Raw genomic sequence first — 115,343 nt, 5'->3', positions numbered from 1 at the left:
ATGGTAAGTAATCATAAGACATTAGACTGGGGAGTATACTATGTTTTCAAATGATACCTTCGATTTAAAGTCGCTTGATGACATATTTAATCGAATGTTAGAAACAATCATGAGCTCAAAGGATGATATCTTCATTATAAGTGAACAAAGCCGTAGAAGTTTCGAAGATATGCAAAAAGAGCTAGAAATTGTTCGAAAACAAGTTTCAATTGTTATTGATGAAGGCGATGCTTTAGAAAAAAGTACACAGCTTGCCAAGCAAAGACTTGTGTTAGTGAGTAAAGCTTTCGATAATTATACCGAAGAACAAGTTAGAGAAGCATATGAAACTGCACAGGATTTTCAAGTGAAGCTCTCCGTTATTAGAACACAAGAAAAGCAACTACGTGATAAAAGAGATGATTTAGAGAGAAGATTAAGAGCACTACTCGATACGATTGAACGTGCAGATCATATTGTCAATCAAGTAAATGTCGTTTTGAATTACTTAACTTCAGATTTAAAAAATGTTGGTTTAGCACTTGAACAAGCAAAAATGAAACAAGATTTTGGTATACGTATTATTGCGGCACAGGAAGAGGAGCGCAAACGCCTATCGAGGGAAATCCACGATGGACCTGCTCAAATGCTAGCAAATGTACTGATGCGCACTGATTTAATAGACAGAACGTATCGTGAAAAGGGCATTGAATATGCTTTGGCTGAAATTACTGATTTAAAGAAAACGGTGCGTAATGCATTATCAGAGGTGCGACGTATAATCTATGATTTAAGACCAATGGCACTTGATGATTTGGGAATTGTTCCGACATTAAAAAAGTACTTATCGACAGTGACTGAATATAATCCTGGTGTTGAAGTTCATTTCCAATCAAGAAGCACCGAAAAACGGATACCATCCAACTATGAAGTATCTATTTTCCGCTTAGTGCAGGAATGTGTAACGAATGCCATGAAACACGGGAAATGTAAGGATATTTGGGTAAAGCTTGAGTGGTTGAAAGATGCCGTAAATATCGTTGTAAAGGACGATGGCATAGGTTTCGATCCACAGAAAGTTAAAGACCATTCCTTTGGGATTCTAGGTATGAAAGAACGGATTGAAATTTTGGGTGGGACAATCTCAATTACAAGTGAGATAAATCTAGGTACGACGGTTTTATTTAAAATTCCGTTAGAAGTAGAGTAAAACGATTGTTTGAGGAAATTTAGGGGGTAAAGACAAATGACGAAGATTATTATTGTAGACGATCACCAGCTATTCCGCGAAGGAGTAAAGCGTATTTTAGATTTTGAAGATACGTTTGATGTGGTAGCAGAAGGTGATGATGGTACAGATGTAGTTTCTTTATATGCTGAAAATCAACCTGATGTTGTGCTAATGGATATTAATATGCCGGGGAAAAATGGCGTAGAGGCAACAGCAGATTTAATTAATGAATACCCAGATGCAAAGGTTATTATGCTATCCATCCATGATGATGAAACATACGTAACACACGCACTAAAATCTGGATCACTCGGCTATATGCTGAAAGAGATGGATGCTGACGAAATTGTTGAAGCTATTAAAGTAGTTGCGAATGGTGGATCTTATTTACATCCAAAAGTAACTAAAAATTTAGTAGCGGAATTCCGTCGTCTTTCTGAGCATGAAAATAAAGGTAACTTCCATCAAACGGAAATTCGTCGCCCATTCCATTTGTTAACAAAGCGTGAATGTGAAGTATTACAATTATTAACAGATGGACAATCGAACCGCACAATTGGTGAGACACTGTTCATTTCTGAAAAAACAGTTAAAAACCATGTTTCAAGCATTTTACAAAAAATGAATGTAAACGACCGTACACAAGCTGTTGTTACAGCCATCAAAAATGGCTGGGTTGAAGTACGCTAATAGCATACATGAATTAAAAGCTGTTTTTAAAGGCTACTAAATTATTTAGTAGTTTTTAAAGCAGTTTTTTTAGTGGGAACGAATTCTCAAAAAATACATAGGGATCGATTAAATCGTGCAACATTTTAAAAGCGTGGGCGTCATAAGGAAGATGTAGCACCTAAATGTTGAAAATACACAACAAAATTCCTACAACGGGATTTATATGCTACAATATGCGCGGGAGGTTTTTTGATGTTAAAGAAAAGTTTTCTAGCAGTTCTAACTTTATTAATGTTAACTGCCTGTGGTAATAAAAAAGATGAAATGAGTGCGGAAGACCGACAAAAAATCATTGATGATGGAACCGTCGGATTTGAAATGAATGGTGGACAAATAACAAAGGCAGAAAATGTCCCTGCTAATGAGGGAAAAGCAATCTTACTAGCCTTTAATGAATATATTGAAGCCTTTAATTCAAAAGATATTGATCGTTATATGCAAACGCTCTCGAAGGAACCAAAAGGTTTCAACTATGATGAAGAAAAAGAATTCACGACAGACGTATTTAAACAGTCAGACGTTAAACGAGATGCTAAAGATACTACAATCATAAAATATAACGAAAATGAAGCACAGGTCCATTCCAATATAACATTGCATTTCGTACAAACTAAAACAAATGTGAAGCATGAAAGTGCAGGGCAACAAGTGACAGTATTCGTCAAAGAAGATGGACAATGGAAGGTCACTAGCGTCTTTTATATGGACGACACGAAATCAAGTACTGGCAAATAAAAATGAGGATCTCTTCATTCAGGCTCATCACTAAGAGTTGAGGTTGGACGATTTCCTGGGCATTAGCGTCAAAGATAAGCCCCTAGAGCGAGCGTAGTAGGTGGAACGATGGCTAAAAGCATCATACCCAACTGCTTATTGGACTTGCTTCATGAAAACGGAAATCAACTCCACATATGGTGATGAGCCTTTACTTATTCAAAGAAGGATTAGTAGGATGAAGACCAGCCTCGTTTGGCTAAGAGGAAATAAATTCTTTACTATACATAGAAAATGAATGTGAAATGAATGCTAAGTTTAACAATTTAGCAGATGTCTAGAATGATGAAAGAGTGAAGCGACTTCCTTCTATTCGACGTTCAGACAAGATTACGTTATGTCGTAATTCATTTCACATTCATTTCTTTTTATTGTAAACTATTTAGAATAGGAGAGTGGACATGGATGAGGACAGCAATCGTAACAGATAGTACTGCATATATTTCGGCTGAAGAACGAGCACGCTTAAACATTCATATGATTCCGTTAAGTGTAAATATCTCAGGTCAACTTTTTGAAGAAGAAGTAGATATCACGGCATCTGAATTTTATGATAAAGTACGCGGGGCAAAAGAATTCCCAAAAACAACCCAGCCTCCAATTGGAGAATTTGTCGCTCTCTTTGAAGAGCTGGCAAAAGAGTATGATGAGGTAATATCTATTCATTTATCAAGTGGAATCAGTGGTACATATCAAGGTGCCATTCAAGCAGGCGAGATGGTGGAAGGCATTGATGTGTCCACTTTTGATAGTGAAATATCCTGTGCGGTACAGGGTTTTTACGTTCTACGAGCAGCTGAAATGGCGGCTCAGGGCTTTTCCGCAAACGAAATTCACGCTTCATTGGCGGACATGAAGCAATCAGTTCGTGCTTACTTCATTGTAGATGACTTAGCGCACTTACAACGTGGGGGACGTCTGTCTGCAGCAGCGGCATTAATCGGTGGCTTATTACAAGTAAAGCCGGTTCTTCATTTTGCAGACAAGGTCATTGTACCTTTTGAAAAAATTCGCACACGTAAAAAAGCATTAAAGCGTGCGGAGGAGCTACTAGCAGAGGATGCTAGTAAGTATGAAGCGCTGGATGCTGTAGTGATTCATGCCAATTGCCAGGCAGAAGCCGAAGAATGGCTAGTACAACTAGCAGCAACTTACCCGAACGTTAACTTTAAATTGAGCTATTTCGGTCCCGTTATTGGCACACATTTAGGTGAAGGCTCAATGGGTCTAGGCTGGACAAAAAAATAATAGTAAGTGAGACAGTCTCTACAGTAACTATGTAGAGGCTGTCTTTTTATTTAGGAACCGATAAAAAACCACATGAAAGGAGCAACGCAATGACATACAAAGGTTGGTTGTTGCCACCTGCATTAAGAGATTTTCATGAAGGACGTATTTGGTTAAAGGAGCATGCCCCATTTTCAAAGGAGGATATCGAGAAATCTATCACTCATCAATACTTTCATATAATAGAAGGGATTCAAAAAGAGCCACGTCTAAAATGCAATCGTTGCCATAATGAAAATCCTCAACACTTTACAACATTTGATTGTGCAAAGTGCCAGCAGCAATGTATATATTGTAGACATTGTCTGAATATGGGCCGAGTGAGTAGTTGTACACAATTGATGCTTTGGACAGGCCCTCGCGCAATTAGGACAAGAAAGCATTCACTCAGATGGACAGGGCAATTTACAGTGCTTCAACAGCAGGCAGCAAATGAAATGCTAGAAAGTGTGAAGGCAAGGCGCTCTCATCTTATCCATGCAGTATGTGGGGCTGGAAAAACAGAGCTACTTTTCCCGACTGTTCATTATGCGTTAGAGCAGGGCTTGCGAGTATGTATCGCTACGCCTCGTACAGATGTAGTGCTAGAGTTATATCCACGCTTTCAAAAAGTTTTCCCGCAAACGATTGTCCATGCATTATATGGTGGATCACCGAAGCAGGGGGGCTTTGCTCAGCTTGTGTTGGCGACAACACATCAGCTTTATCGGTTTGATCGAGCGTTTGACATCATGATTGTTGATGAGGCTGATGCCTTTCCCTATACATTTGATGAAACATTGCAAGACGCGGTGCAAAAGGCAAAAACGGAAAATGCACCACTATTGTTGGTCACGGCAACCCCTTCGCATAAACTACTTACTCAATATCAAAATAATTTTTATTCATTTATCCCGAAGCGCTATCATGATTGTCCATTACCAGTCCCTCGATTTCATTCCCTATGGAGCTATGAAAAAAGCTTGAAACGAGGAAAAATCCCACGAAAGCTGAAACAATGGACAGAGGAGCGCCTTACACGCAAAGAACCATTTCTATTATTTTTCCCAAAAGTAGAGTTAATGAAAATAGCTACACCTCTTTTTCGACTATTAGATGACAGTATTATGGCGGTACATGCCGAGGATCCGGAGCGTAAAGAAAAAGTGCTTAAACTACGGAATGAAGAAGTTCCGGGTTTACTGACTACGACCATTTTAGAAAGAGGGATTACGATCAAGAATGTACAGGTTGCAGTGATTGGGGCAGAATCAACTATTTTCAATTCCAGTGCACTCATACAAATCGCTGGGCGAGTTGGTCGAAATGTCGATTTTGCAGATGGAGACGTCGTATTTTTTCATCATGGCATTACGACTGAAATGGATGATGCGCGGACAAAAATTCTTTATTATAATAAGAAAGGATTTTCAACATGAATAAAATTGAAACACTGTGCTTATTATGCTCACAGCCTTTGCAATCAGCAATCTCATGGAAACTACTTTTAACAAAACAATTTCAACCAACCATCTGTGATAGATGCATAGCTCGATTTGAATATTCCTCAACAGCAACAGCACTTTACCAATATAACGATGCGATGAAGGATTATTTGCATCAATATAAATTTCTTCAGGATGTCGCACTTGCTAAAGTATTTCGGCAGGAGCTACATGCACGATTGAAGCATGAAAAAGCAACCATAATACCGATTCCTATGCACCCAATTAAGCAAAGGGAACGTACCTTTTCGCATATGGAGGAACTATTAAAGGCTGCTAATATTCCTTTTATACAACTTTTAGAAAAGACAATGACAGAAACGCAAAGCTCCAAAAATAGAGAGCAACGAATCCAAGCAGCTTCTCTCTTTCGTCTGATGGATGGAGTAAATGTAGAGTATAAAGAATATCTTCTTTTTGACGATATAAAAACTACAGGAACGACTTTAAGGCATGCTACTGAGGTTTTATTAAATGCAGGAGCCAAAAATGTCAAAAGCTTCACACTAATTAATGGATGAAAATGCTAATGCATTGTGTATAATGGATTACGAGTATATAAGATTCGTATTTTGTTGTTATCTTCATTCGAAGATAAAGCCTCCGGCGGATGTCACAGATTTTGGAAGGAATGAATTGTGCTCGGCACAATTCAAAATCCGGACGCAATTACGCCAAGGCGAAATTGATTTAAGAGGAGGAAGAGTAGATGGCAGAGGTTCGCAATTGTCCGAAATGTAATGAGTTTTTTAATTATATAGGGGTCAGAGAAGTATGTCATAAATGCGCTCAATCTGAAGAAGATTTATATCAAATCGTTTATCGCTTTTTACGTAAACGCGAAAACCGTGCTGCGACAGTAGAACGTATTGTTGAAGCAACAGGAGCAGAAGAAGAACTATTGTATAAATGGGTACGCAAGGGGCGTTTACAGCCTGCGATGTTCCCGAATCTTGGCTACCCATGTGATAACTGTGGTCATCTAACGACTAAAGGCAAGCTTTGTACAAAATGTCAGGATGAATTGAAGTCGGAGCTACGCACATTCGAAGCTGCGAAGGAGTTCCGTGAGAGTGTGGCAGAACGTGATCGTGTAACGTATCACGCTGATCGAAAATGAGAAGGGCCTAAAGTGTGTTAATTTTAAACAAAATTAGCACACTTTTTTATATTTGAAAACTTAACATTATGTGAGACAATCCGAAATAATAGGAAGATAAGCTTTTAGATAGGGGGGGATTACATGAAAATTACATCATATGGGATAAATGCAGTGAACGCCTATAATAATCAGGTGCGCAATGTACAATCAAGCACTAACAAGGCATCCTTCGCAGATAAAATCGAAATTTCAAAGACTGCACAGGAGATGCAAGGGATTTCAACATACAACACAGAGCGTGCAGAGCGCGTAAAACAATTAAAAGAAGATATCGCATCTGGCGAATACAAAGTGGACGCTCGCAAAGTGGCAGAAGATATGCTGAAATATTATCGTTTCTAAGGAATATCAGAAAGGGTGCTTCGCAATATGTCTGTAGAAACGATCTGTTCTACACTAACAAAACTAGAAAGAATGCATAAAAGCTTACTTGAACTAGCCATAAAAAAAACTGAAATCATTACAGCTGGTGATATCGAAGCACTGGACCAAATGCTCAAGGATGAGCAGGCACATGTAGCAGCCATCGATAAGCTCGAGCAACAGCGTCAGAAACAGGTAACGGATTACCTTGGGGCAAAAGGATTTGCTTCAACTGACAAAGCAACTGTCGCTGATGTCATCGAGGCTGCTGAACAACAGACTGAAAAAGACACGCTCTCAGCTGTTCGCAATCAATTATTGCAAATCATCGACGACTTAAAAAAACAAAACGATTTAAATCAAAAACTAGTGTTCCAATCACTACAATTTGTCAATCTGACATTGGGATCCTTACGACCTCAGACCGAGCAAATGAACTACTCTGGTAGTGAGATACGCGGAACAAATAAGGTTGCTAAAAAATCATTTTTTGATTCTCAAGCATAGTTTCTTGCGCCCATGCAAGAAACATTTGCTTGGAATGATAAACGTTCAAAAAAGGAGGAAAAAAAATGCGCTCAACATTTATGGGCTTAGAAGCTAGTAAACGCGGTTTATTTACACAACAAACAGCTTTATATACAACTGGACATAATATTTCCAATGCAAATACATTAGGTTACTCTCGCCAACGAGTAAATATGCAAGCGACGCAAGGTTTCCCTCAAGCAGGTTTAAATCAACCTAACTATCCAGGACATCTTGGGACTGGGGTTGAAGCGGGATCGATTCAACGTGTTCGTGACGAATTTACCGACCGTCAAGTCCGTCAAGAAACAAACAAGCTAGGCTATTGGGAATCACGTTCAAATTCGATTTCTCAAATGGAAGATATATTGAATGAACCGTCTCAATTTGGTTTAAATGCAGCATTAGAACAGTTCTGGAAAGGGCTTCAAGATGTCAGTACAAATCCAGAAAATGCAGCCTCTCGTCAAGTAGCAATCAAACGTGCTGAACACCTAGCTGAATCATTTAGATATATGGACAAGCAGTTAAAAACAATTCAAGGTAACATAGGAAATGAAATTAATGTAGCGACGGATCGTATCAACTCACTCCTAAAACAGATTGCTGCCATCAATAAACAAGTTCAGGAAGTAGAACCGAATGGTCATGTACCGAACGACTTATACGATGTACGTGATGTTTTAATCGATGAATTAAATAATTACATACCTGTATCCATTAAACGTGTCGAATCTGGCGGAAATGCTAGTAAAGTAGCTGAAGGAAGCATAACAGTTGTATTCAAACCATATGGTACAGATAAAGAAATTGAGCTAGTGAATGGTAGAGACTTTGCTACTATCGAAGTAAGTGGCACTGTTGCAGATCCAAGTGGTTCCAAGCAAATTAATGGTAACGACTTGTCCAATGTGTTCTCAGCTATTCAAGTAAGTGGACTTGGCACATCAGAGTCCATTACATTTGACCAGTTAGAACCAGGTAAAGGGAAACTATTATCTCTTATTGATTCGTACGGATATGATAGTGCAAATGGGCCAAAAGGTTATTACGTAGAAACATTAGCAGACCTTAATAAATTGGCAGTTAAATTTGCTGAAGCCTTCAATAAAATGCATAAGCAAGGCTACGATTTATCAGGTGTTCAAAATGATATAGATTTCTTTACTACGAAAGACGGATCTCCAATAACTGCAGGCAATATTATTGTAAATGATATTTTTATAAAAGATCCTTCAAAATTAGCAGCATCTGATGCAAAGAATGAAGAAGGAAATGGTAAATGGGCACTTGAACTTGCTAATCTTCAATCCAAAAGCCAAAGTGAGTTAAATGGTGCGACATTTAACTCTTTCTATCAAGGAATGATCGGTAAACTAGGAACTGATGGTGAAGAAGCATATCGCTTAAACATGACTTCTGAAAAATTATTAGTAACACTTTCTGGTAATCGTGCCTCAGTAAGTTCAGTGTCCCTTGATGAGGAAATGACAAATATGATTACGTTCCAACAAGCATATAATGCCAACGCACGTATGATTACAGTTGTCGATGAAACATTAGACAAAATCATTAACGGCATGGGCCGTGTAGGAATATAGAAAATACTCTAGCATTACGATAGAAAGGGGCTTTTAAAAAATATGCGCGTAACACAATCCATGTTATCGAATAACATGCTTTTAAATTTAAATAATAGCTACGGTAAAATGTCTAAGCTACAAGACCAAATCACTTCAGGTTCTAAAATTACTCGTCCTTCTGATGACCCAGTTGTTGCGGTAAAAGGCATGGGCTATCGACGTGATTTAGGTCAAGTTGAACAATATACACGTAATATGAATGAGGTAAATAACTGGTTAGACACGACAGATGAATCGCTCAACCAAGTTGGTGAGCAGATGAAGCGTGTTCGTGAGCTTGTTATTCAAGCGGCCAACGATACGAATACACCAGAAGAACGTGCGAAAATTAAAGCTGAAATCGATCAAATTCGTAAGCAAATTCAGGATGTAGGTAACACGAAGATAGCGGATCGTTATATCTTTAGTGGTACACGTACTAGTCAGCCGTTATTTGAAAATGGTGTCATCAACGCAGCGAATGTAAACTCAGAAGATGTAGTTATGGAAGTATATGATGGTATTCAGATGAAAGTGAATACACCAGGTGCTGATCTTTTCCAAGATGTAGATAATATGATGGAGAAAATCTCTAAACTTTTAGATCCTAATCGTGCCGGTGGACCAGCTACTGGTGAGGAAATTGGTAATGCGCTTGGAGGAGTAGCTGAACAAAGTACTGGCGATGACATTACAGCGATCCATAATAAAATTCTCGAGGCTCAGGCTGATGTCGGGGCACGTCAAAATCGTGTGGAGTTAATGGAGAATCGCCTTTCTATCCGTGAAATCGGTGTAACAAAGCAAATGTCCGATAATGAAGATGTTGATTATTCGAAGGCTATTACTGAAATGGTTACTAGTGAATCGATTCATCAAGCTGCACTTTCTGTTGGTGCGAAAATAATTCAACAAACATTAGTAGATTTTATTAGATAAAACAGATTTATGAAATTGTCTACCTGATTTTTGCTTTAAAGGCAACAGGGGATCTTATCTACTAATAACTCAGAAGCGTTTGGACATTTTGTTCAGACGCTTTTCTTGAAAGGAGAATTGAAATTGCGACTTCCACAAATTCAAATTCACACAACTGATGCAAAAATAGAACTTGAAATTAGTAAGCCACAACAGCATATTGAACAGCCTAAAGCTACTCAATCTATTGAACAACCAGCAGCAATCTTGGAGATTCATACAACTAGAGGCGTTTTACAAATCGACTCTTCTCAAGCAAGACGAGATATAGGGATGATTAGCCCTTTGGAATCAAGTGCAAACTACGCTGAAGAAGGTAGACAAGGGGCACTTAAGGGGATGGCACGTAGAGCAAGTGAAGGCCGTCAATTAATGGAGAATGCAGGTAAAGGGCAAGGGCGTGCGACTATTCAAAATATTGCGAAACAAAACCATGGTCCTCATCGTGTGCCATTTAACATTAAATTTGTACCTTCAGTAGACTCTGTTAAAATCGACTATACACCAGGTACTACGGATATCGATATTGAGAAAAGAGACCCAATAATTGACGCAAAGGTGAACAAATCTATTCACGACTACACACCTGGCAAAGTAACTAGTACAATGGTACAAAGACCGGATGTTAACATCGACGTTATCATTTAAAGGAGCGCATGAAAGAATGAAAATAGCTACTAAATTTTTAGGTGAAATCGAAATTGAAGAACAAGATATTCTAACATTTGAGCAAGGTTTATTAGGTTTGGAAAATTATAAGAAATTTGTGTTACTACCTATAGATGCAAACCTTCCGTTAATGTTACTTCAATCAGTTGATAAGGTGGAAATTGGTTTTGTAATAGCCTATCCATTTGCCTTCAAAAATGACTATAGCTTTGACATTAGTGACGAGGATCGTGAGCAACTGCAGATTGAAAAAGAGGAAGTTGTTCTTACATACACTATTATTACAATGAAGGAAACATTGCAGGATTCTACTATTAATTTGCTAGCGCCTATAATTATTAACCTGGATAAAAAACTTGGTAAACAAATCGTCCTCCAAGATAATAAGTCATATCCGCTACGGTACCCAATGCAAACATTGGAAGGAAGTGCGAAATAATGCTAGTGCTTTCACGTAAAAAAGATGAATCTATTATGATAGGTGACCAAATCGAAATAAAAATATTAGCAGTGGATGGCGAACAAATTAAAATTGGCATTGTTGCACCAAAAACGGTTAAAGTACATCGCTCTGAAGTTTTTGAAGCTATCCAAGCACAAAATAAAGAAGCTTTATCAGCATCATCAATCTTCTTAGAACAGCTAAAGAAAAAATAAAGAATACGTACTTTAGCTATATTTTTAAACTAGTAATCTATTACATAAAAAAATAAATAAACTTTTGAAAAAACTATTAAACATTTCCAACTAATTACGATATATAGATTGTAAGGGGCAGGAAGTACATACACACTACCTAATCCGATATTCCACACGGATGTGGAATGACAAAACAAACATTCAAGGAGGAATTCCAAATGAGAATTCAACACAACATTTCAGCTTTAAACACACACCGTAACCTTTCTTTCAACAACACTGAAGCTTCTAAAAACTTAGAGAAATTATCTTCAGGTTACAAAATCAACCGTGCTGGCGATGACGCTGCTGGTTTAGCAATTTCTGAAAAAATGCGTGGACAAATCCGTGGTCTTGATATGGCGACTAAAAACGCTCAAGACTCAATCTCTTTAATCCAAACTGCTGAGGGTGCTCTTAACGAAACACATGCAATTCTACAACGTATGCGTGAATTAGCAGTACAATCTGCGAATGATACTAACGTATCTTCTGACCGTGGGGATTTACAAAAAGAAGTTGACGCATTAGTAGCAGAAATTACACGTATCTCTACTGATACTGAGTTCAATACTCAAAAATTATTAAATGGTTCATTTGGCGGTAAAGTATTCCATATCGGTGCAAACATAGACCAAAATATTACGCTTTCAATTGCGAATATGGGCGCAGGTGGTCTATCTGTATCAGGTATTGATATTTCTTCTCAAGGTTCTGCAAATGCAGCAATTACAACAATTAATGACGCTTTGAAAACAGTTTCAAGCCAACGTTCAGACTTAGGTGCTGTTCAAAACCGTTTAGAGCACACAATCAATAACTTAGGTGCTACATCTGAAAACTTAACAGCTGCTGAATCTCGTATCCGTGATACAGATATGGCTAAAGAGATGATGGGCTTCACAAAGAACAACATCTTAATGCAAGCTGCACAATCTATGCTAGCGCAAGCTAACCAACAACCGCAAGGCGTACTTCAATTATTACGATAATAATTTCGCCTAATTATATTAAAAAGGAATCCGTTCAATATTTTGAACGGATTCCTTTATTATTTTTGAATTTTGACGATAAAATAAGAGAGGTGAAATTTTTTGTCAAAATATAAGATTGAATATATAAAAACTAGAAATAATTTAGAAACAGTTACGTTGAATGGTTATTTATTACATAGTAAATATGATCCAATTCAAGAAGCTTCAAGAATAGTTGATAAGGAATTTGAAGAGGGATATGTACATATTTTGTTTGGATACGGATTAGGATACATAACAGAGGTATTAAATGAAAAAATCGAAGATGCTACAAAACTAATTATTATTGATCCCATATATCCATTAATAAACGTAGGAGAAAAAACAAAAAAAAATACAATTATTAATCAAATTGAAAAAAAAGAATTAGAAGTTTTAATTGCTGGTGCCCTTAAAAATTTAAGTAAAAAGGTAAAGGTAATTTGTTCACCTAACTACGATAAAATTTTTCCAAACGAAATGAAAAGAGTTTTAGAAGTAATAAAAGAAGTACAAAAAATGCTTCAAGTTCATGAAAATACTATAAGGGTATTTTCAGATAATTGGCAGGAAAATTTTATTCAAAATTTATTTAATCTAAGCCGAGATAGTTCGTTGGAAGAATTAAAAAAAACGTATTCTTGTCCCGTAGTTTTAGCTTCCGGTGGTCCATCTCTAACAAAACAATTGTCACTATTAAAGGAAATAAAAAATCAAGTAATTATTATAGCAGCTGGTTCCACTATTAATTCGCTTCTTGCTAAAGGAATTGAGCCGGATTATATAGTGACGATAGATGGAGGGCTTGAAAACTATAATCATTTTAAGGATATACCAAAAATAAAATCACAATTAATTTATGCTATTACTAGTCATTATAGAATTCAAGATGAATACCCAAATAATAAATATGCCTTTCTAGCTGCAAGTAATCAAGCATATGGTGAACATATTAAAAGAGTATTTTCAATTGATTTACCTCGCATAAGTGGTGGTGGGTCAGTTGCAAACTTCGCCTATTCAATAGCTGCGTATATTACGACTGGACCAATAGCAATTATCGGACAAGACTTAGCGTATACTGATGATAAATCTCATGCAGAAAGCAATAAACGCTTTAAAAAGGTAGATGTAGACTTTATGAAGTCTAGAGGAACTATAGAAATACCAGGATATTATGGAGACATGGTTGTAACGGATTATCCATTTTTATCTATGAAAAAAAGTTTCGAAGTAATACATCAAAATATGCAACATGATTCCCCTATTTATAATTGTACTGAGGGGGGAGCAAAAATTGAAGGTATGGATCAACTATCTTTTGTAGATTTTTGTGAAGCATATGTCTACCAACAGTGTAGGGAAAAAAAGGAGATTGTAGAAGAGAATAATTATAGAAAAATAAATACTTCAATTTTTATTAGTAAAATGAATGAGCTTATTAGTATATACAACCATTTGATAAAACAATTGGAATTGGCACTTAAATTATTGAACCAGAATAAATCGCTAGGAACCTTTAATAAGAGTACTTTGAGCGAATTGAGTAAAATAGATAAAAATTTGGAGAAAAAATTAAAACAAGTATCATTGAATTATTTAACAGATCCGATTACATTGGATATTTTAAGAAACTATGAACCAAAATTAAATGAGGGATCAATAGAAACTTATACAAGGGTGTATAATCAATCTAAAGAACTTTACTCAAGATTATTAGAAGCAGTTAAAAAGACGAAGCAATATACACTAGATACTATTGATAAAGCAAAAACATATGAGAGAGGTAATGAAAATGGATGATATTTTAAAAGAAACGATTGAAAGTTATAATGAATACGTAAAAAAAATACCAATTGGTAGTAGAATCATCGCAGAAAAACTACGTGAAGATCAAATTACTGAGGCATTAAATTTTATTAAGGATTTTACAGAAGGTGTAATGTGGTTAATAGATGCAGGTAGCTTAATTGAGAAAAATGGAATTTCTATTTATTTAAATATCAGTTCAATTCAATCGTATTTAAGCGAAATCAATGGTGGTCTTCAAATTCAAGATAACAATTTAGTAGCGGATTTATTTGAATATGAAATAGCGCCTTTCTTTTCTGATTTACAAGACATTGATAGTACACCAACAGCATGAAATTTGAGATATTTGAGGCGAAAAATGGAGAAAATACGCTGAAAGTTAATAATCTCCTCTTGTATAGTAAATACAGACCACTTGAAGATGCAAGACGCTTTATTGATAAAGAGTATGATCAAGAAGCAAAGGGATACCTATTGGTTGGTTTAGGGCTTGGTTATCACCTGAAGGCATTACAAGATTTAGTAGAACCATATAAAGAAATTCTTGTCCTTGTTTTAGATAAAAAGGAGCTTGATTGTTTTAAGGATTCGAAAATCGAAATGGAATTAAGACATAAAAAGAATGTACAAATAATTGATAGTATTATTGATTTAGCAATGAATACAGACTATCAAGTAATCATTCCACATGTTTGGCTACCAGTAATGGGGCAAGACCATCCTTTATATTCTTTTTTGATGGATATTAAAATAAAGCAAATGTCATATAAACGATTTGCTCCATTAATGGAGCAAAACTTTAAAATTAATATTCAGTTAGATGATTTTAAGCTTATGATTATAAAGGAGAGTTTAAAAGACAAGAAAATAGCTGCCTTAGTTTCCAGTGGTTCTTCATTGAATGAAACAAAAAAATGGTTAGAAAAAGTAAATGAAGATATTTATATTTTGAGTGTAGGTTCTGCATTGAAACCGTTGTTGGATGCTGGGATCACACCTCATGCAGCGATAATTTCTGATCCACAACCTTTAATAATGAAGCAGTTTAACAAGATTCAATATAATGGAGATTTATTTTATTTATGCACAGCTGATAACAATACTGTGAATAATTACAAAAATAATAGATGTGTATTATTGCAAAATGGCTATTCATTGGCAGAAGAATTGGCAACTGAATTAAAGTATCCAACCCTTGATACTGGTGGTTCGGTAGCAACTTTAGCATTCAGCCTTTTGGAACATCTTGATTTTAAACACCTTGTATTATTTGGCCAAGATCTTGGATTTAGTAGTAACGAGTCGCATGTAATAGGCTCAACATCTGGAAGGACTGTTGAAGATATAGAGCAACTCTTAACAGTAGAGTGTAATGCAGGTAAGATGATTAGTACTACGAAAACACTTTACAGTTATTTAAAATGGTTTAATAGTGCCGTTCAAGATACAAGCGTTGAAGTTTATAATACAGCTTTATATGGTGCGAAAATCGAAGGAACTCAATTAATAAATGAACAGCAATTTTGTGAATTAATTAGTAAAGGAAGTATATAAATGACAAATATACTTGCAATTATACCTGCTAGATCAGGTTCAAAAAGCGTAAAAGATAAAAATATTCGACCTATGAATGGAAAACCTATGTTGGCTTATTCCATAGAGCACGCTTTAAATTCAAACAAAATAAATCGTGTGATTGTGAGTACAGATAGTGAGAAATATGCAAATATTGCGAGTAAGTATGGGGCAGAAGTTCCTTTTCTTCGACCAGCAGAAATTTCAGGCGATTTATCATTAGATATTGAGGTATTTCAACATGTCCTTGCCTACTTAAAAGAAGAAGAGGCATATGTTCCAGATATTGTCGTTCAGTTAAGACCTACTTATCCTGTTAGAAATGTACAGGATATTGATCAAATGATTGATTTAATATTAGCAGATGACGAAATAGATTCTGTTCGTTGTATAGCAGCAGCAAAAGAAATTGCCTATAAAATGTGGCGTAAAAATGATGATGATACTTTAACACCATTACTTACTGATATTGAAGAAGCTTATAATATGCCCAGACAGCAATTGCCCAAGATTTTTTATCAAAACGCGTGTATTGATGTAATCAGAACGAGTGTTATTACTGAAAAAAATTCAATGTCTGGTCAAAAGATTAAAGGATATGAATTAGATCATAACTTTGATATTGACACAGAGGATGAATTTTTAAAAGCTGAGCAGTATTTACGCTTAATGGAAGGTAACAATCGTTTTGTATTTGATATCGATGGTGTAATAGCTGAATTTAGAGCAGATTTGGATTATCACTTTGCAACGCCTAATAAGAAAATGATACATATCATTAATCAGCTTTATGATGCAGGGAATAACATTATTTTATTTACGGCAAGAGGATATGTTACGAAGCAAGATTGGCGTGAAGTAACAGAGAAGCAGATGTCAGATTGGGGTTTGAAGTATCATGAGTTGTTGTTCGGTAAACCAAATTCTGATTTTTATGTCGATGATAAAATGATACATATGAACGATTTATATAGTTTTTTTTACTAGGATGGAGATGAATTAAATGAGTATATTTGATAATTTAATAATTTTTGAGATGGCGAATAGCCACCAAGGTAGTGTAGAACATGGCATTAGCATCATTAAAGAGATGGGCAAAATTTCTAGAAAATACAATGTGAACGCTGCTGTGAAATTGCAATATCGTGATATTGATTCCTTTGTACATCCAGACTTTAAAGAAAGAACAGATATAAATCACATACCAAGATTTATGAGTACAAAATTAAATTTTGAGCAATTTTGTGAATTAATAGATGCTATTAAATCAGAAGGTATGATTGCGATGAGTACACCATTCGATGAAACGGGTGTTAACTGGTGCGTTGAACAAGGATTAGATGTCATTAAAATAGCAAGCTGTAGTGCGATGGATTGGCCGTTACTTGAAGCTGCTGCTGCTACAGGCAAACCCCTTATTATTTCAACGGGTGGGAAAACAATAGCTGATATTGATAAAATATTTAATTTCTTTACTCATAGAAATTGTGAGTTTGCATTATTACATTGTGTAGCAGAATATCCAGCACCAATGGAAAGACTTCAGCTAGATTTTATAGACCGAATGAAGAAGCGCTATCGAAATATTACGATTGGGTATTCAGGGCATGAAAATCCTGACGATAATATCGTTTCGATGTTGGCTGCAGCAAAAGGAGCAAAAATCCATGAGCGTCATGTAGGTTTACCGACAGAAACAATCACACTCAATACATATTCAATGAATCCATCACAAGCTGATAGATGGGTAAAATCTATTGTTACTGCAAGAGATATTTGTGGCTTGAAGAAAGAAAATACAAAATATATCAGCCAAGCAGAACTTGACTCATTAAACTCTTTGATGAGAGGAGTTTATGCGAAAAAAACGATTGCAATTGGAGATAAGATTACGGAAAACGATGTATTCTTTGCGATGCCATATCAAGAAGGACAGCTAAGCAGTGGGGATATGTATGATGGATTAGTTGCGACAAAAGAATATAGCATAAACGCTCCAATTTATGAAAAAAAGTATACATCTGATATAAAAAGTGCTAGAAGCGTTATTCATGATGCAAAAGGTATGCTGTTTGAGGCGGGTATTGCATTGGGTAATGATTTCGAAGTGGAATTATCGCACCATTATGGTATGAAAAATTTCAGACAAATTGGAGCCATTATTATTAATATCGTAAATCGCGAATACTGTAAAAAATTAATCATTGTTTTACCTGGACAAAAACACCCACGTCATCTTCATAAAATAAAAGAAGAAACATTCCAATTACTATATGGAGATTTAGAAGTTGAGATAAATGGTTCGAAATCCATTATGCACCCAGGGGATATGAAAACAGTGTTACGAGGTCAAATTCATTCCTTCTCATCTAAAACAGGTGCGATTTTCGAAGAGATTTCTACAACACATGTTAAAGGAGATTCTTATTATCAGGACAAAGAAATTTCTAAATTAGATTTAATTGAGAGAAAGACAATTATTAGAGAGTGGTGAGTACAATGAAATGTTCTTTATGTGGATCCGATAAAATAAAAATGCGTTTTGAACGTGTAAGGGATCGCAGTGATATTCAAGTTCTGGAATGTGAACAATGTACATTAGTGTTTTTGTCTTCATTTGAGCATATATCAAATGAATTTTATGAAGAATCAGGTATGATGAATGGCAAAGTTGATATAAAGAATTATCGTCAACAATCAATTGTTGATGATAGACGTCGATTTAATGATTTGAAAAATAAAATAATTGGTAAAAAAGTTCTTGATTTTGGATGTGGTGCTGGAGGTTTCTTGCACCTAGGAAATGAGCTGTGTGAAGAAATTCATGGTGTTGAATTAGATAAAGCTTTAAATAAAATTATTAATGGTGAGGGAATTAAATGTTATTCTAATATAGATGAACTTGAAGAAAAATATGACGTAATTACTCTATTTCACGTTGTTGAGCATTTAGTTAATCCTACAGAAACACTTGGAAAATTAAAGAAATATTTGAAACCAAATGGAATTTTAGTGATAGAAGTTCCTAATGCTGATGATGCTCTATTGACATTATTCAACAATGAGGCATTTGCCAGTTTTACATATTGGAGTTGTCATCTGTATTTATATAATGAGTTTACATTAAAGTCGTTGTTAAAAAATGCTGGGTACTCTGTGAAAGCTGTGAAACAAATTCAAAGGTATCCCTTAAGTAATCATTTGTATTGGCTCAGTAAGGGAATGCCAGGTGGACATAATCATTTTGGTATATTAGATAATCCATTATTAAGACAGTCTTATGAAAGTTCATTAGCTGCACTTGGTAAATGTGATACTATAATTGGTGAATTTCAAGTAATTGATTAAGAGTTAATCAAATTAAGGGTCAGTAGTAAATAATTTTTTTGTAGTAAGATTATTGTTATTAACTAGATCTTCAAGACTCACTTTTTGCTGTCGATTTCATAATAATTCTAACAGCTGTAAAATTAAAGTTTGTGAGTTCTAAGTTTACAGCAGAAACGACAGTATAACTAGTTAAATGCGTAAAAAGAATTAAAAAAAATAAAAGATGAAGTAATTTATATAAGTTAACTTATCATACTAAAAAATACAAAAGTTTATTATTAAGCAAGTAGATAAATGTTGATTAATTCTTCAATAATACTTAACTAAATAGGAGTATACGATGGTTAAAATAGGAGATATTTTAAAAATAGAAGATAAATTACAGATAGTTGTAGAGTGTAATAAAAAAACGATTGTTACAATGGGTTATATAAATCAAAGTATTATTTCTAATCAAATAGAAGAATTCACATTTGAAGAATTAAAAGAGAAATCCATTAATTTAGTAGGCTCAATTTCACAAGAATTATTAGAAAAGGCAAAGCGTGAAATGATTTTCAACAAAGTAGAAGAATTCCATGATTTGTTTCATCAAAAAAAGGAATTTGTTTCCGGAGAAAGTCAATTAAGTTATGCAGGTAGAATCTATGATAAAGATGAAATGATAGCTTTAACAGATGCATCTTTAGACTTTTGGTTAACTTCAGGCCGTTTCTGCAAACAATTTGAAACTGATTTTGCAAAGTATTTAGGTGTAAAATATGCACTCCTAACGAATTCAGGTTCATCGGCAAACTTATTAGCAGTTTCGGCACTAACTTCACCTAAGTTAGGAGATAAACGTCTACTACCGGGCGATGAAGTAATAACAGTTGCAGCGGGATTCCCTACAACTGTAGCTCCAATTTTACAAAATAGACTAATCCCTGTCTTTGTGGACATTGATTTAGGGACTTATAATATTTCTGCAAATCAAATTGAGCAAGCCGTATCAGACAAAACGAAAGCTATTGTAATTGCACATACAATGGGGAACCCTTTTGATTTAGATACAGTTATGGAAGTAGCTAATAAGTATGGTTTATGGGTAATTGAAGACAATTGTGATGCTCTTGGTGCAAAATATAACGGTAAATTAACAGGTACTCATGGTCATATTGGTACTTCTAGTTTCTATCCTCCGCATCATATGACTATGGGTGAGGGTGGAGCAGTATATACGAATAATCCAAAATTAAAGATGATTATTGAATCGTTTAGAGACTGGGGACGGGATTGTTGGTGTCCATCTGGTTGTGATGATACGTGTAACAAACGTTTTGATTGGCAACTTGGACAATTACCTCAAGGTTATGATCATAAATATACATATTCACATATTGGTTATAATTTAAAAGTTACAGATATGCAAGCTGCTATTGGTTTAGAGCAGTTAAAGAAACTTCCTATATTCATTGAAAGGAGAATTCATAATTTTAATCGACTTAAGTCAAATTTAATAGTTCTTCAAGAAGATCTGATATTACCAGAAAAAACACCTAATAGTGAGCCTAGTTGGTTTGGTTTAATTTTAACAGTAAAAGATGGTAGTAAGGTTTCACGCAATAAAATAACTCAATATCTTGAAAAAAATAAAGTTCAAACAAGAATGCTATTTGCAGGTAATTTAACAAAGCAGCCTGCATTTGTCAGTTCTGAATATCGTCTTGCAAGTGATTTAAAGAATACGGACAAGATTATGAATGATACATTTTTAGTTGGTGTATATCCGGGATTAACTGATGAAATGATTGATTATATGAGTAAGAAAATAATAGAAGCAGTAGAATTCGCAAAACTTTGAGGTGATAAAATGAAAGTAGTTATTTTAGCTGGTGGATTTGGAACACGTATTAGTGAAGAATCTCATCTTAAACCAAAACCAATGATTGAAATCGGCGGTAAGCCTATTCTTTGGCATATTATGAAAACATATTCGCATTATGGATTTAATGATTTTGTAATTTGTTTAGGGTATAAATCTTTTTATGTAAAAGAATATTTTGCACATTATTTTTTACATGAATCAGACGTTACATTTGATTTTAGAAATGGAAATAAACAAATTATCCATCATGTGACAGCTGAACCATGGAAGGTTACACTAGTAGATACTGGATTAGAAACAATGACTGGTGGCCGTTTAAAGCGAGTAAAGGATTATCTTGATAATGAAACATTTATGCTCACATACGGTGATGGTGTTTCTGATGTGAATATTAAAGATCTAATAGAGTATCACAAATCACATGGCAAATCAGCTACTGTTACAACCATACAACCAAGTGGTCGATTTGGTGCGCTAGAAATAGGAGGAGATAATGAGGTATTTGGCTTTAAAGAGAAGCCAAAAGGTGATGGTGGGTGGATTAATGCAGGTTTTTTTGTATTAGAGCCAGAAGTAATTGATTATATTGTTGGGGATGAAACGACATTTGAGGCAGAGCCATTACAAAATCTTGCTCTAAATCAGGAATTAAAAGCTTATAAACATAAAGGGTTTTGGCAACCAATGGATACACTAAGGGATAATCGTTTGTTGGAGGATTTATGGAAATTTGAGAAAGCACCATGGAAAATATGGGAGTAGATTATATGATTGATAAATCATTTTGGATAGATAAAAAAGTGTTTTTAACAGGTCATACAGGTTTTAAAGGATCTTGGCTATCAATTTGGTTAAATAAACTTGGTGCACAAGTATGTGGCTATGCGCTAGAACCTAATACTGAACCCTCTTTATTTAAACAAGCTAATGTCGATAATCTAATGGAATCTATAATTGGGGATATTCGAGATTTAGAATATTTAAAGCAAATGATAATTGAGTTTCAACCCGACATTATAATTCATTTGGCTGCGCAACCAATAGTACGTGAATCCTATGCCAATCCAGTAGATACATATGCAATTAATGTTATGGGGACAGTGAATTTGCTAGAGGCTGCACGTGAATGTGACTCAATTAAAGCAATTGTCAATGTCACAACCGATAAAGTTTATGAAAATAAGGAATGGGTTAAGGGCTATCGTGAAACAGATCGATTAGGTGGCTATGATCCATACTCAAATAGTAAGACATGTTCAGAGTTCATTACTTCATCATATATCAATTCTTTCTTTAATCCAAATCTATATGCACAGCATGGAGTAGCCATTGCAACTGCTCGTGCTGGAAATGTTATAGGGGGAGGAGATTGGGCCAAAGATCGACTAATTCCAGATATCTTTAGAGCTTTAGAAAATAATAGGGATATTGAAATCCGAAATCCAAATGCTGTACGTCCTTGGCAACATGTATTGGAACCTTTAGCAGGGTATATGATGCTTTGTGAAAAATTGTATAAAGATGGGTCTAAATGGACAGGAGCATGGAATTTTGGCCCAGTAATTAGCGAAACTAAAGATGTTATGTATATAGTCGAGTATATAAAAAATGCGAGCTCAGGCTTTGTTGAATATAAGATTCAAGAAGGTGATCAAGTACATGAAACAAATTTATTAAATTTGGATTGTACAAAGTCAGTAGAGTTATTAAAATGGCAGCCAAAGTGGAATATTGAACAAACTTTAATGAACATTATAAATTGGCATGAAAGTGTTAACTCAGGCAAGCAAGCCTATGAAATGTGTTTAGAACAGATAGAGGAATATATGAATGAAGGCTAATCCGAAAGTAAAATAAAATTTAAGAGAGGAGGTATATTAATGAAAAATATTAAACTATTAGATTGTACTCTAAGAGATGGCGGCTATTTAAATGATTGGGCTTTTGGATATAATAATATTGTCAATATTTTTGATCGACTATGTAGTGCAACAATAGATGTTATTGAAATTGGTTTTTTAGATGAGCGAAGAGTAAAGGATTATGATAGGACTATTATGCCTAATTGCGAAGCAATTAATGAGATTTTTGGCTCTTTAGATAAGGGAAACTCAATAGTTGTTGGGATGATTGATTTTGGAACATGTAATATCGAAACTCTTCTTCCTAGCAATGAGTGCTATTTAGATGGAATTCGAGTAATATTTAAGAAAAATGATATGGTTGCAGCAATTGATTATTGTCAACAAATTAAACAATTGGGTTACGAAGTATTTGTACAAGCGGTATCAATTACTAGTTATTCAGATGATGAGTATATGGAGTTAATAAAATTAGTCAATAAATTAAATCCATATGCTTTTTCTGTAGTGGATACATATGGATTGCTTCATAAAGTACAGTTAATGCATTACTTTAAATTGGCAAATACCCATTTAAAGGAATCGATCGGACTAGGGTATCACTCACACAATAATTTTCAATTGGCTTATGCGAATTGCATAGAAATTATTGAAACAGCGCCTAATAATCGCACTATTTTAGTTGATGGCACATTGTATGGAATGGGGAAAGGAGCAGGTAATGCTCCACTTGAATTATTAGCAATGTATATGAACGAGAATCTAAATAAAGTATATGACATAGAGCAAATATTAGAAGCAATAAATGTAAATATTTTGGGGATGTATGAAAGTGTTCCATGGGGATATTCACTAAAATTCTTTATTTCAGCACTACACTCTTGTCATCCTAATTATGTAACATACCTTATGGAAAAAAAGACACTATCAATGAAATCTATTAATGATGTGTTAAGGAAAATAGAGGAACAAAATAAGTTATTTTATGACCAGGAACATATAGAACAACTTTATTTAGTTCATCAAAAACAAGATTGTGATGATACTGAATATATAGAGCAGTTAAAAAAGATTTTTTATCAAAAAGATATACTATTACTAGGGTCAGGGAACTCGATAGTAAATGAACGCAATACAATTCAAAATTTTATGGATACAAATAAGCCAGTGGTAATTGCTGTGAATTATTTACCGGAATATGATGTGGACTTTATATTTATTAGTAATTCTCTCAGATATGTTCAAATGGCTTCTAGGTTAAAGAACTTAGATTCCAAAGTAAAACTGATTGCAACTTCTAATGTGGCAAAAGCTAAAGGACGATTTGATTATAAATTACGTTATAGTTCTCTTTTAGATGAAAAAGCGCAGTTTGTAGATAACCCACTAATTATGTTAATAAAATTAATGGATGACTGTAAAGCGAAGAGAGTAGAGTTAGCTGGTTTTGATGGTTATTCAACGTCAAAGGTTCCGGATTATGTTGATTCGGATATGGAATATTCTTTTACAAAAGAAAAAGCAATAGAAATTAATAATGATACAATTGCTAGTTTATCAAGATTGGATATTTCTACAGTAGTAAGTTTTATAACAAAATCATTGTATGTTATTGAGTAAATACAGTGAGATTTAATATAAAAATAATAAAACACCAAACTTTTCAATGGGAATTTGAAGTTTCATTTCACGCGTTTGTTTATCCAGTTTCTAAATGAAAATCAAATAAAAGAGAGATTCTCATGTAAAATGTTAGTTACTACAACAATTACGAAATGAGGAATCTCTCTTGAAAGAGAATAACACGATTTTTAAGCCCATTCAAAACTTTCTATCAGAGGCAGAATGACAATTGATCTCAAGCGAATTCAGTTATGTAGAAACAGCACGAAAATGTAATGTTACAACACTCATTTCGTTTTTAGTTCGTGCCGCCACGAATGAGTGGGAAAGTTTATGCCACGCAGCGGATACGGGCCCAAGTAAATGCCTTGTTTCGGTGAATCATTCATCGCTTTCTAAACATTTAAAAGTATTTGATTATGACATCATCAAACGTATTTTTGAAGTGATTGTCGGAAAGCTCAATCGTGCAGCTCGTCGTCAATTGAACATACCGAAAACATTACCACAAATACAGTAGGCAAAACATGTTTACCTCGTGCTGCCTATCACAGCAAATATCCAGGAATTAAATTACATCTTAGTTTTACTAATTTTATAGCCTGCAAAATAAAAAATATTTTAGTTTTTTGATAAAAGAAAGATTTCCTTTTTAATTAATAAACCCTAAAAATTTACATAATGATTATTCAGAGTAGGAAGAAGGAACTGTCATGAAAATTAAAGTAGCAAACTATATAGCTGACTTTTTTGTGAGTAAAGGCATAAAACATGTTTTTACTATTACTGGTGGTGGGGCAATGCATTTAAACGATGCTTTTGGTCATCATGAAAAATTACATTGCATTTATAATCACCACGAACAAGCTAGTGCAATAGCTGCTGAAGGATATACTAGACTAAGTGGGAAAGTTTCCGCTGTTTGTGTAACTAGTGGTCCTGGTGGTACAAATACGTTAACAGGTGTATTAGGTGGTTGGCTAGATTCAATACCTATGTTTGTAGTTTCAGGACAAGTTAAAAGAGAAACTACTATAAGGTCTACTGATGTTCTGCTGAGACAATTAGGGGATCAAGAATTTAATATTGTAGATTGTGTAAAAACAATGACGAAATATGCGCATATGATTACAGATGAAAAAGAGATTAGATATCATTTAGAAAAAGCATGGTTTTTATGTCAAAGTGGACGAGGTGGCCCTGTTTGGCTAGATATACCTTTAGACGTTCAAGCAGCATTTGTAGAGACCGATGAATTAGAGGGATATGATAAAAGTGAATTAGAAAAAGAGGAAAATCCTGTTTATGACCATTCACTAACACCAATAATACTCGAAAATATTAAAAAAGCCAAAAAGCCAGTAATCTTTGCTGGTAGCGGAATTCGTTTAGGTCATGCACATGAAGAATTTATAGAATTAATTGAGAAATTAAGAATCCCAGTAGTTACAGCTTGGAACGCGCATGATTTGTTATGGGATGGTCATGAATTATATTGTGGACGCCCTGGAACCGTAGGCACACGAGGAGGGAATTTTGTAGTTGAAAATAGTGATTTAATTATCGTATTAGGCTCTCGACTCAATATTAGACAAATTAGCTATAACTACAAAGATTTTGCTAAATCTGCATATAAGATTATTGTAGATATTGATGAAAATGAACTGAAAAAGCCTACTTTAAGCCCTGATATGCCTATCCATGCAAATGTTAAGGATGTTATCAAATCTTTAAATGTTAATTTGATAAACGAGAGTGTAGGAAATCATCAAAAGTGGCTAAATTGGTGTCGCAATATTAATTTTAAATATCCAGCTGTACTAGAAAGGCATTATATTAAGGAAACGCCTGTAAATCCATATGTTTTTATGGATGAATTGTTTAATGAATTATCTGAGGGAGATAAAATAGTTGCTAGTAATGGTTCAGCTTGTGTAGTTTCTTTCCAAGCAGCTCAAATTAAAAAGAATCAGAGATTATTTACAAATTCAGGTTGTGCATCAATGGGATATGGATTTCCAGCGGCATTAGGTTGTTGTGTTGCAACAAATGGAGAACGTATTATTTGTTTAGAAGGTGACGGTAGCTTTCAGATGAATATGCAAGAGTTGCAGACAGTTGTTTACAATAATTTAAATATGAAAATTTTCATTTTAAACAATAATGGATATCATTCGATTCGGCAAACACAAACAAACTTATTTAAGAAACCATTAGTAGGGGTTTGTGAAGGTAATGGTTTGAATTTCCCAGATTTAGCAAAGTTATCGTATGCTTATAATTTACCTTATATAAAAATAGATAATCATAAAGGAATGAATGGAAAAATTCAAGAAGTATTGAATAATGAAGGTCCAATCATTTGTGAAGTTGTTATTGATGAGAAGCAAAATTTTGAACCCAAATTATCTTCGAAAGTATTAGAGGATGGACGTATTGTATCACCACCAATAGATGATATGTACCCATTTTTAGATCGTAAAGAATACGAGGCTAATAAATACTTTGAAAAGGGTTAAATAGGTGAAAAATGTATTAATAACAGGTGGCTCTTGCTGAATTAGTAAAGCAAGAGCTACAGTTTTTGAAAGTAATGGATATTCTATTGTGACACCTATAAGAAATGAATTGGATTTAGCGGATGTTAATTCAGTCAAAGAATTTGTTAAAAGATATCAAGATGAATATTTTGAATTAATAGTTAATAATGAAGTATATTGTGGCTATGATAGGAACAATATTAAAAAAGATTATTAATGTAGACTTAAATAAATATAAATTATCAATTGATAATGTTATGTTGTTATGAAAAAGGATAAAAATAATCTGGTTCAAAATCAACGGTTTTTTTATTAAGGTAATATAGAGCTAGATATTTATAATGACATAAAGAAAAATTAAACTTGCTTTACAGAGTCTTTTTGAATGTTTAAATAAAAACGGGGAAATAAGGGATTAATAATGAAACGATTAGTAATTAACGGTCCAACAGGTGTTATTGGTTTAGCGTTGATTAATCAGTGCTTAGAGAAAAACATAGAAGTTTTAGCTATTTGTCGTAAAGGATCTAAGGGTATAGACAAAATTCCGAAATCGAAATATGTTAAAGTTGTTGAGTGTGATCTATCCGACTTATCAAGTTTTAACTATGATAGTAAATATGAAGTTTTTTATCACTTTGCTTGGGAAGGTACAATTGGTGCTGGAAGAAATGATATGTATTTGCAGAATAGAAATGTTAAATACACACTTGATGCTGTTCACTTAGCAGATAGATTAGGTTGTACTAAATTTATTGGCGCAGGTTCGCAAGCTGAGTACGGTAGAGTTAATGGGGATATTTATCCAACCACTCCTACCTTACCTGAGAATGGCTATGGCGTGGCAAAATTGTGTGCAGGCCAAATGAGTCGAATTTTATGTCAACAAATGCATATGGAACATATATGGACTAGAATTTTTAGTGTCTATGGACCAAATGATGACGAGCAGACTATGATTATGTCGACGATTAATAAATTATTGAAAGGAATAGTACCTCAGTTCACAAAAGGCGAACAAATGTGGGATTATTTATTTAGTGAAGATGCTGCAAATGCTTTATATTTATTGGGTATAAATGGTATCGGTGGAAAGGTCTATTGCTTGGGAAGTGGACAAACTAAACCGTTATATGAATATATTTATGAAATTAGAAATCAAATTGATCCTAATTTTCAAATTGAATTGGGAGGAATTCCATATAGCAATAATCAAGTTATGTACTTGCGAGCGAATATTGATGATTTGAAAAAGGATGTTGGATTTGTACCGTCTATTGATTTCACAAATGGAACCAGTAGGATAATTCAATCTTTGTTGTAGGAAATTTATAAGAAAAGCCACCTTGTATGTTGCATAAGTATCAAGAGCTTTTTATCCTAATAACTTCTTGAAGTGCATCTACGGGAAATTAAATGAGATGAAATAGCAACCGGATAAAAAGTTTGAATCGCATATGCCATCGCAGGTGCAAAATTACTGACAACTGAACGAATTTGCCCTTTCACTTTTTGTAAAACAGTGGTGATTACTTTTTGATTACGGAGGACAATGATCAAATTCCTGTCTTCGTATTTAAGACACTTTTGTATAATTATATCCTTTTGCGCAAGCAAATTCATCAACGCAGATAGTTGTTTCTTCTGTTAATTAATCTGGTGCATACAAGTAATACCAATGCACAACAGTAGAATAGGGTAGTTCATTTCACTCGCCACACCAGCAATGGAAAGACCATGGTAACGTTGAATAAGTTCTCTACAAACATAGCCGATGACGCTTCTGCAATCCCTAAACAAAAGTCATAGGTAAGCGTTAGATTTCATGTAAAACAATGATGAGGTGGAATCATCATCCGAGATGCCAAGCATAGCCATGACGAATCGTTTTCACTTGGCAATTGAACAGGGCACTTAATAAGCACCTACTGTAACAGGAAAAACGTATGATTCTTCATCAGATTGAAAAGAAACTTAGAAAAAATAGGTAACGGTAATAGTATTTTGATAAACTTAGAGTACAAAGCGAAAATCCCTCTCGTGGTTTGTCTAGCCAACAAATACGATACGGGAATTTTCGCTTTTCTTCTATAGTTAAATATTAAATTATTAATTCATAGAAAAATGACCACAAGTTTTTGGTAATGAACCAAAACTACATAAAATTGGGTATGGTGCTAATATTCATCTTTTACAGAAGTAACACCAAAAGTAAGAATAGGGCGCTGTAGCTTAAAGCAATTTATTAATCAATATTGTAAATTAATTGATCGTGGTCAATTAGCCCTGCAAAGTCACTTGATATAATAAGTTGGTTTATAACGCTTATATCAAATTCCCTCTCCAGTCTTGACCCTTTGAAGAACTCTTCACTAATACAGTAGTTATAAATTTTGAAAAATTCCTTTTTACAAAAAGTTAAACTAGCAATTTTGGAATAATAAATAAAAATATTTATTTTACATAAAAATAAAGTTTTTGATACTAAACGAATATATAAATTTCTAAATAACTCTGGATTATCTTTTGACACTTCGAGATTATAGATAATGTTGAAAAATTCTTTGTGCTGAGACATTCTACCTTCTATAGTTGCATATTGTGGTATTACAACATTATTATATGTAATGTAATGTTGGCTGTCATTTCCGTCAAATTCTTCTGCAATACCTTGTTGGATTAAAGGAAGTGAAGTAGAGCAGACATTTCCCATTTCACATAATAACAATTCAAAATACATATGTGGATAGTAATAAAAGACAGAATTATTTAAACTTGATAGTGTATTTTCTAATGCACAAGAAGCGTATAATAATTCTCTATTCATTAAAAGTCCAGATATATAGTTGGATGTTAACATAAATTGTTCTAGAGCATCTTTGCCTTTATTTTTGGCTATATCTGGTAAATTATAATAATTTTCTACAGAAGTTTTTAATAAGGCAAGTGAATTTTCTTGATTATTTTTTGAAATAAAGTTTAGTATTTTTCCTAGTATTTTTTCGTTAACTAAATCCTCATCGCTAAGCAATAATATAAATTTACCATTTGCAAGTTCGCATACTTTACATAAATTAACTGCAAATCCCATGTTTTCTTTAAATTCGAAATAATTTAATCTACTATCATTAATTGTTTTTAATTGATCATAGTGATATTTAGTCTCATTTTTTGTCCCATTATTAGAAACAACAATTTCAATTTCAATGTCATAATTGAATTCTAATAGTTTTTTAACAGTATTTAAAGCTCTATGTCCCCTATTATAAGTAGGGATACAAATACTAATCAGAACATTATCTTTTTCGAATGGATAGTTTAGACGTTCTTGGTGGATTTCATCTAAAAACGCTTTAGGATAAGTGATTTTTTTTGAAAAATTAATAACATTTCTTGGAATAATTAAGTTTTTATTTTTAATAAAATCAGTTAATTCTTTAATACAATGGAAAATATTTATCGATTCCCAATCTTTAGGGTTTATTTTTTTACCTTGAAGTGAGGAATAAAATAACATTATATCCTCTATCACAAAATATCCAACTTTATTTTTTTTAGAAATGTATTTAGAAGCATATAAAACTTTATCAAGATTGCCTTCTGTGATAATGCAAAAGTTAGAAAACTCATCGAAATTTTCTTCTTTAATTAAAAGTTCAAAATCATTATGTAAATTCAATTTATTTACTAATTTTTTGTTTTCTTTATCATATATATAAAATTTACTTTCAAAAAAAGGTAATAGCCAATATCTTAGCTCCTTAAAAGTTGGAATATCTAAATATTTATATCGATTTTTAATTGTCAAAATGTTACTTTGATAATTTTTTTGAAATTCCTCTATATTCGGCGTAATAAACGCTTCAATAATAATATTGTGAATGATGTTAGAATTATAATTATTTTGTTGTGCAAAGTATAAGTTGTCTAAAAAGCCTTCATAATCGTGCATGTTAAATAGTAATATCGCATAATTATAATAGATTTCTGCTGCTAGTGATTGATTAGTTATTTTAATTTCAAAAATATAATTTTTTATGTATTCTTCGTAAAGATTCTTTGCTTCTTCTAATTTTTCGTTTTGTATAAAACTTGAAATATTTAGTAATAATTGTTCGAAAAATTCTTTACTTGCCTCATTTTGCATTGAATATTACCTCCAGATGTTAAGTGTGAATTTTTACTAATAAAGTTGAAAATACAGTAAATTTTAAGATAAAAAAATCCCTTACAATTGTGATGGGCAGTCCTGTCCATCACAATTGTAAGGAGGAATTATTATGTGACAAGCATAACAAAGAATCAACATTTTTTGAATACTTAATTTCACTTGTAGCGAAAGTGGTGACAGAATTGGTTAATGTTGATAAAATTAATTTTCTATTCACAGGAAAAGGATATTCTTCCGGTGATATATTGTTTTATATATAATAGCGTTGTCTTCAAATCTATTGATGAAGTCATAAATATACAGTGCTTTTCGGCTAGTTTAAATGACTTGGAGTAAGGTTCCCTCGCCCTTTTAGATGATTAAAATTGTATTTGCTGTGCATCATATTAAAGGCTAGGTTGAGCTTAAAAGAAGAACGTTTTTGTCAAATGTTAAGAGTTTACTTGTTGAACTTAGTGTAAAATCAATGGAACATCGAATTCAGCGTTCATACATACTTAAACACAAGCTAGAGAAATGAACAAGTAATCTGGTGATTTTAAACAACTTAGCAAAATAATGTATTTTTTGGAAGAGAAGGTATAGACAGCTCTCAGAGAGATTTATAATATAAAGAAGATAACTATTTTGAACATTGATTAGATGCTAGATGCCTCAAATTCAGTATTTTTAACTGAATTTGAGGTTTTTCTATATTTAATTAAAGTTAAGATGTTTAATTTTTGCAATTTGTTGAAAAGTATGAATGAATTTTGTTTGAAAAAGCTCTAATCAATTTTGTTTAACCAAAAACGTGAAATAATACTAAATGCTTCCGATATTAATGATAAGCAAAAGAAAAGTTTAGGAGGTTGAGTATAATGCGTATCGCCGCGCAAGGACAAACAATCGATACTAAAGCTGTTAATATGGAGGGAAATGTAAATCCTAATTTTACAACTGAATCTGTCCCTCAACAGGTAGAGGAAAAAGTAACTGCTGTTGGTGAAGAACAAGAAATTTCAATAGAGAAACTGCAACAAGCTGTTAATGCAGTAAATGATTTTCTGGAGATCAATTCCAACTCTTCGAAATTTATATATCATGAAGGCTTAGGTCAATATTATGTGGCAGTAGTGAATAGAGATACAGATGAAGTAATCAAGGAGATTCCACCGAAAAAATTGTTAGATGCTTTCTATGAAATGCAAAAAATGGTTGGAATGATTGTAGACGAGAAAATATAAAGATAACTAGGAGGAACAAAGAGATGGTAAACAGAGTTGGTGGATTAGCCTCAGGGATGGATATCGATAGTTTAGTTGAAAAATTGATGAAGGCAGAGCGCGCTCCATTATACAAACTACAACAACAAAAGACAATATATGAATGGCAACGTGATGCCTACCGTGGTATAAATGCAAAACTAAAGACTTTCAGCGACTATACTTTCGATAATATGATTTTATCAAGTAATTTTGTGAACAAAAATTCTACAGTAAGTGGTGTTAACAGCAGTAAAGTATCTGTAAAAGCAGGGACTGGGGCTGCAGGAAGCTTGGATATTCAATCCATCAAACAACTTGCAACAAATGCTAGTACAGGTGTCAGCGATATAAATCAGACGAGCCATCGATATGCAAAAGGCACAGATTCTTTAAGTTTATTAAAGGATAGTGAAGGAAACCCAATTACTGGAGGTACGATAAATCTTAATATAACAACAAAAGATGCTGATGGTGTAGAAACAACGGTGCCGAAGACAATAACAATTAATAGCAACGAATCAATTGATAGCTTTGTCGATCAGCTTAAAGCTGCTGGCTTAACTGACTCAAAATATGACACAACAACAGGGAAATTTACCATTGGTGGTGCAAATGTTAGTTATTCTTTTGCAGATAGTGCGAGTGAAGAGAAATTAAAAACATTTGGTTTTTCACCTTCTACAATATCACAAAGTATTAAGCTTGCAGACGGTAAAACCAATGCTTCGAAAACAACTTTATTATCAGATTTAGGCATTTCAGCGGGAAATCTTGAATTAAAAGTGGGAAACGACCCAAAATCAATTGTAATAGACAGTGACGAAACGATTCAATCATTGCTTGATAAACTTAATGCTACAGGAAATGACATTAAAGCATCTTTTAATGAAAAAACAGGGCAGCTTTCTATTACTTCTACAGATGCTAAGAAGTCAGTAACAGCAGCCGATGATGATTCATATACAATATTAAATAAATTGGGTATTCAAAAAACAGCTACTACTAGTTCCCCACATATTATTGCAAACCAACCTGGTGATTCACCTTTAAAACCAACTGGAAGCAATGTATTAGGTCATTTAGGTCTAGAGGATGGGGCACTTACGTTAAATGTTATACAGGCCAATGGTGAGATGAAGGAAACAACTTTTTCTTATAGTAAATTTGATACTATTGATTCGTTTATTAAGCGTTTAAATTCTTCAGGCGCTGGTGTAACTGCTTTATTTTCAAATGGGCAAATAACGATGACTGCAAATAATTCGGGTAAAGCTAATGATGCATCAGTAACAAGTGAGATTCAAGTTGTGGGTGATGCAAATAGCTCGGGTAAACAATTATTGGAAAAGTTGGGTTTCCTAACACAAACAGAAGCTTCTACTTCCGGGAATGTAGATTTAGCGACAAGAGGTCAAAATGCAATCTACGCTGTAAATGGTTTAGTTATGGAAAGTAAAAGTAATTCGGTTAATATTTCGGGTTATGAAATTAAACTAAATGGTACTTTTAACGAGTCAAATATTGATGAAAATAATAGCATTGTAGGGACACCTACAAACGGCATAGGTATTTCTTCTACAAATGATATTGACTCTATGGTGGATAAAATTAAAGAATTCGTTAGTAAATACAATGAGCTAATCGGTGGCTTGAATAATCAATTGAAAGAAACTCGCTATCGTGCCTATGCTCCGTTAACTGCAGAACAACGTGCAGAAATGTCTGAAAGTGAGCAAAAATTATGGGATGAAAAGGCTATGAGTGGTCTATTACGTAGTGACTCGATATTACGAAATGGCTTAAGCGATATGCGTAATGCTCTAGGAGGACGCGTAAATGGACTGGGAGATCAAGTTATTGATACGCTAGCAGAAATGGGTATTACGACATCAAGTTCTTATAATGATGGCGGTAAATTAGTGATAGATGAAACAAAACTCCGTAAAGCATTAGCTGAAGATCCAGATCGTGTTGTTAATACATTAACTCAAGACGGTAAAAAAAATAGTGTAACTGGTGAGGACACACGCGGATTATTAAGACGTGTGCGTGATTCTATTACAGATTTCACACGTGAGATTGAACGTAAAGCAGGTCGTTCAACGATGACCGACAATCAATTTACGTTAGGTAAATCGTTAATTTCTACTGATGATCGTATTACTAAATTACAAGCTCGTTTACAGGATGTTGAAGCTAGATACTGGAGACAATTCACTGCTATGGAAAAGGCGATCAATAAAGCGAATCAACAATCTAGTATGTTCATGCAAGGTTAAGGTTTTGGCGGTTTTTCTAATTAGCAGAGTAGGAGAATATTATGAAATTAATAGATCAACTATTACAGGTATCAGCTAATTTATTTAAGCTTTTAGGTGATATTCCAAAAGGCGAAGAACGTGATGAATACATTGACAACGCCAACACCATGTTGGACAAGCGTGGAAAAATTATTGAAGATTTGGTTCAAGAAGGCTTTCAGTTCGACGAACAGAATCGTATTCATCGAACGTTACTTGAATTAGATAATGGGATAAAGGAGCGATTGGCTACTGTCATGAGCGCCGTAAAGCAGGATATGGCAAATCTACAAAAAACGAAGAAAAGTGAAGGACAATACTTCAATCCATACTCGAATGTTCGTGTAATGGATGGCATGTATTATGACAAAAAGAATTAACATTTACCTATTCGCTTTTCTTTATAAAATGGTTTAAACTAGTAAAAAAGTAACCTTTCAAAGGAGTTGTCCTTTATTGGCAGCAAATTTAACAGCACAAAATGCGTACAAACAAAATAGTGTTACCACTGCTTCCCCTGGTGAGCTGACGTTAATGCTTTATAATGGATGTTTAAAGTTCTTGTACAAAGCTAAACTGGCAATTCAAGAAAAGAATATCCAAGAAAAAAATACAAATCTTATAAAAGCACAAGCAATTATTAGTGAGCTGATGTCGACTTTGAATATGGATATCGAAGTGTCAAAAAATATGTTTGCCCTTTATGAATATATCAACCGTCGTTTAGTCGAGGCAAACATTCAAAACGATGTCGCTATTATTGAAGAAGTTGAGGGATTAGTGACGGAATTCCGTGATACATGGAAGGAAGTTATTCGCATCAATCGACAGCAGCAATTCGGTCAGGGAAACGCTGGACAAATTTAGACAACATAGAGGCCATCGATTCATGATGGTCTCTTTTCTTTACAGAAAAAAGAGACACGGCATTTTTGCCATTACAAAAGAGAAACGTTTAGTTAGTCATAAAATAGGTCTTTATTCAGTAAGATATGTTACTTATTCCCTCTAGATGTAAAACATGCATCGTGTCATAATCAAGCTACATAGATGTTTAGAATAGTATTGAGGTGGGAAGATGATATTTAAACGCCAAGAAGGCTTTCGATTTAAATTTGATGAGCCTGTTAAAATGACGTTTGCCATATATGAGGATGGTAGGGTCAATCAAGCGCAAACGGCAATGGCTGATTTGCTTGATATTAGTCCACGAGGGTTAAAGATGTTTACTGAGGTGGATTTAGGTGCCAATCCTCGTCCTTTGGATTTACGCTTTATTTTGGATACAAAAGAGGTACGAGCTTATGGTGAAGTCATTTGGAGCCGTCCTTTTGGTAATGGTAAGCAGTATGGCGTGAATTTCAATAATCAAGATTCGCTTGAAGATTTGATTATCGAAGAGTTGAAGTTGCGCCGAAGAAAAGAAGCGGATGAGGCAAAACTAAATAATATTCATTCGTAAAGTGAAAATTCATCAGTGGAGGGATATTATTCATCCCTTACCGATCTTCTTTGCTTTTACTGATACTGCTCAAGCAGGAAAAAAATTTTTTTTTGTGAAAAAAAGAATTATTTTAGAGGAATTTCGCACACTTGTGTAGAAATATAAAGTATAGCAGTTATAAAGGAGGAGTTTACATGTTAAACTTTAACATTCGTGGTGAAAATATTGAGGTAACTCCAGCTATTCGAGAGTATGTTGAGAACAAAGTCGAGAAAGTTGAACGCTATTTTAACGAAGATGTTAACGCCAACGCTAACGTAAATTTAAAGGTTTATAATGACAAGCAGACTAAAGTGGAAGTTACAATTCCAATGAAGAACTTAACTCTTCGTGCAGAAGAGCGTCATAATGATATGTATGCTGCGATTGACTTAATCGTTGATAAATTAGAACGTCAAATCCGTAAGCATAAAACAAAAGTAAACCGTAAATTCCGTGAGCGTGAAGGTACAGGCCTTTATTTTGCTACTTCTCAAGCAGCCGCTGATGCAGTAACAGAAGAAGATGAATACTCAATTGTTCGTACAAAGCAATTTGATTTAAAACCGATGGATCAAGAAGAAGCTGTTTTACAAATGAATATGCTAGGGCATGATTTCTATATCTTTACAGATGCGGAATCAAACGGCACAAATATTGTCTACAAACGTAGAGACGGTAAATACGGCTTAATTGAAACAACTTAAACTTTAATATGTCCAAGGGCTCTCGCCATAGCGGGAGCCTTTTTTATCTTCATTCAGTAGAAAATTCTTATCTCAAAAGGTGATGGAATGATTGCAGGTATATCTTTTCTCCAACGCCTACTGAATGAAGATAAGCCTCTGGCAGATGTCGCGGATTTTGAAAGGAGTCAATTGTGCTAGCACAATTCAAAATCCGGACGCATTGTTTATCTGTGCGAAAGCAAAGCGACAGCAACAATTACGCCAAGGCGAAATTGATTGGATTTCTTTTTAGGCTAGGGACTCTGTTTGCATGAAACTGTTACACAATGGTAAAATGAAAGTTGAGACTATATAGGAAGTGAAAAAATTCATGGTAAACCTATTAAATAAATTATTTGATTTCAATAAACGTGAACTAAAAAAATTAGAAAAAATCGCTGACCAGGTTGAGGGATTCGCTTCTCAAATGGAACAGCTTTCAGATGATCAATTACAAGCGAAAACAGAAGAATTTAAAAAACGCTATGCCGACGGAGAGTCTATAGAGTCAATTCGTGCGGAAGCTTTTGCGGTATGTCGTGAAGGGTCAAAGCGTGTGTTAGAGATGTACCCATTCCGTGTACAAATTATGGGTGCTGCGGCATTAGATGAAGGTAACATTGCGGAAATGAAAACTGGTGAAGGTAAAACGTTAACGGCTACGATGGCTGTTTATTTAAATGCCATTACTAGTAAAGGCGTACATGTTGTGACAGTCAATGAATATTTAGCGAGTCGTGATGCTGAGGAAATGGGACATCTGTATAATTTCTTAGGCTTAACGGTTGGCTTAAATTTGAACAGCCTGACAAAAGAAGAAAAACGTGCAGCCTATGAAGCTGATATTACGTATAGTACAAACAATGAGCTAGGCTTTGACTATTTACGTGATAATATGGTGCTTTATAAAGAGGAACGTGTACAACGTCCGCTACATTATGCGGTCATCGATGAAGTTGACTCTATTTTAATTGATGAAGCGCGTACGCCATTAATTATTTCGGGTCAGGCTGGGAAATCAGCGCAGCTTTATAAACAGTCTAATGCGTTTGTTCGTATGTTAAGTGCGGAAACGGATTACACATATGAAGAGTCGACAAAGGGTGTTACGTTGACAGATGCTGGTGTTGAAAAGGCAGAGAAAGCATTTGGCATTGATAACCTATTTGATTTAACACATGTACGTTTAAACCATGCGATTAACCAATCGTTAAAGGCACATGTAAGTATGCATAATGATGTTGATTATGTTGTACAAGAGGGCGAAATCATTATTGTTGATGGCTTTACAGGTCGTTTAATGAAAGGTCGTCGCTACTCAGATGGGCTGCATCAGGCGATCGAGGCCAAAGAGGGCGTTGAGATTCAAAATGAATCGATGACGATGGCGACAATTACATTCCAAAACTACTTCCGTATGTATCAAAAGCTTTCAGGTATGACAGGTACAGCGAAAACAGAGGAAGAGGAATTCCGTAATATTTATAATATGAGTGTTGTGGCGATTCCAACGAATAAGCCGATTGCTCGTGATGACCGTGCTGACTTAATTTTTGCTTCGATGGAAGGAAAATATAAAGCGGTGGCGGCAGATATTGCAGAGCGCCATAAAGCTGGACAACCAGTTCTTGTCGGTACTGTTGCTATTGAAACATCTGAAATTATTTCGGATTTATTAAATAAACATAAAATCCCACATAACGTCTTGAATGCGAAAAACCATGAACGTGAAGCAGAAATTATTGCGAATGCTGGTACGAAGGGTGCCGTAACGATCGCTACGAACATGGCTGGTCGTGGTACAGACATTAAGCCTGGAGAAGGTGTAATGGAGATTGGCGGTTTAGCGGTAATTGGTACAGAGCGTCATGAATCTCGTCGTATCGATAATCAGCTGCGTGGTCGTTCTGGTCGTCAAGGGAACCCAGGTATTACGCAATTCTATCTGTCACTAGAAGATGAATTAATGCGTCGTTTCGGCTCTGATAATATGAAATCCATGATGATGAAATTAGGGATGGATGATTCACAGCCACTACAATCTAAAGTTGTTTCAAGAGCAGTAGAATCAGCTCAAAAACGTGTTGAAGGTAATAACTTCGATGCGCGTAAACGTTTATTACAATATGATGATGTGCTACGTCAGCAACGTGAGATTATTTATCAAGAGCGTTACGACGTATTAGAAACAGAAAATATGCGTGTGCTTGTTGAGTCGATGATTCAAGAAACAATCGATAGCATTGTCGCAGTGTATACGCAAGGTGAGCAGAAGGATTGGAACTTAAAAGCAATTGATGACTTTGTCGCAGCAAATCTATTAGATGAAGGCGTTCTGAAGGTGACAGATTTCCAAGGTAAATCTGCAGAAGAGATTAACCAGCTAATTTCTAACACTGTCCAAGCACGTTATGATGAAAAAGAAGAACAGCTTACACCAGAGCGTATGCGTGAATTTGAAAAAGTTATCTTATTACGTTCAATTGATACGAAGTGGATTGATCATATTGATGCTATGGATCAGTTACGTCAAGGTATCCATCTTCGTGCATATGGTCAAAATGACCCACTTCGTGAGTATCAACAAGAAGGCTTTGCTATGTTTGAGGATATGGTTGCTTCCATTCGCGAAGATGTAGCAAAATATGCGATGAAAGCAGAAATCAACAATAATTTAGAGCGTGAGGAAGTTGCAAAAGGTCAAGCTGTTAATCCGAAAGAGGATGGCGGTCCAGCTCCGAAAAAGCAACCTGTCCGTAAGTCAGAAAATATCGGACGTAATGATTTATGTCCATGTGGAAGCGGTAAGAAATTTAAAAACTGCCATGGTGCAGGTCAATAAGTGTATGATGACGAAAAAGATCATTTTAACGATAAGTTAAAATGGTCTTTTTTTCTATGTTTGAGGTTATCTTCACGATTTAAATGGATGGATATCCTTACTGCAAATAAAGCGGACAACGAGAGAAGGTTTGTCCCTTTATGCTTTGCTATAAGTGAAAATATTAGAAAATTCAGAAAAAAGGTACATAATACTACAACAATAGGTAAATAGTTCAATAAAAAGGGTAATGTATATAACTTTTTTCTGATTTATTATGAATATACAAGAATAGTCTGAAAGTTCTGGAATAGGAAACCGAGGGGGGTGATTGATATGTGGGGATAAAAAATCCTCGAGAACTGTAGTCCGTGGAAGACCTTCTCGAGGAAATACATTGGAGTATACCAATATATTTAGTAGTATACTCCTCTTTACTAGAAAAAATAAAGGAGGAATAACAATGAAGTGTGATGACATAATGAGTAGCGAAACGATGCTGTATATGCCGGAGTATGATGCCTTAGGAAACTTGTGCACGCGCGTAATTGAAAGGGATAGCGAATATATTTCAAAATTAGCGCCTACAAAATTAATGGATTATAATCTACGATATTTTGGTTCAAGCTTAAGAGGGGCATTCGATGGCTCGAAAATGATACTGGGAAAGCTAAATAAAAATCCAATAGTTGTTCATGAACGAAGTAATATTGTATGGTTTCCAAGTAAGTCTTTTATACGACCTGAATGTCAATGGTTTGCTGTCCATCATATTCAGGACTATCAAGCTATGGATAAAAAGAATACAAAAGTAATTTTTATGAACGGCTATGAAATTACTGTGGATCTAAGTTTCAGATCATTTGAATACAGAATTCAAAGAGCGTATTTACTAAAATATAAACTAGAGAAGCGAACGAAGCATTTACTAGTTCAATATGATCAAGGTAGAGTATTCCCGCGAATGACGAACAACGTTATCTTTGACGAAGATGTTAAAAATGATAGAAACAAAACTGTGTTGTAAAAAAGTATGTTTTCCTTCGTAAAAACGTTATAATAAAGAGATACGGGGCTTGAGGGAGAAGTGTTTTAAAATCATTTCTTAGCGCTTTTAAAAACCTAATGGTTGTCATAAAAGTATACCAGATTGCCCCACTAAAAATGTTCGGAGGATTTAACAATGATTGAATTAGCAGATGTACGTAACGCGTTAGACACTTCAGCCAAAAAATTGGCGGACTTTAGGGGGTCTCTTTGACTTAGAAAACAAAGAGGCACGTATGCAGGAATTAGATGAAATGATGCTTGAGCCAGGCTTCTGGGATGACCAGCAAGGTGCACAGGTAATCATTAATGAGAGTAATGGCTTAAAAGCAATTGTTAATGAATATAAAGATTTAGTGGAAACACACGAGAACCTAGACATGACGCTAGAGCTATTGCAAGAAGAGCCTGATGAAGAATTGCAGGAGGAGCTAGGCAATGAATTAGTAGAATTCCAGCAAAAAATGGGCGATTTTGAGCTGCAATTACTATTAAGTGGCCCTTATGATCAAAACAATGCGATTTTAGAGTTACACCCAGGAGCAGGTGGTACGGAATCTCAGGATTGGGGCTCAATGCTACTTCGTATGTACACACGCTGGGCGGAAAAACGTGGCTTTAAAGTGGAAACAGTCGATTATCTTCCTGGTGATGAAGCGGGTATTAAATCTGTAACATTGTCCATTAAGGGTCATAATGCTTACGGCTATTTACAAGCAGAAAAAGGTGTCCATCGATTAGTACGTATTTCACCGTTTGACTCTTCAGGTCGTCGTCACACATCATTCGTTTCTTGTGATGTTATGCCTGAATTCGATGATAATATTGAAATTGATATTCGCACAGAGGATTTAAAAATTGATACGTATCGTGCAACAGGAGCTGGTGGTCAGCATATTAACACGACAGATTCAGCTGTTCGTATTACGCACACTCCAACGGGTACTGTCGTACAATGTCAGGCAGAACGTTCACAAATTAAAAACCGTGAAAAAGCAATGACGATGTTAAAAGGGAAGCTCTATCAATTAGAGATTGAAAAGCAGCAGGCACAGCTAGATGAAATCCGTGGTGAACAGAAGGAAATCGGCTGGGGTTCACAAATTCGTTCATACGTATTCCATCCTTACTCAATGGTGAAGGATCATCGTACAAATGAAGAAACAGGTAATGTAGGTGCGGTGATGGATGGCGATTTAGATCCATTCATTAATGCATATTTACGTTCAAAAATCGGGTAATGAAGGCCCCTCAGAGGCACAGTAAAATTGTGCTTTTGAGGGGTTTTTATTGTCATTCAGCAGATATTTTTTGTAGCGTCAGCTACAAATGTTTTCTGTAGCGAAAGCAAAGCGTCAGCTACAATTACGCCAAGGCGAAATTGATTGCTTTAAAAAGGTGGGTGATTCGGGGTGTCCTGACTAATTTGCTTGCGCTCATCCATGTAATGCTTATATAACATCGATGCATTGACAAATTGCTTGCTAATCGAAGCATATTGAATGGGTAATTCAATTTGTTTATCATTTTTCAGTGTGACGATACAGCCCGTTTTACTTGGTACAATATTCGAAATGGCGTGAAGTCCAATCCAGATGTTGTGGATAGAGTTTGGCGAATAGATTGGTAGAAAAATACAGGGATAACCATAATCATAAGCAACGACGATTGGAAGCTTATGCTGATTGCCGAAGAAACGTTTGGCGGAATGTTTTGCTGCTTCATAGGTTGTGCCTAGTGAAATACAAGATTTTCGTAATATATGCATTGGCTTCCGTGTGACGATAAGTTCATTATGCTTGTCAATTACCCGAGTGAAAATTTTAGAGTCGTACTGAACTGGTTGAAGTAAATAGGTGTTAAAAGAAAGTAAATATCCATTGACGTAGTTTGCTGACATTATGTAAGCCTCCTTTTTCTATTTCTTCTTGAAGTGTAAAATACAAAATTAAATTCAGAAAATATAGATAAATGGTGGAACCTCGCGCTATTTCAAGCAATTGCTTAGAATGATTGCTTAAAATAGCACGAGAATAATAGTAAATCGAAGTGATTTTCAGTTCTTAAGCATTGCATTTTAATTTCAATTTTCTTATAATTTAGAAAAGGATCGAGGTGAGATCGTTGGATAAATATTATTCGTATACAGATTTTCTAAAAGCCGTTGGTCAGACAAAGAAAGTTGATGAGGCAGAGAAATTATTAAACGAGATTTATTTAGATTTATTTTTAAATCATATCCAGCGTAAGCATCGTGAAGAGCAGCTCATGGTTCTGATAGATAGAGCACTCGATGACAAAGATGAAAACGCATTTCATCTATACGCAAACGAACTAATTGCTTTACACCAAGATACAACTGAATAATATGACGAGCCCGCTCTCTGTTATTGGAGGGTGGGATTTTTTTGTGATTTTATTTGTAAGATTGGTAAGTGGAACCCTTGAATTCGAATGTAGAGCATGAAGAAGAATCGACAGAAGAGAAGAAGGGATTTTTGTTTTGAATAACTAAGTCTTTTTGGTAGAAAAAGATTTATGTATATAACGTCATAGAAGTAAAGCGTCCTAAGTTGAGTCTCTTTTTAAAAATTTTTCCCAAAAAGTTTTTTTATAGTGTCACAAAACCCCATTAATTTCAGTTATATAGGTTAGAAAGGAGGGGAAACAATTGACTGTACTGAATAACTCCAAGAAAAATGCCGATTTAGATATAAAATCTATCGTGGAACAAGTTCAAACAGGTGATATTCATGCCTATACAGAAATAATTCGTTGTTTTCAAAAGCCAATCTATATTTACTGCTACTATCTTTTAGGAAACAAAGAAGAAGCTGAGGATGCTTCACAAGATATTTTTATAAAGGGATTAGAGAATATTAGTAATTTTTCTTATACGGTTTCTTTCTCAGCATGGCTTTATAAAATTGCTCATCATCACTGTATTGATTTAATAAAAAAGAAAAATAAAGGCTATAAATTTTGGACAGGTTTTAAGAAAGATCACGCACACGATCACACGCAGGAACAAGAATTTCAATATGACGATATCATTCATGAGTTATTAGAACAGTTACATATGGACGAAAGAAGGATTCTGTTACTTCGATCGATAGAAGAATATAGCTTCGACGAAATCGCTGCTATTATGGAGCTTAAACCAACTACTGTTCGAAAAAAATATGAACGATTACGTAAAAAATTGATGAAAAAGAATAAGTTGGGAGGGGAAATTTATGCACACTCGTTCAAAACAGGAGGATAAAGAGTTAGATCAGTTAGAAAGATTAATCCGAGAAACCCCAATGGAAATTGATTTAGTTAATCGTACAATGAATAAATATGAAAGCACTCGTTATACAAAGCAGCCAGAAAGTTCTAGAACCCCTAAGAAAATGCGTCAAAGAGTGATGATGATAGTAGCCTCGGCAGCAATGATTATTTGTCTTATATTTGTCACTAGCTTAGTTTCACCAACTTTGGCTGCAACGATCAAACAAGTTCCCGTGCTTTCATCTATTTTCAAACTTGCTGGTGATCTTGGTCTGCAAACTGCTGATGAAAAGGGGCTTTCAACTAAACTTCATACAAGTGTTACTCGTGATGATTTTACATTAAGTGTATCTGAAGTAGTGTATGACGGTACACGCGTTTCAATAGCTATTGAACGTCCTCATATAGAGAATGAGAAAGAAACTTTAATGGATCGTATTAGTGATATTAAATTGTTTATAAATGGTAATCCCCTTAAGGCTTTTGCTCCGGATCCGGAAAATTCAATGAATGGAATTATAATAAACCCAGGTAAAGATAATGATTCTGCCATTATTGAATTTGTGGATGAAAGAAATCAAGGGGGGCGTCCTTTTCCCGAACAGTTTGATTTAACATTGCGTACTACAATAACTGGTATACAGGACCCTTTAGAAATCGATATTCCTGTGAAAAATAAAATTGAAGACTATGTAACTTTACAACCTAATGTAAGTCGACAATATGATAATATTCATTTTACTATTGAAAAGATCGAGCTGACTCCTATTACAACCAATATAACGACAAGAACCATTTTAACAGACAATTCACCCGTCGCAGAGCTAATAATGGGAATAGATGTTGTTGATGAACAAGGACATAAACTAAAACTAATTGGTGGCCTTGGTTCGTATGAGTCAAATGGTAGCGATAAGATTATGGATCATCGATATACACCTTTTGAATCCATTCCAAAAACAATAACCCTTAAGCCATATATACATCTCTTTAAAGAGTATCCAAAAGGTGAATTTCAATTGGATGAAAATGGTCAGCCGAAGATTCAATACATCCCTGAGCTAGAGGTTACACTACCGATTAACTCACAAAAATAAAAAAGTAGAGAAAGTGGGGCAAATCTCACTTTCTCTACTTTTTAGTGTTTCAAATTATTTACTTACTTTAAAACTATAATTTTCTAACCAAGCTGATCAGTTTTACTGGTAACCCGAGCAGTAATTCAGCTACCTGATCAGTTCCCCCGGCAACCCAATCAAATCCCTTAGACTCCGCTTACATAACCCTTTAATAAACCTAAACCCGACGAGCAATCCACACCAAACAGTGAAATTCCTGCCAAGGTCATGTATTTACATCGTCCCATCTCGATTAGCTAACATTTGGAAAGGGTAATCTATTGATAGAGAGGTTCCAATTAATTTTTAAAGTACATACGTTCTGTTGAATTCATCACAAATATAGCAAATGAAAAAATATTTACAAACATTCGTTCGTTAAATGTTCGAAATTTTAATAATGCTATGCTAAAATATATGTACAAATTGGAAGGAAAGGACGGGGACATGTGTGCAAACATTTGATTTACAAGCGCCATATACGCCTAGTGGAGATCAGCCGCAGGCAATTGCGGAATTAGTGGAGGGTGTACGTGCAGGTAAACGTCATCAAACTTTGCTTGGTGCAACAGGAACAGGTAAAACGTTTACGATCTCTAATGTCATTAAACAGGTAAAAAAACCGACACTTATTATGGCACACAATAAAACACTAGCGGGTCAATTGTATAGTGAGTTTAAAGAGTTCTTCCCTGATAATGCAGTTGAATATTTTGTCAGCTACTATGATTACTTTCAGCCAGAAGCTTATGTACCGCAGACGGATACTTATATCGAGAAAGATTCAAGCATTAATGATGAAATTGATAAGTTGCGTCACTCTGCGACATCTGCATTATTCGAGCGTGATGATGTCATTGTTATTGCATCCGTGTCTTGTATTTATGGTCTAGGTTCTCCAGAAGAATATCGTGAACTGGTCGTATCAGTGCGTACGGGAATGGAAATTGAACGTAATCAGTTGCTTCGAAAATTGGTCGATGTACAGTATGAGCGTAATGATGTGAGTTTTACACGTGGGACGTTTCGGGTACGTGGTGATGTAGTGGAAATTTTCCCTGCATCCCGTGATGAACATTGTATCCGCGTGGAATTTTTTGGGGATGAGATTGATCGAATTCGCGAGGTAGATGCGTTAACGGGAGAAATACTAGCAGAGCGTGATCATGTTGCTATTTTCCCAGCGTCCCACTTCGTTACACGAGAAGAAAAATTGCTAAAAGCTATTGATAATATTGAAAAAGAGTTGGAGGAGCGTTTAGCTCTTTTGCGTGCAGAGGATAGATTATTAGAGGCGCAGCGTTTAGAGCAACGCACTCGTTACGATTTAGAAATGATGCGTGAAATGGGCTTTTGCTCGGGTATTGAAAACTACTCGCGTCATTTAACATTGCGTGAAGCGGGGGCAACTCCATATACACTACTTGACTATTTCCCTGATGATTTTTTACTTGTTGTCGATGAAAGTCACGTGACTTTGCCGCAAGTTCGAGGGATGTATAACGGTGACCAAGCACGTAAAGGTGTGCTAGTTGAGCATGGCTTCCGTTTGCCATCAGCACTAGATAACCGACCTTTACGTTTTGAAGAATATGAGAAACATATACATCAAGCTATTTATGTATCGGCAACACCTGGCCCGTATGAGCTTGAGCATACTCCGGAAATGGTGCAGCAAATTATTCGTCCAACTGGGCTGCTTGATCCACAAATTGACGTACGTCCTATTGAAGGGCAAATTGATGATTTAATTGATCAGATTCAAGATCGTATTGCTCGTAATGAACGAGTGCTCGTTACAACATTGACGAAAAAAATGTCAGAGGATTTATCAGCTTATTTGAAAGAAATGGGCTTAAAGGTAGAGTACTTACATTCAGAGATTAAGACGCTAGAGCGAATTGAAATTATTCGTGAGTTGCGAAAAGGTACGTATGATGTTCTAATCGGCATTAACTTATTGCGTGAAGGGCTAGATATTCCTGAGGTTTCTCTTGTGGCGATTTTAGATGCTGACAAGGAAGGATTTTTACGTTCAGAGCGTTCGTTAATTCAAACGATTGGACGTGCCGCGCGTAATGCTAATGGTCATGTCATTATGTATGCAGATAATATGACGGATTCGATGAAAAAGGCGATTGAGGAAACGAAGCGTCGTCGAGTACTGCAAATGGCGTATAACGAGGAGCATGGTATTACACCGAAAACGATTGTTAAAAAAATTCCTGATGTTATTCGTGCGACACAGGTGGCAGAGGAAGAAGAGAATTATGTAGCGAAGGCCACAAAAGGTAAGAAGCTGACGAAGGCGGAAAAAGAGCAGTTACTTGCTTCGCTAGAAGTAGAAATGAAGGAAGCAGCAAAAGCACTCGATTTCGAACGTGCTGCTGAGCTACGCGATACAATATTTGAATTGAAATTAGAAGGGTGAACGGCTTGTGAAAAATACTGAAATAGTCGTGCAGGGCGCACGAGCACATAATTTAAAAAATATCAATGTCACAATTCCACGCGATCAATTAGTCGTGCTAACAGGTTTATCGGGCTCAGGGAAATCATCATTAGCGTTCGATACGATTTATGCCGAGGGACAACGCCGTTATGTAGAATCCCTTTCAGCCTATGCCCGTCAATTTCTTGGTCAAATGGATAAACCAGACGTCGATGCGATAGAGGGATTATCTCCTGCTATTTCAATCGATCAAAAAACGACGAGCCGTAATCCACGTTCGACAGTTGGGACAGTAACGGAAATCTATGATTATTTACGTTTGCTATATGCGCGCATCGGTAAGCCCATTTGTCCGAATCATGGTGTTGAAATTACCTCCCAAACGATTGAGCAAATGGTCGATCGTTTACTAACTTATCCTGAAAGAACGAAAATGCAGTTGCTTGCTCCAATGGTAGCAGGGCGTAAGGGAACACACGTAAAGCTACTGGAGGATTTAAAAAAGCAAGGCTTTGTTCGAGTACGTATCGACGGTGAGCTACGTGATTTAGATGATTCGATTGAACTTGATAAAAACAAAAAGCATTCAATAGAAGTAGTCATCGATCGTGTTGTGATGAAGGAAGGTGTCGCGGCACGTCTTAGTGATTCCTTAGAGACAGCATTACGTTTGGCAGAAGGGCGAGTACTTGTCGATGTAATGGAGCATGAGGAATTATTATTTAGTGAGCATCATGCTTGTCCATTATGTGGATTTTCAATCGGTGAGCTAGAGCCTCGTATGTTTTCATTTAACAGTCCATTTGGAGCTTGTCCAAGCTGTGATGGTTTAGGCTCGACACAAGAGGTAGATCTTGATTTAGTGGTACCCGATTGGAATCGAAGTTTATTAGAGCATGCTTTAGCACCGTGGGAACCGACAAGCTCTCAATATTATCCACAGTTATTAAAGGCTGTGTGCGATCATTATGATATCCCGATGGACGTACCCGTAAAGGATCTGCCGAAAGAAAAGATGGATAAAATTTTATATGGTTCTGGTACAGAGAAAATCCACTTCCATTATGAAAATGAGTTTGGCAATGTGCGAGATCAAATGATCGAATTCGAAGGTGTTGTCCGTAATGTGGAGCGCCGTTTTAAGGAGACAACGTCTGATTACGTGCGTGAACAAATGGAAAAATATATGGCTCAGCAACCATGTCCATCTTGTAAAGGGTATCGCTTAAAGCCTGAAACATTAGCTGTAAAACTAGCAGATAAGCATATTGGTGAAGTTACACAGTATTCCATTCAAGAAGCTGATTCATTTTTCAAAGAGCTGAATTTATCAGAAAAGGATATGAAAATTGCTCGACTTGTTTTACGAGAAATTGAAGAACGACTGGGCTTCCTTGTCAATGTAGGGTTAGATTATTTAACGTTAAGTCGAGCGGCAGGAACGCTTTCAGGTGGAGAAGCGCAACGAATTCGCCTTGCGACGCAAATCGGCTCACGTTTAACAGGTGTGCTCTATATTTTAGACGAACCATCAATCGGCTTGCATCAACGTGATAATGATCGTCTTATAAGTACACTGCAAAATATGCGTGATATTGGCAATACGCTTATTGTTGTCGAGCACGATGAAGATACAATGCTTGCGGCTGATTATCTTATTGATGTTGGTCCTGGTGCAGGTGTGCATGGCGGTCAAATTGTAGCGGCAGGAACACCTCAGGAAGTAATGGAAAATGAAGAGTCTTTGACGGGGCAATATTTAAGTGGTAAGAAGTTTATTCCACTGCCAATTGAGCGACGCAAACCGAATGGACGCAAATTATCGATTAAAGGTGCCAAGGAAAATAATCTTCAAAATGTGAAGGTGGATGTACCACTTGGTTTATTCGTTGCCGTAACTGGGGTTTCAGGGTCAGGTAAATCAACGCTTATTAATGAAATTTTATATAAGTCATTGGCTCAAAAGCTTAATCGTTCAAAGGTGAAGCCAGGAGAACATAAAGAAATAACAGGGATTGATGAGCTCGAAAAGGTTATAGATATTGACCAATCACCAATCGGTCGTACACCTCGCTCTAATCCTGCTACGTATACAGGTGTTTTTGATGATATTCGAGATGTTTTCGCAGTAACAAATGAAGCAAAAGTACGTGGCTATAAAAAAGGTCGCTTTAGCTTCAACGTTAAGGGAGGTCGCTGTGAGGCCTGTCGTGGTGACGGTATTATAAAAATTGAAATGCATTTCCTACCAGATGTTTACGTGCCATGTGAAGTCTGTCATGGGAAGCGTTATAACCGTGAAACACTTGAAGTGAAATATAAAGATAAGAGCATTGCAGATATTTTAGATATGACGATTGAAAACGCAGTCGTATTCTTCGAAAATATTCCGAAAATCCAGCGTAAGCTACAAACAATCGTGGATGTAGGATTAGGCTATATGAAATTAGGACAACCTGCCACAACGTTATCTGGTGGTGAGGCACAGCGTGTAAAATTAGCCTCTGAATTACACCGTCGTTCAACAGGTAAATCATTCTATATTTTAGACGAGCCGACAACGGGCTTACATGCGCATGATATTGCACGTTTACTCGTTGTTTTACAGCGCCTTGTAGAAAATGGCGATTCAGTGCTAGTCATCGAACATAATTTAGATGTCATCAAAACAGCAGACTACATTATCGACTTAGGGCCTGAAGGTGGAGACAAAGGTGGCACGATTGTGGCAACAGGTACACCAGAAGAAGTCGCTGAAGTCAGTGGCTCGTATACAGGTAAATATTTAAAGCCAATATTAACAAGAGATCGTCAACGTATGGAAGCTGTTTTAGCCAAGGCTTCTCAATAAAGCCCCAAAAAGTTCGCAAATTTCCTAAGGAGATTTGCGAACTTTTTTACGATTAAGGGCATACTGCGAAGGCGGATGTCGATAAAAATTAAAAGTCTGGGTGATAAAACGTGAAAGTTAGTCGATAAACTTCAAAAGTTGGGTGATAAAACGTGAAAGTTAGTCGATAAACCTCAAAAGTTGGGTGATAAAACGTAAAAGTTTATCGATAAACTTTAAAAGTTGGATGACATTCTATTAAAACGTATGTCATGTGAATAAGTTGATTGGAGTGGAGGCTGTGGGGATCAGCGTCAGAGGAACGAAGGCTAAAAGCATCACATCCTGTGATAACGCCTTCGTGACCAACATCGTGTTGGCCCGAGACCTTGCAGCGAAGCGAAGCGGGAGGGGAACGAAGGCTAAAAGCATCACGTCCTGTGATAACGCCTTCGTGACCAACATCCTGTTGCCCCGACGCCCCCAGGAAGCTTTGCTCTGTGCGAAAGCGATGCTACAGCAACAACAAATGTTTTCTGTAGCGAAAGCAAAGCGGCAGCTACAAATGTTTTATCTGTGCGAAAGCGAAGCGACAGCAACAAAGCGCCCAGCCGGAACGGAAATCAACCACACGTTATGGAAATGAACCTAAAATAAGATATATTCCCAATTTTTCATTTTTTGGTGAAACTTTTCACAATGTGTTTCGTATAAATAATATAACGAACTGAGGGAGGCTATTTTAATTATGCAAAATGAACGTCAACGGATTTTAGAACTTGTGGAAAAAGGAACAATTTCAGCGCAAGAGGCGATTATATTATTAGAAGCATTAGAGCAACCTAGCAAGTCCACTCAACATGTTATGAATGATGTGTCAAATGAGGGCCAGCATTCCTCAACAGAAAAAGAGTCAGTATTTAAAGATGAAAGTCATAAGAATGAACAACCGCAAAAAGATGAAGATTTCTCTAAATACTTCCAAGAAGACATGCGAGATTTCCGTAAAGATTTAACACAAATCGGTTCACTTTTTATGGATATGATGAATACGGCAGTAAAAAAGGTCAAAGAATTTGATGTAACTTCTCCATTTGGTGATAAAGTTGAGTTTACACATACGGAAGAAGTTGCAGCTGAACATGTAGAAAATATAATTGCTGAATTACCGAATGGCAATTTTTCATTAGAAACCGCTGAAGGAGATAGCTTCCAAGTCGTTTGCAAGGTAAAGGCACCTCTTGTTAATGATAGTGAAGAGGAAACTCGTGCTAATTTCCTAGAGCAATTCGTTGTCAAGGAAGATGGAGATTCACTGCGAATTTTAAGTCAACTTAAGCTTGTGCAAGTAAATGTGAAAGTCCTTGTTCCAAAGGATAAATTAGAAAAATTATCAGTGCGTTTAATGAACGGAAGTGTGACTTTACAAGATACGGATTTCGAGCATTTAAAAGTAAAGACATTAAACGGTGCGATTAAAGGCTCTAAGTTTAACTTTGGAAAGGCAGAAGTGGATTCTTCTAATGGTTCCATTGAACTAACAAATGTTCGTGGGAAAGATTTAGAGGCTGAAACAATGAATGGCCGTGTCTATTTAGATGGCGCATTGGATGAAGTTGAAGCAAAATCGGTTAATGGACATGTTGTAGTCACAACATGCTCTACTAATTCATCGAAAATCAAAGCTCAAACAGTCGCAGGAGCTGTTGAATTGTATGTGCCGCGTACAATCTCGTTAAGCGGAAAAATTGTTACGAATTTTGGTAAAGTAGATGTGGGTATTCAAGATGTCTCGAAAATTGAATCACAGGATCAATTTTTATCAAAAGTAATACGTTTTGATAAAGAAGTAGAGAATGCTAATCGTCTATTTATCGAAGGTGAGTCTAAAACAGGTGCAGTTTTAGTACGCTATACAACGACTGACGAGCAGCATGTTTAACTTCTTTCAGCAAATATATTTTGTACCGAAAGCGTAGCGACAGGTACAGAAGTCTCCCCTCTATAGGTGGCTAGATGAATGCGAATCTAAGCTACTGTTCAGGGGTGTCCCAACACCTGCTGAAAGAAGTTAAAGCCTCCGGCGGATGTCACAGAATCGGAAAGGAGTTCTTTGTGCAAGCACAAAGCCGATTCTGGACGCAATTATGCCGAGGCATAATTGATATAAAAAAAGCATTCAAGCTATGTAAACCAACATAGCTTGAATGCTTTTTTTTCTGCTCAAAAACTTTAGAAAAGCAGAAATCGACTTTCCTCTAATGGGCTCGATTTCTGTTTTTTTTATATGTCGAGTTTTAACACATTTATGGCAAACAGATAACGAAATAGCAGGAACTACCATGGAATGAAATGAAACTGTAATGAAAAAGGTAGAATTAGAGTGTTATAATAGGTAACGAAATACCTCTTACAAGGTAAGAGATTTAGGTGGTTTAAATATGATAGAAATGAAAAATGTGACAAAGAAGTACCCAAATGGTGTTGTTGCGACAAATGGGATTTCCGTTAACATAAAGCAAGGTGAATTTGTCTACGTTGTAGGTCCAAGTGGAGCAGGGAAATCTACATTCATTAAATTAATGTATCGCGAAGAAAAAGCTACTTCGGGAGTAATAACTGTTAATGGTATAGATTTAGCTTCCTTGAAAAATAAAAAAGTACCTTTTTTACGTCGTCAAATCGGAGTGGTTTTCCAAGATTTTAAACTTCTACCTCGTTTGAATGTTTATGAAAACGTAGCGTTTGCTCTAGAGGTAATCGAGGAAGAACCAGTGGAAATTCGCCGCCGGGTGATGGAGGTTTTAGAGCTTGTAGGACTGAAGCAAAAGGCTAGAATGTTCCCTAATGAACTGTCAGGTGGAGAACAGCAGCGTGTTTCGATTGCACGATCGATTGTGAATGTGCCGAAGGTCGTTATTGCGGATGAACCTACTGGGAATCTTGACCCTGAGACGTCTTGGGAAATTATGAATTTATTTGAAGAAATTAATGCGAGAGGTACAACTATAGTAATGGCAACACATAACCGTGAAATCGTAAATACGATTCGTCGTCGAGTAATTGCAATAGAAGGCGGAATGATTGTCCGTGATGAGCACGGGGGTGACTACGGCTATGAAATTTAATACGGTAAAACGTCACTTCAGAGAAAGTTTAAAGTCTCTTGGCCGTAATAGCTGGATGACTATTGCTTCCGTAAGTGCAGTTACAGTTACATTAATATTAGTAGGTGTCTTTGCGCTTATTATGATGAATTTAAATAAAGTAGCATCTGATTTAGAAAACGATGTTGAAATTAAAGTGTTAATTGATGAAACAGCAGGTAAAGCTGATGAAAAAGCGCTCATGGAAAAAATTAAGAAATTGCCAGATATCGAAGAGATGACCTATTCGACAAGGGAAAATGAATTAACCAAATTAGTAAAAGATTTTGGTGACGATTTTAAACTATTTGAGCAAAGTAATCCATTACGTAATGTAATTTATGTGAAGGCTTCAGATCCTCAGCAAACAGCTACTGTTGCTAAAACAATTGAAAAATTTAATTATACATATGACGTTATGTATGGTGAAGGCAAAGTAGAAAAGCTATTTAACTTCTTAAATATTAGCCGTAACGTAGGGGTCGTGCTTATTTTAGGATTATTATTTACAGCGATTTTCTTAATTTCTAATACGATTCGAATTACCATTATTGCACGTCGTGATGAAATAGAGATTATGAAACTTGTCGGAGCAACGAATTCATTCGTACGTATCCCGTTTTTATTAGAAGGAATGTGGCTCGGAATTTTAGGTTCTATTATTCCGATTGCGGTCATCGCAACCCTTTACCACAATGTATATAAAATTATTGCGCCTCGATTAAAAGGCGAACTTGTTCAAGTACTTGATTTCTCACCTCTTGTGTACCAAGTAAGCGGTCTACTATTACTGATTGGTGTGCTAATTGGTATTTGGGGAAGTTTCATGTCAGTACGTAAGTTTTTAAAAATTTAGTTTCGTTAAGCTTCACACTAAGTTAGCTGAGGCAGAACGAACATCAACCAAAATTAATAGTCGAAAAGGAGTTCAACCGGTGAAAAGTATGGCGAAAAACTTAATGAAATTACTAGCTGCATCATCTGCACTATTTCTTTTTATCCAAACTCCATCAGCTTATGCAAATAGTTTATCGGATTTAAAAGATGAAAAAAGACAAATTGAATCAAAGAAAGATGGCTTAAATTCATCCATCCAAAATAAATCAAATGCTATTACTGTAAATGAAGACAAGCAACAAAAAATATTAGATCAAATTCAAACATTAAATGCTGAAATTGATAAAACGAATAGTAATATTAAAAATGTATTAGCAGAAATTCAAACTACAAATAAAGAAATAAAAGCTTTAGAAGATGATATAGCAGAGCTTCTGCGTAAAATTGAAGAACGTGACTTATTGTTAGAGGATCGTGCTCGTGCTATTCAGGCTGGTGGTTCCGTTAGCTATTTAGATGTACTACTTAGTTCTAATAGCTTCGTAGATTTTATCGATCGATTCTCTGCTGTCAATGCTTTACTAGAAGCGGATCGTCAAATTATCCAAGATCAAAAAGAGGATAAGCAAAAGTTAGAGGAACAAAAGCAAGTCTTAGAAAGCAAACGCCAAAAGCTCGAAGATAAAAAAGCTGAGCTTGATCGTTTAAAAGCATCATTGAATGGACAAAAAACTGAGAAAAACAAATTAATCGATCAATTAGAAAAAGAACAAGCAAAGCTGAAGACTGAAAAAGTATTGCTTGAGAAAGAATATTCTGAGGCTCTTGAGATTAGTGCGGATTTACAACAAAAAATCATTCATGAGCAAAATCGATTAGCTGAAATTGCTCGTCAACAAGAAGAGAAACGTAAGGCAGCCGCTGCTGCAGCAGCAGCCGCAGCAAAAGCATCAAATTCAAGTAATTCAAGCAGTTCAAGCAGTTCAAGCAGTAATAGTGGCGGAGGGTCTTCAACAGTCGAAGCCCCAGCATCGAATGGTACATGGATTAAGCCAACAAATGGTCGTTTAACATCACCTTATGGCTGGCGTAATATTGGCGCAGGTCCAGAATTCCACTATGGAGTCGATCTTGCCAATAGTACAGGTACTCCAATTTGGGCAGCTGCTGACGGTGTTGTTTCTTACGCTGCACCACTTAGCACATATGGTAATGTTGTTATCGTTACACATTCTATCGACGGTCAAATTTATACAACAGTGTATGCACACTTAAATTCTTTCAATGTTAGTGTTGGTTCAGAAGTATCCCAAGGTCAACAAATAGGAACAATGGGTATGACTGGACGTGTAACAGGACCTCACTTACACTTTGAAGTGCACATCGGCGCTTGGCAAGGACAAGCAGCCGGAAGTGTGAATCCATTAAAATATATTCCGGTATAAACATATTGCAAGCTATACATTAGGGTACTTCTAATGTATAGCTTTTTTTGTTTTCTTCATTCTTTATAGTAAAAAATATACGCCTGATTTAAGTTGGACCTAGCGTTATGTAGAAGCCTTTTCCCTAGTGTGGCATCATTTTATGTAATATAATTACAGTGTGAATACCTTGATGGGTATTTCAATAAAAAAAGATCATCAAAAGTTTATTTTTTGCATGTTTCAGGGAGATTTATTGAACACAGTGTGAAATGACAGTTCATATAAAGAATATATGCTATGCTGAATCTATCTTTTTTGTGGGGGATTTTTTAGGTGAATAATACAGAATGGTTCTCTATTCGGGCACTAACATTACCAGCAACGGCTGTTGCTCTGCTTGTGGCATTTTTCATTGTATGGCTCGTTTTACGGGTACAATTTTCGAAGAAATGGGCGGGGGTATATGGAGACGCAGTTTTTACCTTTATTCTCGTTTGGAAATTTAGCATAATTGTTACTGATTTTAAAGCTGTTATTGCTCAACCGTTTGCGCTACTTTATTTCAATGGCGGAACAATTGGTGTCTTTTTAGGAGTAATGGCAGCATCGCTACAGCTTTGGTGGAAGCGCCAAAAAATTCATTTTGACGAAACTGGAATCGCTGCTTGTAGCTGGGCAATCATTTTAACGCAATCGATCTATCAATGGCTTGTAGTGTTACTAAATGATAATCAAACCAATAGCGAAGTGATTACTTTACTTGTGCTAAGCACACTAACAGTCCTCATACTATGGAAAATAACGGCTATCAAACGTGCATTATTTTTATACACGTTTGGTCTTATGATAGTGGCCTTCTTTCAGCCACATGGTTTATGGCAACCGGCTGTAGGGGTGAGCGGCATATTACTTATAGTAGGTATAGGGATTCAACGTTTTGCTGGCGTAACTAAATTATTTGGAGGTAAGAAATGAAAAAAAATATTGGACTACTTATCGTCGTGTTATTAGTAGTCGCGATGATTGGTACATATGTTAGACAACAGATTGATAAAGATCGTGAAATTGAAACAGCTTCTCTAGGGAAAGAAATGGATGAACGAAAGATTGGATTAAAAAATGGAGATACACCACCGGATTTTACTTTAACAAGCTTGGATGGCGAAGATGTGACATTAAGTGAGCTTCGTGGAAAAAAAGTCGTGTTAAACTTTTGGGCAACATGGTGTCCACCATGTAAGGCAGAAATGCCACATATGCAAAATTATTACGAACAATATGCTAAAAAAGATAATGTAGAAATAATAGCAGTCAATTTAACAGAGGCTGAGCGAGATGTTACAGAGGACGCAAAAATAGATTCTGTCATGACATTTAGAGAAAGTTTCGATTTAACATTCCCTATTTTACTCGACCAGAAAAACTCAGCCGGTTTAGCCTACCAAGTAATAACGATTCCTACAACCTATTTTATTGATTCAAATGGATATATTCAACGTGCAATTAAAGGGCCGATGAATGTGGAAATGTTAAAAAGCTATGTAGATGCAATGGACTAAGCAAAAAATAAATTTCAAAGAATCTGCTCGTTTGCTGAAGAAACGAAGCAGATTTTTTTATATGAATATTTTCTTATTTATCAAATACCCGCGATTGGAGGTAGAATACCCGCGAAAGGCGAGTGAATACCCGCGGAAGGAAGGTAAATACCCGCGATTGGATAGAATACCCGCGGAAGGGAGGTAAATACCCGCGAAAGGCGAGTGAATACCCGCGGAAGGAAAGCAAATACCCGCGAAAGGCGGGTGAATACCTGCGGAAGGAATGTAAATACCCGCAAATAACGAAAGAATACTCACACTATGAAATGCAAATCCCCTCAATCTGCAATAGAATACCCGCGCTACGAAAAAGAAAACCTGCGATACACAATAGAATACTAGCGAAACAAAAATCATAGGATTCAACAAAGTGGTTTGAAGCTTAATCTTGTATGTTTGAAAAATAAAATTCATACAGTAGAAGAGACGGAGGAGGGAAGGTTTGCGCAAAATAGTGGCGGGTGTTGGCGTACTTGCTAGTAGTCTATTGTTAGGGAGTGGCATTTATTTTGACTGGTTTAATTTAGGGGATAAAAAGGAACCGGTCGTTACAGAGGCTGATTCGATTAATGAAGCGATGAATTTAATTGAAGAAAAATCTGTATACAGTACGAAAAAAGATGCATTGGTGGAAGGGGCACTTCGTGGTATGGCTGATGCTATTAAGGACCCTTATAGCACCTATTATTCGAAGGAAGAGGCGGAACAGCACCGACAAATGTTAGCTGAGGAACGAGTGGGTATTGGGATTGAGCTAACTGAAAATAATGGGAAATTTATTGTTGTGTCTCCAGTCCGTTCGTCTCCAGCAGATAAGGCAGGTATGCGCTCTCTCGATGAAATTGTACAAGTTGATGGCACTCGAGTGGAAGGTAAAAAGATGAGTGAATTAATGCATTTAATTCAAGGGGAGAAAGGGACGAAAGTAACGATTGTCGTCTATCGTCCAAGTGAAGATAAACATATTAAAATGACGATGGAACGAGCAGCAATTTCCAATAAAACAGTGACGAGTGAAGTAGTGAAAGTAGAAAATACGCCGATAGGTTATGTGGAAATTTCGATTTTTGGTGAGAAAACGGCCAATGAATGGGTTGCTGAAACGAGTAAATTGCTTCGACAAGATATAAAAGGGTTAGTGATTGATGTGCGGGATAATCCAGGTGGTTATTTACATAGCGTCGCAGCGCTACTGAGCACAGTATTGGAGAATGGCAAAGTGTTTGCCTATATGCAAAATGCTGAAGGTGCTATGGAACCATTAAAAACGGAATCAAAAAGCTTTGACGAAAAATATTTAAAGACTATGTACAAAATACCGATTGTTGTTTTACAGAATGCGGGCAGTGCATCTGCTAGTGAAGTGCTTGGTGGCGCTTTAAAAGGATGGGGGCGTGCTTCCCTTGTTGGTGTTAAGAGCTTTGGAAAGGGAACAGTACAGGAGTCTTGGTCTCTGAAAAATGGTGGAGAGCTTAAATTGTCCACAAATAAATGGCTGACGCCAAAGCGCGAATGGATTCATGGGCAAGGGATTGAGGCTAATTTAGTAATTGAACAAAATGAATTATTCGCTTTCCAGATGCACCCACTATCAGGCAAGTTTAAAGAGGGCGATATGAGTGAGGAAATTGCTTATACGCAAAATGCTTTAAAAAAGCTAGGTTATAAAATTGCTCGTTTAGACGGTTACTTGGATGAATCGACGGATGAGGCTGTGAAGCTTTATCGAGAGGATAAGAAATTGAAAAAAGCAGAAGAGAATATTAATATAGACACTACCTTCTTTAACAGCTTAAACGAAACGTTGAAAAAATATAAAGAGGACCGTCAAAATGATGTACAGTTCCAAATGGCGACAAGCTTTTTATTGCATAATATTGAAGAATAAAAAATAGTAGATAGTTTGATTTGAGGATATAGACTGATATTTTGGTCTCATATCCTCATTTTTTATTATTATAAACTGGGACATCCACCAAAATGACGAAAAAAATAAGAATAGAAGTCTTTCTACTAGTTAGTACTACGCAAGAGTGTAGTCGTTTGATACAATAAATTCATAGTATTCTAGATAGAAACGGCGGGTGTTCGTATGATTAGTGATATATTAATAGAAATTGTAACAGCGATTGGCCGCTTTTTAATCAACCCATTAATGTATATCGCAATATTATTTGCGATTTTATTAGGTTATAGGCGTGTAAAGCAGGAGCGTAAATTTTTTAATAGACGTATTATTTGGGGTTGGACAGAGCTAATGGGTCAATGGAGATATGGTTGGCTATCTGCCCTCCTTATTTCACTAGTAAGTGTTGGTTTAGGTTTAACGGTGCCAAAAGCTTTTATTATGATTTTAATCGCTATTTCTGCATTGGCACTATTATTGTACTTCGTTAATGCCCTTTCACCTATCTATACGATGGGGTTTGCGACGTTAGCGATATGGTGGATGTATGAATTCGATTGGACATTTTCTTGGTGGAACATCTCTTTAGAAGGTGTAAATTTATTAGATGGCTCCATTGTAACGATTACGATTTTAGCAGGTCTATGTGTGATTGCGGAGGGCATGTTAATTCGTCGAGCAGCAATGATGGTCACGACGCCCCAAGTTGAAAAGACGAAGCGAGGTATGCAGGCAATTGTCTATCGTTCAAGAAATGTATGGGTACTACCAATCTTCTTTGTAATACCTGGTGATGTTATTCCGGTAGATTTTCCATATTGGCCACAATTCACATTAGGAGAGAGTACCTTTGCACTTGTACTATTCCCAGTTGTTATTGGCTTTTCTAAGCTTACTAGAAAAGAATTACCGACTTTGCAATTGCCTAAAATTGGCCGATCAGTGCTAATGCTAGGACAGTTAATTTTAATAGGTGGACTCGCAGCAGCCTTGGAGCCATTCATCGGCTTTACAACGCTAGCAATTGGTGTAGTGATTCGTATCATTATTTCAATCTTCTACGCGCTGCAAGATAAAACGGACATTTATGCGGTTGCCCCAAGTTCAAAGGGCGCTATTATTGCGGCAGTGTTACCTGATTCACCAGCTGAAAAAATGGGCTTACTGGCAGGGGAATGTATTCGTAAAGTAAACGGTCAGGCCATTTTTACTGAAAATGATTTATACGAGGCTTTGCAATTAAATGCTGCACATTGTCGTCTAGAAGTAGTAGATCGTAACAATGAAGTACGCTTAACACAGCATGTTATATATAGCAATGATCATTATCGTATTGGATTATTACTAGCTGAGCCGAGGGATATATAATGGATGTTTTCGGGAAAATGATGTTAGCGTTATTTTTACCAGCATTACTCGTATTATTGTTTACTCGAATTACGTTTAATCGGTATGTTGCGTTAATTTTGGCCATTGCGCTTATTGCGGCATCTGTCTATGCAGGTTATACTTCGCCGCCTATTATTTTCGTCATCGATGCATTTTCGTTAACAGTAGGCTTTTGGCTAGCAAGTAAAATGAAAAAATAAAGGTATCGTTTAAGTTTAATAGAAAAGGTCAGTCTAAAGTGATAGCTTTCTCACTTTTAAGACTGACCTTTTTACATGAAAAATCTTACGGCTGACATAATGATAACCCCTGCTACAACTGTAATAGATAAGCTTTTGGTAACAAGTGCAATCATAAGCGTTGGCACAAATGTAATAAATACAGGCCAATTAAGTGTAACAATTTTTCCGTTATCGGTATCCAATAAGTTTTCAATGACAAGGGCACTTAAAATACAAACTGGGATAAAGCTTAACCATTTTAATACAACGTCTGGTAGCTTCACACTTCGGACGAATATAAACGGAATAATACGGGGTAGCCAGGTTACAAGTGCACAGCCAATGATGAGCCATACCATAGTAGCAGTTGTCGTCATTTATCTGTCACCACCCCTATAGTTGCTACAATCATTGTTGAAAGAAGAACAGCCACATGCGAAGGCACAATATAAGAAAGACCATACATAATGACAACCATATAGCCGATTAACATAAGATAATGCATTATTTTACTTTTGCCTACACTACTAAGCTGGAGCACAAGGAGTGCCACAAACATGGCAATCAATGCGAAATCTAAGCCCCATTTTTCAGGGTTTGCTACCCACTTTCCTAAATAGGCGCCAGTTACACAAGAAAGAATCCAAAAGGAGTAGGCAGTTATATTCAGCCCATCCATCCATTTGCCATGTAGCTTACCGCTTTGCATTTGCTTTGTAACAGCTACACCAAATGTTTCGTCCGTTAATAATGTACCGAAACCAACATTTCTTAGCAAAGAATAACGTGTAAAATGCGGAGCTAATGTTAAACTCATTAGTAAATGGCGTAGATTTACAACAAAAATGGTTACAATAATAGCAGAGGCAGGGCTATTTGTTAAAAGAAGTGCACAAAAGATAAACTGTGCGGAGCCTGCATAAATAAGTATAGTTAAAAGTGCAATTTCGAGTACAGAAAGTCCAGAAGCGGAACCTACAACACCGAAAGCGAGTCCTATGCTAATATAACCGAGTAAAGTGGGAATACAATCTTTCACGCCTTGTAAAAAGCTATCGTCTGGCGTGTTTACCGTTTCATTCCGAAAATCAGTTGTACTTGTCATAAATAGATCGTCCTTTCTTAAAAATTACCATGTATACTAATGATGGAATAGTTTGATAGTTCTCAATGTTTATTAAAGTATACATATGTCTGATAAAATAAACAATAGAAATTGGTGAATTAAAATGGAACAAATGAGTCGGAATTTAGCCTTTCAATTAAGGAAGATTCGACAACAGCGTCATTTAAGCTTAGACGATGTTGCTAAGGCAACAGGTGTAAGTAAAGCGCAACTTGCACAAATTGAAAAGGGAGAGGCAAATCCTACAGTATCAACGATTTGGAAAATTGCTGCGGGATTGCGCATTTCATTTTCTTCGTTACTACAAGCACCGACAGCACATTTCATGAAATATAGTAGTAAGGATGCGCCACATGTAGATGAAGATGAAGGTCGATATCGTGTGTATTCCATTATTCCTTATAATCCTGAACGTGGCTGGGAGCTTTATAAGATTGAAATGGAGCCCGGAGCCTTTAGCAGGAGTGAGGCCCACACAGAAGGGGTAGAAGAAACTGTAACCGTTATTCAAGGACAAGCCATTATTTCTGCTGGAGAGATGCATGAATTACTGGAAGAAGGGGATACACTAGTATTCTCAGGACATCAGCCTCATGAGTATAAAAATACTTCGGAAAAGTTAACGATTTTACATTTAATTTTGCAATATAAATAGAGGTGTCGAATTTGAGTGAATGGTTTACTGTAGATAATATCGAGAATATTGCGGCACAATATCGAACGCTTGGCCCGATTATGGGTTTATTATTACCTTTTATAGAAGCGTTTTTACCGTTTTTACCTTTGGTCGTGTTCGTTATCGCTAATGCGAGTGCATTCGGTTTATGGTTAGGTTTTTTATTATCCTGGTTAGGGTCTGTAGCGGGTTCATATGCAGTATTTTTGCTTGTCCGAAAGTTTGGTAAGCATCCAAAGCTTCGTTTTGTTACAGGTAGTAAAAAAGTACAGCAGCTAATAAAATGGGTAGATATGAATGGTATTAGTCCCTTGTTCGTCTTACTTTGTTTTCCATTTACACCCTCAATCATTGTAAACATTGTAGCGGGCTTATCTCATATTCATAAAAAGTTTTATTTAGTGGTGTCAATGGCTGGGAAGTTCGTTATGATTTTAGCAATGAGCGTGCTCGGTTACGATTTAAAAGCGCTCCTAACAAGCCCTGTAAGACTGATTGTAGCGGCAGTTGCGATTGTTCTGCTTTGGTGGATCGGCAAGTTTATAGAGAAACGATTAAACGCGCGTGTAGAGAAAGATTTAAAACAAGCGCGAAAATTGACGAAAAATCATTAACGTTGAAAGTTGAATATACACAACTTACCCCTTTTATCATGTAAAATGAGAGAAGGGGTTTTTAACTTTTGCAGCAAATGTTTTCTGTGCGAAAGCGAAGCGACAGCAACAGCAACAGCAACAGCAACAAATGTTTTCTGTGCGACAGCTAAAGCTTCGATTAAGCCAAGGCGAAATTGATTTTTCAAAATAGTAGGCGATGCGCGAAAAACATTGAGTAGCGCTTAGATAAAATATTTTAAAATGCATAGGTAGAGTGGCAAAGTGATCGGGTCAAAGCAAAAAGTGATCGGGTTAGTGCGAAAACTGATCAGGTAGAACAGCAAAGCACTCGGGTCAATGCGAAAACCGCTCAGGTTGAATAGCAGAGCCCAGGTGTTTACAACTTTCACTTTTTATAAATAGATAATTAACAGGAGGGGAAAAGTACATGACATTGCGTATTGTATCAGGACGTTCAGGAACAGGTAAATCAACGTTTATTCATCAAGAGATTGTCGAACAACTAAAATCGGATCCGTTAGGTCAGCCAATTTTTGTGATTGTCCCCGACCAAATGTCGTACTCAACGGAGTATGAGCTAACGAATAAGCATGGTTTGCAAGGCTTAATTCGTGCGCAGGTTATGACATTTAAACGATTGGCATGGCTAGTGTTACAGGAAACGGGTGGTATTGCTCGAAAAGAAGTAAATGGCTATGGCTATCGAATGCTGATCCGTAAACTTTTAGAGGAACAAAAAAGTGAGTTTTCGTTATTTCGACAAGCAGCTGGAAAACGAGGCTTTACAGAAGAAATTGAAACGTTATTACGAGAGTTTAGTCGTTATAGTGTAAATAGTTCAGTGTTAGCTGAAGTAACAACATCTTTGAAGGCCATTGATGCGCCTAATACATTGCAAGCGAAGGCAAATGATTTACATGTCGTTTTACAAGCTTTGGAGGAACGATTGGGCACGACGTATGTCGATAGTGAGGGGTATTATCCGATTTTAACGGAGCATCTGAAATACTCTGAGACGATGAAGCAGGCGTCTGTTTATATAGATGGTTTTACTGCATTTACTGTAAGGGAACTAGAGCTTGTAAAAGAGTTATTAAAGGTGACGAAGCAGGTAACGGTAGTTCTTCCCTTTGACCATATTGAAGAAGTGTATGATGAGCAATCTTTATTCCATGAAGCCGCTTCTACGAACCAACGTTTACACGACATTGCCTATGAAGAAGGCGTTGAAGTTGAAGCACCATTGCACTTCTATCATACGCATCGTTTTCAATCTGTAGATTTACAGCATATGGAAGCTAAGTTTGCTGATTTGGTACCTCAGACGAAAGAAACTTCAGGTGATGTAATGGTACTTGAAGCATCTAATCGACGTGCTGAGATACATGCCATTGCCCGGGAAATAACAAAGCTGACAAGGGAGACGGGGTATCGTTATCAAGATATAGTACTTCTTTATAGACAAGCAGAAGTCTATGATCCGCTTATTACAACTATTTTTCAGCAATATGAAATCCCTATTTTTACGAATTCGAAAAAGACGATGTTACATCATCCTTTAATTGAGCTTAGTCGGTCGGCTTTAGAGGTTATTACTTCTGATTGGAAATATGAGCCAGTTTTTCGTAGTGTGAAAACAGATCTATTTTTCCCGTTACATTCTGAGTTAAATGTTTGGCGAGAGCGTGCGGATCGTTTAGAAAACTACTGTTTAGCACAGGGTATCTTTGGTGAGCGCTGGTTTGAGGAAGCTCGTTGGTTTTTTAAAAAGTATCGTGGACTTGAATTCCATTCACGCGTACAAACGGACGAAGAACGTGCTATGCAAGCAGAAATCGAGGCTATTCGCGATGAAGTTCGTCAGCCGCTCCAATTAATGCAGGACAAGTTGAAAGAAGCGACAACAGGCAGAGATGTTGCGACAGCTTTATTTGAGCTGATTGAGCGTTTACATGTTTATGAAAAGCTTCAAGCAATGAAAGACCGTGAACTTGATCGAGGTGATGCGTTATCTGCAAGTGAGCATGATCAAGCTTGGAAAGAATGGATTGCAGTGCTCGACCAGTTTGTTTATATGTTTGGTGAGCAGGAGATGTCCGTGGAGGAAGCGGCTAAAATTTTAGATGAGGGCTTTGATACGTTAGAATTTTCGCGTATCCCGCCTACATTAGATGAGGTCATGGTAGCGACCGTTGAATTAGCCCGTTTATCGAATATAAAAGTCGCTTTTGTCTTAGGAATGAATGATGGGGTTTATCCAACCCGTATGGAGTATGAGGGATTGCTGTCAGATACTGAACGTGAGTGGTTTAGTCAAATTGGTTACGAGCTTGCGCCAACATCTAAAAATCGTTTGCTGCAGGAAAATTTCTTGCTATATCGTGCTTTAACGACGCCATCCGATAAATTATATATGTCCTATTCAACGGCAGATGAAGAGGGTAAGGCTCTATTGTCTTCACTCTATATAAAGAAAATTATTGGCAATGATAGAACGGCTGGCCTTTTGAGTGGTGTCAAGGTCGAACGAGTGGTCATTGATCCTATTGAATTACTTGATGAAAGTGCTTTACCGTATATACGTCATCCACGTACAGCTTTAGCACATTTAATGGTGCAAAAACGCCAAGCTGAGCATAGCCGCGAGCTTGCGCCTGAGTGGGTAGCGTTACAAAAGTTTTATAAACAGGACCCTTATTGGGCACTTATTTATGATCGAGTTTTACATCCAATCACTCATAAAAATGAGGCAGAGCCTTTAGAAAACTACATCACTCAGGAATTATATGGTCAAAAGCTAACATCTAGTGTGTCTCGTGTTGAGAAATTCTTCCGTTGTCCATTTTCGCATTTTACAACGTACGGACTTCGTCTAGAAGAGCGTGCAGAGTACAGGTTAGAAACATTTGCAATGGGCGATTTATTCCATGAGGCATTGAAATGGATTACTGAGGAGACACACCGTTTGCAGCTATCATGGATACGTTTAACAAAGCAACAAATTAAACAATTAGCACGACAAGCAGTTGAGCAGATTGTACCGGTGTTTTCACATCAAATCTTACTGTCAAGCGCACGTTATCGCTACATTCAACGCAAGCTTATTCGGATTGTTGAGCGAACAATGACGGCACTTACACAGCATGCAAATGTATCTCACTTTAAGCCTATCGCCATTGAGGCATCATTTGGACCGGGACAAAATGAACAGCTTCCACCGCTTGAAATTGATTTAACAGGTGGTAAGAAAATGTTAATGCGAGGTCGTATTGATAGGGTGGACAGTGCGTCTATTGATGACCGCTCTTATTTACGGATTGTCGATTATAAATCATCAGCTCGTGATTTAGATTTGAATGAGGTTTACTATGGTTTGTCTCTTCAGGTACTAACGTATTTAGATGTAGCGATGGAAAATTCCTCTTACTGGCTACCAGGTGAAGCGGAGCCAGCCGGGGTTCTTTATGTACATGTCCACAATCCAATGCTAAAGCTTGATAAGGATTTAAGTGACAGTGAAATTGAGGAAGACCGTTTAAAACAATACAAAATGAAAGGTCTATTGTCAGAAAATGCGGAGGCCATTTTATCGATGGACGAGCAATTAGAGGAATCGAGTGGGCATTCAAAAATTATTCCTGTCTATATGAAGAAAGATGGGACACCATCAGAATCTCAGTCACGGGTTGTACCTGTTAATGATATGAAAAATCTACAGCATTTTGTACGGCGCAAGCATCAAGAGGCTGGTAATGGAATTTTAGCAGGGGATACCTCTATTAGTCCGTATAAACTGAAATCAAAAACAGCCTGTGACTATTGTCAATTTACAGCTGTTTGTCAATTTGACCCATCTGATGGCAAGCAAAGCTACCGTCAGTTACAGCAAGCAAAACCGAATGATATCGTTGAGATAATTCGGAAGGAGATGAAGTAAGTTGGTACAAAAAATACCTGAAAAGCCAGCGGAAGTGACATGGACTGATGACCAGTGGAAGGCCATTTATGCAAGCGGCCAGGATACACTTGTATCGGCTGCGGCAGGCTCTGGTAAAACGGCAGTTCTCATTAATCGTATGATTGAAAAGGTAGTGGCGACAGAGAATCCCATCAATGTCGACGAATTACTTGTCGTAACATTTACAAACGCATCCGCTGCTGAGATGCGTCACCGTATGGCAGAGGCACTAGAAAAGGCTATTGCAGAAAATCCAACTTCCAACCATTTGCGACGCCAGCTAAGCCTTGTCAATAAAGCACAAATTTCAACGCTGCATTCTTTCTGCTTAGCTATTGTGAAGCAGTACGCTTATATGCTAGATATTGATCCAGGCTTTCGTATAGCTAATGAGGCAGAGGTCGCTTTGTTAAGAGACGATATATTAGCCGAAGTATTAGAAGATGCTTACGATTCTGAGGATGAGGCACAGGTTCAAGCAATCTATCGTCTGGTTGATAGCTTTACATCGGATCGTGATGATCAGGCAATCGAAACATTAATAAGCAAGCTTTATGATACGTCTCGTGTTCATGCAGAGCCTCAAAAATGGCTTCGTAGTCTACCGGAGACATACGACTTAGCAGCGGACGTGACAATTGATGATTTAGAGCTATCGAAATATGTGAAATTAACAGTCAAGCATAGTCTTGAAGAGGCATTTGTGTTAATTTCTGAAATGCGTGCCATTACGCTACAGCCCGCGGGACCTGGACCATATGCTGAAACTGCAGAAATGGATTTTGCTATGATTCAGGAAGGCATTCGCATTAGTCGTGAAGGAACGTGGCAAGAACTTTTTGATTATTTTGCTACGGTAAAATGGTCAACTTTAAAGCGTGTATCCAAGGATGCTTTAGTAGATGTGGAGCTACAGGAGCTTGCTAAGAAAAAGCGTGAGGCAGCTAAAAAAATTGTAAACAAGCTTAAAGAGACTTTCTTCGTTCGTACTCCTGCACGATTGCTGGAAGAGATTCGATTAATGGGGCCTACGATAGGAACATTGGTCGAATTGACGAATGTTTTTAGTGAACAGTTCCGCATCGCGAAATTAGAACGAGGAATTATTGATTTCTCAGATTTAGAGCATTTCGCCTTGCAAATTTTAACTGTAGAAGTCGAAGGTGAATTACAGTCTTCACCTGTTGCTCTAGATTTAAAGCAACGTTTTAAAGAAGTGCTTGTGGACGAATATCAAGATACAAATATGTTACAAGAAACCATATTACAGCTTGTGAAAACAGGTAGTGAGCAAGATGGAAATCTATTTATGGTTGGGGACGTCAAACAAAGTATTTACCGTTTCCGTTTAGCAGAACCGAAGCTTTTTATGCGAAAGTATAGCGAGTTTCTAGAGACCCCAGATTTGACGGGAATGCGCATAGATTTAAACGCTAACTTCCGTAGTCGACAAGAAGTGTTGAACGCTACAAACTACGTATTTGCACAAATTATGGGTGAGCGAGTTGGAGAAATTCTTTATGATGAAAATGCTTCACTAAAGCCAGCAGCACCCTATGATGACAAAGAAGTTCCGGTAGAGCTAGTCATCATGCATCCTCCGGGGGAAGAGGAGCTGGATGAAGAGGCAGAAGATACTGTAAATGACGCCTCTGAATTAGAGGAATTAAAAAAATCACAGTATGAGGCACGTTTTATTATCGAGCGTATTCGGCAGATGATGGAGGACGGGACAACCGTATTCGATACAAAAACGAAGACAGAACGTCCGTTAAAATATAGTGATATTGTCATTTTAATGCGTTCAATGACATGGTCAACAGATTTAGTAGAGGAATTTAAGCTTGCGGGAATCCCGCTCTATGCAGAGTCCTCGAAAGGGTATTTTGATGCGCTTGAAGTGATGATTATGCTGAATGTACTAAAGGTTGTCGATAATCCATATCAGGATATTCCTTTAGCTTCAGTACTACGAGCTCCATTTGTTGGCTTAACAGAAAATGAGCTAGCGAAAATCCGACTAGCAGATACGAAAGCGCCATTTTATGATGCATTAAGGCAATTTATTCGAAGTGAGGGGCATGATGTGCAGTCTGACACTTTTGTGAAGCTTCAACGATTTATGCTAGCATTTGAAAATTGGCGAGATTTAGCACGACGTGGTTCACTGTCAGATTTAATTTGGAAAATTTATTTAGACACGCATTATTATGAGATGGTTGGAGCGATGCCGAATGGGAAGCAGCGTCAGGCTAACTTACGCATTTTACATGACCGTGCTTTAATGTATGAGAAAACAGCCTTTCGAGGACTATTTCGCTTCTTACGTTTTATTGATCGTATGCGTACACGCGGTGATGATTTAGGAACGGCGAAATCGATTGGAGAAAAGGATGACGTCGTCCGTCTTGTGACCATTCACTCTTCCAAAGGGCTAGAGTACCCCGTTGTCTTTGTTGCAGGGATGGGGAGACCGTTTAATAAAATGGATTTCCACAACCCGTATTTATTCGATCAAGATTTTGGCCTTGCAGTGAAGGCAATTGATCCAGAAAATCGTATTACGTATACTTCTCTACCATTTTTAGCTTTGAAGGAGAAAAAGGAGCTTGAAATGCGTGCTGAGGAAATGCGTGTATTATATGTTGCGATGACACGTGCAAAGGAGCGACTTATTTTAGTAGGATCGGTAAAAAATTGGGATAAAACCCGCGACAATTGGCTGGATGCACAAAGTTTGCCGGTAGATGCCCCACTACAGGAGTATTTACGTGCCAGAGCTAATAGTTACTTTGATTGGCTTGGGCCCGCAGTTGCAAGACATGCAGATTTTTCAGCCATTGCTACTTCCTCCTATAAGGCAGCAGAGGATGTATCGCATTGGTGGGTACGAGCTATTGAAACAAGCCATTATGCGTATGATATACAGGCGTTAGAGGATGAGGTACAACAATTACTAGAAACGCCAGAGGACGAAGCTTTGCAGTCGGAAATTACGATGCGCTTTCAAGCACAGTATTCGTTTCAGAAATCAACACAAAAACGCTCAAAAACATCTGTAAGTGAAATTAAGCGTTTAGAAAATCTACAGCGACAGGAAGAGCCTGAATATTACTTTTCTGCACCTTCCAAGAAAAAAACGACTACCGTTGCGCCCCGTCCAACCTTTTTACAGGACAAACAGTTGACAGGTGCAGAAATAGGGACAGCGGTTCATACAGTCATGCAACATGTCCCTCAAAACGGCTTTATGGATGTACAGGAGGTTCAGGAGTTTGTCGCTAATTTAGTAGCAAGACAGCTTCTAACTGAGGCTGAGGGGAAAGTTGTTCCGTGGAAAAAAATATATAATTTCTTTACAACAGACATTGGACAACGCTTTAAAAAAGCAAAAACAATTCGAAGAGAATTGCCATTTACGATTAGTAAATTAGATGAAGACGGCGACGCTCAAATTGTACAAGGAATTATTGATTGCTTATTTGAGGATGAAAACGGTGAATGGATTTTGCTTGATTATAAGACAGATCGTATTCACTCACATTTTGCTGAGGAACCAGCGCTAACGAAGGAACTTTTAGAACGATATGGAGTTCAGCTTAGAGTGTATAGTGAAGCGATTGAATCGATCCTTCAAATTAAAGTGAGTGATAAGGTTCTATATTTATTTGATATTGAACGGGTTTTACATGCATAAGTGAAACGTTGAAAACAGGGCTATCTTTTGATGCCCTGTTTACAGCGTTATATAAAGGAGGCTATTTTGTGGAGTTAAGACCGACAATGTTGCAGGAACGTATTGTAACATTAGATATTTTACGGGGTATTAGCTTACTAGGCATTTTACTTGTTAATATGTTTGCCTTTTATTTGCCATTGCCCTATATTGATTTGGCATCATGGTTTACAACACCGTCAGATATAGTGTGGCAGCAAAATTTAGATATTTATGTACAAAGTAGCTTTTATCCATTGTTTGCTATGTTATTTGGCTACGGACTTGCTATGCAATGGCAGAAAGCACAAAGTCGTGAACAAAATTTTTATGCGATAGGAATTCGAAGACTTTCTGTATTATTTGTATTTGGTTTGCTACATGCTGTGCTCATTTGGTGGGGCGACATTTTGATGATGTATGCATTTTGCGGCGTTTTTTTAGTGCTATTACTACGTCTACATCCAATTTGGTTATTGTCAATCGGCATGATGATTAGCGGTGTCATGCAAGCTTTTATGTTACTTATAGTAGGATATATTAATTTTAATACAACGATTGATGAGTATTTAGATATTACTTCGGTAGAGCAGGCGATAACTTCTTATGGAACAGGGAGTTGGGTTGATGCGTTTATGCAACGTTTAACCGATTTATCTGTTCAGGCAGGGATCGGCATGTGGTTTGTGGCATTATTTACAATTCTACCATTTATGTTAATTGGTGCCGCAGCCTCTAAATGGCGTTTAGTAGAACGAGCGAAGGAACTTAAATGGCTATGGCTGGCATTAGCAATAGCTGGGTTAGCAATTGGTATTTTTATTAAGAGCTCACCAATCATGTTTACGCGTACGTATTTATTAGACTACTTGAAAGTATACATAGGTGGTCCAATTTTAGCAGTAGGCTATATTGGGCTCATTGTTTTACTTTGTTTACTTCCAGTTGTACCAAAATTGCTTAGTCCTTTTGCGAAAATAGGGCGCATGTCGTTAACGATGTACATGCTTCAATCGGTCATTGGAACATGTCTATTTTATCAATTTGGATTTGGCTGGTATGGAAAAGTAAGCGTCGCAACAGGCGTGCTAATTGCAGTCAGTATTATTATTGTACAAATGGTTGTGGCAGAAATTTGGCTAGCGAAATGGCAACAAGGTCCGTTAGAGGCTTTATGGCGCAAATTAACTTATAAGGCGAAGACTAAAGCAGGATAATTGTTGAGGGCTTGACTCTCGTGCAAAAAGCGGGAAATCAGCATTCATCTTCAATGTGAGGGCAACATAAAGTGAATGAATACGTCTTGTATAATAAGAATAATTTATTGCGATTTGGCTCATTATCAAAAGCGTGGGATAGCATTTGTTAAAACGTATGTTATATATATGTTGATTGTAGTAGAGGTTGGGCGACTCCTTGGGGATCAGCGATAGAGGAACAAAGGCTAAAACCATCACATCCTGTGATAACGCCTTCGTGATCAACATCGTGTTGGCCCGAGACCCTGGAGCGAAGCGGGAGGGGAACGAAAGCTAAAAGCATCACGTCCTGTGATAACGCCTTCGTGACCAACATCCTGTTGCCCCGACGCCCCCAGGAAGCTCTGCTCTGCGCGAAAGCGAAGCGTCAGCGGCAAATGTTTTAACTGTGCGAAAGCGAAGCGGCAGCAACAAAGCGCCCAGCCAGAACGGAAATCAACCCACGTTACGGTGATGAGCCCACGACTTAATAAGAATAAAAATAGTTTTCGCAAAAGTAAGGCAATTTCTATAATTTTGTTGTATTATGTAAAAAAAAGAAGGAGCTCTGGAAATCATGAAAATTTTATCATTTAAATTAGGTGGACATGTAAGCTTTGGACCAAAAGTAAAAAAAGAAGAAGCGGTATGGGATGTACTCGCTATTCAAAATGAACTTCAAGTTCTCCCTTCTTTTTCAAGTTCAATTGTAGATGGCATTGCTCTAGGCTTTGATTTTGTTGAACAGATTCGTAAATTAGTAGAAGCCGCTGAAAAATCAGACCGTGCTGAGAGCTTCAAACGTGAATTTACAGTGATCGAGTGGTTATCACCGATTCCACGTACACCAAAAAACATTATGTGTATTGGGAAAAACTATGATGAACATGCTAAAGAAATGGGTGCAGAGGCAGCTCCAACAGATTTAATGGTATTTACAAAATCTCCGACTGCTATTGCTGCTGATGGCCAAACAATTTCTGTTCATGCCGATCTTTCATCTAAAATGGATTATGAAGGCGAATTAGCGATTGTTATTGGTAAACGTGGTAAAAATATTCCGAAAAACTTAGCATACGATTATGTATTTGGCTACACGATTGCCAATGATTTAACAGCTCGTGATTTACAAGAAAAACATAAGCAATTCTTCTTAGGAAAAAGCTTGGATGGAACTTGTCCACTTGGACCTTACCTTGTAACAAAAGATGAAATTCCGAATCCACAAGATTTAACAGTTGTAACAAAAGTGAACGACGAAGTACGTCAAAATGGCTCAACAAAAGATATGATGTTCACTGTAGAATCATTAGTATCCATCTTATCTCAGCATGTTACATTAGAGCCAGGTGATGTTATTTTAACGGGTACTCCAGCGGGTGTTGGCAAAGGCATGAATCCGCCACAATTCTTAAAAGCTGGTGATACTGTGAAAGTGTCTATCCAAGGCATCGGTACTTTAGTGAATCATTTTGAATAATTTTTTCAAATCCGCGTGAGTTTACCTCCGCGGATTTTTAAGTATATTCTATGAACACTATTGTAATGTTTGAAACCCTTTCCATCACATGGTAGGATAGAGTTTGATAGAAAAAAGAATATGAGGTGGGACAATAATGAGTTTCTTAACTAGCCAAACGCATTTGCATATTACTACTTGGGTAGTTGCAATCGTAATCTTTTTAATTGCAGCATTAATGGGCAAGCAGTCAAAAGGCTTACATATGACATTACGTTTATTCTACATTTTGATTATCATCACTGGTGGGGCACTATTCATTAAAGGCATGGATTATGGTATGGGTATGCTCTATGGCTTTAAATTCATAGGTGGTATTTTAGTCATTGGTATGATGGAAATGGTATTAGTTCGTCAAAAGAAAAATAAACCAACAGGCATGTTTTGGATTTTATTTGCAGTATTCTTATTGATTACATTGTTCCTTGGCTTCAAATTACCAATGGGTCAAGATTTCTTAGCATAATTTTGTAAAAGTCGTGAAGTTTTCGCTTCACGGCTTTTTATTTTTTGGGGAAGATGAAATTGCTTAGGTCGATCAGAGAATTGATCAGAGAACTGATCGGGTATGCCGAAGAAGTGCTCGAGTGGATCAGAAAACTGATCGGGTCCCGCAACCAAGTCGATGAATTGTATTTAATGGCGAAGTTGACACCTTTTTGTCGTAATTCATTTTGTCATTTTCGGAAAATATTTTGAAATGATAGCGAGGGGACTATTTTATTTGGTAAAATGACGAAGGATTGGTTTGAAAGAGAGGGAATAATAGTGAAATTCAAAAAGTGGATAAGTGCGACAGCTGCATCGCTTTTACTAGCAACTTCATTAGTAAGCGCTACACCAGTTGCACATGCTGATGAAGCGTCGACAAGAACGATTGCAGAAGAAAGCATCTATGATTTACTCGTTGACCGTTTCTTTAATGGTTCGGGCACTAACGATTTTGATACAAATACGCAAGACGCTACTAAATTTGCAGGAGGCGATTTTGCAGGTTTACAGGATAAACTAAAATTTATCGGAGAGATGGGCTTTACAATCGCTTCTATTGGCCCGATTTTTGCTACTGAGAAATATGATGGATCGATGCCGACGAGCTATTCTACAATTGAGCGTCATTTTGGGACATCTGAGGAGTTTCAAAGTGTCATTGAAGCCTATAAAGCTAAAAATGTAGCGGTCATGGTTGATTTTCCATTAAACAATGTAAGTCCGAATCATGAGTGGGCAAAAGATCCAGCGAAAAAGGATTGGATTGCCTCAACAAATAATGGACAAGTACAGTGGGACTTAACAAACAAAGATGTACAAGAAGCACTTATTAAATCAGCAACAGATTTTGTCTCTACATATGATGTTGGTGGGGTGCGATTAACAAATATTGCTGGTGCTGATACAGAATTTATCAATGCAGTGATTAAAGCATTAAAGGATACGAAAAAATCACTCTATGTGATTTCAAATGAAGAAAGTGATGCAAACTTTGATGCAAGCTTTTCTAAAGCTTCAGCTGATATTTACCGTAATATCTTTAAAAATGTTGATATGGATTCTACTAAGTTGATGGAACCTTTAACAGGTAAGAAACCAACTCAGATTATGATTGATACGCTAGAAACGCGTCGTTTTACATTTGATTCTGCAGCAGAAAATATGTTCCCACCAACGCGATTGAAAATGGCGATGGGTGCTTTATTTATGATGCCAGGAATTCCAGTTGTACAATATGGTACAGAAATTGCGATGAACGGGGAAACAAAGCCAGACACGCACCAAACATATAACTTTAAAACAGATACAGAATTAATCGACTATATTAAAAATGTCCAATCTTTACGTAATAAATCTGAGACATTACGTAATGGTGATTTTGAAGTTCTCACAAATGAAAATGGCCTACTTGTATTTACACGTACGTCCGATAAAGAGAAATGGGTCATCATGGTTAATAATACTAGTAAAACACAACGCATTGATTTAACACCTGCTCAGCTTGGTGAAGGTAAAATGTTAAATGGTATTATACATGAAGAAAAAGTTCGTATTAATGAAAAAGATGTTTATCCGATTATTTTAGATCGTGAAATGGTAGAGATTTATCAAGTTAGAAATGATGAAGGTTTTAATGTACCTTATATGGTAGCACTAGGATTAGTATGGCTTATATTCATAGGATTTGTAGTTGTTATTATTAGACGAGGTAAAGTACGACGTAAAGAGCAAGATACTCTAAAATAAAACCTTAATCAAGGCAGTTTATGCAGGATTAAATGATAAATCCCCTCAACACGTTTTTAGTGCGGAGGGGATTTTTGTTAAGCTTGATAGCTTTTATTCGTAAAGAAGATGGCGATTGTACCGGGTCCTACGTGTGAGCCGATAGCTGAACCGATCATTGTTACTTGAATGGCTTTTGGTGAAAATCTTTCTTGGATAGAAGCCTTTACTTCGTTGGCAAATTCCACATCATCGCTATGGCTAATACCAACAACTTTCTCAGAAAAATTATCACCGCGCGCCTGCATTAAATCTAACATGCGAGCAATGGCTTTTTTGCGTCCGCGAGATTTTTCAATCGGCACAAGTTTACCATCCTCTACATTTAAAATGGGTTTAATGCTTAGGAGCCCCCCAAGAAATGCGCTTGCTTTAGATACACGCCCACCTTTAGCAAGGTAATCTAAATCCTCTACCGTAAATAAGTGCTCCATTTGTGGGGTAAGGGCTGTAATTTTTGCTTCGATTTCTTCCAGTGAAGCACCTGTATTTCGAAGGCGAACGGCTTCTTCAACTACTAGGCCGAAACCTAGTGAAGCACATTTAGAATCGATAATAGCTAATTTAAGGGATGGATATTGCTCCTGTACTTGATTGCGAATCATGACCGCAGTATTATAGGTGCCTGATAACTCCGATGAAAAGGCAATATAGATTCCTTCCTCTTCATTTTTCGCTAGATTTTCGAAATGCTTAAGAAATAGCTCTGGTGATACTTGGGATGTTTTTGGGCGAGCACCTTGACGAATAGCATCGTAAATTTCTTTGGAATCAATCGAAATGACATCATCATATTCATTATTGTTCACTTGCACTCGTAGTGGAAGAAGTTCAATATTGTTTTCTTCGTAGTAAGACTTTGGTAAATCACATCCACTATCAGTAAAAATTTTCATCATTTGTCCCCCTAATTTAACATTCTTTTAACTCTATATGAAAGTTTTCAAATACCTATACTATATAACAGGTGAACACGTGTCGAGCTTTCACTTTCCACTCTATATTTCTCGAAACTACTTCCAAGTAAAATGTTATATAGATATATTATCATATCGAGTTCGAGTTTCAGTATAAATGCAACCTAGGAAATAGTGATGTATTTTTAAGTTTATTCAATAAGTACTCATTGAATAAAGGGTACTCCTGAATAAAGTTAAGCTGAAAAAAATGGGCTCATCACTAAAACGTGTGTTGATTTCCGTTCCGGCTGGGCGCTTTGTCGCTGCCGCTACGCTTTCGCGCAGATAAAACATTTGTTGTTGCTGTCGCTACGCTTTCGCACAGAGCAAAGCTTCCTGGGGGCGTCGGGGCAACAGGATGTTGGTCACGAAGGCGTTATCACAGGATGTGATGGTTTTAGCCTTCGTTCCTCTGACGCTGATCCCCGAGGAGTCGCCCAGCCTTCACTCCAATCAACTTTCATACATGGCATAGGTTTTAACAAATGTCATCCACAACTTTTGGTGAGGAGCCATTACTACTTGACTAGGATAATCTCAAGCGTTCGATGAGTAATTTAGCAATACCATCGTCATTATTGGTTGTCGTAATTTCGTTGGCAATATTTTTTAAAGCAGGGATGCCATTGCCCATTGCTACACCAATACCGGCATAATCAATCATTTCTAAATCATTGTCTTCATCACCGAATGCAATAATACGCTCGCGTGGGATACCTAAATCCTTTGCTACATGAGCGATACCTACAGCTTTATTTAAGCCACGGCGAACAATCTCAATAATATGAAGTGGCGCACCCCAACGACGATGTTCAATGACCTCTGCATGAACAGCATGTAAATGATCACGAATAATCATTGAATTCACGTCATTCGCTTGAATCAGTAAACTAGTAGGGTTATCAAGTAAATGGGTATAGAGATCCCCAAGAGTAATTTTAGGATTCCCCATATTAAATATATTTAATATCCTTGAATCCTCTGTATGCACATAAATATCGTCCTTAACCTCAGCAATAATATTTTCATATTCATAGCTATTGATAGAATCGACAACATCATGCACTACGCTTAAATCAATAGGAGTATGCTTAGTCTGCCAAGCAGCATTTTTTGGATGGTGGACGTAAGCACCATTAAAATTCACGATGGGCGTTGTAAGGCCAAGCTCGTGATAGTAAATATCACTCGCACGATAAGGACGACCGGTAGCAATCATAACTTGATGGCCTTGTTCCTTTGCCTGCAATAATGTTTTTTTAGTTTTTGCTGAAATTTGTTGTTGGTCCGTTAATAACGTACCATCTAAGTCCAAAACGATTAAATGCGGTTTCATAGCTCATTGCCCCTTTCTTATAATTTGAATAGTATCGTTTTGTAAACCATTCGTCAAAATTTTGTCACAGTGAAAAAAGTTTGCTAACATAAAGATGAGACAAAAGTTGGGAGTGACAAAGATGATTGTTGAGAAAGAATTGTGGGGAAACATTCCTTTATTACATATACATACGGAAAATATGAATGAAGAAACCCCGGTAGTAATTTTTTTACATGGTTTCACGAGTGCAAAAGAACATAACTTACATTATGCATATCAATTAGTAGGCAGAGGGGTGCGTGTCCTATTACCAGATGCAAAATTACATGGAGACCGTAGTGAAGGCCTGACTGAGATGCAATTGAGCTTACACTTTTGGGATATTGTTTTAAATTCTATTCATGAAGTTGAACAATTATATAATGAATTAAAGAATAAAAAATTATTAGTGAATGATCAAATTGGCGTTGCTGGTACATCAATGGGTGGAATTGTAACATCAGGTTGTTTAAAGCGTTATGATTGGATCAAAACAGCAGCAGTATGTATGGGTGCACCAAGTTTTACTAAATTAGCGGAGTATCAATTACAGCAATTCGCTAAAAACGGTGTGAATTTGCCAATGTCCGAAGAAGAAGTACAACAAACGAATGAACTTCTAGCTAAATATGATGTTAGTCTAACACCAGAAAAATTTGCAGGACGACCAGTTCTATTTTGGCATGGGGAGTTAGATAAAACTGTACCTTTCAATGAAACGTATAATTTTTATTTAACTTTACGTAAATATTATGTAACGAATCCAGAAAACTTGAAATTTTTAGCTAATAAGAAAGCAGGTCATGCTGTGTCACGTGATGGTATGCTAGCAGCAACTGAATGGCTTGCACAGCATTTGGCATAATAAGATGCATCTGCTATGATTAAGTTAACACTGTGACGGAAGGAGAAATACAGATGGATCAAGATATGAAAGACAGCATGTTCGGTGCATTAGAAAATGTAATTGACCCTGAGCTGGGTATTGATATCGTCAACTTAGGTTTAGTATATGATGTAGAGTTAGATGAAGAGGGTGCAGCAACCGTTACAATGACGTTAACGTCTATGGGCTGCCCAATGGGACCTGTTATTGTTGATCAAGTGAATACAGCATTAAGTGAGCTTCCAGAGGTAAAAAGTACAAATGTCAATATTGTATGGAATCCACCTTGGTCAAAAGATAGAATGTCACGCTATGCAAAAATGGCATTAGGTGTACGCTAAGTCCACTTAAAGCACAATGAAAAATCCCTGCTTATAACAGTAAGCGGGGATTTTTTTTGTCTAAAAACTAGTGTATTAACAAATTAAGATGGCATCTGAAAATAGGATATTTGGCAAAGCGAGAGGTTGATTTCCGTTCCGACTGGGCGCTTTCCTGGGGGCGTCCGATGAGCCGCTTCGCTGCGCTGCAGGGTCTCGGGCCAACATGATGTTGGTCACGAAGGCGTTATCACAGGATGTGATGGTTTTAGCCTTCGTTCCTCTATTGCTGATCCCCAAGGAGTCGCCCAGTCTCCACTCCAATCAACTGATTCACATTGCATGTATCCTCTGGTATGTCGTTTTAATGTAAGTGATAAAACGCAACTTTAGCAAAAGAGTTTCGTCTTGAGACAGCAACGACAATGTACAATTACGTCACTGTTTTAGGTCTATTCTGTTCAATTATGATGCGTCGTCATAGTGTCCAATTTTGAAATACATAAAATTTATAAAAGTTCTTCGGTATCGCTGATTGGAGTGGAAGGCTACTTGACTCCCGTGGGAAAGCGAGACAGGCGAGACCCTGAGGCCAACAGGATGTTGGTCACGAAGGCATTGTCACAGGAAGTGACGCATTTAGCCTTAGTTCCTTTAGCGGAGGAAGCGGCTCGACGCTCGCCCACAGGAAAGCGAGTAGCCTGGAACGGAAATCACCCCCTCGCTTTGCAGAAGTGCCATCATAATAGAACATAAAATCCCCGCTTATAACTCATAAGCGGGGATTTAACATGTAGCCTATTAATCAATACGACATATTTGTAACGGACAATTCTCACAGGCGATTTCATCCTTTAAAAATTTTAGATCGTGAATGGTTATGTAACCTTTTTCGAAAGATATAATATTGTGCTTCTTTAAGTCATTCAGCATGCGATTAATCATCTCTCGACTCGTCGCACATAAATTAGCGATTTCTGTATTTGTTAACGGGAAGTCAATATAAATAGTGCCATTTTCTAAAGGCTTCCCATAAGTATTCGAAAGACGGATAAGCGTTGAAAATAAAGCGCCCTTTTTCCCATTTAAAATCAAATCGCGCAAACGACTTTGATGCTTTAAATTTTCTGTTTGCAACCACTTCATATATTCCACCATTAAAATAGGTTGTTCCACTAGTAAAAGTTCCAATGATTCACGGCTTAGAACATATAAACTGGAGGGCTCTAATACTTTAGCAGTCATCGAATTATACGTAAGGTTACAAAATAATGAGCTTTCTCCAATGATACTATCAGGACCACAAATACGAATGGTTAATTCCTTCGCATTCTCGGTTTCCTGACTAATTGAGATAGCTCCTGTTTTTATATAATAAATTTCGTTCGCCCGTTTGCCCTCTAAAAAAATTTTACTATCCTTATTCACTTTAATAAAAACACCGTGCTTTTGAAAAAGATCGTGAAATTTCTCTTGTATATTATCCATAATAGCCATATCTTCAACACATCTCTTTCTTTTTGTAAAAATTGTTTAATTATTACAAAATCAGGTGAACAATTTACTAAATATAAGAAACAACATAGTTTTATTATAACGTAATTTTCCAGATATAAGTGAAGAAATTTTAGGGCTAATTCTTTGCTAAGGTTTGTCGTATGTTGTAAAATAAAGTTAGTCAAAAAAGGTCAAACATTTTTTACGAAATAGAATGGCAAACGGGATTCCGCTTAACATTATTGAAAAGGAGTGCTAAATATGCAATTTCAACAAACAAATGACAAAAAACCATTAGAACAATTCGGACGTAATTTAATAGAAGAAGTAAAAAACGGTAAAATGGACCCGGTTATCGGCCGTGATGAAGAAATTCGTAATGTCATTCGCATTTTAACACGCAAAACGAAAAATAACCCTGTCTTAATAGGTGAGCCGGGGGTTGGTAAAACAGCTATTGTAGAAGGATTAGCCCAACGTATAGTAAAGGGCGATGTTCCTGAAGGGTTAAAGGACTGCATACTGTATGAGTTGGATATGAGTGCCTTAATAGCAGGTGCTAGTTATCGTGGTCAATTTGAAGAGCGTTTAAAAGGTGTATTAAAAGAAGTAAAAGAATCAGAGGGGCGCATTATTTTATTTATCGATGAAATTCATACAATTGTTGGGGCAGGTAAAACGGATGGTGCAATGGACGCTGGGAATATGCTAAAGCCAATGCTTGCACGAGGTGAGCTACATTGTATTGGGGCTACAACATTAGATGAATACCGTATGTATATTGAAAAAGATCCTGCTTTAGAGCGTCGTTTCCAGCAGGTGCTTGTACGAGAGCCATCTATTGAAGATACAGTTTCCATATTACGAGGCTTGAAAGAGCGTTTTGAATTACATCATGCAGTACGTATTCATGACCGTGCGATTGTAGCGGCAGCAGAGCTTTCCAATCGCTATATTACAGAGCGTTTCCTACCAGATAAGGCGATCGATTTAATCGATGAAGCATGTGCGATGATTCGAACAGAAATTGATTCCATGCCACAGGAATTGGATGCGGTAACGCGCCGTATTATGCAGCTCGAAATTGAGGAGCAAGCATTGCGTAAAGAAAAAGACGAGGCAAGTAAAAAGCGTCTAGAGCAACTCAGTGAGGAATTAACAAAGCTCAAAGAATCCTCTGAGGGCATGCGTAAACAATGGGAAACCGAAAAAGAAGCGTTACATGGCATTCAGAAAAAGCGTGAAAAACTTGATAAATACCGCCGTGACTTAGATGAAGCAGAAAGTAAATATGATTTAAATAAAGCAGCTGAGCTACGTCATGGGAAAATTCCTACACTTGAAAAGGAAATTCAAGAGATGGAAAAACAATTAGAGAATGGTACGGAATCACGAATTTTACGTGAAGAGGTAACAGCTGATGAAATCGCATCAATCGTTTCGCGCTGGACAGGAATACCAGTGACGAAATTAGTAGAAGGTGAGCGTGAAAAATTACTGCGCTTAAAAGATACATTGCATGAGCGTGTAATTGGACAAGATAATGCTGTACAGCTTGTTACAGAAGCGGTATGGCGTGCTCGAGCAGGTATCAAGGATCCGCATCGACCAATTGGTAGCTTTTTATTCCTTGGTCCAACAGGTGTTGGTAAAACAGAGCTTGCGAAGGCACTAGCTGCACAGTTGTTTGATTCTGAGGATCATTTTATTCGCATTGATATGAGTGAGTATATGGAGAAACATAGCGTATCACGTCTTGTAGGGGCACCTCCAGGCTATGTTGGCTATGAGGAAGGTGGGCAATTAACAGAAGCTGTTCGCCGCAATCCATATTCAGTTGTATTATTAGATGAAATTGAAAAGGCCCATCCTGATGTAGCGAATATTTTACTACAAATTTTAGATGATGGGCGCATCACTGATAGTCAAGGGCGTATGGTTAACTTTACGAATGCAGTGGTCATTTTAACTTCTAATATTGGCTCAAGCTATTTAATGGAAGCAAAAGAAGACGATGCTGCTGTTGAAGATTTAGTGATGGCTGCACTACGTCAACATTTTAAACCAGAGCTATTAAATCGTATGGATGATATTATTATGTTCCATGCACTAACAGATGAGCATTTTACAGCCATTGCATGGAAATATATCGAACAGCTTGTCAAACGAGTTGCAGAGCAAGACATTACTTTACTAGTAGAACAAAATGTAGTTGATTGGGTTGTAGAACAAGGAGCAGATGCTCAGTTCGGCGCAAGACCATTAAAACGCTTCGTGCAACGTTATATTGAAACTGCGGTTGCAAAAGAATTGCTTCGAGGTGAGGTATTACCAGGAGAAACATTGCACATTAGAATGCATGATGGTCAATGTGTCGTTGAAAAATAACAAAAAAAACCTGTTCCGCATTGAGCGAAACAGGTTTTTTCTAGTTGAATTAATGATTGTCTGCAGCTTCTGGAGTTGATTCGTTTGGAATAACTGCACCGATAATGAAAACAAGAATTGTAAATACAACTGATGTGACAATAGCAGTTTCGAAATCAAAATCTACACCTAGTACAGAGCTTACTACGTAGTTTAACATTGAAACTAGTAGGAATGACCATATGAATGTTACGATATATCGCATTAATTTCACCTCAACCGAACTTTTTTATATCATTATCATATCATAACATAAATCGAAAAAAAAAGAACCTTTTCTGTGAAACATGGCGATTTTGTCACAACGATATCATCAATTGAGAACATTTTGGATGGTAAAATACTCGATTGGTTCATATCTATTTTCGATTTCTACTGTTTCCGAAAGTGAATCTTTTCTTAGCTTCTACATTAATGTGGAAACATGATTTTTAATTATTGTTGGCAGGTATGATTTTATAGAGTGATGCTATCTCATACTGAGGTGGCTTATCTGTGATGTGTTGGTCATTTTTAATTTGAAACTTTTTTACGTACCATTCGTATTATAAATAGACAATTCTAATTGATAGAACTGAAAAAAAGGGAGAAATGAATTTTTGAACCATTGAATGAAACAATTACTTTTTGTAATTTACTTGATTACCATTGCGGATGCGTATTACTCAACGTTGTTTATTGAACCAAAAACACCACCGCAGCACCAGACGATTAAAGCGTCTGCCATTACGTTGGAACAACTACGGTAGCAAACCTAACAAAAAGAGACGCACAACACGTCGTTTGAAACCTTCTGTGTTGCAACCCATCAAGCGATTTCTTCAGAGCACTATGGGTTCCAAAGAAAATGTGATCCTTAACGACCTATTAGAGAATAGTTTGGATATGCGTAGATTCATGCGAGAGTCACCTTTCATCTTTTTACGATATCGACTTTTACGTTGTTGATAATATATGTTAGCAATTGTTAGGCTAAAGCTGCAGATCTATTTGCAGCTTTTTTTCATTAACCGTCATTATTAAATTTTCAGCCTCACTTATCCCCCAAAATACGCTTTTTCCTGCATCAGCTCTAAAAGTTGTAGATGACATTTGTTAAATCGTTTGCCATGTATATAAGTTGATTGAAGACCCTTGATACTACTAGTTTTAAGACGTTAAAATTAATTCATCTTGCACCTCTCCTTAATTATGAGTTATAATTATGACCAGTTACTAATAATTGATAGTAAGAAAGCAGAGGGGTTGCTAAATGAACGCTGGTATTTTAGGAATTGCCAAATACGTTCCGGAGAAGGTCGTTACAAATTTTGATTTAGAAAAAATAATGGATACTTCGGATGAATGGATTCGAACTCGCACAGGGATTGAGCAACGTCATTTTGCTGCTGATGATCAGGAAACCTCAGATTTAGCAGTAGCTGCAGCAAAAGAGGCTATTGAAAAAGCGGGAATTTCACCAGAGGAAATAGGCTTAATCCTTGTAGCGACAGTAACACAAGATCAAAATTTTCCAAGTGTCGCATGTATGGTTCAGGAGCAAATTGGAGCAGTTAATGCAGCAGCGATGGACCAAGCGGCAGCTTGTGCAGGGTTTATATATAGTTTAGTGACGGCAAAGCAGTTTGTAGAATCAAATGCTTATAAATATGTCTTAGTAGTAGGTGTTGAAAAGCTGTCGAAAGTACTTGACTGGGAAGATCGTAATACCGCTGTGTTATTCGGTGACGGTGCAAGTGCGGCGATTGTTGGTCCAGTATCAGAAGGTAGAGGTATTTTATCATTTGAACTTGGTGCTGACGGTACGGGTGGAAAGAATTTGTATTTAACACAGCAAGATACAATTGCTATGAATGGCCGTGAAGTATTTAAATTTGCCGTTCGTCAAATGGGTGAATCTGCAATGAACGTTTTAGAAAAAGCAGGTTTAACAAAAGAAGACGTAGATTTTTTAGTGCCGCATCAGGCGAATATTCGAATTATGGAATCAGCTCGTGAGCGTCTAGAGTTACCACCGGAAAAAATGTCAAAAACGATTCACAAATATGGGAATACGTCGGCAGCATCTATTGGTATTTCCTTGGTAGATGAGCTTGAAGCAGGTAAGATAAAAGATGATGATATATTAGTACTTGTTGGATTTGGCGGGGGCTTAACATGGGGTGCCGTTACAATAAGATGGGGAAAATAATAACGAAAAATGCTTGAGGGGAGTAATACAATGAGTAAACGACGAGTAGTAATTACAGGAATTGGCGCAGTTACACCACTAGGAAATAGCATCGAAGAAACATGGACTAACATTAAAGCTGGAAAATCTGGCGTTGGCGAATTAACGCGTTTAAATAAAGATCTTTTCGCAGCAAAAATTGCTGCTGAAGTGAAAGATTTTAATATAGAAAAGTATATCGAACGTAAAGAAGCTCGTAAAATGGATCGCTTTACACAGTATGCTTTAGCAGCATCCATCATGGCGATGGAAGATGCACGATTAACAATCGATGAAGAGCTAGCACCACGTGCAGGTGTTTGGATTGGCTCTGGAATCGGTGGGATGGAAACATATGAACAACAATTTTTAACTTTCCAAGAGCGTGGAGCAAGAAGAGTAAGTCCATTCTTTATTCCAATGATGATTCCAGATATGGCTTCAGGCCAAGTGTCGATTCACTTTGGGGCAAAGGGCATTAACTCTTGTTCAGTAACTGCTTGTGCTTCAGGTACAAACTCTATTGGGGATGCTTTTAAAGTAATTGAACGTGGCGATGCAGATGTGATGATTTCTGGTGGTGCTGAGTCACCAATCGTTACGATGGCAGTAGCAGGTTTCTGCGCAAATACTGCTTTATCTTTAAATACAGATCCAGAAACAGCTTGCCGCCCATTCGATAAAAATCGCGATGGTTTCATTATCGGTGAAGGTGCGGGTATTGTTATTTTGGAAGAGTATGAGCACGCAAAAGCACGCGGTGCAAAAATTTATGCAGAAGTACTTGGCTATGGTGCAACAGGAGATGCACATCATATTACAGCTCCAGCTCCAGAAGGAGAAGGTGCTTCTCGTGCAATGATGCAAGCATTAACTGATGGCGGTGTAGAAGCTTCACAAGTTGACTATATTAACGCACATGGAACAAGTACACCATACAATGATTTATTTGAAACACAGGCAGTAAAAACTGTTTTTGGTGAACATGCCTATAAGCTTGCAATGAGTTCTACAAAATCAATGACAGGTCACTTATTAGGTGCAGCTGGTGGTGTTGAAGCTATTTTCACAGCGTTAGCACTTAAAGAAGGCATTTTGCCACCGACAATTAATTTAACAGACGCAGATCCAGAATGTGATTTGGATTATGTGCCGAATGAAGCTCGAAAAGCAGATATTCAATATGCAATGAGTAACTCACTTGGGTTTGGTGGACACAACGCTAGTCTACTATTCAAAAAAATCGAGGAATAATAAAGTAAAACTTTAATCAGTGGGAGCTTCATCTCCCACTGATTTTTAGTGTTCACCACCAAACGGGCTTTTATGGGCGGTTAATTAAGGTGTCATTATAGTAAATAAAGTAAGGCTCTTTTGCAAAACGAGTGGTTGATTTCCGTTCCGACTGGGCGCTTTGTTGCTGCCGCTTCGCTTTCGCACAGAGCAAAGCTTCCTGGGGGCGTCCGATGAGCCGCTTCGCTGCGCTGCAGGGTCCCATCTGTGACGCTGATCCCCAAGGAGTTGCCCAGCCTCCACTCCAATCAACCACTCAGCAGCAATAATAAAGGGTGTACAATCGCTTCACTGCTATAAGTTTATTCTGTCAAAAAAAACGTCAGCCTAATTTACGTGGCTGACGTCTTTTTTTATAGTTTTATGAATAGATGATAATTAAGAAGAAATAGAAAGGATGCCGTTATCTTGTTCCGACTCTTTTTATTTTTAATGAGCTACGGTTTATTAATTCTCTCCGTTGGGAATCTCATCTTGTATTTGAATTATCGGACACTCGGATATACCTGGATAGTTGTTTTTAAATTCATGGCACAAACAACGGCGTTTTATGTGGCAATTGGAGCAGCCATTGTGTTATGTGCTGTTGTGTTTGATCTTGGTTATGATAAAACTATAAACAAAGATAAGATGTAATGCTTAGATTACTCTTTTTTTGGCCAAGCTCTTACAAAAAATTTCAACAAAGGTACAGCATTTCTTCATTTCATGATAAATCTTTTGTCTTAGCGACGTGCACGACCAAGACCCATTGCTACTTCCATGCGTTTTAATGTAGCGCTAGCAATAGCATTTGCCTTTTCAGCACCTTCATCTAAAATGATGTCTAATTCTGATGATTCAACTAAGTTATAGAATTTCTCTTGAATTGGTGTCAGGTGATCAATAACTGTTGCTGCAACACCTTGTTTGAAACCACCATAGCCAACGCCTTCGTATTTTTTTACAAGATCGTCAATAGATACGCCTGAAATGGCAGATTCGATTGTTAGTAAATTAGAAACACCAGGTTTATTTTCCACATCAAATGCCACAATACCATCAGAGTCAGTAACAGCGGACTTAATTTTTTTCTCAATTTCTTTCGCTGAATCTAAAAGCTTGATAGTTGCTTTCGTATTTGGATCAGATTTACTCATTTTCTTTGTAGGCTCTTGTAGTGATTTGATACGAGCTCCTGCTTTTGGTAATTGAATTTCAGGAATCGTTAAAACGTCACCATAACGTTTGTTAAAACGCTCTGCTAGATCACGAGTAAGCTCAATGTGCTGCTTCTGATCATCACCGACAGGAACAATGTTTGTGTTATACAAAAGGATATCTGCTGCCATCAATGGTGGATATGTTAAAAGAGCGGCAGATACGCTTTCCTTACCGTGAGATTTATCCTTAAATTGTGTCATACGTTCAAGCTCACCAATCGATGCAACACATTGTAACATCCAGCCTGCCTGAGCATGAGCTGGCACTTCTGATTGAATAAATAATGTAGATTTTTTAGGATCGATGCCAGTAGCAATATACGTAGCTGCTAGGTTGCGAATATTTTGACGTAATTCTTTTGGATCTTGAGCCACTGTTATTGCATGCTGATCGACGATACAATAAACAGCATCTCCTTCATCTTGTAATGCAGGGAATTGCTTAAATGCACCTAAATAGTTCCCTAAAGTTACAATACCCGTTGGCTGTACGCCTGAAAAAATAGTTGTCATTGTCATTTCCTCCTTGAATTTCGTCCCTTAGACGTCGTTTTTACATAAGTACCAAAATAAAAAACATCATGCGTCCTCATTAGTTTTCTAATGAAGGGACGAATGATGTTTGAATCCGCGGTACCACCCAGCTTGCCTATAACGGCCACTCTTCTTCGTAACGTGAAGGGACGAGCTTTGCTAATAGACTTAAGTAAGAAACTAAGACGTTCACAAAGCTAACTCGGAAGTCCATTCCAAATGCTTACACGATCTGTTTGCAGCAACCACAGACTCTCTTAACGTGTAAAGGCAAATGTACTACTCTTCGTCAGCGTTTTTTAGCTCAATAACTGTCTGCCATCTGTATGGATGGCGAGGTGAATTCACCAAAGACATAATTGATTTATTGCAAAAAATTATATTATAAAGTCTCGGTGAAAAGCAAGTGTGTAAAGTCAGACTTTTGGCGGTGTTCTTTCACGGAAAAAAATTATATGCTACTTTTGCTGCTTTTTTATTTCAGTGTGGCAATAAATGGTTTCTGTCGAACGCGAAAGGCATTATAGCGATATCCTAAATAATATTTAGGTGTGGCTCATCACAAAAAGTTACGGATGACATTTGTTAAAACACATACCATATACATAAGTTGATCTTCGTTCCGACTGGGTGACTCCTTGGGGATTAGCAATAGAGGAACGAAGGCTAAAACCATCACATCCTGTGATAACGCCTTCGTGACCAACATCGGTGCTGTTGCTGTCGCTGCGCTTTCGCACAAACAAAACCCTCTGCTGCCGCTACGTTAGCACTACGCTTTCGCGCAGAAAACATCTGTTGGCCCAAGCGGCTCATCGGACGCCCCCAGGAAGCTTTGCTCTGTGCGAAAGCGAAGCGGCAGCAACAACAAATGTTTTCTGTAGCGAAAGCAAAGCGGCAGCTACAAAGCGCCTAGTCGGAACGGAAATCAACCACACGTTATGGTAACAATCTATTTATTTGGAAATGCAACCGATATTAGTAAATATACGTCTATATTGTACACGCAGAATCAACAATATTCTCGTTTAAAATTTTTAAATGAGAACAAAAACAATCGAACAGTGGATGTTTAAAATGCTCTGCGAATGGGCATATTATTAGTAGTTCATTAGACATCCCAAGAAGTAACTACTTTGAAGTTTGTGTGAAGAGAAAGAAAATTTCGTGTGAAATGGTCATTCTTTTTTTATTGGAACTATATTCAAACATCACAGAGTACTGTATAATGGTATGTATATTTACATTACATTAATTCTAATTTAACACACTAGTTTATAGATAATGATTAAAAGGAAAGGATGTGTCAGTATGATAGTAACTTTATTTACATCACCGAGTTGTACGTCTTGCCGAAAAGCTAAAGCATGGTTAGAGGAGCATGAAATCCCATATACAGAACGTAATATATTTTCTGAACCATTAAGCATTAGTGAAATTAAAGAAATTTTACGTATGACAGAAGATGGTACGGATGAAATCATTTCAACTCGATCAAAAATTTTCCAGAAATTAAATGTTGATGTTGAAAGCTTGCCATTGCAACGTTTATATGAATTAATTCAAGAGTATCCAGGTTTATTACGTCGTCCCATTATTTTAGATGAAAAACGTTTACAGGTCGGCTACAACGAAGATGAAATTCGCCGTTTCCTACCTCGAAAGGTTCGTGCTTATCAACTGCAAGAAGCACAGCGTATGGTGAACTAATTTCGCCGTATTCAGCATAGAATAAGTATTAGATGTTACATATGCAACAAGCATATTGTGACATCTATTTTTTTGTGTTTTATTTATGCAAAACCTTCTATATAAAGTATAATAAATAATAGGGAAAAGTCATATATATTCGGTAAAGTATGTTAAACTTGATTTTAGCTTAATAGTTTACTACAATTTCAATAATTCAAATATCTTCTGTGAAACGGTGTATATCCTTTTCATTTTATGACAGAACAGCATACAATATAATTAGAGACAACTGTGGACATTAATTTTTTGATTTCGGTTGCTCGATGGGTTTACTGTAGTGTGGTCAAAGGTTGAAAAACAAAAATGAAGTATGAGGTTAAAAACAATGAATAATAGCATACTAATGAAACAAAACTGTTTTTCGACAAATGACAGTGAAGGGAGATGAGGTCTAGTGGACATCGAACGTGTAAACGAAAATACACTCAAGCTCTTTATTACGTACAATGATATAGAGGATCGCGGCTATAGTCGTGAAGAAATTTGGTACAATCGAGCAAAGGGTGAACAACTTTTTTGGGATATGATTGATGAAGTAAACACGGAGGATTATTTTGATGTAGAAGGTCCAATTTGGATTCATATCAATGCTTCTGAAGTAGGCTTAGAGATCATTGTCACACGTGCACATATTTTAAAAGACGGTGAAACCTTAGATGGTTCTTCGCATTTTGATGAACACAAAGATATGTTTGCTCCATTCGAGGACGTTGGAGAGGATCTTCTTAGTCAACTAACTCAATTTGGTGACATTGATGAGTCAGAATTATTTATGGATACAGACATTTATGTTTATAAATTTAAAGATATTGATGAGTTAATCCCTGTAGCAAAACGCATAACAGATGAATTAGTGGATTCCTCATTATTTAAATATGAAGATTGGTACTACCTAGTAGTTGACTTCGTGAACGCAGAAGAAGAACTAAATCATCACGATAGAAATGCGGTTATCAAAGAATTTTTAATCCCATCGAATTTCACAATCCATCGTTTAGAGGAATATGGCGAAAAAATTATGGAATTTGATTGCTTTGAAACTGTACGAAAATATTTTATTTAAAGTAATGAGTACTTGATTCAGTGGCTTAGACTGTAGACAAACTTGGTGATTATCAAGTTGTTTACAGTCTTTTTATTTAAAAGTATTTATAGATATGGGAAGTACCGTTGTGCTTCACTACAACACTGGAAGTAGAAGATAGCAATTTTTAAATTTCAAGAAAAAGCCGCTCTTTATTTGTCGCTATAAAAAGGCTCCTTTACAATTAGTCAAAAAGGAGATGATTTTATGCTTATGGCCTATGACGAGCAGCAGCAGATTTTTCTCCCATACGAATATTCAAGGGAAGCTTTACAACGATATAGATTGCAGATGAAATTTTATTGTCCCCAATGCCAGCGGCCTGTCCAATTAAAGATAGGTCAATATAATATCCCCCATTTCGCTCATATTGCTACTAATAGCTGTGTACAGTTATTTGCAGAGGGTGAATCAAAACTTCATTTACAAGGAAAAGTCCAATTATTTGAATGGCTAAAAAAACTCGGGCATACAGTAAAGCTGGAGCCTTATTTACGAAAGCTTTCACAGCGGCCAGATATGCTTCTGATAAAAGAGCATAAGCAAATTGCCATTGAATTTCAATGTAGTACGATTTCTCATGAAAAGTGGCTATTGCGTACATCTGGATATGAGAAAAATGCTATACAGCCATTGTGGCTTTTTCAAACGCCTCAAAGACAAACTACACAAGGTATACAAAAGATTTCTATTTCTCCAATTATGCAAAAGGTGATAAATGCTACAGCACTAGGTTTGTCTTATTTAGTGACCTATGATGCAAACACATCGAGATTTATTTATTGGACGAATCTTCTTCATGTTCATGGGCATACTTTTATAGGTAAAGTACAGGAATTAACTATTCACAAGCAACATTTTCCTTTTTATGAGCCTAAGACAATTACGAAAGAGGAATTTCATCTTTATTGGCAGCTTTATAAAAAGTATTGTAAGCAATTCGTATATCAACGATTATTCCATAGTAAAAATGGGGTACAAGATTCATTTTTACGAAGTAGTTATGAGTTACGCTTTGCTTTAACGGGGATGCCTGATTACGTAGGTGTTCCGGTAAAAGGTGAAGAGGCGATACCGATGTTTTCTATAGAGTGGCAAACGATTTTCCTTCATTTTTGTCGCCGAGTACAATTAGAACCTCATGAACTAGACGAGAGACATATTCGATCGTTTTTAAGCCAACAAAATATAGAGGTTACAACCCAAGCTGTACAAGCTATTAAAAATTACGGAATGGTGCTGGCGAAAAGTTATGAAAAAGATAATGATTTTCCGGAAATTTGTGAGCAAGTGTACGCACATTTATTTGCAATTGCCGCAATATACTGAGAAAATATGAGAGTGTAGGAAAAACTCACATATAAAGGGGGCTGGCACATGGCTAGTAATCAAGTTTTAGTAAGAAATGAAGTTCCAGAAGAGTTAACTTGGCGCTTGGAGGATATATTTGCAACTGATGCCCTATGGGAAGAAGAGTATAAAGAAGTTGCGGAACTTGCAAAAAAAGCGCCTAGCTATGCGGGTACTGTAAAAAATGGAGCAGATGCATTAGTAGCAGTTCTAACTTATCACGATGAAATTTATGAACGTACAATGAAGCTTTACACGTATGCTCATATGCGCAATGACCAAGATACGACAAATAGTTTCTACCAAGATATGAATAGTCGTATTCAAACATTAGCGACTAGTATCTCAGCAGCCCTATCGTTCTTAACACCTGAGATTTTATCATTGAGTGAAGAAACAATAGAACGTTACTTAGCAGAAAACAAAGACTTACAATTGTATAAGCAATCTTTAAAAGAAATTACGATGGCACGTCCGCACGTATTACCAGCAGAGCAGGAAGCATTACTTGCACAAATGTCTGAGGTTACAGGCACGGCTTCAAATACATTTAGTATGTTAAACAACGCTGATATTGTCTTCCCTAAAGTGAAGAATGAAGAAGGGGAAGAAGTACAGCTAACTCACGGTAACTATATTAAGTTTTTAGAAAGTAAAGATCGCACGGTTCGTGAAAATGCTTTTAAAGCAATGTACGAAACTTACGGTAACTTTAAAAATACGTTTTCTGCTACATTAACGGGCAATGTGAAAAAGCATAATGTCAGTGCACGTCTTCGTAATTATGATTCTGCACGCCACGCAGCAATGTCTAACAACTTCATTCCAGAAAGTGTTTATGATCAATTAGTAGAAACAATCCATAAGCATTTACCAGCTATGCAGCGCTATATTTCATTACGTAAGAAGCTTTTAGGTGTAGACGAACTGCATATGTGGGATTTATTTGCCCCACTCGTTAAGGAAGTTGATATGAAAATCACTTACGACGAAGCGAAGGATATTTTAGTAAAAGCTTTAGCGCCACTAGGTGAGGAATATCAAGGCATTGTTCAAGGTGGACTTGATCATCGTTGGGTGGATGTCTTAGAAAACAAAGGGAAACGCAGTGGTGCGTACTCTTCGGGCGCCTATGGAACAAATCCATATATTTTAATGAACTGGCAAGACAATGTTAATAATTTGTTTACATTAGCTCATGAATTTGGACATAGTGTACACAGTTATTATTCACGTAAAAATCAGCCGTTTGTTTATGGCGATTATTCTATTTTTGTTGCTGAAGTAGCTTCAACATGTAATGAAGAGCTGTTAAATGATTATTTACTGAAAACAATTGAGGATCCACAACAGAAGATTTATTTATTAAATCATTGGCTAGACGGCTTCAGAAGTACTGTTTTCAGACAAACAATGTTTGCTGAATTTGAACACCTAATCCACCAAATGGATAAGAATGGCGAATCTTTAACAGCAGAGCGTCTAACAGAGGTTTATTATAATTTAAATAAACAATACTTCGGCGAGGATATTGTTGTAGATGAGGAAATCGGCTTAGAATGGGCTCGTATCCCACACTTCTACTATAATTACTATGTGTATCAATATGCTACAGGTAAATCAGCTGCAACAGCATTAAGTAAACAGATTTTAGAAGAGGGTACACCAGCTGTAGAACGTTATATTAATAACTTCTTAAAAGCAGGTTGCTCTGATTTCCCAATTGAGGTATTAAAGGCAGCAGGGGTTGATATGAACGTTGCAAAACCAATTGATGATGCATGTAAAGTATTTGAAGAACGTTTAAATGAGTTAGAAAAATTATTGTTGAATAATTAATTTGGAAGGCTGTAGGAATTTCCCTGCAGCCTTTTTCTATGATTAATTAAATAATAAAAATTTAAAGAATAATGATTTTTTTTGATTTCTAAATGTTTAAAAGTGCGTATCTTGAAAAAATACTGTTTGTAATCGCTTTCTATTTGACAAATTTGTGAATCTATCATCGGACTTATTGCTATATTTACTATTCCATGATAAATTGATTCATGTGAAATAAATCACAAAAACAAACATACACCCCTTTGTTTGAACGTGAACATTTCTCCCATCCCCTTTGTGAAAAAGAGGCGTCACTATCTGTCGAGGATAGTGGCGCTTCTTTTATTTTTTGAGAAGTATTCCGATAAATCGCAGAAACGTTCCGATAAATAAATAAAGTTGACATAATAATTTTTCAACAACAAGAACAGGGACACAACATTAAATGTGTTGTGTCCCTGTCTTTAGAATAATAGTATAATAGCATTATTTAATACGCCACAATGTAGCGTGGTCTGTCTGAATTCGTTCAATCTTTTGCTGTAGCATACGCTTCTTTAATTCACGTTCAGCATTTTGTTCTGTTGATGAGTAGATGAAAGCTACTTCATTTGTTGAAAGGGTATGGAATTTTGCAAATAACTCTTCCATTGTTGGTAATGGTTGTCGCACAAGCTGTTCATCCATCATCTCTTGTAAAATATGTTCATAAACTTCATAGGAATAGCTACCACTAACTTTAAGTCCCTCATCTTCAATACATTCATTGAAAAATACAATGCTAGGTACTTCATCAACTTCCATTTCACGTTTAATATATAAATCGCATTGGAAGGCACGCGCTGCTTCCTTTGAACCAAAGTCTGTGGAAAATTCATTCATGTCTAATTGAACATCTTCCGCAATTTTTAACAGCGTAGCATAAGAATTGACATCTTGTTGGTTTAGTAATACATATTCTTGTAGTTTCGACAAATAGCGTGCTCCTGCACGTTTGCCCTGTAACTCTGCTGCTTTAATGGCGATCGATGGTAAAACAGGGTGATTAATGTCGAGTTCAATACCTGATACACAACCCTTTACACGCTTACTCAAACAATTCAAAGAGGCAAGCTCTGTGCTTAGTACAAAGCGCCATGTAAAGTAATGATTGTACTCTAGTTGTAACTTACGAAGAACGGCTTGCATATTATAAGCTTCTGGACAAAGTGGATCTACGAAAATATACAATTCAATAGGCTTATTAGCAGTAGAAATCTCAGGAGTTGGCTCTTGTAGCATTTGAATATTATTCACGTAACAATTCCCCCTCATCGTCATTTGGTGTATTAATCATGTGATGAGCTGTTAATACTAAACGTTGATAATAAATTTCACGGAACTTACCTTCCATCCCAACTTCATCCATCGCTTCGGACATACATTCAAGCCAAGCTTGAGCACGATCAGGTGTAATCGGAAAATTCATATGACGTGCACGCATCATTGGATGGCCATGCTCCTCAGTAAAAAGATTTGGTCCACCTAAATACTGTGTCTGAAATTGAATTTGCTTGCGGGCTGTCTCTGTTAAATCTTTCGGAAAGATTGGAATAAGATCAGGATGCTGTGCAACTCTTCTATAGAACGCATGGATTAGCTCTGAAAGCTTTTCAGCCCCCAGCTCCTCATAAGGAACAGTGTATTTTCGACTCATAAGTTAAATGCCCCTTTAATTCTTTATATCGTAAAGTATATTTTTATACTTAGTCATTTTTTAAAATGTGAATTTCTTGTGACTACCTTCATTCTATCAACGTCTTTTCGTTAACACAAACAAACCGCTCTTCCGAAATGTTTTTCGCTAAAAAAGCACAAATTTCACCACGTGGGTGAAATTTGCTGAAAAAGACTGTATTAACAATGATTATGCGCTTAAACGGTGTAGTAATTCATCACTTTTTTGACATAATTCTGTGTTTCTTTGAAAGGAGGAACACCACCATACTTTGTAACGCGTGAAGCTCCTGCGTTATAAGCAGCTAATGCTAATGTAGGATCATTATCAAATTTATCTAGCATTTGGCGTATATATTTGGCTCCTGCCATAATATTTTGCTCTGGATCAAAGGCGTTTGTAACCCCTAAATGTTGCGCTGTTTGCGGCATTAATTGCATTAATCCTTGTGCTCCAGCATGACTAACCACATTTGCATTAAAATTAGACTCTTGCTTAATCACGGCAGCGATAAGTTTCTCAGGTACATTATATGTAGCGGCTGCCTTTTGAATAATCGAAGCGTACTGATTCGCACCTGCTAATGAATTGGCGTAGGCAGTTGAACCGATTACGTTATCCGAAACATAGGAGTCGAGTTTTGTACTAGTTGTACTAGATTGTGTGTTTGCTAATGCCGCTTGTACAGATGAAGGGATAAAGACGCTATTAGAACCACTATAAAGTAATGATTGATACGCATTCTTTTGCATGTTTTCAGATAACCCATTTAAACTACTAAACTGATTCATCAATGACGAAGCGCTTGAAACACCTCCGAGCAAACTAGATAATTTTGCATTGTTAGAAGTAGTTGAGTCGCCGAGCATTTCGCTAATCATGTCTGAAAACAGAGAATTGCTGTCTGTAAGATTGTTTGACGATGAATTTTCTGAAGATCCTAGTGTTTGTAATGCTTGAATGTCAAGTAAAGTTCTGAGTGATTGGATATCCAAGGAGTTGCCACCCTTTCTTGTTATACTAGCTAAGCTATTGGTATTGTTATTGTTTTTTATTCATTTGTAATGCTTTCATAAAACGCGCAATTTTTTTATCTGTGGCCCGTTTTTCAATACCATATTGCTGTAGAAATTCGTCGAAGATTGCATTTCCTTTTATTGCATCTTTTGATTCATATTCTACCTCATAATCATCGCACTGCAAATAGAAAGAATGATCGAATACTAGAAGGCCATCCTTATAAGGAATTTCGACACGATCTGTTGTCAGTGAACCGAATATCTCCAATTCTTCCAAAGGAATGTTAAAGAGAGCTAGTCTTTTTGCTACTTCTTGGGCATAGAAACCTTCACCAGCAAGCATTTTCTTAGCTTGCTCAGCAGTTATTTCGTCAGTCGTCTCTAAATGTGCATGCTCTGCATTTTTTTCTTTTAAAGTACATTCAAAATATTTGTCGATTTGTCTAATACGAAGCCCGCTTTGGAGTTTCCGAATAGCTTGAGAAGGTGTGTCGAAATAATGATTTGTTTGACGATGAATAGCATTTTCGGAAATGTTGAATTCTTGCAGTAAATGTTCGTATTGTTGTTTTGTTAAAAGATTTTTAAACTCTATTTCAAGTTGTTGTGCCATTATGTTCACCTTTTTATTTTAATTTTTTATGTGTGTTGATTAGGAGGAAATAGCATAGCGTGTGGTTGATTTCCGTTCCAGCTGGGCGCTTTCCTGGGGGCGTCCGATGAGCCGCTTCACTCGCGTTGCTCGTTGCAGGGTCTCATCTGTGACGCTGATCCCCAAGGAGTCGCCCAGCTTCCACTCCAATCAACTTATATGCATACATACGTTTTAGCAAAATATCATCCCAAAATTCTGATGATGGAAGAAATTTAGTATGGCTCATTACAATAGCAAGGGGGTGATTTCCGTTTCGCTAAGACCAACAAATGTTTTCTGTACGAAAGCGTAGCGGCAGCAACAGCATCGATGTTGGTCACGAAGGTGTTATCACAGGATGTAATGTTTTAGCCTTCGTTCCTCTATTGCTGATCCCAAAGGAGTCGCCCAGTCGGAACGGAAATCAGCTACACGCTATGATAAAAAGTTTCGTTCGTTATTTCATTGATTTAGTATTTACACACTGCAACTAATTACCCTCTATGCTAAAATAAGAAGAAGAGTACGACGAAAAGGGGAACCGCGTGTGCGTAAAATTTATACAATAGAAACATTAAATTTTGAAAATGAACAACTTCATTTTAGTTTAAACGACAATGAAGTAAATTTACAGTTAAAACCTGCTGCACAATTAATAGCAGATTCTGATGACTTTGCGTTTATTTATTTACTGGATGCAGGAGAGGATTATCATTACTTGCGTTTTCCGCCGAGTAGTTGGGATCAACTTGTACATATTTTACAAAAAAAGAAAAATCCAAAGCTACAACTAGGTGAAGAAGTTATTGAGCTTACAAATTTTTACGATGAATTGGAAATGCTCGTGTATAATATTGAAGGAAATTACAATTATGGGGCGGAATTTGTCCAAGCGGTGGAACAACACTTCAAGACAATTCTTGCTGAGTAAAAAGACAAAACGAACAGACGGTGTTGGTTTTGTTCGATACCGAATGTCGGGAGGTTTTTGTGATGGGACAATGGGAAATATTTTTAAGTCCTTATAAACAAGCAGTAGATGAGTTAAAAGTAAAATTAAAGGGTATGCGTTCGCAGTTTGGTATTGTTAATGCAAATTCACCAATTGAGTTTGTGACAGGACGTGTAAAGCCTTTAGCAAGTATATATGATAAAACATTAGAAAAAGGACTTTCCTTTGAACCTTCTAAACAGCTAGGTGACGAGCTAGGGGATATCGCAGGCTTACGTATTATGTGTCAGTTTGTAGATGATATTTCAACAGTTACGGAGCTTATACGGCAACGTAAAGATATGCGTGTAGTGGAAGAGCGTGACTATATTACACATAATAAGCCAAGTGGCTACCGCTCATATCATATGATTGTGGAGTATCCTGTAGAGACGATACAGGGGAAAAAAGTGGTATTAGCTGAAATTCAAATAAGAACACTAGCCATGAATTTCTGGGCATCTATTGAGCATTCTTTAAATTATAAATATAAAGGCATGTTCCCGGAGGAAATTAAAAATCGCCTTCAAAGTGCAGCAGAGGCCGCTTTCCGATTGGATGAGGAAATGTCGTCCATTCGTAGTGAGATACAAGAAGCGCAGGCCTATTTCAGTGAATATAAAGAAGCATCGAATCCTAATTTACTATCGGAGAAGGAGCGTGACTCAAAATGAAATTTTCCATTCAATCACGTAGAGATGCACAGTCGAACGAATTAATGGAGCTAGCTAGAACGTATTTGCAGGATTTTGGGTTAACTTATGATGAAGAGGCTCCTGAAATCGTAATCTCTATTGGAGGAGATGGCACTTTACTACATGCCTTTCATCGATATGCTCATTTGCTAGATCAGGTTGCCTTCGTAGGTATTCATACGGGACATTTAGGATTTTATGCGGATTGGAAGCCATCTGAATTAGAAAAGCTTGTTTTATCCATTGCCAAAAAGGAATTTAACGTTGTGGAGTATCCACTACTAGAGGTAAAGGTGGAGCATCATAATGCAGAATCCAATACGTATTTAGCGCTAAATGAAGCAACTGTGAAATCACCTGATGTCACACTTGTTATGGATGTGGAGTTAAATGGTAATCAGTTTGAACGTTTCCGTGGAGACGGTCTTTGTGTATCAACGCCTTCTGGTAGTACAGCTTATAATAAAGCACTCGGTGGAGCAATTATTCATCCGACTTTAGCGGCACTCCAAATTACTGAGATAGCATCTATCAATAACCGTGTCTTCCGTACAGTTGGTTCACCACTCATTTTACCAGCACACCATCACTGTGTTTTACGTCCAGTAAATGAACAAAACTTTAATATGACAGTCGATCATTTACAAGTCACACAAGGTGATGTGAAGTCGATTGCATTTAATGTAGCAAATGAAAGAGTGCGTTTTGCACGTTTCCGTCCATTCCCGTTCTGGGAACGAGTACATGAATCATTCGTGGCCAATGAGTAAAATGGATACAAGGTTTACACTGCATTTTATAGCGGAAAAGGAAGGTCAACTACTCAGGGAGGCCTTAGCTGAATGGCGCGTCTCCAAGCGAGCTTTAACGGCTATTAAATTTGATGGAGGCTTTCTGACAGTAAATGATGTCGAACGCAATGTTCGACATCCTCTTCACGTTGGAGATCGAGTTGAAGTTACATTCCCTCCAGAAGAAAAAAGTGAAGGGCTCGCTGTTGAACACGGTGAACTTTCTATTATTTACGAAGATGAAGCAATTTTAGTGCTTAATAAGCCAGCACATCAAAGTACGATTCCTTCGCGTGAGCATCCAACACATAGTGTAGCGAATCTAGTATGTGGTCATTTTCAGCAGCAAGGTCTAGCATCAACGGCTCATATCGTCACGAGACTTGATCGTGATACTTCTGGCTTGCTATGCATTGCCAAACATGCTCATATTCATCATTTAACAGGACTTGCACAGCGCAGCGGAGAGATTTCTCGACAATATGAAGCAGTTGTACATGGACATGTGGCACAAGATGTACAATCTATCATAGCTCCTATTGGACGCAAGGAGACGAGTATTATTGAGCGAGAGGTGCGTGAAGACGGTCAATTTGCGCATACAGACGTGACCATTTTAAGGCACTTTTATTTACAGGGTGAACCGATGACACATATACAACTAAAGTTGCACACTGGGCGAACACACCAAATTCGTGTGCATATGGCCCATGTAGGACATCCACTTGTTGGAGATGAGCTTTACGGTGGAAGTCGTGATCATATAAATAGACAAGCCTTACATTGTGTATCCTTAAAGATGCTTCATCCTTTGACAGGTGAGAAGTTACAATTTACAAGTAACGTAAACGAAGATATGCAGTTATTATTGAATGACTCCTTAGTTTGAAGTTTATTCCTTCAAAATCTATAACGGAAGACTATCTAAACAGTCATTAGTTCACAAAGCGTGAAAACTATTACTGAATCATGTTATATATTTAAGGAGATGTTCGCACAAACGGGCATCTCTTTATCATTTTATAAGTTTTCTTAAAAACATCGTAACAGAACAGAAAGCGATTGTAGGGTATAGTAGAGTAGAGGATTTTTTAGGTATATTACCATAACGTGTGGTTGATTTCCGTTCCGACTGGGCGCTTTGTTGCTGCCGCTTCGCTTTCGCACAGAGCAAAGCTTCCTGGGGGCGTCGGGGCAACAGGTGTTTTTTGTGCGAAAGCGCAGTGCAACGTAGCGGCAGCGACAGGATGTTGGTCACGAAGGCGTTATCACAGGACGTTGGTCACGAAGGCGTTATCACAGGACGTGATGCTTTTAGCCTTCGTTCCCCTCCCGCTTCGCTGCAGGGTCTCGGGCCAACAGATGTCTTTTGCGCGAAAGCGTGAGTGCAACGTAGCGGCAGCAGCACGATGTTGGTCACGAAGGCGTTATCACAGGATGTGATGGTTTTAGCCTTCGTTCCTCTGACGCTGATCCCCAAGGAGTCGCCCAGTCGCCACTTCAATCAACTATTTATGCCATACGGTTAATAAATGTCATCTCCAACTTTTGGTGAGGAGCTAGTTTTTATTCAGTAAAGGTGAAAAATGGAAACTTTTATCTATAGATTTTTCCAATTAGGTTACGGAGATGTTGTAGGTTACTATGTAGTAAAAAAAGGGTTTGCAGAAAAGGTATCTTACCCTCTATTATATAAAAGGTAGATTTACGGAATTGCCCGTATCAATGATTTATTGCTCGGAAGGAGGGGACAAGCATGATAGAGGAAAGAAATGAAAAGGATGACGTGCAATTCGACGAGGCACGTTTGCGAGAAATGCTCGAAGCACATGATATTAACGCATTCCGCGATGAGTTTTTAGAGCTTCATCCATATGATCAGGCAACGTTTTATGAGAAGGTGGAGCCTGATATACGAAAGATCATCTATTCGTTCTTGTCTCCTACGGAAATGGCTGATATTTTTGAGGCAATCGAAATAGATGATGATGAATACACAGCGTATCTGGCTGAGATGGAACCGTCATATGGTGCAGAAATGCTTTCTCATATGTATGCAGATGATGCAGCAGACGTTTTAAATGAATTGGATACGAAACAACGTGAAAGCTATTTAGGCATGATGGATGAGGAGACAGCTGAAGAGATTAATGAGCTATTAAGCTATGACGAAGGTACAGCTGGTTCTATCATGACGACTGAATATGTAGCGATACCAGAAAATTCTACTGTTCGTTCAGCAATGGCGATTTTACGGAAAGAAGCACCAGATGCTGAAACCATTTATTATATTTTTGTCGTGGATGAATCACATCTATTAACAGGTGTTATTTCGCTTCGTGATTTAATTATTGCTGATGAAGATACCCGTATACGTTCGATTATGAATGAACGTGTTGTGATGGTGCACGCAGGGGATGACCAAGAAGAGGTTGCCCAAATTATGAAGGACTATAACTTCTTAGCGACACCAGTTATTGACGATAAGGGTGAATTGCTAGGGATTATTACAGTCGACGATATTATCGACGTTATTGATGAGGAAGCATCGGAGGATTACTCTAAATTAGCGGGTATTTCCGATATGGATAAATTTGATACAACCTCGTTCCAAGCGGCTAAAAAACGTTTACCATGGCTTGTCATATTATTATTTTTAGGGATGTTGACAGCAAATTTGATGGGACAGTTTGAAGCAACGTTAGAACAGGTTGCGTTACTCGCGGTGTTTATCCCTCTTATTTCAGGTACTTCTGGAAATAGTGGAACACAGGCACTAGCGGTAGCTATTCGAGGAATTGCGACAGGAGATGTCGAAGAACATAGTAAGCTAAAATTACTCCTACGTGAAGCAGGCACGGGCTTAATGTCTGGAATTGTTTGTGGACTGATTGTGATCGGCATCGTCTATATTTGGAAACAAGAGCTTATTCTTGGAATGCTGGTAGGAGCGGCGCTTTGTGGTTCAATTTTAGTAGCAACGCTTGCAGGTTCTTTTATTCCACTGCTGATGCATCGCCTGAAAATTGATCCAGCCGTTGCATCAGGACCATTTATTACAACATTAAATGATATTACAAGTATTTTAATTTACTTAGGTTTGGCGACAACATTCATAAGCAAAATAGGCTGAGAACCAATTTTCTTCCTTTCGCATATTGTATGAAAAAAGGGAAGTGAGTAATGTGGGTCAAGAGCCACGCTTGTTTATAAAGTCACCATCATATTTTTTAAATATTTCTAAGGTGCTACATGAACTTGATTTGGATGAAAGTACGTCAGTGTATAGTAAGGACGGCTATTTCGATGAACAAACGATTGAAGAAAAAGAAGAAGTGGTTGAAGAAGTACAAATAGATCCGTATTTACTAAAGCAACTTCAATTTTTAGAAAAGCCGTTTCGACAAAAAGCCTATCAACCATTAGTCATAAGTTTAAAGGATGGTAGGAATTTACGAGGTAGTGCATCAAATGTACAGACGGATTCATTGATGCTTACTTCGTTTGAATTAAAGACACAAGAGATTATCTATTTTGAGGACATAGAACAAGTATTATGGCGGGGTAAACAATTACCTACTTTATGAAAAAAGTGTACAGCAGAGGATGCTGTACACTTTTTTTTATGTGTAGTGTGTCAAAGGAGAAACTATTATTCACAAATCCCTAAGTCAACATCAGCAATACATTGTACAGCACAGAAGCATGATAAATCTACAGTGATACAGCTCTCAGTTGAATTCCAATCATCTACTTTACATATTTTTTTCATGTTGACACAGCAGCCATCTCGACTTAATAGATCGACTGTACTTTCACTGGAGTCAAATGAACATAAAGGCTCTAAAACACGCAAGGTAGCGCAGCACTCATCAAACATATCTTCTACACGGAAAAATACTGATGTACATATACATGGATCTGCTGTTGGAGAACTGAAAAATGCTTTAAAAGGAGTACCGTCTTTTGTAATTAACATAAATACTCGTGTATCTGCATGAGAGCGTGCTGGACTTACAATGCCTCCTAGTGGTTCTAGGAAACAGTTAGCTGTACATGGTTGACATTCTTCTCTCACCGCTTGATTCTGAATGTCTAAAATAGCGCGTACTACGTCACAAACGCAGCCTGCTGAATGGATTGGTCCAATAGGATTTGTTGGCTTGCCACAACCCATATTGTCACCTCCTTTCCTTGTTACTACTTCTACAATATGTATTTATGAAAAATGGACTCGGGCCTTTGTATATATAGTCAAATGAATAGTTTTTTTATGTATGGAGAAACTTTAAAGAAAAGGAGGGTAAAACTTGAAGCTATTAGGAATGATGTTACCTCTATTAGTCAGTTTATCGCTTTTAAGTGGCTGCGGTGAAAAAGAAAAATTTATTGTCTACGGTTCACCGGAAAATGAAAAAGAAGTTGAAGCCATTTTAAAAGAGCAGAAATATGTAGACAAAACAACGGTTATCCAATACGACAATAGTATGCTTGTAGCAGTTCAAATTAAACCATGGGATAAGTGGAAAAAGGCTAAATTAGAGAAAAAGTTGCAAAAGAAATTTGATGAAAAATATCCAAACAAAGACGTTTTTGTCTCAGCTGATTATAAAATATTTTATGAAGCCAATAAAATAAAAAGGGATCAAGTTGAAGATAATAAATTGAAAGAAAAAATAAATAAATTAAAAAAGCTGGCGAAGGAGGAAACATAGTGGAAAAAGAACAATACCAACAATTAGAACAAAATGTCACGCCGAAACCGCCCTATTTTAAAAATGTTGCAAAGGCATTTTTAGTTGGTGGCCTTATTTGTACAATCGGACAGGCCGTTTCTCTTTTTTATATCATTTTCTTTGATTTTACCGAAGCGACAGCCGGAAATCCAACAGTTTCAACAATGATATTTTTCGCCATGATTTTAACGGGCTTTGGCTTATATAAAAAAATTGGTCAATTTGCTGGAGCTGGATCAGCAGTGCCTGTTACAGGGTTTGGTAATGCTGTTATTTCTGCTGCCATTGAGCATAGATCTGAAGGATTAGTACTTGGTGTTGGTGGGAATTTATTCAAACTAGCTGGGTCAGTTGTATTATTTGGTGTTGTCTCCGCCTTTTTTGTTGCACTTATTAAATACATTCTTGTAACGATAGGAGTGGTTTCATGGTAATTGTCTTTCAATCGAAGCCATCCTTACTAGCAGCAGGTGTAGTAGCAGGTCCACTAGAGAAACGCAGTATATTTAGTCAACATTTTGATGCGACTTATGATGATGAACGTTGGCAAATGAAAACAAATGAACAAGGTCATCGCAAAATGGTTGAAGAGGCCTGTGAATTTGCGATGAAAAAAGCGGGCGTGAAAAATACGGACATTGATTACTTTATGGGCGGCGATTTAGTGAATCAAATGACACCGACCAATTTTGCGGCCAGAGACTTAGACATTCCTTTTATCGGATTGTTCTCTGCATGTGCCACCTCTATATCTTCAGTAATCGTTGCGAGCCTTTTAACCGAAATAGGTGCCGCCAATTTTTCGCTCGCTGGTGCATCTAGTCAACACAATGCGGTTGAGCGACAATTTCGTTATCCAATCAATTATGGCTCGCAAAAGCCCCAAACTGCTCAATGGACTGTAACGGCTGCTGGTTATGCTCTTATTGGTAAGCATCATGAGGAATACCCTTCTATTGAAGCAGCAACTGTTGGAAAATCAGTTGATTATGGTATGGATGACCCCTTTCACATGGGTGCAGCGATGGCACCAGCCGCTTTTCAGACGATTCAATCACATTTAGAGCAGCGTAATCAAAAAATTTACCACTATGATTTAATTTTAACGGGTGATTTAGGTCAACTTGGCTTAAAACTTTTAAAAGGCATGTTTGTTGAAAGTGGCATAAAGAGTGAGGAGTTAAAACCTTTACGTGATGCAGGTGCCGAGTTTTATGGACAGGATGAGACATTCCAATCCGGTGCAAGTGGTGCAGGTTGTTCAGCAGCTGTTTTTTTTAGTTATGTGATCCAACAGATGCGAGCAGGTACGTATAAACGAGTTCTTCTTGTGGCGACAGGAGCATTACTGTCTCCGCTTACTTTTCAACAGGGCGAGACGATTCCATGTACAGCACATGCGATTGAAATTACAATGAAATGAGGTAAAAGCTATGGTTATGACATTTGTGTTTGCATTTTTTGTAGGAGGCATTATTTGCGCCATAGGTCAATTATTAATGGATTTTGGAAAATTAACACCTGGGCATACATTGAGTACTCTAGTCGTGTTTGGTGCAATTCTAGACGGAATGGGCTTGTATGAACCTTTAATTAATTTTGCGGGTGCTGGTGCAACAGTTCCTATTACGTCCTTTGGGAATTCTTTAACGCATGGTGCGCTTGCTGAGGCAGAAAGGCATGGGCTTGTAGGCGTGTTGACTGGAATGTTTGAAGTAACAAGCTCAGGAATCAGTGCTGCCATTATCTTTGCCTTTATTGGAGCATTAATATTTAAACCAAAAGGAAATATTGACTAGACGAATACCCCACCCATTTTTACAACGAAAACATATTATAGGTTGTAGAAGGGAGGGGTATTTTTATGGGATATCAAGGCTGGGGCGCTCATTCGTATGGAGGGCATGCTGATGGTTGTTACGGAGGAGATTACGGCGGTTATTATGGCGGCGGATATTACGGCTATGGACATGGTCATAGTTCAACTTTTGTTCTAATCGTTGTTCTATTCATTCTTCTAATCATTGTTGGTGCTACGATCATCTAACTTCTTTCAGCAGAAGTCTTCTACCTCTATAGGTGGTGTGATGAATGCGGATTTAAGCTACTTTTCAGCGGATATCCAAATACCTGCTGAAAGAAGTTAAGCCTCCGGCGGGTGTCATGGAATCGGAAAGGAGCACTTAGGGGATGTTAGCCTAAAATCATCGCATCCATGCGATAACGGCTAACTGACCTGCATCGGTAAAAACGCCACGTCCTGTGGCATTACCGAAATGACCGACATCGTGTCGGCCCTCGTGCAGGCCTAGGCACAAAGCCGATTCCAGACGCAATTATGCCGAGGCATAATTGATTTTGAATGTGATAGTCGATAAGAGGCTTTAGCTTTTCTTCAGAGTGCACCATTTTCTGAATAAAGTTTAAAGCCTTCACTAATTTGTAAATGTTTTCATAAATTAATAATGGAAATAAATTTAAATTTTAACTAGATAGGAGGGGGAACATGAATCGCGGATTTTTTAATTCAATTGAACAAAAAACTGGGGTATCGATGGATGAAATCTTCGCATTAGCAAATGCAATTCAACATGCTGATTTTACAAATGAAAAACAAGTAAGAAAAATCGTACGACGCGTAAGTAAGGTGTCCAATAGACAAATTACGCAAGAGCTTGAAGATAAGTTAGTCCAATCTATTATCCAAGATGGCGCTTCACTAGATTTCGATAAAATTACTAAAATGATGAAATAACATGATATGTTTAAAAGGTTGGTTAAATGATAAATCAACCTTTAAAGCTTTGTAGAAAAATAAAAAAGGTGTTACGAGATGCTGTAGCATTTTCGTAACACCGATTTGAGCTGAAAGAAGTTAAATCGTTTTTTCCATAGCACGATGTGGGATACCAGCATCCATAAATTCTGGAGATGTTACCACATAGCCAAGCTTTTCATAAAAAGGAATAGCATAGCTTTGTGCGTTGAGTTTTAGCTTTTTCTTGTTCATTGAAATGGCGTACTTTTCCATTTCCTTCATAATTAAAGCACCTAGTTTTTTGCCTCGCTGATCTTGTAAAATACAGACACGTTCAATTTTTGCAGCATCGTCCAGGATATTGCGTAAACGTGCAGCACCTACAGGGTCATTGTCTTCGTACATAATAAAATGCGTTGCGGATGCATCCTCAGCATCACATTCTAAATGCAGCGGCACACCTTGCTCTTCAACAAAAACCTGTTTGCGAACTGCAAACGCATCTTCATGCTCTTTTGCTGTTTCCACAATCTTAACGTTGTACAAGGATTACTCATCTCCTGACAATCGGAAGGTTTCATATGTTGTCCACGAGCCATCTTCCAATTGGTATAAAAGATGAATACGATCAATTGTATCTTTTTCATCAACACCTGTCATACGTAATTGCCCAAAGATGTCATCATGCTCAGAGTCTGTCATTTTTTGAGCAATCGTGATATGTGGTACAAATACGTGTTTTGACTCACCAAAAGGTACTTTTTCTTCTAGAGCTTGGTGAAATGCTGTTAATTGTTCAGTTTGTTCAATGCGGAAATAAATCGCATTTGTTATTGGGAAAAATGAACTTATGCGTAATGCATGGATGTTTAAAGGTGCATATTTGGCACCAAGTTCATCTAATTGCTTTATAATAGATTGAATATCCTCTTCCGTCGCATCGAAGCTGTCCTTTAATGTTAGATGCGGAGTAATTTTCGCATAATGAGGATCGTAACGTTTGCGATACGTATTCGCTAAATCTTGCAATTTTTTTGATGGAAATGCCACAATACCGTACTTCATAGGCCATTACCTCCCGAGGGTAAACAATTTTTTATTTAAGTATAACAGAAATTTCCGATTTCGTAATTTGATTCGTCTATATTAATTGAAATTTTCAATTAATGCACGACGTAAATCAGGTTTCCAATATTTCCATGTATGATTGCCATTAAATTCTTCATAGAATATAGAAAATCCTTTGTTTAACATGAGATTATGCAGCTGACGATTTGGTGTTAAAAAATCTTTAATGGATTTATCCATTGTGACAACTTTATCTTCTTCTTTTCCAACAATATGGTAAATGGAGATTGCGCCTGGATCTTTAAAATTTTCTACAGCTTGCAAAACATTTTCATCAACATATGGTGATTGTAAAATTACCTTACCAAAAATACTTGGATATTTTAATGCGGCCATTAAGGAAGCGGTTGCAGCCATCGAGTCACCAATGACCCCACGACTCATGCCCATTTGATAGGTTGCATATTCAGCGTCTAAATAGGGCACAAGCTCATGTGCTAAAAAACGAAGATATGCTTCATGTTGCTCTCCACTTGGAATATATTTATGACGTCGATCCTTAATGTCCTTATAAGGAACGAATGCAATGATTAAATTTTCGATTTCATAGTCATCGATAAGTTCATCAGCCAGTTTTGTAATTCCTCCAAGCTGGAAATAATCTTTGCCGTCTGATGCAATTAAAATATTATATTTATATAGTGGGGAATAATTTGCAGGAACATAAATATAGAGCAGTAATTCCTCCTGTAATGCTTCACTATAGAACTTTAAATCTTGTACAGTTCCCTTATCCAATGATGACACTCCTTCTCATGTTTGTAACGAAATTGTACCATATAGCTAAAGTAAAGGTATAATAGGTTGGGCTAGCACTATTCTAGCAATCAAATCGAAGTGAGGGATAGTTATGCATGATAAAAGAACTCGCATACACTCTGATGAAGTAGCGAAGGCGGCCCAAGCTGCACTCATTCGTCGTGGTGTATCGCTAGAGGATATTGCTAAAATCGTTTATGAAATGCAAAAATCCTATAATGAAGGTTTAACATTAGACCACTGTGTTCATTCTGTCGAGCGTGTATTACGTAAGCGTGAAGTTCAACATGCTTTATTAGTAGGGATTGAATTAGATGAACTTGCAGAGAAAAAGTTATTATCGGCACCGTTACAGCAAATTATAGAATCCGATGAAGGTTTATTTGGTGTGGATGAAACAATCGCACTTGGATCTGTTTTTACATACGGTAGCATAGCGGTAACAACTTTTGGTCACTTAGATAAGCAAAAAATCGGTATTATTAAGAAGTTAGATACAGAACCTGGACATCATGTAAATACGTTTTTAGATGATTTAGTTGGCAGTATCGCTGCTTCTGCTGCATCACGTATTGCCCATCGTATGCGTGATTTGGAAGAAGAGGGCGAGACATTTGCAGATATTGAGCCAGAAGATCTAGGACCAAAACCAAAATCCCACAATGAGATTTAACTTCTTTCAGCAGGTGTCTAAACACCAGCTGAAATAGGGGAAATCAGTCTAAGAACGCCACGTCCTGTGGCAACGACTAAGTGATCAACATCACGTTGGCCCAAAGCCTCCGGCGGATGTCACGGAATCGGAAAGGAGTGCAATATAGGATGTTAGCCTAAAATCATCGCATCCATGCGATAACGGCTAACTGACCTGCATCGGTAAAAACGCCACGTCCTGTGGCATTACCGAAATGACCGACATCGTGTCGGCCCTCGTGCAGGCCTAAGCACAAAGCCGATTCCGGACACAATTATGCCGAGGCATAATTGATCAGAGTATTAATAAAGAAAACAGAGCCTTCTCCAATAATATGAGGAGGCTCTTTTTTACGTTGCAAATAAAATCCGACTTTTGGGCAAAGCGAGGGGTTGATTTCCGTTCCGACTGGGCGCTTTCCTGGGGCGTCCGATGAGCCGCTTCACTCGCGTTGCTCGCTCCAGGGTCTCGGGCCAACAGATGTCTTTTGCGCGAAAGCGTGAGTGCAACGTAGCGGCAGCAGCACGATGTTGGTCACTAAGGCGTTATCACAGGATGTGATGCTCTTAGCCTTCGCTCCTCTATTGCTGATCCCCAAGGAGTCGCCCAGTCTTCACTCCAATCAACCACTTCACTCAGTATGTACTTTATGACACGTCTCACAATTTTAAAGTGATGAGTGATAAAACGGAATTTCCAAGACAACATTCAGAAAAATTTCTTGGCCATTTTTTTAACACTATGAACAGAGCCCCCTCAATAATATGAGGAGGCTCTGCTTCTTTAGGATGTCTATGAATTGTTTTGTATACCAATAATTAATCGTTATAGGCTTTTAAATATTCTTGTACCTTTTTACTGTCTGCTTCAAGCTTTAACCCTGTATTAATTAATGGTGAAACAGTAGATACAGCAGGTTTTTTATTGCCTTGATAGTAGCTAATAAATTCATTTTGATTAATAGAATAAAGAATTGCTTTACGTAAGTCTACTGAATCTGATACAGTGCGACCAGATGTATTCATTAGTAGATAGGATACTGCATTACTATCAGCAGTATTTAACGTTAGTTTAGTATCAGATTTTACAATGTCTAGTTTTGTTTCTGGTACTGACTGGAGAACATGAATCTCACCATTACGTAATGCTGATAATGCACTATCGTTATCAGCGATAAAACGAACATTAATTTTTGCGATCTTCGGTTCATATTGACTACCTACACGGTAGGCAGGATTTTTCACAAATTGTGCGTCATAATCATTTTTCTTTATAAGAATGTAAGGGCCACTAGCATAAAGATGGTTGTTGTATGTTGCTGTGCCTTCTGTTACTGTAGCTTGATCACCATAGGCGATATCTTTGTCTGGATCATAGCTTGCTACATCATATGTGTTAATGCTTGTTACTTGTTTTTCAGATACGATACCACCAGATTGGTGTGCTAAATAATTTAACACTTGTGGGAATGGTGTTGGTGTTGTAATTTTAATAACTTGGTATGCTCCCGCTGTATTATTTACAGTCCCTTTGTCTTTTGCTAATTGCGTTACAGAAGCAGGGAGGTTTTGAGATAATGCATCTAATACAGACTGATTAGAGCCCGCAACTTTTTTCTTTTGTAATTCAGCTAAATCAGAAACGATTTCGACTGTTTCAATATTTTCATGAAGACTATATGTGCGATGGTCTGGAACTGACTTTGGATTTTTTGCACGATTTAATGAGAATACAACGTCTTCTGCTGAAACCAATTCACCTGTATCAACGGCAGCACCATCTTTTACGGCAGCGAAGTTAAGATCATCACGTAAAATGAAATAATACTCTTTGTTACCTTCAGCAATAGCATGATTATAAGATAATGAACCATCAGAAACGACTTCATCTGTATCTGTTAAGTTTACAAGTCGTACATACATATTCGTATTTAATGTATTAATAGAACCGTCATTCCCTTTAATAGGATCAAGAGATGTTAACGAATCTATTGTTTGATGTAAAATCAACGGTTCAGTTGCATTTTTGGATGAATCATTGAATTCAATATTTTCCCATACTTGCGCACGGGATTTTGGTAGATGTACAGTTTTTGGGTTTACTAACTCAGAGTAAATGCCTTGATATTTATTTGAAATATATAACGGCGCAATATAAGCTTGATCGAATACTAAAAGCTGTTCTAATTCTTTATATTTTGCAGCGGCTTCGTCACCTGTCAATGTACTCGCTTCCTCGATGAGAGCATCTAAACTTGAATCAGATACAATACTATAGTCACCGCCTGTTTTAAATAAACCACGAACAGCATAATCAGGGTTTCCTGTTACTGTTGTCCAGCTAGAAAGCGCTAAATCATAATTGCCAGCATCTTTTTGTGCTGAAAACGAACCATAATCAGGTTGAATATTTAGTTTAACTTCAAAGCCATTTTTAACTAGTTGATCACGAACAATATTCATATCTTCCTCAGAAGCAGCCATTCCTAATACTTCAATTGTTTTTTTATCTTTCCCTTTTGAATCTTTACTACCTTCTACTTCTGTTTTTGTCTGTACACAGCCTGCTAATGCTAATACGGCAATGAATAAGAATACAAGTAATCTTTTCATGTAAGAACCTCCATTATTAATTTGATTTTGGATCTAAAGCATCTCGTAACCCATCTCCTAAGAAGTTAAAGGAGAGTACGAGAAGCATAATACAAAGACCTGGGAATATAGCGACATAGGAATGTGTTTCCAGGTACGTACTACCGACTTTTAGAATATTGCCCCATTCAGGAATGTGTGGCTCAATGCCAAGCCCTAAAAAACTTAAACTACTTGTTGAAATCACAGCACCACCAATGGTTAATGTTGCTTTGACAATCATCGGTGCTAACGAGTTAGGGACAATATGTTTAAAAATGATTGCAGCATCAGATGCTCCTAGTGCTCTGGCTGATTCCACGAATTCGAAATTAGAGAGCTGCATGACATTAGCGCGCATAGTACGAGCATAAGTTGGAATTGCTCCAACACTTAGTGCGATGATTAAATTCATAGTATTGGCACCAAACGCTGCGATAATGGCAATAGCTAGTAGAATTCCAGGGATGGCATATAAAATATCAAGACTTCGCATGATCATGTTGTCAGTCGCTTTCCCGTAATAACCGGATAATGCTCCAAGGGCCCCGCCGATTAATGCAGGTATAATTGTTGAGAAAAGTCCGACAATAAGCGATATTTGTGCACCGAAAACAATGCGAGAAAACAAATCACGCCCATAATTATCGGTACCTAGTGGATATTCTAACGAAGGTGTTTGTAATAATGCCCCATAGTTATTTTCTATAGCGAAGTCATAGTCAAATGTCCAAGAGCTTGTTACGGACAAAGAAAACATAAACACTATGAAAAATAATCCGAAGACGGCCATCGTATTGCGTAAAATCTTTTCCCAAATTCTTTGCCATTTTTCAATTGTAGATGGATTTGCCTTTCGAGCTTTTTGAATAAGGCTATACCCTAGCAATGTTGCAAATAGATTGCCAGTCAAAGAGGCAATAAGCAGTATAATACCAGGTAACAGCATCCATTTTGGCGCAGCCTCGGAAGTCACAAATTTTGTACATAGCATTAACATCACGATATAAAAGATTGCAAGGAGTAAGAAAAGACCCATTGCAAGTAAAAACGTATCTGTGACGTACGATTTAAATAAGTTCAGTGTTGAAATACCGATAATAAAAAGCTGAGTGATCAATGCATAAGCAGCAAAAATATATTCAACGGTCTTACTTTTTGAAATAAGTAAAAAAGCAAAAGATGTAGCAAAAATATTGCCTGAAACGATTGTTAATAACAGTGGATAACCAAGTAATCGAGTGCTTTTTTGTATGTCACTAAGGCTTGCTAAATCCTGTTTAATTCGTAAAGTCAGGAAACCAATATAAGCTGTAGTAATTGCATAAATGACAAAAAAGATTAAGACGATTGGTCGCCAGCTTTGAGTAGAAAAATTATAGCTATAAGCTAGAAACAATAAAGAGAATAGCAAGGAAAAGACAAATGTAAAATGTGAATTGACATATTCCTGTGTAATCTTCAAAAGTAGTTTGACATGTAAGCTGTTTTTCACGGGTGATCCCCCTTTAAGACTTCTTCATTTTTGAGCGAATGCGTGGATCGAAAAAGGCATACAAAATATCGATGAATAAATTTACGATCGAAATTGTAATAGCAATATAGACGACCCCACCAAGGATAGCTGGAATGTCCGGAATAAACTGCTTGTCAACAATATAGCTACCAATACCACTAATATTGAAAACCTTTTCTGTAACAGATGCCCCACCTAACATTCCACCAAAGAGAAGCCCAATCACTGTAATAATAGGAATCATGGCATTGCGGATAGCATGCTTTGAAATCACTTTAAATTCATTCAAGCCTTTAGCTCTCGCAGTAATAATGTAATCCTCATGTATCACCTCAAGCATACTGGATCTGGT

Annotated in this window: 104 protein-coding genes and 1 other annotated feature (1 of these 105 only partly in view); of the genes, 83 read left to right on the top strand and 21 right to left on the bottom strand. The window is 37.0% G+C overall.

Translation table 11 applies throughout. From position 1 onward, the window contains the following. Positions 1-40: 40 nt before the first annotated feature. The 29 genes from ACQKMI_RS15510 (at position 41) to ACQKMI_RS15370 (ending at position 28,433) form a co-directional block, all read left to right on the top strand. On the top strand, positions 41-1,189 hold the full coding sequence (locus tag ACQKMI_RS15510; RefSeq protein ID WP_427490364.1) for a sensor histidine kinase: 1,149 nt from the start codon (positions 41-43) through the stop codon (positions 1,187-1,189). A 36-nt stretch (positions 1,190-1,225) separates the two neighbouring features. Then, positions 1,226-1,900 carry a response regulator gene (locus ACQKMI_RS15505; protein ID WP_079559471.1) on the top strand — a complete coding sequence of 225 codons (675 nt, stop codon included), beginning with the start codon at positions 1,226-1,228 and terminating at the stop codon, positions 1,898-1,900. Positions 1,901-2,134: 234 nt separating this feature from the next. Beyond that, complete coding sequence (locus tag ACQKMI_RS15500) at positions 2,135-2,677, top strand: nuclear transport factor 2 family protein (protein WP_427490362.1); 543 nt, start codon at positions 2,135-2,137, stop codon at positions 2,675-2,677. A gap of 444 nt (positions 2,678-3,121) precedes the next feature. Next, positions 3,122-3,964, top strand: coding sequence for a DegV family protein (locus ACQKMI_RS15495; RefSeq protein WP_427490361.1), 843 nt, complete (start codon positions 3,122-3,124; stop codon positions 3,962-3,964). An 89-nt stretch (positions 3,965-4,053) separates the two neighbouring features. After that, entirely contained in the window at positions 4,054-5,421 is a 1,368-nt protein-coding gene (locus tag ACQKMI_RS15490; RefSeq protein ID WP_427490359.1) for a DEAD/DEAH box helicase, read from the top strand. Then, entirely contained in the window at positions 5,418-6,008 is a 591-nt protein-coding gene (locus ACQKMI_RS15485; RefSeq protein WP_427490357.1) for a ComF family protein, read from the top strand. The genes ACQKMI_RS15490 and ACQKMI_RS15485 overlap by 4 nt, the downstream gene beginning before the upstream one ends. Positions 6,009-6,196: 188 nt before the next feature. Continuing rightward, entirely contained in the window at positions 6,197-6,607 is a 411-nt protein-coding gene (locus ACQKMI_RS15480) for a TIGR03826 family flagellar region protein (RefSeq protein ID WP_427490355.1), read from the top strand. A 123-nt stretch (positions 6,608-6,730) separates the two neighbouring features. Further along, a complete protein-coding gene (flgM, locus tag ACQKMI_RS15475; RefSeq protein ID WP_323645560.1) occupies positions 6,731-6,991 on the top strand; it encodes a flagellar biosynthesis anti-sigma factor FlgM in 261 nt (86 codons plus the stop codon). Between the two features lie 27 nt (positions 6,992-7,018). Continuing rightward, complete coding sequence (locus ACQKMI_RS15470) at positions 7,019-7,519, top strand: flagellar protein FlgN (RefSeq protein ID WP_427490353.1); 501 nt, start codon at positions 7,019-7,021, stop codon at positions 7,517-7,519. A 65-nt stretch (positions 7,520-7,584) separates the two neighbouring features. Then, positions 7,585-9,141: a flagellar hook-associated protein FlgK gene (flgK, locus tag ACQKMI_RS15465; protein ID WP_427490351.1), complete on the top strand. Its 1,557-nt coding sequence runs from the start codon at positions 7,585-7,587 to the stop codon at positions 9,139-9,141. 42 nt (positions 9,142-9,183) lie between these two features. Then, positions 9,184-10,101 (top strand): flagellar hook-associated protein FlgL, encoded by a 918-nt coding sequence (flgL, locus tag ACQKMI_RS15460; protein ID WP_427490350.1) that lies wholly within the window; start codon positions 9,184-9,186, stop codon positions 10,099-10,101. Positions 10,102-10,224: 123 nt separating this feature from the next. Further along, entirely contained in the window at positions 10,225-10,788 is a 564-nt protein-coding gene (locus ACQKMI_RS15455; RefSeq protein ID WP_427490348.1) for a DUF6470 family protein, read from the top strand. Between the two features lie 16 nt (positions 10,789-10,804). Next, positions 10,805-11,248, top strand: a complete 444-nt coding sequence (gene fliW / locus ACQKMI_RS15450; protein WP_427490346.1) for a flagellar assembly protein FliW — start codon at positions 10,805-10,807, stop codon at positions 11,246-11,248. Continuing rightward, a complete protein-coding gene (gene csrA, locus ACQKMI_RS15445) occupies positions 11,248-11,466 on the top strand; it encodes a carbon storage regulator CsrA (RefSeq protein ID WP_427490344.1) in 219 nt (72 codons plus the stop codon). The genes fliW and csrA overlap by 1 nt, the downstream gene beginning before the upstream one ends. 200 nt (positions 11,467-11,666) lie before the next feature. Further along, positions 11,667-12,479 carry a flagellin gene (locus tag ACQKMI_RS15440; RefSeq protein ID WP_427490342.1) on the top strand — a complete coding sequence of 271 codons (813 nt, stop codon included), beginning with the start codon at positions 11,667-11,669 and terminating at the stop codon, positions 12,477-12,479. Positions 12,480-12,581: 102 nt separating this feature from the next. Continuing rightward, positions 12,582-14,303: a motility associated factor glycosyltransferase family protein gene (locus tag ACQKMI_RS15435; protein WP_427490340.1), complete on the top strand. Its 1,722-nt coding sequence runs from the start codon at positions 12,582-12,584 to the stop codon at positions 14,301-14,303. Then, a complete protein-coding gene (locus tag ACQKMI_RS15430) occupies positions 14,278-14,646 on the top strand; it encodes a hypothetical protein (protein WP_427490338.1) in 369 nt (122 codons plus the stop codon). The genes ACQKMI_RS15435 and ACQKMI_RS15430 overlap by 26 nt, the downstream gene beginning before the upstream one ends. Then, positions 14,643-15,866 carry a 6-hydroxymethylpterin diphosphokinase MptE-like protein gene (locus ACQKMI_RS15425; protein ID WP_427490336.1) on the top strand — a complete coding sequence of 408 codons (1,224 nt, stop codon included), beginning with the start codon at positions 14,643-14,645 and terminating at the stop codon, positions 15,864-15,866. Before ACQKMI_RS15430 ends, ACQKMI_RS15425 begins: the two co-directional genes overlap by 4 nt. Continuing rightward, positions 15,867-16,874 carry a cytidylyltransferase domain-containing protein gene (locus ACQKMI_RS15420; protein ID WP_427490334.1) on the top strand — a complete coding sequence of 336 codons (1,008 nt, stop codon included), beginning with the start codon at positions 15,867-15,869 and terminating at the stop codon, positions 16,872-16,874. It abuts the gene before it with no gap. A 16-nt stretch (positions 16,875-16,890) separates the two neighbouring features. Next, positions 16,891-18,381 (top strand): N-acetylneuraminate synthase family protein, encoded by a 1,491-nt coding sequence (locus ACQKMI_RS15415; RefSeq protein WP_427490332.1) that lies wholly within the window; start codon positions 16,891-16,893, stop codon positions 18,379-18,381. A gap of 5 nt (positions 18,382-18,386) precedes the next feature. Beyond that, a complete protein-coding gene (locus ACQKMI_RS15410; RefSeq protein WP_427490330.1) occupies positions 18,387-19,235 on the top strand; it encodes a class I SAM-dependent methyltransferase in 849 nt (282 codons plus the stop codon). 322 nt (positions 19,236-19,557) lie between these two features. Further along, positions 19,558-21,060, top strand: a complete 1,503-nt coding sequence (gene rfbH / locus ACQKMI_RS15405; protein WP_427490328.1) for a lipopolysaccharide biosynthesis protein RfbH — start codon at positions 19,558-19,560, stop codon at positions 21,058-21,060. Positions 21,061-21,069: 9 nt separating this feature from the next. Beyond that, positions 21,070-21,846 (top strand): glucose-1-phosphate cytidylyltransferase, encoded by a 777-nt coding sequence (gene rfbF / locus ACQKMI_RS15400; protein WP_427490326.1) that lies wholly within the window; start codon positions 21,070-21,072, stop codon positions 21,844-21,846. A 5-nt stretch (positions 21,847-21,851) separates the two neighbouring features. Next, a complete protein-coding gene (gene rfbG / locus ACQKMI_RS15395; protein WP_427490324.1) occupies positions 21,852-22,925 on the top strand; it encodes a CDP-glucose 4,6-dehydratase in 1,074 nt (357 codons plus the stop codon). A 39-nt stretch (positions 22,926-22,964) separates the two neighbouring features. Then, positions 22,965-24,566 (top strand): aldolase catalytic domain-containing protein, encoded by a 1,602-nt coding sequence (locus tag ACQKMI_RS15390; protein WP_427490322.1) that lies wholly within the window; start codon positions 22,965-22,967, stop codon positions 24,564-24,566. A 232-nt stretch (positions 24,567-24,798) separates the two neighbouring features. Further along, a complete protein-coding gene (locus tag ACQKMI_RS15385) occupies positions 24,799-25,089 on the top strand; it encodes a transposase (RefSeq protein WP_427490320.1) in 291 nt (96 codons plus the stop codon). Between the two features lie 193 nt (positions 25,090-25,282). After that, complete coding sequence (locus ACQKMI_RS15380; RefSeq protein WP_427490318.1) at positions 25,283-27,088, top strand: thiamine pyrophosphate-binding protein; 1,806 nt, start codon at positions 25,283-25,285, stop codon at positions 27,086-27,088. An 88-nt stretch (positions 27,089-27,176) separates the two neighbouring features. After that, positions 27,177-27,326, top strand: coding sequence for a hypothetical protein (locus tag ACQKMI_RS15375; RefSeq protein ID WP_427490316.1), 150 nt, complete (start codon positions 27,177-27,179; stop codon positions 27,324-27,326). Between the two features lie 204 nt (positions 27,327-27,530). Further along, positions 27,531-28,433 (top strand): NAD-dependent epimerase/dehydratase family protein, encoded by a 903-nt coding sequence (locus tag ACQKMI_RS15370; protein WP_427490314.1) that lies wholly within the window; start codon positions 27,531-27,533, stop codon positions 28,431-28,433. 921 nt (positions 28,434-29,354) lie between these two features. Here the strand turns inward: ACQKMI_RS15370 and ACQKMI_RS15365 are convergent. Further along, entirely contained in the window at positions 29,355-31,256 is a 1,902-nt protein-coding gene (locus ACQKMI_RS15365) for a glycosyltransferase (protein WP_427490312.1), read from the bottom strand. Positions 31,257-32,140: 884 nt separating this feature from the next. On the opposite strand from ACQKMI_RS15365, the gene ACQKMI_RS15360 reads away from it, so the two are divergent. The 9 genes from ACQKMI_RS15360 to prfB all read left to right on the top strand — a co-directional run bounded on the left by ACQKMI_RS15360 (position 32,141) and on the right by prfB (position 42,147). Further along, complete coding sequence (locus ACQKMI_RS15360) at positions 32,141-32,506, top strand: flagellar protein FlaG (protein WP_427490310.1); 366 nt, start codon at positions 32,141-32,143, stop codon at positions 32,504-32,506. A gap of 23 nt (positions 32,507-32,529) precedes the next feature. After that, entirely contained in the window at positions 32,530-34,806 is a 2,277-nt protein-coding gene (fliD, locus tag ACQKMI_RS15355; RefSeq protein ID WP_427490308.1) for a flagellar filament capping protein FliD, read from the top strand. Positions 34,807-34,847: 41 nt separating this feature from the next. Continuing rightward, the gene (locus ACQKMI_RS15350) at positions 34,848-35,207 is read left to right on the top strand and encodes a flagellar protein FliT (protein ID WP_427490306.1); all 360 of its coding nucleotides are present in this window, start codon (positions 34,848-34,850) and stop codon (positions 35,205-35,207) included. 76 nt (positions 35,208-35,283) lie between these two features. Next, complete coding sequence (gene fliS / locus ACQKMI_RS15345; protein ID WP_427490304.1) at positions 35,284-35,694, top strand: flagellar export chaperone FliS; 411 nt, start codon at positions 35,284-35,286, stop codon at positions 35,692-35,694. A gap of 211 nt (positions 35,695-35,905) precedes the next feature. Next, entirely contained in the window at positions 35,906-36,289 is a 384-nt protein-coding gene (locus tag ACQKMI_RS15340) for a PilZ domain-containing protein (RefSeq protein WP_427490302.1), read from the top strand. A gap of 176 nt (positions 36,290-36,465) precedes the next feature. Then, a complete protein-coding gene (gene hpf / locus ACQKMI_RS15335) occupies positions 36,466-37,017 on the top strand; it encodes a ribosome hibernation-promoting factor, HPF/YfiA family (protein WP_427490300.1) in 552 nt (183 codons plus the stop codon). A gap of 352 nt (positions 37,018-37,369) precedes the next feature. Then, the gene (secA, locus tag ACQKMI_RS15330) at positions 37,370-39,880 is read left to right on the top strand and encodes a preprotein translocase subunit SecA (RefSeq protein ID WP_427490298.1); all 2,511 of its coding nucleotides are present in this window, start codon (positions 37,370-37,372) and stop codon (positions 39,878-39,880) included. A gap of 442 nt (positions 39,881-40,322) precedes the next feature. Then, a complete protein-coding gene (locus ACQKMI_RS15325; RefSeq protein ID WP_427490297.1) occupies positions 40,323-40,886 on the top strand; it encodes a competence protein ComK in 564 nt (187 codons plus the stop codon). A 156-nt stretch (positions 40,887-41,042) separates the two neighbouring features. Further along, positions 41,043-42,147, top strand: a protein-coding gene (prfB, locus tag ACQKMI_RS15320) for a peptide chain release factor 2 (protein ID WP_427413545.1) whose coding sequence is annotated in 2 segments (ribosomal slippage) — positions 41,043-41,117 and positions 41,119-42,147 — 1,104 coding nt in all. Because the reading frame shifts where the segments join, the coding sequence is not laid out codon by codon here. A 149-nt stretch (positions 42,148-42,296) separates the two neighbouring features. Here prfB and ACQKMI_RS15315 read toward each other — a convergent pair. Then, a complete protein-coding gene (locus ACQKMI_RS15315) occupies positions 42,297-42,806 on the bottom strand; it encodes a competence protein ComK (protein WP_323645522.1) in 510 nt (169 codons plus the stop codon). A gap of 224 nt (positions 42,807-43,030) precedes the next feature. Here ACQKMI_RS15315 and ACQKMI_RS15310 point away from each other — a divergent pair, with 224 nt between their 5' ends. The 15 genes from ACQKMI_RS15310 to ACQKMI_RS15240 all read left to right on the top strand — a co-directional run bounded on the left by ACQKMI_RS15310 (position 43,031) and on the right by ACQKMI_RS15240 (position 61,085). Next, positions 43,031-43,273 carry an IDEAL domain-containing protein gene (locus tag ACQKMI_RS15310; RefSeq protein ID WP_427490612.1) on the top strand — a complete coding sequence of 81 codons (243 nt, stop codon included), beginning with the start codon at positions 43,031-43,033 and terminating at the stop codon, positions 43,271-43,273. 304 nt (positions 43,274-43,577) lie between these two features. After that, a complete protein-coding gene (locus ACQKMI_RS15305) occupies positions 43,578-44,171 on the top strand; it encodes an RNA polymerase sigma factor (RefSeq protein ID WP_427490296.1) in 594 nt (197 codons plus the stop codon). Continuing rightward, a complete protein-coding gene (locus tag ACQKMI_RS15300) occupies positions 44,143-45,276 on the top strand; it encodes a DUF4179 domain-containing protein (protein ID WP_427490295.1) in 1,134 nt (377 codons plus the stop codon). Before ACQKMI_RS15305 ends, ACQKMI_RS15300 begins: the two co-directional genes overlap by 29 nt. Positions 45,277-45,748: 472 nt before the next feature. After that, a complete protein-coding gene (uvrB, locus tag ACQKMI_RS15295) occupies positions 45,749-47,728 on the top strand; it encodes an excinuclease ABC subunit UvrB (RefSeq protein ID WP_427490294.1) in 1,980 nt (659 codons plus the stop codon). Between the two features lie 7 nt (positions 47,729-47,735). Further along, positions 47,736-50,600, top strand: coding sequence for an excinuclease ABC subunit UvrA (gene uvrA, locus ACQKMI_RS15290; RefSeq protein ID WP_427490293.1), 2,865 nt, complete (start codon positions 47,736-47,738; stop codon positions 50,598-50,600). A 280-nt stretch (positions 50,601-50,880) separates the two neighbouring features. Next, positions 50,881-51,225, top strand: a complete 345-nt coding sequence (locus ACQKMI_RS15285) for a hypothetical protein (protein ID WP_427490291.1) — start codon at positions 50,881-50,883, stop codon at positions 51,223-51,225. A 102-nt stretch (positions 51,226-51,327) separates the two neighbouring features. Continuing rightward, complete coding sequence (locus ACQKMI_RS15280; protein ID WP_427490289.1) at positions 51,328-52,521, top strand: DUF4097 family beta strand repeat-containing protein; 1,194 nt, start codon at positions 51,328-51,330, stop codon at positions 52,519-52,521. A 499-nt stretch (positions 52,522-53,020) separates the two neighbouring features. Next, a complete protein-coding gene (gene ftsE / locus ACQKMI_RS15275; protein WP_427490287.1) occupies positions 53,021-53,707 on the top strand; it encodes a cell division ATP-binding protein FtsE in 687 nt (228 codons plus the stop codon). After that, positions 53,697-54,581: a permease-like cell division protein FtsX gene (gene ftsX, locus ACQKMI_RS15270; RefSeq protein ID WP_427490285.1), complete on the top strand. Its 885-nt coding sequence runs from the start codon at positions 53,697-53,699 to the stop codon at positions 54,579-54,581. The genes ftsE and ftsX overlap by 11 nt, the downstream gene beginning before the upstream one ends. A 79-nt stretch (positions 54,582-54,660) precedes the next feature. Beyond that, positions 54,661-56,007 (top strand): murein hydrolase activator EnvC family protein, encoded by a 1,347-nt coding sequence (locus tag ACQKMI_RS15265; protein ID WP_427490283.1) that lies wholly within the window; start codon positions 54,661-54,663, stop codon positions 56,005-56,007. A gap of 315 nt (positions 56,008-56,322) precedes the next feature. Then, on the top strand, positions 56,323-56,964 hold the full coding sequence (locus tag ACQKMI_RS15260; protein ID WP_427490281.1) for a hypothetical protein: 642 nt from the start codon (positions 56,323-56,325) through the stop codon (positions 56,962-56,964). Continuing rightward, positions 56,961-57,548, top strand: coding sequence for a redoxin domain-containing protein (locus ACQKMI_RS15255; protein WP_427490279.1), 588 nt, complete (start codon positions 56,961-56,963; stop codon positions 57,546-57,548). Before ACQKMI_RS15260 ends, ACQKMI_RS15255 begins: the two co-directional genes overlap by 4 nt. A 484-nt stretch (positions 57,549-58,032) precedes the next feature. After that, complete coding sequence (locus tag ACQKMI_RS15250; RefSeq protein ID WP_427490277.1) at positions 58,033-59,478, top strand: S41 family peptidase; 1,446 nt, start codon at positions 58,033-58,035, stop codon at positions 59,476-59,478. A 204-nt stretch (positions 59,479-59,682) separates the two neighbouring features. Continuing rightward, a complete protein-coding gene (locus ACQKMI_RS15245; RefSeq protein WP_427490275.1) occupies positions 59,683-60,864 on the top strand; it encodes a PDZ domain-containing protein in 1,182 nt (393 codons plus the stop codon). Continuing rightward, a complete protein-coding gene (locus ACQKMI_RS15240; RefSeq protein WP_323645505.1) occupies positions 60,864-61,085 on the top strand; it encodes a DUF2198 family protein in 222 nt (73 codons plus the stop codon). Before ACQKMI_RS15245 ends, ACQKMI_RS15240 begins: the two co-directional genes overlap by 1 nt. 71 nt (positions 61,086-61,156) lie before the next feature. Here the strand turns inward: ACQKMI_RS15240 and ACQKMI_RS15235 are convergent, their stop codons facing one another. Both ACQKMI_RS15235 and ACQKMI_RS15230 read right to left on the bottom strand, forming a co-directional pair. Continuing rightward, positions 61,157-61,483, bottom strand: coding sequence for an AzlD domain-containing protein (locus ACQKMI_RS15235; RefSeq protein ID WP_427490273.1), 327 nt, complete (start codon positions 61,481-61,483; stop codon positions 61,157-61,159). Next, entirely contained in the window at positions 61,480-62,211 is a 732-nt protein-coding gene (locus ACQKMI_RS15230) for an AzlC family ABC transporter permease (RefSeq protein ID WP_427490271.1), read from the bottom strand. The genes ACQKMI_RS15235 and ACQKMI_RS15230 overlap by 4 nt, the downstream gene beginning before the upstream one ends. Positions 62,212-62,335: 124 nt before the next feature. Here ACQKMI_RS15230 and ACQKMI_RS15225 point away from each other — a divergent pair, with 124 nt between their 5' ends. Both ACQKMI_RS15225 and ACQKMI_RS15220 read left to right on the top strand, forming a co-directional pair. After that, positions 62,336-62,887, top strand: a complete 552-nt coding sequence (locus ACQKMI_RS15225) for a helix-turn-helix domain-containing protein (protein ID WP_427490269.1) — start codon at positions 62,336-62,338, stop codon at positions 62,885-62,887. Between the two features lie 11 nt (positions 62,888-62,898). Continuing rightward, positions 62,899-63,522, top strand: coding sequence for a TVP38/TMEM64 family protein (locus tag ACQKMI_RS15220; protein ID WP_427413563.1), 624 nt, complete (start codon positions 62,899-62,901; stop codon positions 63,520-63,522). Here ACQKMI_RS15220 and ACQKMI_RS15215 read toward each other — a convergent pair. After that, the gene (locus ACQKMI_RS15215; RefSeq protein ID WP_427490267.1) at positions 63,519-63,710 is read right to left on the bottom strand and encodes a hypothetical protein; all 192 of its coding nucleotides are present in this window, start codon (positions 63,708-63,710) and stop codon (positions 63,519-63,521) included. The two genes, ACQKMI_RS15220 and ACQKMI_RS15215, sit on opposite strands and share 4 nt — an antisense overlap. Positions 63,711-63,952: 242 nt before the next feature. Here ACQKMI_RS15215 and addB point away from each other — a divergent pair, with 242 nt between their 5' ends. The 6 genes from addB (at position 63,953) to ACQKMI_RS15185 (ending at position 76,193) form a co-directional block, all read left to right on the top strand. After that, entirely contained in the window at positions 63,953-67,462 is a 3,510-nt protein-coding gene (gene addB / locus ACQKMI_RS15210; protein ID WP_427490265.1) for a helicase-exonuclease AddAB subunit AddB, read from the top strand. A gap of 1 nt (position 67,463) precedes the next feature. Beyond that, positions 67,464-71,180, top strand: a complete 3,717-nt coding sequence (gene addA / locus ACQKMI_RS15205; protein ID WP_427490263.1) for a helicase-exonuclease AddAB subunit AddA — start codon at positions 67,464-67,466, stop codon at positions 71,178-71,180. 68 nt (positions 71,181-71,248) lie between these two features. Next, positions 71,249-72,415: a DUF418 domain-containing protein gene (locus tag ACQKMI_RS15200; RefSeq protein WP_427490261.1), complete on the top strand. Its 1,167-nt coding sequence runs from the start codon at positions 71,249-71,251 to the stop codon at positions 72,413-72,415. Between the two features lie 598 nt (positions 72,416-73,013). Then, positions 73,014-73,916, top strand: a complete 903-nt coding sequence (locus ACQKMI_RS15195) for a fumarylacetoacetate hydrolase family protein (protein ID WP_323645495.1) — start codon at positions 73,014-73,016, stop codon at positions 73,914-73,916. A 136-nt stretch (positions 73,917-74,052) separates the two neighbouring features. After that, positions 74,053-74,421, top strand: coding sequence for a YisL family protein (locus ACQKMI_RS15190; protein ID WP_427490259.1), 369 nt, complete (start codon positions 74,053-74,055; stop codon positions 74,419-74,421). Positions 74,422-74,723: 302 nt separating this feature from the next. Then, complete coding sequence (locus tag ACQKMI_RS15185) at positions 74,724-76,193, top strand: alpha-amylase family glycosyl hydrolase (protein WP_427490257.1); 1,470 nt, start codon at positions 74,724-74,726, stop codon at positions 76,191-76,193. A gap of 77 nt (positions 76,194-76,270) precedes the next feature. On the opposite strand, the gene ACQKMI_RS15180 is transcribed toward ACQKMI_RS15185, so the two are convergent. Both ACQKMI_RS15180 and ACQKMI_RS15175 read right to left on the bottom strand, forming a co-directional pair. Further along, complete coding sequence (locus ACQKMI_RS15180) at positions 76,271-77,128, bottom strand: DegV family protein (RefSeq protein ID WP_427490255.1); 858 nt, start codon at positions 77,126-77,128, stop codon at positions 76,271-76,273. 589 nt (positions 77,129-77,717) lie between these two features. After that, positions 77,718-78,527 carry a Cof-type HAD-IIB family hydrolase gene (locus tag ACQKMI_RS15175; protein ID WP_427490253.1) on the bottom strand — a complete coding sequence of 270 codons (810 nt, stop codon included), beginning with the start codon at positions 78,525-78,527 and terminating at the stop codon, positions 77,718-77,720. 121 nt (positions 78,528-78,648) lie between these two features. On the opposite strand from ACQKMI_RS15175, the gene ACQKMI_RS15170 reads away from it, so the two are divergent. Together ACQKMI_RS15170 and ACQKMI_RS15165 are read left to right on the top strand one after the other, a co-directional pair. After that, positions 78,649-79,413 (top strand): prolyl oligopeptidase family serine peptidase, encoded by a 765-nt coding sequence (locus ACQKMI_RS15170; protein WP_427490251.1) that lies wholly within the window; start codon positions 78,649-78,651, stop codon positions 79,411-79,413. A gap of 53 nt (positions 79,414-79,466) precedes the next feature. Next, a complete protein-coding gene (locus ACQKMI_RS15165) occupies positions 79,467-79,775 on the top strand; it encodes a metal-sulfur cluster assembly factor (protein WP_427490249.1) in 309 nt (102 codons plus the stop codon). Between the two features lie 780 nt (positions 79,776-80,555). Here the strand turns inward: ACQKMI_RS15165 and ACQKMI_RS15160 are convergent. Further along, positions 80,556-81,242 carry a Crp/Fnr family transcriptional regulator gene (locus ACQKMI_RS15160; protein ID WP_427490247.1) on the bottom strand — a complete coding sequence of 229 codons (687 nt, stop codon included), beginning with the start codon at positions 81,240-81,242 and terminating at the stop codon, positions 80,556-80,558. Between the two features lie 270 nt (positions 81,243-81,512). Between ACQKMI_RS15160 and ACQKMI_RS15155 the strand changes: the two genes are divergently transcribed. Further along, positions 81,513-83,639 carry an ATP-dependent Clp protease ATP-binding subunit gene (locus tag ACQKMI_RS15155; RefSeq protein WP_427490245.1) on the top strand — a complete coding sequence of 709 codons (2,127 nt, stop codon included), beginning with the start codon at positions 81,513-81,515 and terminating at the stop codon, positions 83,637-83,639. Between the two features lie 49 nt (positions 83,640-83,688). Here the strand turns inward: ACQKMI_RS15155 and ACQKMI_RS15150 are convergent, their stop codons facing one another. Beyond that, a complete protein-coding gene (locus ACQKMI_RS15150) occupies positions 83,689-83,883 on the bottom strand; it encodes a YjzD family protein (RefSeq protein WP_323645486.1) in 195 nt (64 codons plus the stop codon). 1,047 nt (positions 83,884-84,930) lie between these two features. On the opposite strand from ACQKMI_RS15150, the gene ACQKMI_RS15145 reads away from it, so the two are divergent. Further along, positions 84,931-85,869 carry a beta-ketoacyl-ACP synthase III gene (locus ACQKMI_RS15145; RefSeq protein WP_427490243.1) on the top strand — a complete coding sequence of 313 codons (939 nt, stop codon included), beginning with the start codon at positions 84,931-84,933 and terminating at the stop codon, positions 85,867-85,869. A gap of 30 nt (positions 85,870-85,899) precedes the next feature. Continuing rightward, on the top strand, positions 85,900-87,141 hold the full coding sequence (gene fabF, locus ACQKMI_RS15140; RefSeq protein WP_427490241.1) for a beta-ketoacyl-ACP synthase II: 1,242 nt from the start codon (positions 85,900-85,902) through the stop codon (positions 87,139-87,141). A gap of 764 nt (positions 87,142-87,905) precedes the next feature. On the opposite strand, the gene trpS is transcribed toward fabF, so the two are convergent. Further along, positions 87,906-88,895: a tryptophan--tRNA ligase gene (gene trpS / locus ACQKMI_RS15135; protein ID WP_427490239.1), complete on the bottom strand. Its 990-nt coding sequence runs from the start codon at positions 88,893-88,895 to the stop codon at positions 87,906-87,908. Positions 88,896-88,986: 91 nt separating this feature from the next. Continuing rightward, positions 88,987-89,218: a binding site (T-box leader), on the bottom strand. A gap of 1,012 nt (positions 89,219-90,230) precedes the next feature. Here trpS and spxA point away from each other — a divergent pair. From spxA to pepF, 4 genes are all read left to right on the top strand, one after another. Then, complete coding sequence (gene spxA / locus ACQKMI_RS15130) at positions 90,231-90,626, top strand: transcriptional regulator SpxA (RefSeq protein WP_024362527.1); 396 nt, start codon at positions 90,231-90,233, stop codon at positions 90,624-90,626. A gap of 436 nt (positions 90,627-91,062) precedes the next feature. After that, on the top strand, positions 91,063-91,731 hold the full coding sequence (gene mecA / locus ACQKMI_RS15125) for an adaptor protein MecA (RefSeq protein WP_427490237.1): 669 nt from the start codon (positions 91,063-91,065) through the stop codon (positions 91,729-91,731). A 228-nt stretch (positions 91,732-91,959) separates the two neighbouring features. Continuing rightward, entirely contained in the window at positions 91,960-93,081 is a 1,122-nt protein-coding gene (locus ACQKMI_RS15120; protein WP_427490235.1) for a competence protein CoiA, read from the top strand. Positions 93,082-93,129: 48 nt separating this feature from the next. Next, complete coding sequence (pepF, locus tag ACQKMI_RS15115; protein WP_427490233.1) at positions 93,130-94,941, top strand: oligoendopeptidase F; 1,812 nt, start codon at positions 93,130-93,132, stop codon at positions 94,939-94,941. A gap of 468 nt (positions 94,942-95,409) precedes the next feature. Here the strand turns inward: pepF and ACQKMI_RS15110 are convergent, their stop codons facing one another. The 4 genes from ACQKMI_RS15110 to ACQKMI_RS15095 form a co-directional block, all read right to left on the bottom strand. Next, complete coding sequence (locus ACQKMI_RS15110) at positions 95,410-96,219, bottom strand: DsbA family protein (RefSeq protein WP_427490231.1); 810 nt, start codon at positions 96,217-96,219, stop codon at positions 95,410-95,412. Next, positions 96,212-96,619 (bottom strand): globin, encoded by a 408-nt coding sequence (locus ACQKMI_RS15105; RefSeq protein ID WP_427413582.1) that lies wholly within the window; start codon positions 96,617-96,619, stop codon positions 96,212-96,214. The genes ACQKMI_RS15110 and ACQKMI_RS15105 overlap by 8 nt, the downstream gene beginning before the upstream one ends. A gap of 218 nt (positions 96,620-96,837) precedes the next feature. Continuing rightward, on the bottom strand, positions 96,838-97,635 hold the full coding sequence (locus tag ACQKMI_RS15100; RefSeq protein WP_427490230.1) for a lytic transglycosylase domain-containing protein: 798 nt from the start codon (positions 97,633-97,635) through the stop codon (positions 96,838-96,840). A 46-nt stretch (positions 97,636-97,681) separates the two neighbouring features. Then, positions 97,682-98,272, bottom strand: coding sequence for a CYTH domain-containing protein (locus ACQKMI_RS15095; RefSeq protein ID WP_427490228.1), 591 nt, complete (start codon positions 98,270-98,272; stop codon positions 97,682-97,684). 568 nt (positions 98,273-98,840) lie between these two features. Between ACQKMI_RS15095 and ACQKMI_RS15090 the strand changes: the two genes are divergently transcribed. From ACQKMI_RS15090 to ACQKMI_RS15065, 6 genes are all read left to right on the top strand, one after another. Continuing rightward, positions 98,841-99,224 carry a hypothetical protein gene (locus ACQKMI_RS15090; RefSeq protein WP_323645474.1) on the top strand — a complete coding sequence of 128 codons (384 nt, stop codon included), beginning with the start codon at positions 98,841-98,843 and terminating at the stop codon, positions 99,222-99,224. A gap of 62 nt (positions 99,225-99,286) precedes the next feature. Further along, complete coding sequence (locus ACQKMI_RS15085; protein ID WP_049668156.1) at positions 99,287-99,958, top strand: GTP pyrophosphokinase; 672 nt, start codon at positions 99,287-99,289, stop codon at positions 99,956-99,958. Then, positions 99,955-100,749: an NAD kinase gene (locus ACQKMI_RS15080; RefSeq protein WP_323645473.1), complete on the top strand. Its 795-nt coding sequence runs from the start codon at positions 99,955-99,957 to the stop codon at positions 100,747-100,749. Before ACQKMI_RS15085 ends, ACQKMI_RS15080 begins: the two co-directional genes overlap by 4 nt. A 1-nt stretch (position 100,750) precedes the next feature. Then, on the top strand, positions 100,751-101,659 hold the full coding sequence (locus ACQKMI_RS15075; protein WP_427490610.1) for an RluA family pseudouridine synthase: 909 nt from the start codon (positions 100,751-100,753) through the stop codon (positions 101,657-101,659). A gap of 867 nt (positions 101,660-102,526) precedes the next feature. After that, the gene (gene mgtE / locus ACQKMI_RS15070) at positions 102,527-103,903 is read left to right on the top strand and encodes a magnesium transporter (RefSeq protein ID WP_427490226.1); all 1,377 of its coding nucleotides are present in this window, start codon (positions 102,527-102,529) and stop codon (positions 103,901-103,903) included. Positions 103,904-103,955: 52 nt separating this feature from the next. Next, positions 103,956-104,357, top strand: coding sequence for a hypothetical protein (locus ACQKMI_RS15065; RefSeq protein WP_427490224.1), 402 nt, complete (start codon positions 103,956-103,958; stop codon positions 104,355-104,357). A gap of 65 nt (positions 104,358-104,422) precedes the next feature. Here ACQKMI_RS15065 and ACQKMI_RS15060 read toward each other — a convergent pair whose 3' ends face one another. Continuing rightward, complete coding sequence (locus ACQKMI_RS15060) at positions 104,423-104,947, bottom strand: CotY/CotZ family spore coat protein (protein WP_079559573.1); 525 nt, start codon at positions 104,945-104,947, stop codon at positions 104,423-104,425. Positions 104,948-105,080: 133 nt separating this feature from the next. On the opposite strand from ACQKMI_RS15060, the gene ACQKMI_RS15055 reads away from it, so the two are divergent. The 6 genes from ACQKMI_RS15055 to ACQKMI_RS15030 all read left to right on the top strand — a co-directional run bounded on the left by ACQKMI_RS15055 (position 105,081) and on the right by ACQKMI_RS15030 (position 108,261). Next, the gene (locus ACQKMI_RS15055; protein ID WP_323645470.1) at positions 105,081-105,485 is read left to right on the top strand and encodes a YhcN/YlaJ family sporulation lipoprotein; all 405 of its coding nucleotides are present in this window, start codon (positions 105,081-105,083) and stop codon (positions 105,483-105,485) included. After that, the gene (gene spoVAC, locus ACQKMI_RS15050) at positions 105,485-105,940 is read left to right on the top strand and encodes a stage V sporulation protein AC (RefSeq protein WP_427413589.1); all 456 of its coding nucleotides are present in this window, start codon (positions 105,485-105,487) and stop codon (positions 105,938-105,940) included. The genes ACQKMI_RS15055 and spoVAC overlap by 1 nt, the downstream gene beginning before the upstream one ends. Beyond that, a complete protein-coding gene (locus ACQKMI_RS15045; protein ID WP_427413590.1) occupies positions 105,934-106,929 on the top strand; it encodes a stage V sporulation protein AD in 996 nt (331 codons plus the stop codon). The genes spoVAC and ACQKMI_RS15045 overlap by 7 nt, the downstream gene beginning before the upstream one ends. 16 nt (positions 106,930-106,945) lie before the next feature. Then, positions 106,946-107,305: a stage V sporulation protein AE gene (gene spoVAE, locus ACQKMI_RS15040; RefSeq protein WP_427490608.1), complete on the top strand. Its 360-nt coding sequence runs from the start codon at positions 106,946-106,948 to the stop codon at positions 107,303-107,305. A gap of 65 nt (positions 107,306-107,370) precedes the next feature. Continuing rightward, on the top strand, positions 107,371-107,553 hold the full coding sequence (locus tag ACQKMI_RS15035) for a YjcZ family sporulation protein (RefSeq protein WP_419150354.1): 183 nt from the start codon (positions 107,371-107,373) through the stop codon (positions 107,551-107,553). Between the two features lie 459 nt (positions 107,554-108,012). Further along, positions 108,013-108,261 (top strand): stage VI sporulation protein F, encoded by a 249-nt coding sequence (locus tag ACQKMI_RS15030; protein ID WP_376071433.1) that lies wholly within the window; start codon positions 108,013-108,015, stop codon positions 108,259-108,261. Positions 108,262-108,381: 120 nt separating this feature from the next. On the opposite strand, the gene ACQKMI_RS15025 is transcribed toward ACQKMI_RS15030, so the two are convergent. From ACQKMI_RS15025 to ACQKMI_RS15015, 3 genes are all read right to left on the bottom strand, one after another. Continuing rightward, positions 108,382-108,810, bottom strand: a complete 429-nt coding sequence (locus ACQKMI_RS15025; protein WP_427490221.1) for a GNAT family N-acetyltransferase — start codon at positions 108,808-108,810, stop codon at positions 108,382-108,384. A gap of 3 nt (positions 108,811-108,813) precedes the next feature. Then, positions 108,814-109,329, bottom strand: coding sequence for a YjcG family protein (locus tag ACQKMI_RS15020; protein ID WP_323645466.1), 516 nt, complete (start codon positions 109,327-109,329; stop codon positions 108,814-108,816). 81 nt (positions 109,330-109,410) lie between these two features. Continuing rightward, a complete protein-coding gene (locus tag ACQKMI_RS15015) occupies positions 109,411-110,130 on the bottom strand; it encodes an alpha/beta hydrolase (protein WP_323645465.1) in 720 nt (239 codons plus the stop codon). Between the two features lie 112 nt (positions 110,131-110,242). Between ACQKMI_RS15015 and ACQKMI_RS15010 the strand changes: the two genes are divergently transcribed. Next, positions 110,243-110,824, top strand: coding sequence for a phosphatidylglycerophosphatase A (locus ACQKMI_RS15010; RefSeq protein WP_323645464.1), 582 nt, complete (start codon positions 110,243-110,245; stop codon positions 110,822-110,824). 839 nt (positions 110,825-111,663) lie between these two features. Here the strand turns inward: ACQKMI_RS15010 and ACQKMI_RS15005 are convergent. The 3 genes in view from ACQKMI_RS15005 to ACQKMI_RS14995 are tightly spaced (at most 16 nt apart) and all read right to left on the bottom strand, a layout consistent with a single transcriptional unit that may run on beyond the window. Beyond that, the gene (locus ACQKMI_RS15005) at positions 111,664-113,457 is read right to left on the bottom strand and encodes an ABC transporter substrate-binding protein (RefSeq protein WP_427490218.1); all 1,794 of its coding nucleotides are present in this window, start codon (positions 113,455-113,457) and stop codon (positions 111,664-111,666) included. A 16-nt stretch (positions 113,458-113,473) separates the two neighbouring features. After that, entirely contained in the window at positions 113,474-114,970 is a 1,497-nt protein-coding gene (locus ACQKMI_RS15000; RefSeq protein WP_427490216.1) for an ABC transporter permease, read from the bottom strand. A 13-nt stretch (positions 114,971-114,983) separates the two neighbouring features. Further along, a protein-coding gene (locus tag ACQKMI_RS14995) for an ABC transporter permease (RefSeq protein ID WP_427490214.1) crosses the window boundary here: on the bottom strand, positions 114,984-115,343 show its 3' portion. It continues 1,071 nt past the right edge of the window; the window shows 360 of its 1,431 coding nt (coding positions 1,072-1,431); the start codon falls outside the window, past its right edge — the gene reads right to left on this strand; it ends in the stop codon at positions 114,984-114,986.

Source organism: Lysinibacillus sp. NPDC097214, from assembly GCF_050277945.1.
GTDB lineage: Bacteria > Bacillota > Bacilli > Bacillales_A > Planococcaceae > Lysinibacillus > Lysinibacillus xylanilyticus_B.
The sequence above is the reverse complement of the archived record's forward strand: the minus strand, read 5'-3'. Positions and strand labels throughout refer to the sequence as shown.

Coding starts and splice junctions, on each gene's coding strand:
- hpf (WP_427490300.1), top strand. CDS start 36,466: ATGTTAAACTTTAACATTCGTGGTGAAAATATTGAGGTAACTCCAGCT.
- trpS (WP_427490239.1), bottom strand. CDS start 88,895: ATGACAACTATTTTTTCAGGCGTACAGCCAACGGGTATTGTAACTTTA.
- ACQKMI_RS15420 (WP_427490334.1), top strand. CDS start 15,867: ATGACAAATATACTTGCAATTATACCTGCTAGATCAGGTTCAAAAAGC.
- pepF (WP_427490233.1), top strand. CDS start 93,130: ATGGCTAGTAATCAAGTTTTAGTAAGAAATGAAGTTCCAGAAGAGTTA.
- ACQKMI_RS15010 (WP_323645464.1), top strand. CDS start 110,243: ATGCATGATAAAAGAACTCGCATACACTCTGATGAAGTAGCGAAGGCG.
- ACQKMI_RS15240 (WP_323645505.1), top strand. CDS start 60,864: ATGGATGTTTTCGGGAAAATGATGTTAGCGTTATTTTTACCAGCATTA.
- ACQKMI_RS15510 (WP_427490364.1), top strand. CDS start 41: ATGTTTTCAAATGATACCTTCGATTTAAAGTCGCTTGATGACATATTT.
- ACQKMI_RS15005 (WP_427490218.1), bottom strand. CDS start 113,457: ATGAAAAGATTACTTGTATTCTTATTCATTGCCGTATTAGCATTAGCA.
- ACQKMI_RS15380 (WP_427490318.1), top strand. CDS start 25,283: ATGAAAATTAAAGTAGCAAACTATATAGCTGACTTTTTTGTGAGTAAA.
- fabF (WP_427490241.1), top strand. CDS start 85,900: ATGAGTAAACGACGAGTAGTAATTACAGGAATTGGCGCAGTTACACCA.
- ACQKMI_RS15195 (WP_323645495.1), top strand. CDS start 73,014: ATGAAAATTTTATCATTTAAATTAGGTGGACATGTAAGCTTTGGACCA.
- ACQKMI_RS15245 (WP_427490275.1), top strand. CDS start 59,683: ATGATTAGTGATATATTAATAGAAATTGTAACAGCGATTGGCCGCTTT.
- ACQKMI_RS15360 (WP_427490310.1), top strand. CDS start 32,141: ATGCGTATCGCCGCGCAAGGACAAACAATCGATACTAAAGCTGTTAAT.
- ACQKMI_RS15430 (WP_427490338.1), top strand. CDS start 14,278: ATGAGAGAGGTAATGAAAATGGATGATATTTTAAAAGAAACGATTGAA.
- fliW (WP_427490346.1), top strand. CDS start 10,805: ATGAAAATAGCTACTAAATTTTTAGGTGAAATCGAAATTGAAGAACAA.
- ACQKMI_RS15020 (WP_323645466.1), bottom strand. CDS start 109,329: ATGAAGTACGGTATTGTGGCATTTCCATCAAAAAAATTGCAAGATTTA.
- ACQKMI_RS15225 (WP_427490269.1), top strand. CDS start 62,336: ATGGAACAAATGAGTCGGAATTTAGCCTTTCAATTAAGGAAGATTCGA.
- ACQKMI_RS15030 (WP_376071433.1), top strand. CDS start 108,013: ATGAATCGCGGATTTTTTAATTCAATTGAACAAAAAACTGGGGTATCG.
- ACQKMI_RS15235 (WP_427490273.1), bottom strand. CDS start 61,483: ATGACGACAACTGCTACTATGGTATGGCTCATCATTGGCTGTGCACTT.
- mgtE (WP_427490226.1), top strand. CDS start 102,527: ATGATAGAGGAAAGAAATGAAAAGGATGACGTGCAATTCGACGAGGCA.
- ACQKMI_RS15085 (WP_049668156.1), top strand. CDS start 99,287: ATGGGACAATGGGAAATATTTTTAAGTCCTTATAAACAAGCAGTAGAT.
- ftsE (WP_427490287.1), top strand. CDS start 53,021: ATGATAGAAATGAAAAATGTGACAAAGAAGTACCCAAATGGTGTTGTT.
- ACQKMI_RS15145 (WP_427490243.1), top strand. CDS start 84,931: ATGAACGCTGGTATTTTAGGAATTGCCAAATACGTTCCGGAGAAGGTC.
- flgM (WP_323645560.1), top strand. CDS start 6,731: ATGAAAATTACATCATATGGGATAAATGCAGTGAACGCCTATAATAAT.
- ACQKMI_RS15425 (WP_427490336.1), top strand. CDS start 14,643: ATGAAATTTGAGATATTTGAGGCGAAAAATGGAGAAAATACGCTGAAA.
- ACQKMI_RS15060 (WP_079559573.1), bottom strand. CDS start 104,947: ATGGGTTGTGGCAAGCCAACAAATCCTATTGGACCAATCCATTCAGCA.
- fliD (WP_427490308.1), top strand. CDS start 32,530: ATGGTAAACAGAGTTGGTGGATTAGCCTCAGGGATGGATATCGATAGT.
- ACQKMI_RS15120 (WP_427490235.1), top strand. CDS start 91,960: ATGCTTATGGCCTATGACGAGCAGCAGCAGATTTTTCTCCCATACGAA.
- addB (WP_427490265.1), top strand. CDS start 63,953: ATGACATTGCGTATTGTATCAGGACGTTCAGGAACAGGTAAATCAACG.
- ACQKMI_RS15095 (WP_427490228.1), bottom strand. CDS start 98,272: ATGGCACAACAACTTGAAATAGAGTTTAAAAATCTTTTAACAAAACAA.
- ACQKMI_RS15075 (WP_427490610.1), top strand. CDS start 100,751: ATGGATACAAGGTTTACACTGCATTTTATAGCGGAAAAGGAAGGTCAA.
- flgK (WP_427490351.1), top strand. CDS start 7,585: ATGCGCTCAACATTTATGGGCTTAGAAGCTAGTAAACGCGGTTTATTT.
- rfbF (WP_427490326.1), top strand. CDS start 21,070: ATGAAAGTAGTTATTTTAGCTGGTGGATTTGGAACACGTATTAGTGAA.
- ACQKMI_RS15350 (WP_427490306.1), top strand. CDS start 34,848: ATGAAATTAATAGATCAACTATTACAGGTATCAGCTAATTTATTTAAG.
- ACQKMI_RS15340 (WP_427490302.1), top strand. CDS start 35,906: ATGATATTTAAACGCCAAGAAGGCTTTCGATTTAAATTTGATGAGCCT.
- flgL (WP_427490350.1), top strand. CDS start 9,184: ATGCGCGTAACACAATCCATGTTATCGAATAACATGCTTTTAAATTTA.
- secA (WP_427490298.1), top strand. CDS start 37,370: ATGGTAAACCTATTAAATAAATTATTTGATTTCAATAAACGTGAACTA.
- ACQKMI_RS15230 (WP_427490271.1), bottom strand. CDS start 62,211: ATGACAAGTACAACTGATTTTCGGAATGAAACGGTAAACACGCCAGAC.
- rfbH (WP_427490328.1), top strand. CDS start 19,558: ATGGTTAAAATAGGAGATATTTTAAAAATAGAAGATAAATTACAGATA.
- ACQKMI_RS15480 (WP_427490355.1), top strand. CDS start 6,197: ATGGCAGAGGTTCGCAATTGTCCGAAATGTAATGAGTTTTTTAATTAT.
- ACQKMI_RS15190 (WP_427490259.1), top strand. CDS start 74,053: ATGAGTTTCTTAACTAGCCAAACGCATTTGCATATTACTACTTGGGTA.
- ACQKMI_RS15415 (WP_427490332.1), top strand. CDS start 16,891: ATGAGTATATTTGATAATTTAATAATTTTTGAGATGGCGAATAGCCAC.
- ftsX (WP_427490285.1), top strand. CDS start 53,697: ATGAAATTTAATACGGTAAAACGTCACTTCAGAGAAAGTTTAAAGTCT.
- ACQKMI_RS15485 (WP_427490357.1), top strand. CDS start 5,418: ATGAATAAAATTGAAACACTGTGCTTATTATGCTCACAGCCTTTGCAA.
- ACQKMI_RS15080 (WP_323645473.1), top strand. CDS start 99,955: ATGAAATTTTCCATTCAATCACGTAGAGATGCACAGTCGAACGAATTA.
- ACQKMI_RS15165 (WP_427490249.1), top strand. CDS start 79,467: ATGGATCAAGATATGAAAGACAGCATGTTCGGTGCATTAGAAAATGTA.
- ACQKMI_RS15370 (WP_427490314.1), top strand. CDS start 27,531: ATGAAACGATTAGTAATTAACGGTCCAACAGGTGTTATTGGTTTAGCG.
- ACQKMI_RS15315 (WP_323645522.1), bottom strand. CDS start 42,806: ATGTCAGCAAACTACGTCAATGGATATTTACTTTCTTTTAACACCTAT.
- ACQKMI_RS15155 (WP_427490245.1), top strand. CDS start 81,513: ATGCAATTTCAACAAACAAATGACAAAAAACCATTAGAACAATTCGGA.
- rfbG (WP_427490324.1), top strand. CDS start 21,852: ATGATTGATAAATCATTTTGGATAGATAAAAAAGTGTTTTTAACAGGT.
- ACQKMI_RS15505 (WP_079559471.1), top strand. CDS start 1,226: ATGACGAAGATTATTATTGTAGACGATCACCAGCTATTCCGCGAAGGA.
- ACQKMI_RS15390 (WP_427490322.1), top strand. CDS start 22,965: ATGAAAAATATTAAACTATTAGATTGTACTCTAAGAGATGGCGGCTAT.
- ACQKMI_RS15150 (WP_323645486.1), bottom strand. CDS start 83,883: ATGCGATATATCGTAACATTCATATGGTCATTCCTACTAGTTTCAATG.
- ACQKMI_RS15325 (WP_427490297.1), top strand. CDS start 40,323: ATGAAGTGTGATGACATAATGAGTAGCGAAACGATGCTGTATATGCCG.
- ACQKMI_RS15500 (WP_427490362.1), top strand. CDS start 2,135: ATGTTAAAGAAAAGTTTTCTAGCAGTTCTAACTTTATTAATGTTAACT.
- ACQKMI_RS15300 (WP_427490295.1), top strand. CDS start 44,143: ATGCACACTCGTTCAAAACAGGAGGATAAAGAGTTAGATCAGTTAGAA.
- ACQKMI_RS15365 (WP_427490312.1), bottom strand. CDS start 31,256: ATGCAAAATGAGGCAAGTAAAGAATTTTTCGAACAATTATTACTAAAT.
- spoVAE (WP_427490608.1), top strand. CDS start 106,946: ATGACATTTGTGTTTGCATTTTTTGTAGGAGGCATTATTTGCGCCATA.
- ACQKMI_RS15440 (WP_427490342.1), top strand. CDS start 11,667: ATGAGAATTCAACACAACATTTCAGCTTTAAACACACACCGTAACCTT.
- csrA (WP_427490344.1), top strand. CDS start 11,248: ATGCTAGTGCTTTCACGTAAAAAAGATGAATCTATTATGATAGGTGAC.
- ACQKMI_RS15495 (WP_427490361.1), top strand. CDS start 3,122: ATGAGGACAGCAATCGTAACAGATAGTACTGCATATATTTCGGCTGAA.
- ACQKMI_RS15045 (WP_427413590.1), top strand. CDS start 105,934: ATGGTAATTGTCTTTCAATCGAAGCCATCCTTACTAGCAGCAGGTGTA.
- ACQKMI_RS15160 (WP_427490247.1), bottom strand. CDS start 81,242: ATGGATAATATACAAGAGAAATTTCACGATCTTTTTCAAAAGCACGGT.
- ACQKMI_RS15255 (WP_427490279.1), top strand. CDS start 56,961: ATGAAAAAAAATATTGGACTACTTATCGTCGTGTTATTAGTAGTCGCG.
- ACQKMI_RS15410 (WP_427490330.1), top strand. CDS start 18,387: ATGAAATGTTCTTTATGTGGATCCGATAAAATAAAAATGCGTTTTGAA.
- ACQKMI_RS15170 (WP_427490251.1), top strand. CDS start 78,649: ATGATTGTTGAGAAAGAATTGTGGGGAAACATTCCTTTATTACATATA.
- ACQKMI_RS15035 (WP_419150354.1), top strand. CDS start 107,371: ATGGGATATCAAGGCTGGGGCGCTCATTCGTATGGAGGGCATGCTGAT.
- ACQKMI_RS15280 (WP_427490289.1), top strand. CDS start 51,328: ATGCAAAATGAACGTCAACGGATTTTAGAACTTGTGGAAAAAGGAACA.
- ACQKMI_RS15175 (WP_427490253.1), bottom strand. CDS start 78,527: ATGAAACCGCATTTAATCGTTTTGGACTTAGATGGTACGTTATTAACG.
- ACQKMI_RS15105 (WP_427413582.1), bottom strand. CDS start 96,619: ATGAGTCGAAAATACACTGTTCCTTATGAGGAGCTGGGGGCTGAAAAG.
- ACQKMI_RS15470 (WP_427490353.1), top strand. CDS start 7,019: ATGTCTGTAGAAACGATCTGTTCTACACTAACAAAACTAGAAAGAATG.
- ACQKMI_RS15180 (WP_427490255.1), bottom strand. CDS start 77,128: ATGAAAATTTTTACTGATAGTGGATGTGATTTACCAAAGTCTTACTAC.
- ACQKMI_RS15490 (WP_427490359.1), top strand. CDS start 4,054: ATGACATACAAAGGTTGGTTGTTGCCACCTGCATTAAGAGATTTTCAT.